At 67.5% G+C, this 115,343-nt stretch carries 101 protein-coding genes (2 of these 101 only partly in view); 59 read left to right on the top strand and 42 right to left on the bottom strand.

All coding sequences use genetic code 11. The annotated features are described in order from the left end of the window. On the bottom strand, window positions 1–1,334 hold the 5' portion of the coding sequence (gene asnB, locus DFQ14_RS10680; protein ID WP_114453058.1) for an asparagine synthase (glutamine-hydrolyzing). It extends 595 nt beyond the left edge of the window; 1,334 of the gene's 1,929 nt are visible here — the first part of the coding sequence; it begins with the start codon at window positions 1,332–1,334; the stop codon falls past the left edge of the window. A 369-nt stretch (window positions 1,335–1,703) separates the two neighbouring features. On the opposite strand from asnB, the gene ctaC reads away from it, so the two are divergent. The 3 genes from ctaC (at window position 1,704) to DFQ14_RS10665 (ending at window position 3,449) form a co-directional block, all read left to right on the top strand. Further along, window positions 1,704–2,606, top strand: a complete 903-nt coding sequence (gene ctaC / locus DFQ14_RS10675) for an aa3-type cytochrome oxidase subunit II (protein ID WP_114453120.1) — start codon at window positions 1,704–1,706, stop codon at window positions 2,604–2,606. Between the two features lie 48 nt (window positions 2,607–2,654). Continuing rightward, window positions 2,655–3,053 carry a cytochrome c oxidase subunit 4 gene (locus DFQ14_RS10670; RefSeq protein WP_114453057.1) on the top strand — a complete coding sequence of 133 codons (399 nt, stop codon included), beginning with the start codon at window positions 2,655–2,657 and terminating at the stop codon, window positions 3,051–3,053. A gap of 114 nt (window positions 3,054–3,167) precedes the next feature. Continuing rightward, window positions 3,168–3,449, top strand: coding sequence for an Lrp/AsnC family transcriptional regulator (locus DFQ14_RS10665; RefSeq protein WP_114453056.1), 282 nt, complete (start codon window positions 3,168–3,170; stop codon window positions 3,447–3,449). Window positions 3,450–3,474: 25 nt separating this feature from the next. On the opposite strand, the gene trpD is transcribed toward DFQ14_RS10665, so the two are convergent. The 3 genes from trpD to DFQ14_RS10650 form a co-directional block, all read right to left on the bottom strand. After that, on the bottom strand, window positions 3,475–4,524 hold the full coding sequence (trpD, locus tag DFQ14_RS10660; protein ID WP_114453055.1) for an anthranilate phosphoribosyltransferase: 1,050 nt from the start codon (window positions 4,522–4,524) through the stop codon (window positions 3,475–3,477). Between the two features lie 2 nt (window positions 4,525–4,526). After that, on the bottom strand, window positions 4,527–4,952 hold the full coding sequence (locus tag DFQ14_RS10655; protein ID WP_114453054.1) for a response regulator: 426 nt from the start codon (window positions 4,950–4,952) through the stop codon (window positions 4,527–4,529). Between the two features lie 112 nt (window positions 4,953–5,064). Further along, window positions 5,065–5,520: a hypothetical protein gene (locus DFQ14_RS10650; RefSeq protein ID WP_246195707.1), complete on the bottom strand. Its 456-nt coding sequence runs from the start codon at window positions 5,518–5,520 to the stop codon at window positions 5,065–5,067. Window positions 5,521–5,605: 85 nt separating this feature from the next. Here DFQ14_RS10650 and ctaE point away from each other — a divergent pair, with 85 nt between their 5' ends. From ctaE to DFQ14_RS10625, 5 genes are all read left to right on the top strand, one after another. Beyond that, window positions 5,606–6,217: an aa3-type cytochrome oxidase subunit III gene (ctaE, locus tag DFQ14_RS10645; protein WP_114453052.1), complete on the top strand. Its 612-nt coding sequence runs from the start codon at window positions 5,606–5,608 to the stop codon at window positions 6,215–6,217. A gap of 96 nt (window positions 6,218–6,313) precedes the next feature. Then, the gene (qcrC, locus tag DFQ14_RS10640) at window positions 6,314–7,120 is read left to right on the top strand and encodes a cytochrome bc1 complex diheme cytochrome c subunit (protein WP_114453050.1); all 807 of its coding nucleotides are present in this window, start codon (window positions 6,314–6,316) and stop codon (window positions 7,118–7,120) included. Window positions 7,121–7,173: 53 nt separating this feature from the next. Further along, on the top strand, window positions 7,174–8,328 hold the full coding sequence (qcrA, locus tag DFQ14_RS10635; RefSeq protein ID WP_114453118.1) for a cytochrome bc1 complex Rieske iron-sulfur subunit: 1,155 nt from the start codon (window positions 7,174–7,176) through the stop codon (window positions 8,326–8,328). Continuing rightward, the gene (gene qcrB, locus DFQ14_RS10630; protein ID WP_114453049.1) at window positions 8,325–9,998 is read left to right on the top strand and encodes a cytochrome bc1 complex cytochrome b subunit; all 1,674 of its coding nucleotides are present in this window, start codon (window positions 8,325–8,327) and stop codon (window positions 9,996–9,998) included. The genes qcrA and qcrB overlap by 4 nt, the downstream gene beginning before the upstream one ends. Before the next feature lie 138 nt (window positions 9,999–10,136). Beyond that, complete coding sequence (locus DFQ14_RS10625; RefSeq protein ID WP_114453048.1) at window positions 10,137–10,559, top strand: PPOX class F420-dependent oxidoreductase; 423 nt, start codon at window positions 10,137–10,139, stop codon at window positions 10,557–10,559. A gap of 118 nt (window positions 10,560–10,677) precedes the next feature. Here DFQ14_RS10625 and DFQ14_RS10620 read toward each other — a convergent pair whose 3' ends face one another. Continuing rightward, on the bottom strand, window positions 10,678–12,396 hold the full coding sequence (locus tag DFQ14_RS10620) for a DEDD exonuclease domain-containing protein (protein WP_114453047.1): 1,719 nt from the start codon (window positions 12,394–12,396) through the stop codon (window positions 10,678–10,680). A 101-nt stretch (window positions 12,397–12,497) separates the two neighbouring features. On the opposite strand from DFQ14_RS10620, the gene DFQ14_RS10615 reads away from it, so the two are divergent. From DFQ14_RS10615 to DFQ14_RS10605, 3 genes are all read left to right on the top strand, one after another. Beyond that, window positions 12,498–13,859, top strand: a complete 1,362-nt coding sequence (locus DFQ14_RS10615; protein WP_114453117.1) for an NYN domain-containing protein — start codon at window positions 12,498–12,500, stop codon at window positions 13,857–13,859. A gap of 522 nt (window positions 13,860–14,381) precedes the next feature. Further along, on the top strand, window positions 14,382–15,422 hold the full coding sequence (locus DFQ14_RS10610; RefSeq protein WP_246195708.1) for a C40 family peptidase: 1,041 nt from the start codon (window positions 14,382–14,384) through the stop codon (window positions 15,420–15,422). 137 nt (window positions 15,423–15,559) lie between these two features. Next, the gene (locus DFQ14_RS10605; protein ID WP_246195709.1) at window positions 15,560–16,900 is read left to right on the top strand and encodes a basic secretory protein-like protein; all 1,341 of its coding nucleotides are present in this window, start codon (window positions 15,560–15,562) and stop codon (window positions 16,898–16,900) included. Between the two features lie 67 nt (window positions 16,901–16,967). On the opposite strand, the gene DFQ14_RS10600 is transcribed toward DFQ14_RS10605, so the two are convergent. Then, entirely contained in the window at window positions 16,968–18,776 is a 1,809-nt protein-coding gene (locus DFQ14_RS10600; protein ID WP_114453045.1) for an AMP-dependent synthetase/ligase, read from the bottom strand. Window positions 18,777–19,055: 279 nt separating this feature from the next. Between DFQ14_RS10600 and DFQ14_RS10595 the strand changes: the two genes are divergently transcribed. The 5 genes from DFQ14_RS10595 to DFQ14_RS10575 all read left to right on the top strand — a co-directional run bounded on the left by DFQ14_RS10595 (window position 19,056) and on the right by DFQ14_RS10575 (window position 23,146). Then, a complete protein-coding gene (locus tag DFQ14_RS10595; protein ID WP_179951539.1) occupies window positions 19,056–19,844 on the top strand; it encodes a metallophosphoesterase family protein in 789 nt (262 codons plus the stop codon). Between the two features lie 116 nt (window positions 19,845–19,960). Continuing rightward, the gene (locus DFQ14_RS10590; protein ID WP_114453044.1) at window positions 19,961–20,407 is read left to right on the top strand and encodes an SRPBCC family protein; all 447 of its coding nucleotides are present in this window, start codon (window positions 19,961–19,963) and stop codon (window positions 20,405–20,407) included. A 49-nt stretch (window positions 20,408–20,456) separates the two neighbouring features. Beyond that, entirely contained in the window at window positions 20,457–21,686 is a 1,230-nt protein-coding gene (locus DFQ14_RS10585) for an ArsA family ATPase (protein ID WP_114453042.1), read from the top strand. Window positions 21,687–21,692: 6 nt separating this feature from the next. Then, window positions 21,693–22,202, top strand: coding sequence for a hypothetical protein (locus DFQ14_RS10580; protein ID WP_141921369.1), 510 nt, complete (start codon window positions 21,693–21,695; stop codon window positions 22,200–22,202). After that, window positions 22,196–23,146, top strand: coding sequence for an ROK family protein (locus tag DFQ14_RS10575; RefSeq protein WP_114453040.1), 951 nt, complete (start codon window positions 22,196–22,198; stop codon window positions 23,144–23,146). The genes DFQ14_RS10580 and DFQ14_RS10575 overlap by 7 nt, the downstream gene beginning before the upstream one ends. Before the next feature lie 34 nt (window positions 23,147–23,180). Here the strand turns inward: DFQ14_RS10575 and DFQ14_RS10570 are convergent, their stop codons facing one another. Then, window positions 23,181–23,657 carry a DUF308 domain-containing protein gene (locus DFQ14_RS10570; RefSeq protein WP_114453039.1) on the bottom strand — a complete coding sequence of 159 codons (477 nt, stop codon included), beginning with the start codon at window positions 23,655–23,657 and terminating at the stop codon, window positions 23,181–23,183. Window positions 23,658–24,125: 468 nt separating this feature from the next. On the opposite strand from DFQ14_RS10570, the gene DFQ14_RS10565 reads away from it, so the two are divergent. The 4 genes from DFQ14_RS10565 to DFQ14_RS10550 all read left to right on the top strand — a co-directional run bounded on the left by DFQ14_RS10565 (window position 24,126) and on the right by DFQ14_RS10550 (window position 28,280). Then, a complete protein-coding gene (locus DFQ14_RS10565; RefSeq protein ID WP_114453038.1) occupies window positions 24,126–24,884 on the top strand; it encodes a lysophospholipid acyltransferase family protein in 759 nt (252 codons plus the stop codon). Window positions 24,885–24,949: 65 nt separating this feature from the next. Continuing rightward, window positions 24,950–25,453, top strand: coding sequence for a polyadenylate-specific 3'-exoribonuclease AS (locus DFQ14_RS10560; protein ID WP_114453037.1), 504 nt, complete (start codon window positions 24,950–24,952; stop codon window positions 25,451–25,453). Between the two features lie 99 nt (window positions 25,454–25,552). Next, window positions 25,553–26,590, top strand: a complete 1,038-nt coding sequence (locus DFQ14_RS10555) for a 6-phosphofructokinase (RefSeq protein WP_114453036.1) — start codon at window positions 25,553–25,555, stop codon at window positions 26,588–26,590. Window positions 26,591–26,879: 289 nt separating this feature from the next. Beyond that, the gene (locus DFQ14_RS10550) at window positions 26,880–28,280 is read left to right on the top strand and encodes a class II 3-deoxy-7-phosphoheptulonate synthase (RefSeq protein WP_114453035.1); all 1,401 of its coding nucleotides are present in this window, start codon (window positions 26,880–26,882) and stop codon (window positions 28,278–28,280) included. Window positions 28,281–28,308: 28 nt separating this feature from the next. Here the strand turns inward: DFQ14_RS10550 and mptB are convergent, their stop codons facing one another. Next, window positions 28,309–29,907, bottom strand: a complete 1,599-nt coding sequence (mptB, locus tag DFQ14_RS10545) for a polyprenol phosphomannose-dependent alpha 1,6 mannosyltransferase MptB (protein ID WP_179951537.1) — start codon at window positions 29,905–29,907, stop codon at window positions 28,309–28,311. Between the two features lie 238 nt (window positions 29,908–30,145). After that, window positions 30,146–32,185 (bottom strand): Stk1 family PASTA domain-containing Ser/Thr kinase, encoded by a 2,040-nt coding sequence (gene pknB / locus DFQ14_RS10540; protein WP_257233638.1) that lies wholly within the window; start codon window positions 32,183–32,185, stop codon window positions 30,146–30,148. Between the two features lie 294 nt (window positions 32,186–32,479). Between pknB and DFQ14_RS10535 the strand changes: the two genes are divergently transcribed. Then, on the top strand, window positions 32,480–32,845 hold the full coding sequence (locus tag DFQ14_RS10535) for an Rv2175c family DNA-binding protein (RefSeq protein WP_218956399.1): 366 nt from the start codon (window positions 32,480–32,482) through the stop codon (window positions 32,843–32,845). Window positions 32,846–32,862: 17 nt separating this feature from the next. Here the strand turns inward: DFQ14_RS10535 and DFQ14_RS10530 are convergent, their stop codons facing one another. Together DFQ14_RS10530 and DFQ14_RS10525 are read right to left on the bottom strand one after the other, a co-directional pair. Further along, a complete protein-coding gene (locus DFQ14_RS10530; protein ID WP_114453111.1) occupies window positions 32,863–33,993 on the bottom strand; it encodes a polyprenyl synthetase family protein in 1,131 nt (376 codons plus the stop codon). Window positions 33,994–34,133: 140 nt separating this feature from the next. After that, entirely contained in the window at window positions 34,134–34,799 is a 666-nt protein-coding gene (locus tag DFQ14_RS10525) for a DUF3153 domain-containing protein (protein ID WP_257233637.1), read from the bottom strand. Window positions 34,800–34,960: 161 nt separating this feature from the next. Here DFQ14_RS10525 and DFQ14_RS10520 point away from each other — a divergent pair, with 161 nt between their 5' ends. Next, on the top strand, window positions 34,961–36,643 hold the full coding sequence (locus tag DFQ14_RS10520; protein WP_114453110.1) for a DUF885 domain-containing protein: 1,683 nt from the start codon (window positions 34,961–34,963) through the stop codon (window positions 36,641–36,643). 98 nt (window positions 36,644–36,741) lie between these two features. On the opposite strand, the gene DFQ14_RS10515 is transcribed toward DFQ14_RS10520, so the two are convergent. Further along, window positions 36,742–37,320, bottom strand: coding sequence for a GNAT family N-acetyltransferase (locus DFQ14_RS10515; protein WP_114453033.1), 579 nt, complete (start codon window positions 37,318–37,320; stop codon window positions 36,742–36,744). Window positions 37,321–37,915: 595 nt separating this feature from the next. Here DFQ14_RS10515 and DFQ14_RS10510 point away from each other — a divergent pair. Beyond that, window positions 37,916–38,701, top strand: coding sequence for a maleylpyruvate isomerase N-terminal domain-containing protein (locus DFQ14_RS10510; RefSeq protein WP_257233636.1), 786 nt, complete (start codon window positions 37,916–37,918; stop codon window positions 38,699–38,701). 21 nt (window positions 38,702–38,722) lie between these two features. On the opposite strand, the gene DFQ14_RS10505 is transcribed toward DFQ14_RS10510, so the two are convergent. Both DFQ14_RS10505 and DFQ14_RS21860 read right to left on the bottom strand, forming a co-directional pair. Beyond that, on the bottom strand, window positions 38,723–43,372 hold the full coding sequence (locus tag DFQ14_RS10505; RefSeq protein WP_179951535.1) for an ATP-dependent helicase: 4,650 nt from the start codon (window positions 43,370–43,372) through the stop codon (window positions 38,723–38,725). A 97-nt stretch (window positions 43,373–43,469) separates the two neighbouring features. Then, window positions 43,470–43,634 carry a hypothetical protein gene (locus tag DFQ14_RS21860; RefSeq protein ID WP_158546687.1) on the bottom strand — a complete coding sequence of 55 codons (165 nt, stop codon included), beginning with the start codon at window positions 43,632–43,634 and terminating at the stop codon, window positions 43,470–43,472. Window positions 43,635–43,688: 54 nt separating this feature from the next. On the opposite strand from DFQ14_RS21860, the gene DFQ14_RS10500 reads away from it, so the two are divergent. The 4 genes from DFQ14_RS10500 (at window position 43,689) to DFQ14_RS10485 (ending at window position 47,700) form a co-directional block, all read left to right on the top strand. Beyond that, a complete protein-coding gene (locus tag DFQ14_RS10500; RefSeq protein WP_114453030.1) occupies window positions 43,689–43,883 on the top strand; it encodes a DUF3046 domain-containing protein in 195 nt (64 codons plus the stop codon). Between the two features lie 222 nt (window positions 43,884–44,105). Beyond that, complete coding sequence (recA, locus tag DFQ14_RS10495) at window positions 44,106–46,259, top strand: intein-containing recombinase RecA (protein ID WP_114453029.1); 2,154 nt, start codon at window positions 44,106–44,108, stop codon at window positions 46,257–46,259. Between the two features lie 9 nt (window positions 46,260–46,268). Further along, window positions 46,269–46,964 carry a regulatory protein RecX gene (locus tag DFQ14_RS10490; protein ID WP_114453028.1) on the top strand — a complete coding sequence of 232 codons (696 nt, stop codon included), beginning with the start codon at window positions 46,269–46,271 and terminating at the stop codon, window positions 46,962–46,964. A 55-nt stretch (window positions 46,965–47,019) separates the two neighbouring features. Beyond that, entirely contained in the window at window positions 47,020–47,700 is a 681-nt protein-coding gene (locus tag DFQ14_RS10485) for an HAD family hydrolase (protein WP_114453027.1), read from the top strand. A gap of 42 nt (window positions 47,701–47,742) precedes the next feature. On the opposite strand, the gene eda is transcribed toward DFQ14_RS10485, so the two are convergent. Both eda and edd read right to left on the bottom strand, forming a co-directional pair. After that, window positions 47,743–48,366 carry a bifunctional 4-hydroxy-2-oxoglutarate aldolase/2-dehydro-3-deoxy-phosphogluconate aldolase gene (gene eda, locus DFQ14_RS10480; protein WP_114453026.1) on the bottom strand — a complete coding sequence of 208 codons (624 nt, stop codon included), beginning with the start codon at window positions 48,364–48,366 and terminating at the stop codon, window positions 47,743–47,745. Window positions 48,367–48,416: 50 nt separating this feature from the next. Then, complete coding sequence (gene edd, locus DFQ14_RS10475; RefSeq protein WP_114453025.1) at window positions 48,417–50,273, bottom strand: phosphogluconate dehydratase; 1,857 nt, start codon at window positions 50,271–50,273, stop codon at window positions 48,417–48,419. A 250-nt stretch (window positions 50,274–50,523) separates the two neighbouring features. On the opposite strand from edd, the gene DFQ14_RS10470 reads away from it, so the two are divergent. Continuing rightward, entirely contained in the window at window positions 50,524–51,159 is a 636-nt protein-coding gene (locus tag DFQ14_RS10470) for a transporter substrate-binding domain-containing protein (RefSeq protein WP_114453024.1), read from the top strand. 14 nt (window positions 51,160–51,173) lie between these two features. Here DFQ14_RS10470 and DFQ14_RS10465 read toward each other — a convergent pair whose 3' ends face one another. From DFQ14_RS10465 to DFQ14_RS10450, 4 genes are all read right to left on the bottom strand, one after another. Beyond that, window positions 51,174–52,064, bottom strand: coding sequence for an amino acid ABC transporter permease (locus DFQ14_RS10465; RefSeq protein ID WP_114453023.1), 891 nt, complete (start codon window positions 52,062–52,064; stop codon window positions 51,174–51,176). Continuing rightward, complete coding sequence (locus DFQ14_RS10460) at window positions 52,061–52,711, bottom strand: amino acid ABC transporter permease (RefSeq protein ID WP_114453022.1); 651 nt, start codon at window positions 52,709–52,711, stop codon at window positions 52,061–52,063. The genes DFQ14_RS10465 and DFQ14_RS10460 overlap by 4 nt, the downstream gene beginning before the upstream one ends. A gap of 65 nt (window positions 52,712–52,776) precedes the next feature. Beyond that, the gene (locus DFQ14_RS10455) at window positions 52,777–53,688 is read right to left on the bottom strand and encodes a glutamate ABC transporter substrate-binding protein (RefSeq protein WP_114453020.1); all 912 of its coding nucleotides are present in this window, start codon (window positions 53,686–53,688) and stop codon (window positions 52,777–52,779) included. 74 nt (window positions 53,689–53,762) lie between these two features. Continuing rightward, the gene (locus DFQ14_RS10450) at window positions 53,763–54,518 is read right to left on the bottom strand and encodes an amino acid ABC transporter ATP-binding protein (protein ID WP_338072597.1); all 756 of its coding nucleotides are present in this window, start codon (window positions 54,516–54,518) and stop codon (window positions 53,763–53,765) included. Window positions 54,519–54,835: 317 nt separating this feature from the next. Here DFQ14_RS10450 and miaB point away from each other — a divergent pair, with 317 nt between their 5' ends. Together miaB and DFQ14_RS10440 are read left to right on the top strand one after the other, a co-directional pair. Beyond that, entirely contained in the window at window positions 54,836–56,329 is a 1,494-nt protein-coding gene (gene miaB / locus DFQ14_RS10445) for a tRNA (N6-isopentenyl adenosine(37)-C2)-methylthiotransferase MiaB (RefSeq protein ID WP_257233634.1), read from the top strand. Next, on the top strand, window positions 56,317–56,841 hold the full coding sequence (locus DFQ14_RS10440; protein WP_246195584.1) for an Rv2732c family membrane protein: 525 nt from the start codon (window positions 56,317–56,319) through the stop codon (window positions 56,839–56,841). Before miaB ends, DFQ14_RS10440 begins: the two co-directional genes overlap by 13 nt. Before the next feature lie 49 nt (window positions 56,842–56,890). Here DFQ14_RS10440 and DFQ14_RS10435 read toward each other — a convergent pair whose 3' ends face one another. Beyond that, a complete protein-coding gene (locus tag DFQ14_RS10435; protein ID WP_114453017.1) occupies window positions 56,891–58,219 on the bottom strand; it encodes a DUF349 domain-containing protein in 1,329 nt (442 codons plus the stop codon). Window positions 58,220–58,526: 307 nt separating this feature from the next. Between DFQ14_RS10435 and miaA the strand changes: the two genes are divergently transcribed. The 4 genes from miaA to DFQ14_RS10415 all read left to right on the top strand — a co-directional run bounded on the left by miaA (window position 58,527) and on the right by DFQ14_RS10415 (window position 62,982). After that, window positions 58,527–59,444: a tRNA (adenosine(37)-N6)-dimethylallyltransferase MiaA gene (gene miaA / locus DFQ14_RS10430; protein WP_114453016.1), complete on the top strand. Its 918-nt coding sequence runs from the start codon at window positions 58,527–58,529 to the stop codon at window positions 59,442–59,444. A gap of 10 nt (window positions 59,445–59,454) precedes the next feature. Beyond that, window positions 59,455–60,324, top strand: a complete 870-nt coding sequence (gene dapF, locus DFQ14_RS10425) for a diaminopimelate epimerase (RefSeq protein WP_246195585.1) — start codon at window positions 59,455–59,457, stop codon at window positions 60,322–60,324. Between the two features lie 70 nt (window positions 60,325–60,394). Beyond that, entirely contained in the window at window positions 60,395–61,897 is a 1,503-nt protein-coding gene (gene hflX / locus DFQ14_RS10420; protein ID WP_114453013.1) for a GTPase HflX, read from the top strand. A 38-nt stretch (window positions 61,898–61,935) separates the two neighbouring features. Then, complete coding sequence (locus DFQ14_RS10415) at window positions 61,936–62,982, top strand: SdiA-regulated/phytase-like domain-containing protein (protein WP_246195586.1); 1,047 nt, start codon at window positions 61,936–61,938, stop codon at window positions 62,980–62,982. A gap of 30 nt (window positions 62,983–63,012) precedes the next feature. On the opposite strand, the gene lexA is transcribed toward DFQ14_RS10415, so the two are convergent. Continuing rightward, window positions 63,013–63,753, bottom strand: coding sequence for a transcriptional repressor LexA (gene lexA, locus DFQ14_RS10410; protein ID WP_420810149.1), 741 nt, complete (start codon window positions 63,751–63,753; stop codon window positions 63,013–63,015). A gap of 753 nt (window positions 63,754–64,506) precedes the next feature. Between lexA and nrdR the strand changes: the two genes are divergently transcribed. The 4 genes from nrdR to DFQ14_RS10390 all read left to right on the top strand — a co-directional run bounded on the left by nrdR (window position 64,507) and on the right by DFQ14_RS10390 (window position 71,426). Next, window positions 64,507–64,989, top strand: a complete 483-nt coding sequence (gene nrdR, locus DFQ14_RS10405; RefSeq protein WP_114453010.1) for a transcriptional regulator NrdR — start codon at window positions 64,507–64,509, stop codon at window positions 64,987–64,989. Between the two features lie 164 nt (window positions 64,990–65,153). Beyond that, window positions 65,154–67,982: a vitamin B12-dependent ribonucleotide reductase gene (locus DFQ14_RS10400; protein ID WP_114453009.1), complete on the top strand. Its 2,829-nt coding sequence runs from the start codon at window positions 65,154–65,156 to the stop codon at window positions 67,980–67,982. Between the two features lie 386 nt (window positions 67,983–68,368). Beyond that, window positions 68,369–70,213, top strand: a complete 1,845-nt coding sequence (locus DFQ14_RS10395) for a Xaa-Pro dipeptidyl-peptidase (protein ID WP_114453008.1) — start codon at window positions 68,369–68,371, stop codon at window positions 70,211–70,213. Window positions 70,214–70,319: 106 nt separating this feature from the next. Continuing rightward, complete coding sequence (locus DFQ14_RS10390; RefSeq protein ID WP_114453006.1) at window positions 70,320–71,426, top strand: DUF4192 domain-containing protein; 1,107 nt, start codon at window positions 70,320–70,322, stop codon at window positions 71,424–71,426. A gap of 29 nt (window positions 71,427–71,455) precedes the next feature. Here DFQ14_RS10390 and galE read toward each other — a convergent pair whose 3' ends face one another. The 3 genes from galE to DFQ14_RS10375 form a co-directional block, all read right to left on the bottom strand. Then, window positions 71,456–72,415 (bottom strand): UDP-glucose 4-epimerase GalE, encoded by a 960-nt coding sequence (gene galE, locus DFQ14_RS10385; protein ID WP_114453005.1) that lies wholly within the window; start codon window positions 72,413–72,415, stop codon window positions 71,456–71,458. 92 nt (window positions 72,416–72,507) lie between these two features. Then, complete coding sequence (galK, locus tag DFQ14_RS10380) at window positions 72,508–73,686, bottom strand: galactokinase (RefSeq protein WP_114453003.1); 1,179 nt, start codon at window positions 73,684–73,686, stop codon at window positions 72,508–72,510. Further along, window positions 73,683–74,378 (bottom strand): iron-dependent transcriptional repressor DtxR, encoded by a 696-nt coding sequence (locus DFQ14_RS10375; protein ID WP_114453002.1) that lies wholly within the window; start codon window positions 74,376–74,378, stop codon window positions 73,683–73,685. The genes galK and DFQ14_RS10375 overlap by 4 nt, the downstream gene beginning before the upstream one ends. 100 nt (window positions 74,379–74,478) lie before the next feature. Between DFQ14_RS10375 and DFQ14_RS10370 the strand changes: the two genes are divergently transcribed. The 5 genes from DFQ14_RS10370 (at window position 74,479) to DFQ14_RS10350 (ending at window position 80,761) form a co-directional block, all read left to right on the top strand. Beyond that, complete coding sequence (locus DFQ14_RS10370; protein ID WP_114453106.1) at window positions 74,479–75,345, top strand: sulfurtransferase; 867 nt, start codon at window positions 74,479–74,481, stop codon at window positions 75,343–75,345. A gap of 81 nt (window positions 75,346–75,426) precedes the next feature. After that, on the top strand, window positions 75,427–76,602 hold the full coding sequence (locus DFQ14_RS10365; RefSeq protein WP_114453001.1) for an acetoin utilization protein AcuC: 1,176 nt from the start codon (window positions 75,427–75,429) through the stop codon (window positions 76,600–76,602). Window positions 76,603–76,620: 18 nt separating this feature from the next. Beyond that, the gene (locus DFQ14_RS10360) at window positions 76,621–79,299 is read left to right on the top strand and encodes a bifunctional acetate--CoA ligase family protein/GNAT family N-acetyltransferase (protein ID WP_114453000.1); all 2,679 of its coding nucleotides are present in this window, start codon (window positions 76,621–76,623) and stop codon (window positions 79,297–79,299) included. Window positions 79,300–79,402: 103 nt separating this feature from the next. After that, a complete protein-coding gene (locus DFQ14_RS10355) occupies window positions 79,403–79,879 on the top strand; it encodes a hypothetical protein (RefSeq protein ID WP_179951534.1) in 477 nt (158 codons plus the stop codon). 150 nt (window positions 79,880–80,029) lie between these two features. Beyond that, window positions 80,030–80,761, top strand: coding sequence for a tyrosine-protein phosphatase (locus DFQ14_RS10350; protein WP_114453105.1), 732 nt, complete (start codon window positions 80,030–80,032; stop codon window positions 80,759–80,761). Between the two features lie 162 nt (window positions 80,762–80,923). Here the strand turns inward: DFQ14_RS10350 and DFQ14_RS10345 are convergent, their stop codons facing one another. From DFQ14_RS10345 to DFQ14_RS10335, 3 genes are all read right to left on the bottom strand, one after another. Beyond that, a complete protein-coding gene (locus tag DFQ14_RS10345) occupies window positions 80,924–81,895 on the bottom strand; it encodes a sigma-70 family RNA polymerase sigma factor (RefSeq protein ID WP_114452998.1) in 972 nt (323 codons plus the stop codon). Between the two features lie 378 nt (window positions 81,896–82,273). Beyond that, window positions 82,274–82,699 (bottom strand): D-aminoacyl-tRNA deacylase, encoded by a 426-nt coding sequence (gene dtd / locus DFQ14_RS10340; RefSeq protein ID WP_114452997.1) that lies wholly within the window; start codon window positions 82,697–82,699, stop codon window positions 82,274–82,276. Next, the gene (locus tag DFQ14_RS10335; protein WP_114452996.1) at window positions 82,696–84,213 is read right to left on the bottom strand and encodes a DUF7782 domain-containing protein; all 1,518 of its coding nucleotides are present in this window, start codon (window positions 84,211–84,213) and stop codon (window positions 82,696–82,698) included. The genes dtd and DFQ14_RS10335 overlap by 4 nt, the downstream gene beginning before the upstream one ends. 170 nt (window positions 84,214–84,383) lie before the next feature. Here DFQ14_RS10335 and DFQ14_RS10330 point away from each other — a divergent pair, with 170 nt between their 5' ends. Both DFQ14_RS10330 and DFQ14_RS10325 read left to right on the top strand, forming a co-directional pair. Next, window positions 84,384–84,731: a DUF3099 domain-containing protein gene (locus DFQ14_RS10330; RefSeq protein ID WP_114452995.1), complete on the top strand. Its 348-nt coding sequence runs from the start codon at window positions 84,384–84,386 to the stop codon at window positions 84,729–84,731. Window positions 84,732–84,808: 77 nt separating this feature from the next. Next, window positions 84,809–85,060 (top strand): DUF3039 domain-containing protein, encoded by a 252-nt coding sequence (locus DFQ14_RS10325; protein WP_114452994.1) that lies wholly within the window; start codon window positions 84,809–84,811, stop codon window positions 85,058–85,060. Window positions 85,061–85,086: 26 nt separating this feature from the next. Here the strand turns inward: DFQ14_RS10325 and DFQ14_RS10320 are convergent, their stop codons facing one another. Next, window positions 85,087–86,274, bottom strand: a complete 1,188-nt coding sequence (locus tag DFQ14_RS10320; protein WP_114452993.1) for a YihY/virulence factor BrkB family protein — start codon at window positions 86,272–86,274, stop codon at window positions 85,087–85,089. A 245-nt stretch (window positions 86,275–86,519) separates the two neighbouring features. Between DFQ14_RS10320 and DFQ14_RS10315 the strand changes: the two genes are divergently transcribed. Then, on the top strand, window positions 86,520–88,298 hold the full coding sequence (locus DFQ14_RS10315) for a DEAD/DEAH box helicase (RefSeq protein ID WP_114452992.1): 1,779 nt from the start codon (window positions 86,520–86,522) through the stop codon (window positions 88,296–88,298). A 166-nt stretch (window positions 88,299–88,464) separates the two neighbouring features. Here DFQ14_RS10315 and DFQ14_RS10310 read toward each other — a convergent pair whose 3' ends face one another. The 3 genes from DFQ14_RS10310 to ppgK form a co-directional block, all read right to left on the bottom strand. After that, a complete protein-coding gene (locus tag DFQ14_RS10310; protein ID WP_114452991.1) occupies window positions 88,465–88,659 on the bottom strand; it encodes a DUF7455 domain-containing protein in 195 nt (64 codons plus the stop codon). A gap of 680 nt (window positions 88,660–89,339) precedes the next feature. Further along, a complete protein-coding gene (locus DFQ14_RS10305; protein ID WP_420810152.1) occupies window positions 89,340–90,794 on the bottom strand; it encodes an RNA polymerase sigma factor in 1,455 nt (484 codons plus the stop codon). A gap of 155 nt (window positions 90,795–90,949) precedes the next feature. Next, window positions 90,950–91,711: a polyphosphate--glucose phosphotransferase gene (gene ppgK, locus DFQ14_RS10300; protein ID WP_114452990.1), complete on the bottom strand. Its 762-nt coding sequence runs from the start codon at window positions 91,709–91,711 to the stop codon at window positions 90,950–90,952. A 63-nt stretch (window positions 91,712–91,774) separates the two neighbouring features. Here ppgK and DFQ14_RS10295 point away from each other — a divergent pair, with 63 nt between their 5' ends. Continuing rightward, window positions 91,775–92,614, top strand: a complete 840-nt coding sequence (locus tag DFQ14_RS10295) for an inositol monophosphatase family protein (RefSeq protein WP_114452989.1) — start codon at window positions 91,775–91,777, stop codon at window positions 92,612–92,614. A 40-nt stretch (window positions 92,615–92,654) separates the two neighbouring features. Here the strand turns inward: DFQ14_RS10295 and cei are convergent, their stop codons facing one another. Further along, complete coding sequence (gene cei, locus DFQ14_RS10290; RefSeq protein ID WP_158546686.1) at window positions 92,655–93,368, bottom strand: envelope integrity protein Cei; 714 nt, start codon at window positions 93,366–93,368, stop codon at window positions 92,655–92,657. Between the two features lie 496 nt (window positions 93,369–93,864). Here cei and DFQ14_RS10285 point away from each other — a divergent pair, with 496 nt between their 5' ends. Continuing rightward, on the top strand, window positions 93,865–94,167 hold the full coding sequence (locus DFQ14_RS10285; RefSeq protein WP_114452988.1) for a DUF4193 domain-containing protein: 303 nt from the start codon (window positions 93,865–93,867) through the stop codon (window positions 94,165–94,167). A gap of 85 nt (window positions 94,168–94,252) precedes the next feature. Here DFQ14_RS10285 and DFQ14_RS10280 read toward each other — a convergent pair whose 3' ends face one another. Continuing rightward, entirely contained in the window at window positions 94,253–94,798 is a 546-nt protein-coding gene (locus DFQ14_RS10280; RefSeq protein WP_170206342.1) for a DUF3093 domain-containing protein, read from the bottom strand. 24 nt (window positions 94,799–94,822) lie between these two features. Here DFQ14_RS10280 and dut point away from each other — a divergent pair, with 24 nt between their 5' ends. From dut to DFQ14_RS10260, 4 genes are all read left to right on the top strand, one after another. After that, the gene (dut, locus tag DFQ14_RS10275) at window positions 94,823–95,317 is read left to right on the top strand and encodes a dUTP diphosphatase (RefSeq protein WP_114452987.1); all 495 of its coding nucleotides are present in this window, start codon (window positions 94,823–94,825) and stop codon (window positions 95,315–95,317) included. Window positions 95,318–95,321: 4 nt separating this feature from the next. Beyond that, entirely contained in the window at window positions 95,322–95,972 is a 651-nt protein-coding gene (locus tag DFQ14_RS10270; protein ID WP_114452986.1) for a DUF3710 domain-containing protein, read from the top strand. A gap of 187 nt (window positions 95,973–96,159) precedes the next feature. Further along, entirely contained in the window at window positions 96,160–96,537 is a 378-nt protein-coding gene (locus tag DFQ14_RS10265) for an OB-fold nucleic acid binding domain-containing protein (protein ID WP_114452985.1), read from the top strand. Between the two features lie 164 nt (window positions 96,538–96,701). Then, complete coding sequence (locus tag DFQ14_RS10260; RefSeq protein WP_246195661.1) at window positions 96,702–97,358, top strand: DUF3159 domain-containing protein; 657 nt, start codon at window positions 96,702–96,704, stop codon at window positions 97,356–97,358. Window positions 97,359–97,501: 143 nt separating this feature from the next. On the opposite strand, the gene DFQ14_RS10255 is transcribed toward DFQ14_RS10260, so the two are convergent. Continuing rightward, entirely contained in the window at window positions 97,502–98,173 is a 672-nt protein-coding gene (locus DFQ14_RS10255) for a potassium channel family protein (RefSeq protein ID WP_114452983.1), read from the bottom strand. Next, window positions 98,174–98,839, bottom strand: a complete 666-nt coding sequence (locus tag DFQ14_RS10250; protein WP_114452982.1) for a potassium channel family protein — start codon at window positions 98,837–98,839, stop codon at window positions 98,174–98,176. Window positions 98,840–99,142: 303 nt separating this feature from the next. Between DFQ14_RS10250 and DFQ14_RS10245 the strand changes: the two genes are divergently transcribed. The 5 genes from DFQ14_RS10245 (at window position 99,143) to DFQ14_RS10225 (ending at window position 106,474) form a co-directional block, all read left to right on the top strand. Beyond that, window positions 99,143–101,149 (top strand): APC family permease, encoded by a 2,007-nt coding sequence (locus DFQ14_RS10245; protein WP_114452981.1) that lies wholly within the window; start codon window positions 99,143–99,145, stop codon window positions 101,147–101,149. Then, complete coding sequence (locus tag DFQ14_RS10240) at window positions 101,146–102,402, top strand: class I SAM-dependent RNA methyltransferase (protein ID WP_114452980.1); 1,257 nt, start codon at window positions 101,146–101,148, stop codon at window positions 102,400–102,402. The genes DFQ14_RS10245 and DFQ14_RS10240 overlap by 4 nt, the downstream gene beginning before the upstream one ends. Window positions 102,403–102,560: 158 nt before the next feature. After that, window positions 102,561–104,501: a 1-deoxy-D-xylulose-5-phosphate synthase gene (gene dxs / locus DFQ14_RS10235; RefSeq protein WP_114452979.1), complete on the top strand. Its 1,941-nt coding sequence runs from the start codon at window positions 102,561–102,563 to the stop codon at window positions 104,499–104,501. 65 nt (window positions 104,502–104,566) lie between these two features. Beyond that, window positions 104,567–105,271 carry a response regulator transcription factor gene (locus DFQ14_RS10230; protein WP_114453101.1) on the top strand — a complete coding sequence of 235 codons (705 nt, stop codon included), beginning with the start codon at window positions 104,567–104,569 and terminating at the stop codon, window positions 105,269–105,271. Between the two features lie 63 nt (window positions 105,272–105,334). Beyond that, the gene (locus DFQ14_RS10225) at window positions 105,335–106,474 is read left to right on the top strand and encodes a sensor histidine kinase (RefSeq protein WP_257233632.1); all 1,140 of its coding nucleotides are present in this window, start codon (window positions 105,335–105,337) and stop codon (window positions 106,472–106,474) included. Window positions 106,475–106,487: 13 nt separating this feature from the next. Here DFQ14_RS10225 and DFQ14_RS10220 read toward each other — a convergent pair whose 3' ends face one another. The 6 genes from DFQ14_RS10220 to DFQ14_RS10195 form a co-directional block, all read right to left on the bottom strand. Beyond that, entirely contained in the window at window positions 106,488–107,069 is a 582-nt protein-coding gene (locus DFQ14_RS10220) for a Uma2 family endonuclease (RefSeq protein WP_114452977.1), read from the bottom strand. A 130-nt stretch (window positions 107,070–107,199) separates the two neighbouring features. Continuing rightward, window positions 107,200–109,320: a 3-hydroxyacyl-CoA dehydrogenase NAD-binding domain-containing protein gene (locus DFQ14_RS10215; RefSeq protein WP_114452976.1), complete on the bottom strand. Its 2,121-nt coding sequence runs from the start codon at window positions 109,318–109,320 to the stop codon at window positions 107,200–107,202. After that, entirely contained in the window at window positions 109,317–110,516 is a 1,200-nt protein-coding gene (locus DFQ14_RS10210) for a thiolase family protein (RefSeq protein ID WP_114452975.1), read from the bottom strand. Before DFQ14_RS10210 ends, DFQ14_RS10215 begins: the two co-directional genes overlap by 4 nt. 258 nt (window positions 110,517–110,774) lie before the next feature. After that, window positions 110,775–112,019: an HRDC domain-containing protein gene (locus DFQ14_RS10205; protein WP_246195589.1), complete on the bottom strand. Its 1,245-nt coding sequence runs from the start codon at window positions 112,017–112,019 to the stop codon at window positions 110,775–110,777. An 89-nt stretch (window positions 112,020–112,108) separates the two neighbouring features. After that, complete coding sequence (locus DFQ14_RS10200; protein WP_114452974.1) at window positions 112,109–112,825, bottom strand: response regulator; 717 nt, start codon at window positions 112,823–112,825, stop codon at window positions 112,109–112,111. 432 nt (window positions 112,826–113,257) lie between these two features. Beyond that, window positions 113,258–113,836, bottom strand: coding sequence for a DUF3000 domain-containing protein (locus DFQ14_RS10195; RefSeq protein ID WP_246195590.1), 579 nt, complete (start codon window positions 113,834–113,836; stop codon window positions 113,258–113,260). A gap of 255 nt (window positions 113,837–114,091) precedes the next feature. Here DFQ14_RS10195 and hemE point away from each other — a divergent pair, with 255 nt between their 5' ends. Continuing rightward, a complete protein-coding gene (hemE, locus tag DFQ14_RS10190; protein ID WP_114452973.1) occupies window positions 114,092–115,186 on the top strand; it encodes a uroporphyrinogen decarboxylase in 1,095 nt (364 codons plus the stop codon). After that, window positions 115,183–115,343, top strand: partial view of a protoporphyrinogen oxidase gene (gene hemG, locus DFQ14_RS10185; protein ID WP_114452972.1) — the start only. Its footprint extends 1,264 nt past the window's final position; 161 of the gene's 1,425 nt are visible here — the first part of the coding sequence; it begins with the start codon at window positions 115,183–115,185; the stop codon falls past the right edge of the window. Before hemE ends, hemG begins: the two co-directional genes overlap by 4 nt.

The raw sequence follows: 115,343 nt of genomic DNA, 5'->3' as shown, positions 1-115,343 counted from the left end.
TCGTCCCGGAAGATCCGGGCATTGCCGTAGTAGCGTTCCTCCAGGGTCAGCGAACCACGCCGCAGCAGATCCTTGCCGCGCACCCCTTCCGGAATCGCGGTGGAGACACGACCCATCGCCTTGCGCAGCGGATCGGGGACGCGCTCGAACGGTGCCAGTGACAGCGGTTCGCGGTAGATGGAGTAGCCCCCGAAGAGTTCATCGGCGCCCTCCCCGGAGAGCACGACCTTGACGTGCTGGCGGGCCTCTCGTGCAATGAACCACAGCGGCACCAGGGCGGGGTCGGCCACCGGATCATCCAGGTACCAGATGATCAGCGGCAGCGTCTGCATCATCTCCTCGGCCGAGACCGTGCGCACCACGTGCTTGACACCGATCGCGGCGGCCGACTCGGCGGCCACGTCGACTTCGGAGTAACCCTGCCGTTCGAACCCGGTGGTGAAGGTGACCAGGTTCGGGTTGTGTTCCTTGGCCAGCGCGGCGATCGCGGTCGAATCGATCCCGCCGGACAGGAACGCTCCCACGGTGACATCGGCACGCATGTGCTTGGCCACCGAGTCGCGCATCGCATCGACGATGTCGTTGTGCAACCGGTCCGCGTCGGCGTCGGTATTGATCACACGCGGGTTGAAGTTCGGAGCGAAGTAGCGCTCGGTGACGAGCTGTCCGCCGGGGGAGACGGTGAACGAGGTGCCGGACTCGATGCGTCGCACCGCCCGGTGCAGGGACGCCGGCTCGGGCACGTACTGCATGACCAGGTAGTGCTGCAGCGAGCGGGAGTCGACGTCCCCGGAAAGTCCCAGCGTGGTGCCGAGCGCCAGCAGGCTCTTCTTCTCACTGGCGAAGGCCACACCGCCGGGACCCGCCGCATAGAACAGCGGCTTGATCCCGAACGGGTCGCGCGCGCCGAAGACGACGTGGCGCTCGTTGTCCCAGACCAGGAAGGCGAACATCCCGCGGAGGCGCCCGACCATCGACGTGCCGAGGTAGTGATAGGCGGCGACGATGACCTCGGTGTCCCCGTCGGTGACGAACCGGGCACCGTACTGCTCGATCAGTTCGGCGCGGAGTTCCAGGTAGTTGTAGATCTCACCGTTGAACAGGATCGTGTAGCGCCCCGGTGTCTCCGGTGGTCCCCAGCTCAAGGGCTGATGGGAGTGCTCCAGGTCGATGATCGACAGCCGGTTGAAGCCGAAGACGACTTCGCCACCGTGCCAGGTGTCGCTCTCGTCCGGTCCTCGATGCCGCTGGCACGGCAGCGCGCTGGCCACCGCGTTGACGGCGTTACCGGCGTTGTCTTCCGTGGGACAGATCAGTCCAAGCAGGCCGCACACGCGTCTCGCGCACCTCTCGTGTCAGCGGGTGTCGTCGATGCCCGGGATGGGCTGCCCCCAGTATGCCGATCCTGTTGTGAGAGGCCACACGTGCGGGGGCGTAGTCGGGTTTGTGCCGGTATGAGCAGTGCCGATGGGAGTCGGGCCGAGCTCGTGGCGGGGCCGTCCTGGCGATCTCGGCAGTCCGGCCGCACCATGATGACGGTATGAGCCGACCCCGGAGCAGTATCGCGGCTACAGCTGGGCTAGGCTCGCCGCAGTATTCCGGCGGCCGACCACCTCTCCGAGGGGCGGTGGCGTTACCAGTGCCGTACCGGCGAGTTCGCATCGAGGAGGCATCGCGCAGTGGGCCTGAAGGACGGGACCCGAATGCCACGGATGATCAAGGTCAGCGGTCTGATCGGTCTGGTGTGTGTCGTGGCCACGGGCTGCACGCCTCGTCAGGTCCTGGGATTCGGCTGGCCGGAGGGTGTGACCCCGCAGGCCGAGGCGATGCGCCAGCTCTGGACCTGGTCGGTGGTCGCGGCCCTGGCGGTCGGTGTGCTCGTGTGGGGATTGATCTTCTGGACGGTGACCTTCCACCGCAAGAAGAGCGACGAGCTGCCTCGCCAGTTCCAGTACAACAACCCTCTCGAGGTCATCTACACGGTGATCCCGTTCCTGATGGTTGTCGTGCTCTTCTACTTCACGGCCACGACGCAGAACTACGTCATGGCCGAGGAGGACAGGCCGGACGAGGTCGTCGACGTGGTCGCGTTCCAGTGGAACTGGGAGTTCAGCTACCCCGAGCACCGCACCCCGGACGGTCAGCCGGTGACGACCATCGGTACGAGCAGCAGTACTCCGTTGCTGGTCGTGCCGACCGGATCGACCATCGAGTACCGCCTGAGCTCGGAAGATGTGATCCACTCGTTCTTCGTCCCGAAGTTCCACTTCAAGCGGGACACTTTCCCGCACCCGGACAAGAACAACCAGGACAACGTCTTCCAGAACTCGATCGCCCAGGAGGGTTCGTTCGTCGGGCGGTGCGCCGAACTGTGCGGGACCTACCACTCGATGATGAACTTCGAGATCCGGGCACTGTCTCCGGACAAGTTCGATCGCTACATGGACCTGCGCACCAGGACCAACCCGGCGACCGACCAGCCCTACACCGCGCCGGAGGCGCTGAGGGCGATGGACTGCGGAAAGCTGTGTACACCGCATGCGGTGACCACATCCGCCTTCGACACCGGGCGACCGTCTTCCGCGGCGACGACATCCGGTAGTTAACCAGGAGTGCCCTCTCCCAAGGGCGTACGGTGTGAGAGCGAGGACTCCATGAAGGTCGAAGCCAGGATCTTCAATATCATCACCCTCTTTTTCTTCCTGTCGGCACTCGTCTACGGGTTCTGGGCGAAGGAACCCGTGGGTACGGTGGCGCTGATCCTGGTCGGCGGGTTGTCCCTGCTGATCGGCAGTTACTTCCAGTTCGTGGCCAGGCGCATCGAACCGCGCCCGGAAGACAACCCGGAAGCCGAGATCAGTGACGGCGCCGGCGAGCTCGGCTTCTTCAGCCCGGGCAGTTACTGGCCGTTCGCAGTGGCTGCCGCGGCCGCGTTCACGGGATTGGCGCTGGCGTTCTACCACGTCTGGATGCTGGTGTTCGCGGTCGTAGCCATGCTCATCACGGTTGCGGGGCTGGTCTTCGAGTACCACGTCGGCCCCAACCACGAGTGAGGGCATGACACGGCTTCCGGAGGCCCGCGCGCCGGTCACGGTACAGGCGGTGTGAGCGGCGAGCCGGTCGGCGTTACGATCTTCGTGCCCGCCACCGCAAGCAGGAGGTTCGCCGTGATTACCGCGATCGTGCTGATCCAGACCGCCGCCGAGCGCCTCACGGAAGCGGCGCAGGAGATTGCCGACCTCGATGGTGTCGCCGAGGTGTATTCCTGTGCCGGTGACGTCGATCTGATCGCCATGGTGCGTGTCCGCGATCACGAGGAGATCGCCGATATCGTGCCCGGCCGCATCAACAAGGTGGACGGCGTGCTCGATACCGACACGCACATCGCATTCCGCTCGTATTCCCGGCGCGACACCGAGGCGACTTTCTCCCTCGGCATGGAAGGCTGAGAGTGTCCGGGCGGAGATACCGCCGTCAGGAACGGGCGAGTTCGGTGGAGCGCTCGGTCCACCGCTCAAGCAGGTCGGCAGCGGACCCCGAGTCGATGCCGGCCGCGGCGCGCTCCATCCCTGCTTGCAGGTGACCGTGCAGGTCGGTGGCCGGGCCCTCGTAGGCGGCCAGCGCGCCGGCTGTGTTGATCAATACGGCATCCCGTACCGGGCCCTTTTCTCCCGCGAGCAACCGTCGCACCACGTCCGCATTGACGCGTGCATCGCCGCCCTGGAGATCTTCCGGCACACTGAGCGCGATACCGAGCGCCTCCGGATCGATCCGCTCCTCGCGGACGGTGCCGTCCCGTACGGCCCAGACCGTGGTCGAAGTGGTCGTGGTGATCTCGTCCAGGCCGTCGTCACCGCTGACCAGGAGAACGGAGTCGCCCCGTCCGGCGAAGACCTCGGCCATCACCGGAGCCATTCTGCGGTCGGCGCATCCGATGAGACCGGTCGAGGGGCGTGCCGGATTGGTCAGCGGCCCGAGCACGTTGAAGGCGGTGGGGATGCCGATCTCGCGGCGCGGGCCGGAGGCGTGCTTGAACGCCGGATGGAACAGCGCGGCGAAGCAGAATCCGATGCCGAGTTCTTCCACACAGGCCTTGACGCCCTCGGGCGGCAGATCGATGGCGACCCCGAGTTCCTCCAGGACGTCGGCGGTGCCGCACTTCGAGGAGGCCGAGCGGTTGCCGTGCTTGACCACGGTTGTCCCCGACGCGGCGAGCACGATCGAGGTCATGGTCGAGATGTTGACCGTCCCGGCACGGTCACCGCCGGTCCCCACCACGTCGGCCGCACGTGCGGACACCTCGAGTGGCCGGGCGTGCGCGAGCATCGCGTCGGCCATGCCGCGGATTTCGGCGGGAGTTTCCCCCTTCGCGCGCAGCGCGACGACGAACGCCGCCACGTGTGCCGGCGTCGCCTCACCGGTCATGACGAGATCCATCGCCCAGTTGGTGTCGTCGGCCGTGAGATCGCCGCCGGAGACCAGCCGTCCGAGCAGCTGCGGCCAGCTTCCTGCCGTCGTCGCCACTGTCACCTCACGCTCGAAGAACCGTGAGCGACCGGCAAGGTGTGCGAGCGAAGCACCTCGGCGACCGCTTCCGCCGCGGAGAGCGGATCCAGCGGATGCACGAGCACGGCGTCGGCCTGGGACCACGTGGCCAGCCAGCGGTCGTCCTTGCGGCGCACGGTCACGACGATCGGCGGGCAGTCGGCGATTTCGTTCTTGAGCTGACGGGAGATGCCCATCCCACCGGTCGGTTGTGCTTCACCGTCGAGGATCAGCAGGTCCGCGTTGCCCGCGTCGACCTCACCGAGGACCTCGGCCACTGTCTCCGCCTCGCGGTAGCGAATCCGGTTCAGGTCGGGTGCCGGGCGCCGCCCGATCGCTGTGGTGATCGCCTCACGAACTTCGGGCCGATGGCTGAACACGAGGACGGTCGTGGCCGGTGCGCTCATCAGCACTCCTTGAACAACTGGAGGATTCGACTCCGGCGGCGAGCCAGGATTACCTCGAATCATATCTGCCGTACGGGTGCGCACAGTAGTGCACCGGCGCAGCCGGATTCGATCAATCCGGTGTCTCGGGCTGCATGGCGTCCCAGCCGAGCGCACGTCCCCGGAACCGCTGGGCGAGCCCGGCCATGCGTGCGCTCTCCTGGGCGCAGTGCAAGGCGTCGAGCCGCTGCACACGCAGCGCGATCACGGTCGATTCGTCGCCGGAGGTGTTCGGCGTCTCCGCGCGAGCGTGGTCGCGGTGGCTTGCGCGCACCGTCCAGCCGTCCTCGTGCAAGAGGTCTTCCGCGTCCTCCACGGCCGTAGCGGGCAGTATCAGGTGATGACGCAATACCGCTGGTCGTTCGGGCTGCCAGCGGGCCGCCCGCGCCAGTGCGGCGGAGGCGGCCTCGGTCTCGTCGAACGCCTCCACGACCACACGCAGAGCCGGGTCGTCGATGTCGATCGTGGTGGGCTCGCCCGCGCGCGTGCGGCGACCGAGACGAGCGAGCACACTGCGGATCTTTCTCACCCTGCGTGACCTCCACATCGCAGTTCGACCGGTAATCGCGGCCGTGCCGGACCCGAGCGGGCAGCCGGAACACACGCAAGACATAATGCGTCGCGTGACAACGGCAGCGCCCTCAATCAGTCAACGCGTGCACTCGCTGAACCGGCCGAACATGGTCAGCGTGGGCACCATCGTTTGGTTGGCCAGCGAACTGATGTTCTTCGCTGGGCTCTTCGCCATGTTTTTCACGGTCAAGGCCCAGAACGTGGGTCCGTGGCCACCACCGCCCGCGGAGCTCAACCTCGGTTACGCCCTCCCGTTCACGATCATCCTGGTGGCGTCCTCGTTCACCTGCCAGTGGGGCGTGTTCGCGGCCGAGCGTGGTGACGTCTACGGCCTGCGACGCTGGTATGTGGTGACGTTGATCATGGGCACGATCTTCGTGCTCGGTCAGGCCGGTGAGTACTACACGCTCATCACCGCGCACCACACCACGATGGCGTCCTCGGCCTTCGGAACCGTGTTCTACATGACCACCGGATTCCACGGTCTGCACGTGATGGGTGGGCTGGTCGCCTTCATCTTCCTGATGATGCGGACCAAGATGAGCAAGTTCACACCGGCCCAGGCCACCGCAGCCATCGTCGTGTCCTATTACTGGCATTTCGTGGACATCGTGTGGGTCGGCCTGTTCGCGGTCATCTACCTCGTCCCGTGACGCCTTCGGGGCGGTGGAGGACAACGATGTGGAGCACAGCGTGATGTTGTGTCCGCTGAAACACCCCGACCATGACAGCAAGGGTTTTGCGCACTCATGACCACCAACAAGAAACGCAACCGCGCGGGCTCGAAGTTCCGGCGGCGGCTCTCCGGTGTGCTGGCGTTCGGAGTCGCCCTGGTGGGCGCCGGCGCTCTCTACACCGCCCTGCTCCCGGAGCCGCAGACCGCCAGCGCGCAGGGGAATCCGGCGCTGGTCAGGCAGGGTGAGCAGCTGTACAACAATGCCTGCATCACCTGTCACGGCTCGAACCTGCAGGGAGTCGCGGATCGTGGTCCCAGCCTGATCGGCGTGGGCGGCGCGGCCGTGCACTTCCAGGTCTCGACCGGACGGATGCCGTTGGTGCGTCAGGAGGCGCAGGCACAACGCAAACCCCCGGAGTTCTCGCCGCAGCAGATCGATGCGCTGGCCGCTTACGTGCAGGCCGTCGGGGGAGGGCCCCGCCAGCCCGCGGAGAAAGGCCAAGCGCTGCAGGGCGACGATCCCGCGCGCGGTGGCCAGCTCTTCCGGCTGAATTGCGCGTCGTGTCACAACTTCACGGGTCGCGGGATCGCGTTGTCCGCCGGCAAGTCCGCGCCGGCTCTGGACTCGGCGACCGAGCAGCAGATTTACGAGGCGATGCTCACGGGTCCGTCGAACATGCCCACTTTCTCGGACCGGCAGCTCACGCAGGAGGAGAAAGAGGACATCATCGCCTACGTCAAGTCGGTGACCGACGGGCGGAACAACCCGGGGGGTAACGCGCTCGGCGGCTACGGTCCCGGTCCGGAGACGGTCGTCGCCTGGGTGGTCGGGCTGGGCAGCCTGATCGGCCTCACCCTGTGGATCGGAGCCAGGGCATGAGTGAGCAGTACAACAGCCACAATGAGCAGGCCGGCAACGAGGAAACCGGCAGCATGGAAACCGGGCAGGAGTACGCGACCGGCGAGCACCAGCGTCCCATGCCGAGCGAGGCGGAACTGGCCGAGATGAGCCGGGACGAGAAGGTGCGGCTCGGCACGGAGCTCGACGACGTCGAACTCGTGGAGTACCGGGACAAGTGGCCGCTCAAGGGCACCCGCGCGGAACGGCGTGCCGAGCGGGCCGTGGCGGCCTGGTTCTCTCTCGCGGGACTGTCGGCGCTGGCGTTCATCGGAGTGTTCATCTTCTGGCCGTGGCGCTACGAGAACCCTCTGGTCGACCCGCGCGGGCACTTCATCTACTCGCTGTACAACCCGCTGATCGGCTTCTTCCTCGGCCTGTCGATCCTCGCGGTCGGCATCGGCGTGATCCTGTACTCGAAGAAGTTCCTGCCGCACGAGGTTGCCGTGCAGCAGCGTCACGACGGTCACGGTTCCACCGAGACCGACCGCCAGACCGCGACCGCGCTGCTCGCGGACTCCGGGGAGCGCAGCGGCATCGCACGGCGATCGATGATCAAGCGCACGGCGGGATTCGGTGCGGGAGCCTTCGGACTCGGCACCGGGGTGCTCGTGCTCGGCGGTATGGTCAAGAACCCGTGGGCGGAGACCGGGGCCGACTCGCTGCTGCACACCGGCTGGATGAAGACCAACGGCGAGAAGGTCTACCTGCGACGCAACACCGGTGATCCGCACGACGTGTCGCTGGTACGGCCGCAGGATCTCGCACCGAACAGTTTCGAGACGGTCTTTCCGTTCCGCGAGTCCGAGCGCCACAACGAGGAAGCACTGCTGCACGCGCTGCGCAGGTCGGACAACCCGGTCATGCTGATCCGGTTGAGCCCGGGGGCCGCTCCCGTCGAGCGCAAGGGGCAGGAGGACTTCAACTACGGCGACTACTACGCCTACTCGAAGATCTGCACCCACCTCGGCTGCCCGGCCTCGCTGTACGAGGCGGAAACCGGCCGGTTGCTGTGCCCCTGCCACCAGTCGCAGTTCGACGTGGCCAACAGTTACGCCAAGCCCGTGTTCGGTCCGGCCACGCGTTCCCTGCCGCAGCTTCCGATCGCGGTGGACGAAGAAGGATATTTCGTGGCCAGGCACGACTTCATCGAGCCCATCGGTCCGGCGTACTGGGAGCGTAACTCATGAGTTCGATCACCACCCCCACGAAGTCGGCCGGCGCTGTCCAACGCATGGCCGGTCACCAGGCCGACGAGCTCGACAAGCGGTTCCAGATGGCCTCGGGACTGCGTCGACAGATGAACAAGGTCTTCCCGACGCACTGGTCCTTCCTGCTCGGCGAGGTCGCGCTCTACACCTTCATCCTGCTGCTTCTGACGGGGACGTACCTGGCGTTCTTCTTCGATCCGTCGATGGCCGAGGTCGAATACCAGGGTGCCTACACCAACCTGCGTGGTGTGGAGATGACGCGGGCCTTCGCGAGTACGCTCGACATCTCCTTCGAAGTCCGGGGCGGGATGTTCGCCCGGCAGGTGCACCACTGGGCGGCCCTGCTGTTCATGGCCTCGATCGTGGCGCACATGTTCCGGATCTTCTTCACCGGCGCGTTCCGCCGGCCGCGTGAGACGAACTGGATGATCGGTGTCGTCCTGTTCATCCTGGGCATGTTCGAGGGCTTCACCGGCTACTCGCTGCCGGACGACCTGCTGTCGGGCACCGGTGTCCGGATCGCCTCCGGGATCACCCTGTCGGTGCCGGTGGTCGGCACGTGGCTGCACTGGATTCTCTTCGGCGGTGAGTTCCCCGGTACGGAGCTCATCCCGCGCTTCTACATGATGCACATCTTCCTGCTGCCGGGGATCATTCTCGGACTGATCGCGGTGCATCTGGCTCTGGTCTGGTACCAGAAGCACACGCAGTTCCCGGGAGTGCGGCGCAAGGAGGACAACGTCGTCGGGGTGCGGATCATGCCGACCTTCGCGGTCAAGGGAGGCGGCTTCTTCGCGATTGTCACCGGTGTGACGGCGATGATGGCCGGTGTCTTCCAGATCAACGGAGTCTGGAACCTCGGCCCCTACATCCCGTCGCAGGTCTCGGCTGCGTCCCAGCCCGACTGGTACATGATCTGGACGGACGGTTCCAGCCGCCTGTGGCCGGCATGGGAGATCTACCTCGGTTCGTTCACGATCCCCGCGCCGTTCTGGCCGACGGCGTTCTTCATGGGAGCGATCTTCGCCGTCGCTGCGCTGTATCCGATGATCGAACGCAAGCTCAGCGGGGACACGGCGCATCACAACCTGCTGCAGCGTCCGCGGGATGTTCCGGTGCGGACCAGCCTCGGGATGATGGCGATCACCTTCTTCATGGTGCTGATGATCTCGGGTGTGAACGACATCATCGCCTACAAGTTCCACATTTCGCTGGATGCGATGACCTGGATCGGTCGCATCGGGTTGCTGGTGGCGCCGCCGATCGCGTACTACATCACCTACCGGATCTGTCTCGGCCTGCAGAAGGCCGACCGCGAGGTGCTGGAGCACGGCATCGAGACGGGCATCATCAAGCGGCTTCCGCACGGTGAGTTCATCGAGGTGCATCAGCCGCTCGGCCCGGTGGATTCGCACGGCCACCCGGAGGAACTGGAATACCAGGGTGCTCCGGTGCCGAAGCGGATGAACAAGCTCGGTGCGGCGGGGCATCCGGTCGAGGGCAGCTTCCTCAAGCCCGACCCCGTGGACGAGACGGAAGCGCTCGAACGGGCGCGGCGCGAGGACGCCGAGCGCGAGCGGTTGGAGCGCGCGGAACGCGAGGAGCAGGGCGAACTTCTCGCGGGCAAGCCGCAACAGCCACACGAGTGAGCTCCGCGCTCTGCGGCTGACCGAAGACGAGGACCCGGTACCGATCGTGGTGCCGGGTCCTCGTCTTCGGTCCGTGCTCCCGGAAGACCGTGGCTCGCCACAGGGCGTACCGGGCGCTTTCGAGCTACGGTGCTCGGTATGGCGGCGATCACGGACGAGAGAGTTCGAGGTTTCCTCGAGGAGAGTGCTCGCACGGGAAAGCTCGGCTATACCGCAGCCGACGGGCGCCCGCTGGTCGTACCGGTGTGGTACGCCCTCGATGGGGACGAGGTCGTGTTCACCACCGGAAAGGACAGCGCCAAGGGTGCCTCGATCGCTCGGGATCCCCGGCTGGTGCTGTGTGTCGACAAGGAAGACGGACACAAGTTCGCGCAGATACAGGGTGAAGCGGTCACCACGGAGGATCCGGGCGAGGTGCTGCGAGCGGCGGTCGCCATCGCCGCTCGCTACGTGAGTCCCGACAAGGCGGAGAAGGTCGGCAACCGCATTGCCTCTCCCGGCCAACTGGCTGTCCGCCTGCGCCCCACCAAGGTCGTCACCAGCGACAACTTGCGCGATTGAGCCGATTGGCTCCAGGTTGGCCGTTGACCGATGTGGCCGGAGGTGCCCACTCCTTTCCGGGAAGTCGGGCGAGACGGCAGCAGGAGCCGGTGCCTGCGCGCGCTTTCGGGCGTGTTCGTCAGTCGGCGGCAGGGTAGGGAGTGCGGGCGCTGACCGCTCGCTCGAGCCAGGTGCGCCAGCTCCCTGCGGCACCTGCCGGTTCCGTCCACGGCTGGGAGCAGCGAACCATACGGGTGTCGCCGGCGGTCAACCACCGATACACGATGTGGATCTCGTCGGCGGGAGCGCCGCACAATGGTCCCGGCCCGGGTACGACAGTCTCGGCGGAGGTCTGCAGCGCGTCCACGATCGGCATCGGCGGCGTCCCGCACCGAGCCGTCCCTGCGGCGGCGAGCCGCCCGTGCCGCACCACGGCGATATGCCATCCCCCGGAGCCGTCCGGCCGAGCCGCCACCAACTCGGGCAGCGCGGCGAGCGCGGACAGCCGCTGTCCCCGGTCCAGAGTGCGGACCAGGGCTGCGAGCTGATCACGTTGGGCGGCGGCGTCCTCGAACCGCTGGTCTCCGGACAGCCGCACGAGTTCCGTGTGCAGTCGCCGCAGGAGCGCATCGTCACGCCCGGCCACGAGGTCGCGTACCGACGACACCTGCGGGGCGTACTCCTCGACGTCCTGGTACCCGGCACAGGGGGCTCCGCAGTGTCCCAGCTCGTACACGGCACAGGGCCGGCCTCTCCGGTTCCGGGCGGGGATGCGCTCGGTGCATCGCCGCAGGCTCGTGGCGGACTGGAGGATCTCCACCGCTTTCGTTGCGTTCCGGCGGGACCGGAACGGTCCGAGAGCCTCTCGGCGTGGTGTTCGCACCATCGACAGCCGGGGGAAGGGTTCGTCGGTCAGTACCACCCACCATGCGCGTTGTGGAAACCTCGAACGCCGGTTGTAGCGCGGTTGGTGGGCGCCGAGTAGCCGCAGTTCGCGGACCTCGGCCTCCAACGGATGGGAGCATTCGATGTGCTCCACTCGCTCGCAGAGGGCGACCATTTCCTTGATCCGACGACGTCGCTCGCCGGCCGTGAAGTACTGGCGCACCCTTCTGCGCAGGTCGGAAGCGGTGCCGATGTACAGGATCTCGTCATTCGAACCGCGGAAGAGATACACGCCGGGGACGTTCGGCAGGTCATCGGCCAGGTGGCGCTTACGTCGCTGTTGCGGGCTCACGTCGGGCAGGTGGTCGAGCAGATCCTCCAGCGAGTGCACTCCCAGCGGGCCGACGCGCTCCAGCAGGGCGTGCAGGACATCGACGGTCGCGCGTGCGTCATCGAGGGCTCGGTGTACCGGTGCTGTGCGAGCGTGCAGAACCCGTGCGAGTGTCGCGAGTTTGTGATCGGGAGTTTCGTCGGAGGGCAGGACTCGGCGAGCCAGCCGGACGGTGCACAACACCGTGGGTTTCGGCCACTCCAGTCCGAGTTGCGCGCAGCCTGCGCGCAGGAAGGCGGTGTCGAACGGTGCGTTGTGGGCCACGAGAACGCACCCTCTGCTGAATTCGAGAAACGAGGGCAGCACCGAGTCGAGTGGGGGTGCCTCGGCGACCATCGCGTCGGTGATGCCGGTGATCGATACGACGGCGGGCGGGATGGTCCGGCCGGGATCGACGAGTGTGGAGAACTCCCCGAGAGTGTCACCACCCCGGACCTTGACCGCTGCGATCTCGGTGACGGCGTCCTGCCCGCTCTTGCCGCCGGTGGTCTCCAGATCGACCACGACGAAGGTGACCTCGTGCAGCGGTTGCCCGAGCTCGTCGAAGGAGAGCTGAGCGTGCTCTCCGGAGGTCCCTGCCATCGCAGCGTACCGTACGCGCCGGCACCGACAGTGCCGTGCCACCGGTGCGTGCCGGAACCGAAACGGCTGGCGATTAACCTGGGAGAGTGACACCGCCGACGATGGGTGACGACGACCGGGCACCCCTTCCCGACGAGTCTGTTGTCGGTCGCACACAGCAGACCGGTGATGGCGGTTCCCGGGTGGACTGGGACACGTTACCCGGTCCGGTGACCGGTCGACTGGCCGAATTGTCGGCGGCGGCGTTGGGCACGATGCGCTCCTCGGATGTGCCCGGGCAATTACGCCCCGTCATGAGATTCGCTGTTGCCAAGCGGGCCAAACTGGGGGCGGCGACACTGATCGCGGCGTTGCGCGACTCGACCGTGTTCCGCACCGCGGTCGTGGACTGGTGCAGGCAGCACCGGCCCGAAGCGCTCGATCTCGGCCACGAGGATCCGGTCGTGGTGGCCGTGGCCGCGCTCTTGGAGGACTCGGCCGTGGCAGCGCATTACGTGGAGCTCGTCGGTTGTCGCGCCGAGCGCGGGCAACTGCGCTCCGAGCGGGACTCGGCAGTTGCCCGTGCGGACAAGCTCGCCGGTGAGGTCGAACAGCTGCGCAGAGAACTGGCCGAAGCCAAGTCGGCAGCCGAGCGTGCCGGAGAGGCCGACAACTCCGATGCCGAGCGGTTCCGTAAGCGCCTCCGCGAACAGGGAGTCCGTCTCAAAGAGGCCAAGCAGGAAGCCGAGTCCGCGCGGGCCGAACTGGAGCGTGTGCGCGAGGAGTCGGCTGCCGCCATCTCGGAGGCCACCGTGCAGCGCGACAGGGAGCAGGCGAAAGCTCAGGAAGAACGCGCCCGCGCGGAACGTGCTGCCACCGAGACCGAGGTTGCCCGCCAGTCGGCGCGGGAGGCCAGGCAGGGTGACGAGAACCGGCTGGCGCTGTTGCTGGAGACGATGGAGGGAGCGCTGGGGGGACTGCGCCGGGAGTTGGGAGCCACAGGAGGTGGTCCCAGACCGGCCGAGGCGGTCACGGGGGTGCGCACACCGTCCGGCACCCCCCATCACGTGGCCGATCGGGCCGCACTGGACCGCCTGCTGGCGCTGCCTGCGGTGCATCTCATCGTGGACGGTTACAACGTGACCAAGACCGGCTATCCGGAGCTTCCGCTCGCCGATCAGCGAGACCGGCTGGCGCACCAGTTGGCCGCACTGGCCGCGCAGACCGGAGCGGAAGTGACCCTGGTCTTCGACGGGGCCGATGTGGTCTCGGTTCCCGCGGCCGGGCCGCGCGGGGTGCGGGTGATGTTCAGCTCCCCGGGTGTGCAGGCGGATGATGTGATCCGTGACCTGGTGGAGAAGGAACCGCAGGGGCGGCAACTGGTCGTGGCGACCTCGGATCGGGAAGTGGTCACCTCGGTGCGGCATCGCGGGGCATACGCGGTGGCCTCCTCGGTACTCCTCGCGCGTATCAGCCGGACGTAGCCCCCGCATCCGCCGGTGACTCGATCGGTCGACGGACTTGTCCGCTCGTCGCGCGGCGCACGATCGCACCGGAAGCAACTCGGCGATGCTTTCGACCGCTCGTCGCGCGGTCGCTCCCATGGCCGGTCACATGTCGTTGCCGGACGTGGCACCGAAGGAGGACGTCGGGAGAGTGCGGGACACAGGCACCGTTCGAACCTCAAGAGCCGATTACAGTCGGCAATCGATATTCATTCTTTTGAGTTCACATGCCGCTGTGTGTCGCTCCAACGGACCCGCCCTGGACGCCGAGGTTCACCTCTCGTAGTCTGATCGAGACTTCGCGGCGATCAGCTACTCAAACCGAGTGGCTCCGCAAGGTCACCGCCGTATCGGCTTGTCGGGGGGCCGAACCGGGGGCCGATCCGTGGATCGGTCCGGCCCTGGTGGGGCCAGCACGCCCGTTGACGGGGCTGCATGGTGGTCCGCACCTGGTGGCCGTACCCGGTGGGCGGTCGGAGGAGAGAAGGAGCTGGACGCGGCGTGACGTCGCACAGACTGAAGCGATCGATGCGCGGGACTCTCACGGCAACGGCGGTCGCTGCCGTCGTCACCATGAGTTCGGTACCGGCCACCGCGGACCCGCAACTTCCCGACAGCGCCCCGGAAGCAGTCGAGAAGCTGCGCGAGTTGTCCCGCGAAGCGGAGAAGATCACCGAGAAGTATCACCGCGCGCAGGATGATCACGATGCGCGCGTGGCCGATCTCGAGCGTGCCAAGGCCGCCGTGGCCGAGGCCTCGAAGGCCGCCGAGCAGGCGCGTGCCGAAGAGGAGAAATTCCGCTCCAAGGTCGACGAACTCACCGGTTCCGCCTACCGGGGTGCCCGGCTCAACCAGCTCTCGGCGCTGCTGGTCAGCGAATCTCCCGGGGCCTACCTCGATCGCGCGGCCACCATGGATGCCCTGGCCGAGGACAACAACGAGGCGATCCAGGCGTTGGCGGCCGCCACACACCGGGCCGAGGAAGCCGAGCGGCGCGCTGCCGAGGCGCAGCAGCGTGCTGCGAAGGCGGCAGCCGAGGCGGCTCGTCTCAAGGAGGAGATCGCCGACAAGAAAGCCACCATGGAAGAGCGGATCGCCGAGGTGCGCGACCACCTGGAGGATCTGACCGGTGCGGAGCGCGCGGCCATCCCCGGCGGAAATACCGACTACGAGTTCCAGGGTGGTGCCGGTACTGCCGCCGGAGCGGTCCAGGCCGCACTGAGCAAGCAGGGCTCCCCGTATGTCTGGGGTGCGGAGGGGCCCAATCGATTCGATTGCTCCGGCCTGATGTACTGGGCTTACCAGCAGGTCGGTGTGTCGATCCCGCGCTCCAGCAGCGCGCAGGCCCAGACCGGCAAGCCCGTCTCGGCGAGCCAGCTCAAGCCGGGTGATCTGGTCTTCTACTACAGTCCGGTGAGTCACGTGGGAATGTACGTGGGCAACGGCAATGTCGTGCACGCCCCGACAGCCGGCTCCACCGTGCATGTCACGGGCTATCGGGATGTTGCCCCGGTCAACAGGATGCGCCGCATCGCCGGCTGACCGAGGACCTGTCCTTGGCCCGGTTTTTCACTTGAGGGGGAGCCGGGCGGCCGGTGCGGTCGCCCGGCTGCGCCGCACCGCCCGCCCGGCGTCCGAACATCCTGCTCGTGCCGGGTGGGCGCCCTACCATCGGGCGTGTGCAGGCCTTCAGGACGTGGCGAGGGTGTTTCGTCGTCGCGCTCCTGGCCGTGATCACGATGGTGGTATGGGTTGTCGGGCCCATTTCCCGTCAGCCGGGCCCCGTGCTGCCTCGAGAGCGGGGTGCCGGTCATCCCGAACGGTCGGCACCCGGTGGCCGTGCCGCGGCGAGTTCCCGCGAGTACGAGCTGACCAGACTCTTGCAACGGCGCGCCGAGGCGTTGCGTACGCGGGACGAGACCGTCTTCATGGCCTCGGTCGACCCGAAAGCGTCCACGCGATTTCAGCGCAAGCAGCGCATGCTGTTCCGGAACCTGCGGGAAGTGCCGCTGGCGGAGTGGAGTTACCGGCTCGACGCCACGGCCACCGTGCTGCCACCGGATCCCGGTACCCTACCGGTCCCGCCGGACGAGCTGTGGGCTCCGCGCGTGGTCCTGAGTTACGCCCTGGCCGGGGTCGATACCGTGCCCACCACTCGGGTGATGGGATACCTGTTCGCGCGCCGGGGTGACTCGTGGTATCTGACCAGCGACACCGCCCTGCAAGAGCAGGGACGTTCGACCTGGCGTGGCCCCTGGGACCACGGCATGGTGCGTGTGGTTCCGACCGATTCGGGACTGGTGCTCGGTCACGATCGCAATCTGGAGCTCGTGCATCGGGCTGCCCGGATGCTCGACGACTCCATCGCGGCCGTCACCGAGGTGTGGGGCACCGGATGGTCCCGCCGGATCGGTGTCGTGGTTCCCGGTTCCCGCGCGGAACTGCGGGCGCTGGTCAGCCCCGCGTATGCCGTGGACGGTATCGCCGCCGTCGCGGTGGCCGACGAGGTCGACACCACCACCGGCCGCGTGGAAGGGCCGCGCGTGGTTCTCAACACGCAAACGGCCGAACCATTGAGCGATTCCGCCCTGCGTGTGGTGCTCGAACACGAGATCACGCACATCGCCACCCGAGCCGACACGGTCGAGGCCGCCCCGATGTGGATGCTGGAGGGATTTGCCGACTACGTGGGATACCGCGGCAGTGGGATTCCGCCGGAACGAATCGCTCCGGACCTGATACACCGGCTTCGCGCGGAAGGCCCTCCCACCACGTTGCCGTCGGACCGTGACTTCCGGCTCTCGGGCAGCCGTCTGGACCTGGCCTATCAGCAGTCGTGGTCGGTGGTGCGGTTCCTCGCCCGAGAGCTGGGTGAGCGGCGTTTGGTCGAGCTCTACCACCGCATCGCCGGGTCGCGGTCTCCGGAGGAGGTAGAGGAAGCCCTGCAGGACCTGGCGGGAATGGATCTTGCGGAGCTCATCGAGAGCTGGGGCCGGTACCTGCTCCGTACTTTCGACTGAGAGGTCCTGTGCCGGTGGCCGTGGAACTCCGTCGAAGAGCACAGCCACCGGCGTCGCACCCGTTGCGTCAGGAGTAGATCGCTTCGATGTCGGAGGCGTAGTTCTCGGCGACCTTGTTCTTCTTCACCTTCAGGCTCGGTGTCATCTCTCCGCGTGCCTCGGTGAAGTCGTGCGGCAGGATGCGGAACTGCTTGATCTGCTCGGCCTTGGACACGGTCTCGTTGGCGCTGTCGATGGCCTTCTGCACCTCGGCCTGCAGTTCCGGGTCGTCGACGAGGTTGGCGGCCTCGGTGTTCTCGGAGCGGCCGTGGTTGGCCAGCCACGACGGCAGGAATTCGGAATCGATGGTGACCAGCGCACCGATGAAGGGCTTCTGATCGCCGACGACGAGGCACTGGCTGATGAGCGGATGTGCCCGCAGTTGGTCCTCCAGAGCCGCCGGGGCGACGTTCTTGCCGCCTGCCGTGACGATGATCTCCTTCTTGCGACCGGTGATCCGCAGGAAGCCGTCCTCGTCCAGCGAGCCGAGGTCGCCGGTGTGGAACCAGCCGTCTTCGAGGGATTCCTCGGTCGCTGCGGGGTTGTTCCAGTACCCCCGGAACACCACGTCACCCTTGATCAGGATTTCACCGTCGTCGGCGATGCGGACGCTCGTCCCGGACAGCGGGCGGCCGACCGTTCCGATCTTGTACGCGTGCTCGACGTTGACGGCGGCCGCGGCAGTGGTCTCGGTCAGGCCGTATCCCTCCAGGATCGGCACTCCGATCCCGCGGTAGAAGTGGGTGAGTCGCTCGCCCAGGGGAGCGCCTCCGGAAACGGCCGCCATGCACCGTCCTCCCAGCGCGGCACGCAGCTTGCCGTAGACGAGCTTGTCGAACACGAAGTGCTTGAGCCGCAGGGTGAGGTTCGGGTTGCCCGCTTCCTCGGCTTGGCTGTAGGCCACGGCGGTGGCTTCGGCGGCGTCGAAGATCTTTCCCCTGCCCTCGGAGTGGGCCTTCTGCTTGGCCGTGTTGTAGACCTTCTCGAACACGCGGGGAACGGCCAGCACGAAGGAGGGCTGGAACGAGCCGAGGTCGTTGACGAGTTCCTTGACGTTACCGGTGTGTCCCAGTGTCACTCGCGCGTACACGCAGGTGATGGCGATGGCGCGTGCCAGGACGTGGGCCATCGGCAGGAACATCAGCATCGATTTGCCCGGCTGCATCAGCTGGGGGAACGCGTCGATGTCGGAGCGAACCTCGGCGAGCAGGTTGCGGTGGGTCAGTTCGCATCCCTTCGGGCGGCCGGTGGTGCCCGAGGTGTAGATGAGGGTCGCGAGGTCGTCGGCGCGGACCGAGCGGCGACGATCGTGAACCTCGGTGTCGGCGATGTCGGCTCCCCGGGCGGTGAGGTTGTCCACCACAGGAGCGGCACCGTCCGGGGTGGGGCCGTCGATCTGCCAGACGTGGCGCAGTTCGGTGAGCCCGTCGGCCACCGTGTCCACCTCACGGCGGTGAGTCTCGGCCTCCACGATGACGGCCTTGGCGCCGGAGTCCGACAGGATCCATTCGGCCTGGTCGGCAGCCGAGGTCTCGTAGATGGGTACGGTGACACAGCCTGCTGCCCAGATGGCGAAGTCGAGCAGACTCCACTCGTAGCGGGTCTGCGACATCAGGCCGATGCGATCCCCGGGCTGCAGGCCGGCGGCAACGAGTCCCTTGGAAATACCCATGACCTGCGCGGCGAACTCGGCGGCGGTCACCTCGGTCCAGGTGCCTTCCACGCGGCGCCGGAAACTCACGGTGCCACCGGAATTTTCCGCGTTGGCCCACACCATGTCGGTGAGGTTCTCGTCATCAGCCACACTGGTCGTGGCGGGGACGCTGAACTCGCGCACTCGAAACCTCCGAAAAACGCCGAACTGTGAGGCATGATTGAGCCCACAAGCTACCGAGTGGTAGCTGTGCTCTCGTCATCGGGGCGGACCACTGGGCAGCCCCGGTTGGCGCCGAACTCGTCGGCACCGTGCCGTATTGTTTCCTGCGAGTCGGACCGCGGTCCCTCCGGGAGGGCATTCCGGGGGCGTGCGTGTGATATCGGCAGGCAGCAGTACACAGCCCCGGGCGTCATCGCTAGTTTCGAGTACGGACGGGATCGACTGGTGAACGGAGCCGGTTTGCGTGTGCATGTGGTGTCGGATGTCCACGGCAACGTGGAGGATCTCAAGCGTGCCGGTGAGGGCGCCGACGCGCTTGTCGTGCTCGGAGATCTGATCGACTTCGTCGACTATCACGATCACGGCAGAGGCATCCTGGGCGCGGTGTTCGGCCCCGACAAGGTAGCGCGCTTCGCCGAGTTGCGCCGCAATCATCGTGGTGCGGATGTGGGTGCCTACGCGCGTTCGCTGTGGGCGAGTCTGTCCGACCCCGCCAAGGTCGTGGAGGAAGCCGTCCGTGCGCAGTACGCGGAGCTCTTCGGCGCGCTGACCGCTCCGACCTACGCGACGGCGGGCAACGTCGACGCACCGCACCTGTGGCCGGAGTTCGCCGGCCACGGGATCCATGTGCTGGACGGCCACAGTGTCGATATCGGCGGTCTGCGTTTCGGTTTCGCCGGTGGGGCATTGCTACCGCCGGGAGGGACATTGCGCCGTGACGCGCCGTGGGTACCGCACTTGCGTTCCGCGGCCGAGTTCGACGAGATCCTGGGCGGGCTCGATCCGGTCGACGTGCTGTGCACGCACGTGCCCCCGAACGTGCCCGAGCTGCTCTACGACGTCGTGGCGCGGCGCCCGGAGTACGGGTCGAGCGGAGCGCTGGAACGGATCACGCGGGATGCACCGCACTGGTCGCTGTTCGGCCACGTGCACCAGCCGTTGGCGCAGCGCATGCGGATCGGCTCGACGGAGTGCGTCAATGTCGGGCACTTCAAGCACACCGGCAAGCCGTACGTGCTGCGCTGGTGAGGTGTGTCACCGTGCCGTCGTCCGGCGAGCGTCTCGAAAGAGCCGGGGCGACACTCCGAGCGGCAGGAGCCCCGGTCTTCGGCCAGGTCGAGGGCTTCGACCTGTAGCCTGCCCGCATGGTCGAGAAGTCCACCCAGTCCATTGTGATCGAGGCTTCTGCCCCGGAGATCATGTCGGTGATCTCGGATTTCGCCGCGTACCCGGAATGGGCGGAAGCGGTGAAGGAAACCCAGGTGCTCTCGACGACGTCCGGCGGGAAGGCGGAGAAAGTTCGGTTCGTCCTGGACGCGGGCGTGGTCAAGGACACCTACGTCCTCGTCTACGACTGGCACGACGACGGATTGTCGGTCAGCTGGACCTTGTCCGAAGGACAGGTGCAGAAAGCCCAGTATGGCAGTTATGCCTTGCGGCCCGAGTCGGACCGACGTACCGAGGTGACCTACAGCCTGGCCGTGGACTTGAACATCCCCATGCTCGGCATGTTCAGACGCAAAGCCGAAAAAATGATCATGGACACCGCCTTGAAGGAGCTGAAGCGCCGCGTCGAGTCCGGGCATCAGTGACCCGTTCCCACCGCGTGTTCGATCGACACCTGCGTTGGAGAGGTTCGCCGTGCGAGTCCTGCTGTTCACCGGAAAAGGCGGTGTGGGCAAGACCACCCTCGCCGCGGCCACCGCAGCACGGTTGGCAACCAGGGGTGCCAAGGTGCTGGTGGTCTCCACCGACCCCGCGCATTCGCTGGCCGATGCTCTCGGCACGCGGCTCGGTCCGGCCCCGGAAGAGGTACCACTGCCGAGCCACGGCCATACCGGCGAGGCACGTATGCATGCCGCCGAGGTGCACACCCGTGCACTCGTCGACGACACCTGGGACGAGCTTCGCGAGCACCTTCGCACACTGTTGCTCGGAGCGGGTGTGAGCGAACTGGACGCCGAAGAGCTCACCGTGCTGCCCGGTGTGGAGGACCTGCTGGCTCTCGGCGAAGTGCACCGGCTGGCCTCCTGCGGGGTGTGGGACACCATCATCGTCGATTGCGGCCCGACCGCCGAAACCCTGCGGCTGCTGTCCTTGCCCGAGGCGTTCACGAGCTATCTCGAGCGGCTCTTCCCCACACACCGACGCCTCGTGCGGGGACTGCTGGCCGGCATGGCGGGCAGCGACAACCACGAGCGATGGGATGCGGTCGCGGACGCGCTGGGCCGGTTGGCCGAGCAGCTCGGCGCGCTGACCGAATGGTTGGCCGCAGCAGGCACCAGCGTCCGGTTGGTGCTGACTCCCGAGGCAGTCGTGGCCGCGGAGACCCGCCGTACGTTGACGGCATTGGCGCTGCAGCGAATCCACGTCGACGGGCTGGTGGCCAACCGGCTGGTGCCGCACCCGGGATCGGCGCGCGGTGCCGCCGCGGCATGGTTGCGCACCCGCCGCAACGAGCAGGATGCCGTCCTCGACGAGCTGCGTTCCTGTGCAGGTGTTCCGCTGCGCACGGTGGAACATCGTGCGGGGGAGCCGGTCGGATTGCGGGCACTGCTGGAGATCGGTGCGGAGCTCCACGGTGATTCCGACCCACTCGAGGGTGCCGAACGAGCACCGGCGATGGAGGTCACCGGTGGCGGCCGCAGCCTGGACTCGGAATATGCTCTGCGGATCGCGTTGCCGTTGCATGAGGGAGCCGATATCGACCTCGCCCGGGTCGGCGACGAGCTCGCGATGACAGTGGATGGCCGTCGCCGGTTGATCGCATTGCCTGCGGTACTGCGGCGTTGCATCGTCACCGGGGCGAGAGCCGGTGACGACGGAGTGACCGTGGCCTTCCGGCCCGACCCCGAGTTGTGGATGCGGTGAGCAGTGGTGGATCAGACACGGCACGATACCTCCGCGCACGGAGCGGCACACCACGGCGAGGACAGGTCCGGCGAGGAACTGCGTCGGCTGCTCGATGCGCTCGCGTTCCGTGCGGAGGAGTATCTGCTCGGCCTGGGGCACGGGACGGATGCGCAGGCGGACGGGGGCGATGCGGCCATCGGCGAGCGGGCGCGGCATGCCTCGTCCGGTACCTGCGACCGGTGCCCGCTGTGCGCGGCAATGGCACTCCTGCGCGGGGACCGGCCGGAGTTGTCCGCACGGTTGTCCGAGCACATGGCAGCGTTCGTGACACTGCTGCGCCGGGTTCTCGCCGAGGAGGGGGAAGCGGCAGCAGGCAACGAGCAGGCGAGCGCGGAGACCGCAGAGGACCTGTCCCCGGATTCCGCGGACAGGACCGGCTCGTCCAAGGTGCAGCGGATCGACGTGCGGCGGGTCGGCGGAAACGTTCTGCATCCGAACGGAGCGGGAGCCCGAGCCGAAGGGGACGGGTGCTGACCGTCGGCGTGGACGCGGGCGGCACCAGCGTGCGAGCGAGCGTGGTCGATCCGCACGGTGCCGTACTGGAAACCACTCGTGCGCCGACTCCCGACTCGGCTCCCGCGTTGAACGCTGCGGTCGCCGACCTCGTGGGCGGCCTCGTCGACCGCTACCCGGTGGTCGCCGTGGGGTTGGCCGTGGCCGGTTTCGTCAGCGAGGATCGCCGCCTCGTGCGGTTCGCACCACACCTGGCTTGGCGCCATGCCGCAGTCGCCGACCGACTCGCCGATCGGCTCGGTCTCCCGGTGATGCTGGAGCACGATGCCAATGCGGCCGCATTCGCCGAGCAGCGCTTCGGCGCCGCCGCAGGGGCGCGGGTGGCCGTGCTGATCGCGTTGGGTACCGGCATCGGCAGTGCGCTCGTCCTCGACGGTGAGGTGTACCGGGGTGCCTACGGCGTGGCCCCCGAGCTGGGGCATCTGCGCCTGGTGCCGCAGGGGAGACGGTGTCCGTGCGGGAAACGCGGATGCTGGGAGCGGTACTGCAGTGGCACCGCGCTGGCCGACACCGCGCGGCAACTGCTGAGTGAGCACCCGGATGCGGCGACGTCTCTGGCCGGGCAGGCCGGCAGCGACCCCTCCACCCTCACGGGGCAGCGAGTGGCGCGTGCGGCGGAGGAAGGCGATCCCCTCGCGCTGGAGGCGATGGGAGAGTTGTCGCGATGGCTCGGCGAAGGGTTGGCCCTGGTCTCCGACGTCTACGACCCGGAGGTCGTGGTGCTCGCCGGGGGTGTGTCCGGCTCCGCGCACCTGTTCCTCGACACCGCGCGGCAGCACTGGGCGTCGGCTGTCACCGGGGCCGGTCACCGGCCGCCTGCACACCTGCGCCTCGCCCGGTACGGCGAGGAGGCGAGCATGGTCGGCGCGGCCGAACTCGCCCGCGAGCACGCCCGCGGGCGATGATGCGCGGCCGTGGGTGCGGATGCGGAATCGGGATTCAGAGCTGGGCGCCGTCGTCCCACTCGGAATCCGGTGGTGTGGGACGCATGCGCAGGAGCAGCCATCCGATACCGACACTGATCGAGACCAGTCCGAGCGGCAGTGCGATGGTGCCGATCCAGCCGACCAGTCCGGGCACCACCAGCAGGCAGAACCCCAGCACGATCAGAGCGACTCCACCCACCGTGCCCGCCTTCGGGGCGGGCAGAGGTGGCGGATCCGGGGGCTCGAAATGACCTTCGTCCTCTTCTTCGGAGGGTGACCAGCTCCGTGGCCCCCCGGGATGTTCGGCGGCAGGCTCCGATCCGGCCGATGCGGAACGTGCCGGATCCACCGGATCGGAGTCCTCGGCCCGGCTACTGTCCACCGGCCATTTGGGCAAGGGGGTGTCGTCGCGTTCCAGTTCGGCCACGATCTCCGCGAATGCCGCGTCGATGTCTTCCGGGCCGTCGGCGTTGCCATGGCGCGTGTTCATACGAGTTTTGCGGCGGCACCCTCGGTCCTCGGGCCTGGCGGGAAGCCGCGTCCTCCCCTCTTCTGCGATCGTTGCCGACAGGCACGGTGGTTGGTGATCCTGGCGGGGAGGCGGGCGTTCGAGTACCGCTTCCCCGAGCGGGGAGCAGGTGCTGGAATTGCTGCGCACATGCGGCTGTGTCCGGCCGAGTCACGATCGGGTGCTGCGAGCCCGGATCGCCGCGAGGTACCGGTAACAGTGCCGGACGATACTGGCACCGCAGTCTCCCTCCCACGCTGCTCGGCCTTACCGGACCATCGTCGCACGCGTGCCGGGCGATGCGGGACCGCTGACGGGATATCGTCGGTGGGTGGTCGGTTCGCGTGGGCACCGCCCGAGCTGCCGAGCACCGCCCGGTCCACGTTGTGCGTACCCGTCGTGGGTCCGTACCCTGTGCAGGATACTCGGGTCTCAGGAGGCAACGGCGCAGTGCTCTACTGGGTGTTGAAGCACATCTTTCTCGGCCCCCTTTTGAAGTTGTGGTGTCGGCCGAAGATCAAGGGGCGGGAGTACATCCCCGAAACAGGGGCGGCCATCCTGGTCAGCAACCACCTGGCGGTGGCCGACTCGTTCTTCATGCCCCTGAAGTTGTCGCGGCGCGTGACATTCCTGGCCAAACGGGAGTACTTCACGGGCAAGGGACTCAAGGGCGCGTTGAAACGGTACTTCTTCTCCGGCATCGGGCAGGTTCCGATCGACCGCTCCAGTGGTGCCGCCGCGCAGGCAGCGCTGGACACCGGCGTGCGGTTGCTCGGTGAGGGGCGGCTCCTCGGTGTGTATCCGGAAGGTACCCGCTCGCCCGACGGTCGCCTGTACAAGGGAAAGACCGGTGTGGCGCGGATGGCCTTGGAGGCCAACGTGCCCGTCATCCCCATCGCCATGGTCGGGACCGAACGAGTCAATCCGATCGGCTCCACCGTGTGGCGCCCGTACCGTGTCAAGGTGAAGGTCGGCAAGCCGCTGGACTTCTCCCGCTACGAGGGACTCGCCGGGGACCGCTTCGTGGAGCGTTCGATCACCGACGAGATCATGTACGCGCTCATGGAGCTGTCGGGGCAGGAATACGTCGACGTCTACGCGGCCAAAGCCAAAGACGACCTGGAAACCCGGGGACGGGTCGTGACGAAGCGAGCGGACTCCTCGGTCGAGCAGGAGGCCGACCGGTTCCCGGACGCCAAGGCAGGCTGAGCGTCCGGTCGGAAGCCCTGGTGGGGCGTGTCCTCGCCCGTTCGAATGGCGCATATTCTTGGCCGGTGCGGTTTTTCTACGACTGCGAGTTCATCGAGGACGGCCTGACCATCGATCTGGTGTCGATCGGTGTGGTCGACGAGACGGGACGCGAGTTCTACGCGGTCTCCACGGAGTTCGATCCCATGCGGGCCGGTCGCTGGGTGCGCCGGCACGTATTGCCGCAGTTGCCGCCACCTGCTTCCGGCGCCTGGCGCTCGCGCGCGCAGATTCGTGACGATCTGTACACCTTCCTGACTTCGCGCGGTTCCGACATCGAGTTGTGGGCGTGGTACGCCGCCTACGATCATGTCGCGCTGGCTCAACTGTGGGGTGCGATGCCCGCACTGCCCTCGCAGTTGCCGAAGTTCACCCGCGACCTGCGCCAGCACTGGGAGGCCGCGGGCAAGCCGAGGCTGCCTCCTGCTCCCCCCAATGCCCACGACGCCCTGGCTGATGCCCGACACAACCTGGAACGCTGGAACGTGATCGAGACGCATCGCCGCGAGCGTGGGTATCCGATGCGCTGACGCGGTCGCGACGCTTGCTGCACCGATCCAGTCCGTGACAAGCTTTTCCGGGAGAGGTCCATATCACAGCCGCGGCGAATGCGGTGAGGAGGCGGCCGGATGGCGACGGGCAAGCGTGTCGGTGTGTTGACGGGGGGTGGGGACTGCCCGGGGCTCAACGCGGTGCTGCGTGCGATCACCCGCAAGGGGATCGAGATGTACGACCACGAGATCCTCGGCTTCCGCAACGGCTGGCAGGGTCCACTGCAGGGAGTGGTGACCCCACTGGGACTGGACGATGTCGAGGCCGTGCTGAACCGAGGCGGCACGATGCTGGGCTCCTCGCGTACCAACCCGTACAACGAGGACGACGGTGTCGCCGGAATCAAGGCCACGCTCGCCGACAACGAGGTGGATGCCTTGATCGCCATCGGCGGCGAGGACACGCTCGGTGTCGCCGAACGGCTCTCCGGGGAGGGCATTCCCATCGTCGGTGTGCCCAAGACCATCGACAACGATCTCGAGGCCACCGACTACACCTTCGGCTTCGACACCGCCGTGCACATCGCCACCGAGGCTATCGATCGGCTGCGCACGACGGCCGAGTCCCATCACCGGGCACTGGTCGTCGAGGTGATGGGGCGGCATGCGGGCTGGATCGCGCTGCATTCCGGCTTGGCCGGGGGTGCCAATGTGATCCTCGGCCCGGAGCAGCGGTTCAGCGTCGAACAGGTCTGCACCTGGGTGCAGCGCCGCTTCGAGCGGCAGTACGCACCGATCATCGTGGTGGCCGAGGGAGCGGTTCCGGAAGGCGGCGAGGAGGTCCTGCAGGCCGGCGAGAAGGACGCTTTCGGCCATGTGCGTCTCGGCGGGGTGGGGACCTGGCTGGCCGAGGAGATCGCACAGCGCACCGGTCAGGAATCCCGCGCGGTCGTACTCGGGCACACGCAGCGTGGTGGTACGCCCACCGCCTACGACCGGGTGCTGGCGACCCGGTTCGGTCTGCATGCCATCGACGCCGTTCACGACGGCGATTTCGGTACGATGGTGGCACTTCGCGGTACCGAGGTCGTACGGGTTCCGCTGGCGGATGCCACCTCGGCGCTCAAGACCGTGCCGCTGCAGCGCTACACCGAGGCCCGGGCACTGTTCGGCTGAGTGACCCGGCGGAATCCCGTTCCGGCGGCACGGATTCGTGAGCCGTCCTTGATGTCGAACACCGGGAAACCGGCATGCGGAATTCCGGATGCGGTCTCCCGTTTGTTGGGACGGTCACTCCCGCTGTGTGGTGTGGGGTGCGGAGCGCCTACCCTGGTCGGCGTGCCCTGGTCTGTCGCCGTGTGGACGGTGCTGCCTTGCCTGTCCACTCGAACGAGGACCGCGAAGGATGCTCCAGGAGCGCCGAGATGAGTACCCATGCCCACCGAGTGCAGGTCAAGGTAGTGTCGTGAACAGTTTCAAATCGTGGACAGTCGACGTACCGGTGGATACCCTTCCCGAACTGCCACCGTTGCCGACCGACATGCGCGCTCGACTCGATGATGCGCTGGCCCGGTCTGCAGCACAGCAGCCCGAGTGGCCCGATCCGGAACAGGCGCGCAACGTCCGGACGGTGCTGGAGAGTGTGCCGCCGGTGACCGTCCCGTCCGAGGTGAATCGGCTCCGGGAGAGCCTCGCGGCAGTGGCCCGGGGTGAGGCGTTCCTGCTGCAGGGCGGCGACTGTGCCGAGACGTTCGCCGACAACACCGAACCGCACATCCGCGCGAGCATCCGCACCCTGCTGCAGATGGCCGTGGTGCTCACCTACGGCGCGAGCATGCCGGTGGTCAAGGTCGGGCGCATGGCCGGTCAGTACTCCAAGCCGCGCTCCAAGTCGACCGATGCCCTCGGGTTGCCGAGCTACCGCGGTGACATGGTGAACTCGCTGACCGCCACGGAGCAGGCGCGAGTTCACGACCCGTCGCGGCTGATCCGTGCCTACGCCAATGCGAGCGCGACGATGAACCTGTCGCGAGCGCTGACCAGTGGGGGAATGGCCGCGTTGGCGCAGGTGCACGACTGGAACAAGGACTTCGTGCTCAATTCGCCCGCGGGGGAGCGTTACGAGTCGGTCGCCGCGGAGATCGACCGGGGGCTGCGGTTCATGTCGGCCTGCGGAGTCAACGATTCCAGCTTGCACTCCGTGGACTTCTACTCCAGCCACGAGGCCCTGGTGCTGGACTACGAACGGGCGATGCTGCGGCTGGACACCAGCGGACCCGAACCACGCCTGTACGACCTGTCCGGACACTTCCTGTGGGTGGGTGACCGCACCCGTCAGCTCGACGGCGCGCACATCGCTTTCGCCGAGCTGATTTCGAACCCGATCGGGTTGAAGATCGGGCCGAGTACGACTCCGGAGCAGGCGGTCGAGTACGTGGAACGGCTCGACCCGCACAACGAGCCGGGCCGGTTGACCCTGATCAGTCGGATGGGCAACGGCCAGGTGCGCGATCTGTTGCCGCCGATCGTGGAAAAGGTCACCGCCTCCGGCCACCAGGTGATCTGGCAGTGCGACCCGATGCACGGCAACACCCACGAGTCCAGCACCGGATACAAGACCCGGCATTTCGATCGGGTCGTGGACGAGGTGCAGGGCTTCTTCGAGGTGCATCACCGGCTCGGAACGCACCCTGGTGGTATTCACGTGGAGTTGACCGGCGAAGACGTCACCGAGTGCCTGGGCGGGGCGCAGGACATTTCCGACACCGACCTGTCCGGCCGGTATGAGACCGCCTGCGATCCGCGCCTGAACACCCAGCAATCCCTGGAGCTGGCGTTCCTCGTGGCGGAGATGCTGCGCAGCTGAAATCCCCGGGCGTGGCTTCGACGGCCGCTCACGACGTGGAAAGGTCGTGAGCGGCCGTGCCGGATCGGCTCGCGACACCGCCGCGGGAACGGGAGCGCCCGAAGACACCGCTCAGCCTCAGGGGATCGAATCGGGTCAGCGACACGGCAGCCAGGAGCGAGAGCCCCACGACCGCTGCCATGAAGGGCCAGTTGTACAACCCGTGCTCCCCGTCGGGGTAGTAGGCGAGTACCAGCCCGACCGAGGCGCCGACCACAACGGACAGCGCGCGTCTGCTCCAGGGCAGTGCTGCAGCAAGCGCGAGGCTCCAAGTCAAGTACCACGGGAATGTCGTGGGCGACAGCACCGCTCCCGCGAACAGCAGAAGTGTCGCGCGGCGGACGGCGCCGGTGCCTCCGTCGCGTGCCTGCCACCACTGCCAGACCAGTAGCGACACGAGTGCCAGCCCGCCGAGCGCGCGGCACACACCGATGAACACGCCGGCGTCGACGTCGAGAAACACTTCGGTGGCGCCGTGCAGGAGCTGACCGAGCCCGGTCGGTAGGGACGTGTACGTGGTGATCAGGGACGGTGCCGACAAGCCGTGCAACCATCCCAGTCCGAAACCGGCCAGTGCCGTACAGCTGCCGAAGACCGCGCAGTGGACCAGGAGCGCGGGAGCGACGGCCTTGGCGAACCGATGCCGAGGGGAGCCGCTCAACCTGTTCGCCCACACCCAGACCAGGAAGGGAAGCAGGAGCCCCGCGGTCGCCTTGATCGCCATCGCCAGCGTCACCAGGGCGATGCCGGAGGCGTGCCTGCCTTGGAGGGTCAGCAGTGTGCCGAGTGCGAGCAGGCCGATCATCAGCAGGTCGTTGTGTGGACCCCCCACCAGGTGTACCACGGTCATGGGACCTGCCACGGTGAGCCACAGGGCGACCGGCAGGTTTCCGCCGAGATGCCGGACCAGCCCCGGCAAGGCGAAGATCAGCATGGCGAGCCCACCGAGCAGGAGCACGCGCATCAGGACGACGCCGATGATCACGCTGTCTCCGGCCACGAGCACCACACCCTGGGACAGGCCGATGAACAAGGGACCGTACGGTGCCGGGGTGGTCTGCCAGAACGGGTGCACGTTCTCCGGGATCGGCCCGGTCAGGGCCGCAGGCCCGACCGAGTACGGATCGATCCCGTTCAGGGCCAGCAGGCCCTGGGCGAGGTAGCTGTAGACGTCCCGCGTGAACAGCGGGGGTGCGATCAGCAGCGGCGCCATCCAGGTGACGGCGGCCAGCAGCACACCACGAGCGCCGACTCGGCAGGCGAGCACGCCGCGCCCCAGACGCACCCATGCCCACACCAGCAGCCCGAAACCCAGGTAGACGGCCGCGGTGGCGAGGTACTCGCCGTGGCCGTAGCGGAGAGCCGCCAGCGGCGTCGATGCCAGGATCGGATCATGCACGAGGGTGGCGGCGGCACCGACCGAACCCACCAGCATGAGCACCGTCCCGATCGCGCCGAGCAGAACGGTGCGCAGCGGCAGCGGCCCGCGCGGTGCACGGCTGCTGCCGGGAGCGTTGTCGAGCGCGGTGAGGCCGGTCCGGTGGGACCATGGGATCCGCGTCGATACCGGGGCACGACTCGGGGGCATGGTGCCCTCAATGGTCCCATACGGGACTTTTGACCGATGTTCGACCGGGCCTGTGGCACTCGATGAGTGAGGGTCACCGTCCGCGGGAAAGTCGGCGGTGTCGCCGTCCGAGCGTGCGTCGACACGGCTTTGGCCCGGTGTGGAAGGCCGGTCCCGAGACGGCGGTTCACGGAACCACTGACGCAGTCTTGTCAGCCCCGCCTCTCGACGGCGCCTTCTGCAGTTCCCGCAGCGCCCTCTACAGCGTGGTGATGGTGACCGTGGAACCGGGTTCAACCTTGTTGCCCGCCAGGGGCAACTGGCCCAGTACGCGGCCGTTCGACCGGTTCAGGAACGACTTCACCTCGAGCTCCAGCCCGAGACCCGCGGCCTTTTCCTGCGCTTGGCGGGCACGCATACCCATGAAGTTCGGCACGGTGACCGCGTTCGACAGCACCACTCCGACTCGGGGACTGCCCCGAAGTTCGACTTCCGTTCCGACCTTCGGATCCGTGCTGATGACGTGGTTGGTGTTCACCTCGGAGGAGAACTTCTTGCCCTTCACATAGGGCTCGAATCCGGCCTGGCGCAGCGCCGCGAACGCTTGCTCCTTGCTCTTCCCGCGCACGTCGGGCACGGCCACCGGCGGGGGTCCCTTGCTGACGATGATCGTGACCGTGGCACTGGTCGCCACCGGCGTGCCCGGAGCAGGACTGAGGCCGAGGACACGCCCCTTCGGAACGCTGGTGTGGTACCGATCGGCCGAGGAGTCCAGCGTGGGGTCGAGCTTCGCATCGCGCAGAATGCGCTGTGCCTCGCTCACAGGAGTGCCCACGGGTACTTCGGGCACCTTCGGTTTGCCCCGCGAGACGACCATCCGGATCTCCTCGCCGCGCATGGCGCGGGATCCCCCGGTCGGCGAGGCACTGATCACCGTTCCTGCGGATATCGTGTCGTGGTAGGAGCGGGTGATGTCCGGCTTCAGCCCGGCACGCTGCAGAGCCTGCTTGGCTGCCGCTTCGCTCTTTCCGGTGACCTGTGGCACCGTGACGTAGCGCCCGGTGCCGAGCCACCATGCCGTGCCACCGACCAGGGCCGCCAACAACAGGACCACCAGCGTGGAGACCGTGAACCTCCGTCGGCTGCGGCGGCGTGACCGGTCGAGACCACCACTGTGCTCCTCGGAGTGCCGTGTCTCCACGGCGGCCAGGTCCTGTGTCTGCTCGGGGTCGAGCACGGGTCGCGCGAGTGCGCGGGTTCCCTGCGGCCCTCCCGTCCGGATGTCCTGGTGGGCCGATGCCACCGCGGAGACATCGCTCGCGGTCGTGCCCACCGACGGAAAGCGGTCGGTGACAGGGTCGCCGTCGCCATCACCAACCTGCTCGGTCGGCTCTTCGGCGCCCGGAAGCGGGATCGCTGCCGGTTCCATGCCCAGTCTGCTCTGCAGGGTCCGGATCTCGGTGAGGAACGCCTCGGCATCGGCAGGGCGCACCGAGGCGTCCCTGCGGGTGGCGCGCAACACCAGATCGTCGACGGCGGGCGGGAGTTCGGGCACGTGCTCGCTGGGAGCGGGGATGTCGTCGTTGACGTGCCGGTAGGCCACGGACAGGGCGGTATCACCGGTGTACGGGGGTTCGCCGATGAGCATTTCGTACAGCACGACACCGGCCGCGTAGACGTCCGTGCGTGCGTCCGCCGCTCCCGTGGTCACCTGTTCCGGTGAAAGGTAGGCGACGGTCCCGAGGATGACACTGCCACTGGTGGTGCCCGCCGAAGCCGCCGCGCGGACGAGGCCGAAGTCGGTGACCTTGACCGAACCGTCCGCCCCGATCAGCACGTTCTCCGGCTTGATATCGCGGTGAACCATGTCCGCGCGGTGCGCTGCGGCCAGCGCCGAGAGCACCGATTCCAGCACACTGATCGCCACCGGCAGTGGCAGCCTGCCCTGGCGTCGGATGAGGTCCCGTAGCGTGCAGCCCTCGACCAGCTGCATCACCAGGTACACGCGGTCGCCGTCGACCTCCCGGTCGACTCCCTGGTCGTAGACGGCGACGACATCGGGATGATGCAGCCGAGCGGCGGCGCGAGCTTCCCGTTCGAATCGGTCGATGAACGATCGATCACCGGAGTACTGCGAGTCCATCACCTTGAGGGCGACCGGCCGGTCGAGGCGGGTGTCCAGACCGCGATACACCGTCGACATTCCGCCTCGCGCGATCAGCGAGTCGACCCGGTAGCGACGCTCCAGCATGGCCCCGACGAGGTCGTCTCGCCTGTCGTGCCGAGTCTCGGCGGTCATGTTGTGCCCACCGCAAACAGCCGTGTCAGCAATACCTCCAGGAATGCGGCACCGGGGAATGCCCGTCGACCGGATGAAGCTTCTGCAGTGTGCAAGCAGAATACGCCGTATCGCCGCGGTGCACCGGTCGAGACACTGTTCGCGCCGCGCAGGTCGGCCGGCGGATCCTGGAACGCACTCTCGAACACGGTACCGATCGTAGGAGAAAGCATGTCTCTCCCGGTGTACGGTACACGAGCCGTCGCCGGGGTGGCCGACTGGCGGTGGAGCGTGCCGACTGGCACAGTGGGAAACGTGAGTGCTGTCCCAGCTGCCCCGGATGTGCTTGCTCCCGACGTGGAGGTGGTCCCGCTCCCCGACGTCGCCGAGCGGCTCGGCGTGCCGGTGACCCGGATACACCAACTGATCCGCGACGGCCACCTGCTGGCGGTCCGCCGCGAGGGAGTGCTGGTCGTGCCGAGCTCTTTCCTGACCGATACCGCGATCGTCAAGGGGCTCGGGGGCACGATCACTCTGCTCCGGGACAACGGTTACACCGAGGACGAGATCCTGCGCTGGCTGTTCACCGCCGATGACACGCTGCCGGGCACACCGATCGATGCCCTGCGCGGGGACCGCGGTCGCGAAGTGAAGCGCCGCGCACAGGCCATGGGGTTCTAGCCCGCAGCGACGTTTTCTCAGGCATTGCGGTCGGTGACGGCGATCGCCAGCTCGGCCAGTCGTGTCGCAGCGGGTTCGGGCAGATCGGTGGTTTCCAGGGTCGCCATGGCTTTCTCGGTGAGTGTGGTGATCCGGTCCTCCACGGCGCGCACGGCGCCGAGGTGTTCGAGCACCTGCCGCGCCTGCTGCACCTGCGAAGGGTGCGGGTCCTCCTCGCCCAGGACGGAATGCAGGACATCGAGCGAACTTTGGTCGCCGTGCTGCCGTGCCCGGCCGAACGCTTCGGCCACCAGCAGGGTTCGCTTGCCCTCACGCAGATCGTCTCCGGCCGGCTTGCCGGTGACGTCGGGATCGCCGAACACCCCGAGCAGGTCGTCGCGAAGCTGGAAAGCCACGCCGATGTCGGCGCCGAACCGGCTCAGCGCAGCCATGGTCGCCGCATCGGCACCCCCGAGTTCGGCGCCGAACTGCAGTGGACGCTGCACCGTGTAGGAAGCGGACTTGAGTTCGTCGATCCGCAGCGCGGCCTCCGGGCTCTCGTCGCCACGTGCCTGGCCGAGGATGTCGAGGTACTGGCCGGCGAGCACCTCGGTGCGCATGGCCTGCCAGGGCTGCATCGCCCGTGCCAGGCAGGCACCGGGTAAGCCCGACGAGCGCACCATGTCATCGGCCCAGCTCATTGCCAGGTCGCCGAGCAGCACCGCAGCGGCGGTACCGAACCGGCGTGCGGATCCGTTCCAGCGCTCGTTGCGGTGTGTCTCGGCGAACCTGACGTGGACGGTGGAGTGACCGCGCCGGGTGTCGGAATCGTCGATGAGATCGTCGTGCATCAGTGCACAGGTCTGGATCAGCTCCAGCGCACTGGCCGCCCGGAGCATCGCGGTCGCCTGTCGCCCCTCGGCGGCACCACCTGCCGCACGCCACCCCCACCAGGCGAAGGCGGGCCTGATGCGTTTACCGCCCCCGAGAACGAAGCGGGCGAGTTCCCGGACGGCCTCGGCGAAGGCAGGGTCGATGTCCCGGCACTCGGTGATCCGGATCTCCAGGTAGTCGGCCAGCGTTTCGTGTACCTGGCCGGGCAGGTCGGTGTCCACGGTGACGGCATCCTCGGTGGCGGTTTCCTCGACGACCAGGTCCTGTGCGCGCATCCGTCCATCGTCGGTGATGCCCTGGTCGGAAGGTGCGAAGGGGTGTCCGGCTGTGCCGGAGGTATCCGGTCGGTGCGGCAGTGCCCGCAGCGGATCCGGCACACCCTCGGCGAGGTCTCCGGCTGTGTGGACACCGCCGGTCACGGAGCCGACTCGGCAGTGTCATTGCGCATCCGGCGATGATTGAGCAGGGCGAGTACCGCGACCAGCACGGCCGTTGCGAGAGTCAGGGCACTGAACAGGGTGGTCCAGCTCCACCAGAACACGTTCTGGGTGGTACCGGTGAACTGGAAGGTGGCCGAGATCTGGGTCACTTCTCCCGGGGGCGGATACCAGCTCACCATCCCGGCGTTCGTCCGGCCGTTCGTGCTGGTGACCTCGCCCGGCGTATTGATTTCGATCAGCACGGAGGAATCGGTTTCGGCCAGAGGTGTCAGGTCGACCGATCCCTGCACCGTGACCAGAGATCCCGCCCGCTCGATGTCGAAGCGATACCGGGAGTCGGCTCTGCTCAGCGACGCCGCCAGATGTTCGAGTTCGTCGAAGGTCAGCTTCGTGAACGACAGCTTCGATCCGGAGCGGTCCCCGTTGTCATAAGGCGAAACCCGGACACGGTCGGCCATCCCCTGCGGGGGCTGTAGTCGCAGGGGCTCCTCCCCGTCGGGGGTGGGCACCGCCACCATGAGCTGTCCGGAGACTCGATCGTTCTCGTAAATGGTCAGAGATACATTCGCGTTCAAGCATCCGCTCACCAGCACTGCCACCAGTGTGATGAGCAGCATCAATGCCGATGACCGTCGATGCATGCCGATTCCCCACGTTGCCTGGCGCACTCGTTGAATCGTGCCATCGGAACACGGATTTCACCGGGTGCGATCGGGTGTCACTCGTCGATCCGGTGCTGCGTCCGGAGCCGGTGTGCAATCCTGCTCGAGATGTGGGCGCGCGGCGCGATAATGTTTCCGGCATGCCATCCGAGCAGCACGGTGTCCACCAGATCAGCGACCGGTTCGTCGAGGAATTGGCCGAGCTCGATCCGATCACGGCGACTGCCCTCGGGATTCCCGGCCGGGACGAGGAGTTGACCGACTACTCCCCGGAGGGCCACCGCGCTCGTGCCGAACTGGCGCGTCGAGCGGTGGACGAGGTGGCCGCGGCCGAGCCCGCCGACGAGTCGGAGCGGGTGGCTCAGGCCGTGTTCCTGGAGCGGGTCGGTCTGGACATCGAGCTGCACGATGCGGGTGCCGACATGGCCTCGCTGAATGTGATCGCCAGTCCGGTGCAGGAGCTCCGCCAGGTGTTCGACCTGATGCCCACCGACACTCCCGAGCAGTGGCGAACGGTTGCCCGGCGCCTCTCGGCGATGCCCTCGGCGATTCGAGGGCTGCAAGAAGGGCTGGCTCGGGCCGCCGCGGACGGCACCATCTCGGCGGCCCGGCAGGTCGAGCGTGTCGCCGAGCAGTGTGAAACCTGGGCCGGTCGCAGCAACGGGACGTCCTTCTTCTCGTCGCTGGTGGCTCGTGCCGACGGTATCGACCCGAGCCTGCGCGGAGAGCTGGAGACCGCCGCCGGGCACGCGGCCGAGGCCTATGCGGGATTGGCGGGTTTTCTGCGTTCCGAATTGCTGCCGCAGGCGCCGACCAAGGACGCGGTCGGTGAGCAGCGCTACCGCCTGTGGTCGCGATTCTTCACCGGTGCCGAGCTGGACCTGCGGGAGGCATACGAGTGGGGCTGGCACGAGTTCGCCTCGATCGAAGCCGAGATGAAGCAGGTCGCCGACCGGATCAAGCGCGGGGCGACCCTGGCCGAGGCCGCTGCGGCTCTCGATGCCGACCCCCGCTACCGGGTGCACGGCCAGGAGGCCTTCGCCGGGTGGATGCAGCGACTGTCGGACCAGGCACTGCGGGAGCTGCGGGACACCCACTTCGAGATTCCCGATGAGCTGATGAACCTGGAGTGCCGTATCGCTCCCCCCGGCGGGGGTGTCGGTGCCTACTACACGGGCCCCACCGACGATTTCTCCCGCCCCGGTCGGATGTGGTGGTCGGTGCCCGAGGACAAGGAGGAGTTCCCGACCTGGCGGGAGGTCTCGACCGTGTACCACGAGGGTGTGCCCGGTCATCACCTCCAGATCGCCACGTCCATACATCAGTCGCAGCGGCTGAACAAGTTCCAGCGGCTGGCCTGCTTCGTGTCGGCGCACGGGGAGGGGTGGGCGCTGTACGCGGAGCGGTTGATGCGCGAACTCGGATACCTCTCCGACGACGGCGACCTGCTCGGTATGCTCAATGATCAGCTGTTCCGCGCTGCCCGGGTGATCGTGGACATCGGTATGCACCTGGAATTGGAGATCCCGGCGGGAACGGGGTTCCACGAGGGTCGCCACTGGACTCCCGAACTGGGGCTGGAATTCATGCTCACCAGAACCATCACGGACCCGCCCCACGTGCGCGACGAGATCGACCGGTACCTCGGCTGGCCGGGGCAGGCGCCCTCGTACAAGCTCGGGGAACGTCTGTGGCTGGCGGCCCGCGACGATGCCCGCAACCGGCACGGCGCGGCCTTCGACCTCAAAACCTTCCACCGGAGCGCGTTGCGGATGGGCGCGATGGGACTGGACACTCTTCGCCAGCAACTCGCCCTGCTGTGAAAGGGAGCACGGGTTGGCTCGGGGAGCGGTACGGGTGGCAGAACCCCGGCCCGGGCTGATCGCGTGAGCGGAAAGGGCCGGGTTCACGGACGGGACACTCAGGTCGGGGCATCGAGCGGCAGCTCGCGCCCGAGCACGGCGAAGGGCCGCGAATCTCCGGCGAAGTGGTAGTCGCGGAGGAGATCGACGAAACCGACCCGGCGGTACAGGGTCCAGGCTCGGGTCGGTCCCTCCGGAGTGGACAGCAGGACCGTCCGTCCTTCGGCGCCGTCGAGCAGGCGGCGCAGGATGCTCTCCCCGAGCCCACGGCCCTGGCTGTCCGGCCGCACGTGCAGCTCGGTCAACTCGAAGTAGTGGCCCATCCACTCCTCGACCCGGGCAGCGGGAAACGTCGCGAGCATTCCTCGGTGTACCTGCTCGTGCCACCACTGGCCGGGGGTGCCGAGGTAGCCGTATCCGACACCGACGAGTTCGTCGCGTGAGTTGAACGCTGCGATGCAGCGCCATCCCGGGCGCAGCATGTGTGCCGACCACATGGGGGCGCGTTGTTGCACGGTGGACGGTGAGTAGCCCATCGCCGTGACATAGAGCTGCACGGCTTCGGTGAGACGGGTGCGGAGTTGGTCGGTGGAAAGTTCCACCACTCGGTCACGGTGCGGAGAAGGTGCGGCGGTCACGCTTCGAACACTAAAGGGTGGCTCGCGGTGCGTGCCGTCCGGTGGGGGAAGCGCTGTTGTGCCGGCGAGACGGCGACACCGGGACTCGTGCCGTGCGCGACACCGGAACATGTCATTCGAACTGGTGATCCACGGTGAAGTTCTTGAATCCTCTCCGCCCGTCCCGTTACTCTGACCTTGTTCGAACTGACATTCGACCGGCCAACCACGGTCGAGACCGATACGGCCCTGCAGTGCGCTTTCGGTGAAGGCGGCTGCGAGCTCGTGACGGCGGTTCGGACGCGGTTCGGTGGTGGTGTGGGGGAAGCACACCACCACCGAACACGCCGGCTTCCCCACGGCTGAGCAGACGTGCCGGTGCTTGCGCCCCGCTGCCGAGGTGCACCGACGGCCTCGATGCACATCGGACCCCGCCGGGAAAGGCATCGCCATGAACAGCAACTCGTAAGGAATGCCGATGTTGAATCCCCACCATCCGACCGGCTTCGGTGCGCCGGAACGCGATCGTTGTCATCGTGATGCCGCGCGAACCTGTGGACGAGATCCCGGCGAAGGCAGAGCGATGAGCCCGTTTCCGCTGGTCGATCATGGAAGGATGCTCGACCTGCTCGGGATCGAGGGGCAGCTGCTGATGGCGGCCACGCATGATGCGCATCCCGACTCGCCGGTGGACGGGGTCTCCGGCCGCACCCTCGCGGAGACCGTTCGCCATGCCGGTGACCTGTGCGAGGACACCCTGAGCTGGATGAACGGCGCCACCCCCACGGTGCCGCGCAAAAAACCGCCATCCCCGGAAAGCGGCAAGCGCGCGCTGGTGGGACGTTTCACGGCCGGGCTGGCCGAACTGATCGCCGAGTTCGACGCGCGACCTCCCGGCGACCCCTGTCCGACCTGGTGGCCGGAAGACTCCAGCGTCACCTTCTGGATCCGCCGGGCCCTGCACGCGACAACCATGAACCGCGTGGACGCCCAGACCGCCGCGGGGATACCGATGACACCGGTGGCGCCCGACCTGGCCTGCGACGGTATCGACGAGATACTGCGGCTGTGGTTCGGTTACCGCCTGCGCACGCTCGGAATAGCTGCTTCCGGTGCATGGACGCTCGAGGTGCGCGCAGGAGAGCACCGCTGGATGATCGAAGCCGACCGGGAGTGGATGACGGCCACACGCGCGCAACCGGACCGGCACGGCAGGAAAGACGGTGTGATCACCGGCGAAGCTTCGGCAGTCCACTTGTGGCTGTGGGGTCGCTTGCCGGCACGGACGGTCGAGCTGACCGGGGATCACGACGCCATCGCTCAGCTCTGGAGCTTGCTGCGACTGGCCACCCAGCACAGTGAAGGCCGCCAACCGGCCTACCGGACGGTGGTGGGAGTGTGACCTCTCCTGTATCGCCGGGAATCAGGCCCGCAGGCGAAGCCCCTTGGGCGTGGGACGAAAACCGGCTTCGGTCAGGATGTCGGCCATCCGCGATTCCAGGGCTCCGTGCCCATCGGCACGTTGCACGGTCAGCCGGTCGAGCCACCCGTCCCGGACCGCGTTCGCCAGGGCTTCCGCCGCCGGAAGCAGAGTCGCCTCGTCCTCGGTGAACGACAGCAGGGACTTGCCCCCACGCTCGAGATACAACACGGCCCGACCCGACACGAGAACCACCAACGCACCGGCTTTACGGCCCGGGCGGTGTCGAGTACCACCCACGGCAGCGGGCCAGCCGAGCGCCGCACCGTACGGCTGTGCCGGATCGGCGGCCGCCAGCACCAGCGCCTCCGCCTCGGCGGGGTCCTCCTGCCCCCGCAGGGACAGCGCGCGCAACCGGTCGATCGCTCCGGGCACGGCGAATTGCGCCGGTCCGAGCCCCTCGATGACGTAGCCCCGTCTGCAGTGTCCGGACTCCTCCATCCTCCGCAGCACCGTGTACACCGCGGCGAACCCACCCGTCACTCGTTCGGTGTCCACACTGCCCCGGGTGAGAACTCCGTGCCGCTCCAGAAACGCCTCGGCACGCGCATGCGCGCGCCGTGTCGGCTCCTCTTCCGACGGACGGGGGGCAAGCGACCAGCGACCGGACACGGTGGGCGGACCACTCCGGCCGGGCGGAGCCGTACGCCCCGTCCGCAATCGGGCATAGCGACCCCGCGAGGCGCTGCGGCGAGGCTTGTGCGTCGCCCCGTGGCCCGCAACCCGGGCACGGAGCGGCGCCAGGGTGTCGTTGGTGACAAGCCCCGCCCACACGAGATCCCACAGAGCCGCGACCACGGCACTGTCCTCCGGAGCGCTGTCACCCTGCTCGAGCAGGAGCGCACCGGCACGGTCGGCCAGCTGCCGAAAGAACAGCGCCCCCTCTCCCAACGCCGACAGCAGGCAGCGAGACAACGGAGCCGTGGTCGTCTCCGTGTCCTCGGCCACATCGGGGAGCAGGAACTCGGCCACGTCGGACGGCGCCAGGGCGACCCACCCGTCGCCTCCGGCCGGCGAGCCCGAACCGACCCAGGTGACCTCCCCGGTCGAGGTCAGTTCATCCAGCAAAGCCGGCGTGTACCCCGGAAGCCGAGAGGGCAGGATCAGCGACTCCAGCGCACCGGCGGGCATGGGCACCCCCGCCAACTGCTCCACCACCGCCAGCACGTCGTCGGCGGTGGGCGCACTCCGCAATCGCGCACCGACACCGTGCCAGGCCGGCAGGAAACGACCCAGCGCGGCGGGTTCCACCGGTTCGATCTCGGCGCGCAGTCGCGCCAGCGAAGCTCGCCGCAGCCGGCGCAGTACCTCGGCGTCGCAGTACTCCGGGGCACGGCCACCCCCGGCCTCCAGCGGGCGCAGCTCCCCACGGACCAGCCGTCCGGTGCCGGTCAGCCGATCCAGCACAGCACCGGCCACGGCCACCCCGATCCCGAACCGGTGCGCGACCGCCTCGGCGGAAAACGGTCCCCGGCACCGCGCGTACCGGATCAGCAGCTCGTCGAGCGGGTCCGCCACGGGCTCGGTGAACACTTCCGGAACACCCACCGGCAACGCCACGCCCAGGGCGTCCCGCACCCTGCCCGCATCCTCCACCGGAATCCAGCGAGGCTCACCCGCGATCCGCACCTGCAGGACCCGGCGCTGCGATTCCAATCGCCGCAACCACTCCGGCCGGGCACCGCGTGCTGCCGCCTCCTGCTCGGAAAGGTCCCCGACGAAGTGCAGAAGATCCACCGTGCCCTCGACATCCCGCACCTGCCTCGACGGTTCGAGCCGCTGCAGCCGAGCCTCCACCTCGGTCACCACCTGCGGATCCAGCAGCTCGCGCAGCGCCTCCGACCCGAGCAACTCGGCCAGCAGGGTGGAATCCAGACTCAACGCGGCCGACCGGCGCTCGGCCAGCGGCGCATCGGCCTCGTACAGGAACATCCCGATATAGCCGAACAGCAGCGTCCGGGCGAACGGCGACGGCACGGTGGTCTCGACCTCGACCACACGCACCCGTCGGGACGCCACCTGCGACATCACCTCGGCCAGTCCGGGAACGTCGTAGACATCCTGCACACACTCGCGCATCGCCTCCAGCACGATCGGAAACCGCTCGTACTGCGAGGCCACCTCCAACAACTGCGCCGCACGCTGCCGCTGCTGCCACAGCGGTGAGCGTCGCCGCGGATCCCGCCGCGGCAACAACAACGCCCGCGCGGCACACTCCCGGAACCGGGACGCGAACAGCGCCGAACCGCCGATCTCGTCGCCGACCACCTGCTGCACCTCGTCCGGCTCCAGCAGGAGATCCTCGACGGTGGGCAGTACCTCCGCCCCGGACTCGTCGAGCGCGTCGGCCAGCCGCAGCACGATCCCGTCGTCGGACGAGACCACCTGCGGATCGATCCCCCGCCGCTGCCGCAACCGCGCCCCGATCACCAGCGCCCACGGTGCGTTGACCTGTGCGCCGAACGGGGAATGCACCACCATGCGCCAGTCACCGAGCTCATCGCGGAAGCGCTCCACCACGATCGTGCGGTCATCGGGCACCCGGCCGGTGGCGCGGCGCTGCTCTTCCACATAGGACAGCAGATTCTCCCGCGCCCGGGAGTCCAGCCCCGCTCGCTCGATCCGTGCACCGGCCGCGTCGGAACCCGCCGTGGACAGCTCCCGCACGAAGGCGCCCATCGCCCGCCCCAGCTCCAGCGGTCGCCCCGGAGAGTCGCCCTTCCAGAACGGCATCCGAGCCGGCTGCCCCGGTGCGGGGACCACCACCACGCGATCATGCGTGATGTCGGTGACCTTCCACGACGACGTCCCGAGCAGGAACGTGTCCCCCACCCGTGACTCGTAGACCATCTCCTCGTCGAGCTCACCGACCCGAACCCCGCCGCGACCCCCCGAGGCGCCATCACCGGGAGTCGCCACCGTGAACAGTCCCCGATCCGGAATCGTGCCCCCCGAGGTGACCGCGAGACGCTGCGCACCGGGACGCGCGCGCAACTCGCCGGTGACCCGGTCCCACACGATCCGCGCACGCAACTCCCCGAACTCCGCACTCGGATACCGGCCGGCGAGCATGTCCAGCACCGCATGCAGCGCCGAGTCCGGCAGTCTCGTGAAAGGGGCGGCCCGGCGCACGAGCGCGGCCAGCGACTCCGAGTCCCACGTCTCCATGGCCACCATCGCGACCACCTGCTGGGCCAGCACGTCGAGGGGATTGCGCGGCATCGACAGGGACTCGATCAGGCCCTCGCGCATCCGCTCGGACACCACCGCACACCCCACGAGATCACCGCGGAACTTCGGAAACACGACACCGCGGGAAACCGCACCGACCTGGTGACCACCGCGGCCGACGCGCTGCATCCCGGAAGCGACACTCGGCGGGGTCTCGACCTGCACGACCAGGTCCACCGCCCCCATGTCGATGCCCAGCTCCAGTGACGAGGTCGCCACCACACACGCCAGCCGCCCGGACTTGAGCTCCTCCTCCACCTCGGAGCGCTGCTGTTTGGACATGGACCCGTGATGGGCCTTGGCCAGCACCACGGCCGCACCGGTGGTGATCCCCGAACCACCCACCACCTCGGCGGGAAAGCGCTGCGGATCGGATCCCGCCCCGGCCTCTTCCGAGACGATCTCGTTGATGCCCGCGGTCAGCCGCTCGGCCAGCCGTCGCGAATTGGCGAACACGATCGTGGAGTTCCGGTGGCGGATCAGCTCCACGACACGGCGCTGCAGCGCCGGCCAGATCGACGCCCGTGGCTCGGCTTCGGTGCCCGGATCCCCGCCCCCACCGGCCGGCGCCGTATCCGGGGTTCCCGGCCCCGTCGATGCCTCCGGAGCGGACATGTCCTCCACCGGCACCTCGACCGAGACCTCGACCTGCTTCGGGTTCGGTGGCTGCACCGTGCGCACCGCACGCCCACCGGCCAGGAACGTGCCGACCTCCTCCACCGGCCGCACCGTGGCCGACAAGCCGATGCGCTGGGCCGGACGCTCCAGCAACGCGTCCAGACGCTCCAACGACAGCGCCAGGTGCGCGCCGCGCTTGGTTCCGGCCACCGCGTGCACCTCGTCGACGATCACGGTGTCCACACCGCGCAGCGACTCGCGCGCCGCCGAGGTCAGCACCAGAAACAGGGACTCCGGTGTCGTGACGAGGACGTCGGGTGGTTTCCGCGCGAACGCACGCCGCTGATCGGCCGGTGTGTCACCGGTCCGGATCCCCACGGTGATCTCCGGCGGGGCCCCACCGAGACGCCGCGCCGCCTGGCGGATACCCGCCAGCGGTGCGCGCAGGTTCCGCTCCACATCCACGGCGAGAGCTTTCATCGGCGAGACGTAGAGCACTCGGCAGCGATGGTGCGGATCGGCCGGGACGGTGCTGGTGGCGAGGCGGTCCAGGGCGGACAGGAAGGCGGCCAGCGTCTTGCCCGAACCGGTCGGTGCCACGACCAGCGCGTGCTCCCCACCGTTGATGGCCTCCCACGCGCCCACCTGGGACTCGGTCGGCGCGGGAAATGCCCCGTGGAACCACTCCCTGGTCGCGGGGGAGAAAGCAGCCAGCGCGTCGGTCACGTCCCCATGCTGGACCATGTCTCCGACACCGAAACCGGCACCGGCCGCGCCCGATCACCGTGCGCGACCGGCAGTCCCGCGCGCCGCCGCGGCGCAGGCAACGCGCGCGGCGGACTCAGCGCTTGCGCTGGTCCCGGAACCAGCGCACCGCGAGAACGAGCACGGACAGCAGAATGGCCGCGATGACCAGGCGCCCCGGCCACGAGGAGAGCCCGGTCGGATCGCCTTGCAGGAGCGGATCACCGTGCAGCAGGACCGGGACACCTTGCAGGACAAGCACACCGCCAGGGTACCGCCCCGTAACCTGGAGGCGCCGCCGCCGATCGGGAGAAGCATGCGCCACACCGTCTTTCGCCGCCGGATGACCGAGGAGTTCGGCGAGATCCGTGCCGACACGCTGACCCGGGACTTCGTGCTGGCCTCGCTCGGCCATCGCACCGCCGACCAGGCCCTGGACGCCGGGATGGAACCCAAGCAGGTGTGGTTCGCGCTGTGCGAGGCGCTCGAGGTCCCGCCCGAACGCCGGTGAGCCCGGGCACCGTCGATGGTCCCGACGGTCTTCGGGAGACCGCGGGGAAGTCGGTGCCCTCTCGGCGTGTCGCTTACCGCTTCGAACAGGAGTTCGGCTATGATGTATTCACAAGGAGCCCGGCTGTCCACAGATTCGCAGGCCCGAGGGTGGATTGTCGGCCCCAGCCCGTAGCGTCGGTTCCGACACGACACAGTTCGATTCGATCGAGGTGGACCCCCGATGGCAGCAACATCCGACAAGGGCCCCGACAAGGGCAAGGCCCTGGAGCTCGCCCTCGCCCAGATCGACAAGCAGTTCGGCAAGGGATCGGTGATGCGGCTCGGCGAGGAGTCGCGCACGCCGGTCGCGGCCATCCCCACCGGGTCCATCTCACTGGATGTGGCACTCGGCGTCGGTGGCCTGCCGCGTGGCCGGATCGTGGAGATCTACGGCCCCGAGAGCAGCGGCAAGACCTCGGTGGCCCTGCACGCCGTGGCCGGGGCGCAGCAGGAAGGCGGCACGGCGGCGTTCATCGACGCCGAGCACGCCCTCGACCCGGACTACGCCAAGGCGATCGGCGTGGACACCGATTCCCTGCTGGTCTCCCAGCCCGACACCGGTGAACAGGCGCTGGAGATCGCGGACATGCTGATCCGCTCCGGCGCGCTGGACATCATCGCCATCGACTCGGTGGCCGCACTGGTGCCGCGCGCCGAGATCGAGGGGGAGATGGGCGACAGCCACGTCGGCCTCCAGGCCCGCCTGATGAGCCAGGCCCTGCGCAAGCTCACCTCGGCTCTCTACAGCGCTCAGACCACAGCCATCTTCATCAACCAGCTCCGCGAAAAAGTCGGGGTCATGTTCGGATGCATGCATTACTCCACTCGAGTGACACTCGCGGACGGTTCTCAGGAAAAGATCGGCAAGATCGTCAATCAGAAGAGAGACGTCGAGGTGATGTCCTACGATCCGGAGTCCGATCGCATCGTTCCTCGCAAGATTGTGAACTGGTTCAACAACGGCCCGACGGACGAGTTCCTTCAGTTCACGGTTGCCAAGTCCGGCAAGAACGGCCGGGCACAGTTCGCAGCGACCGCCAATCATCTGGTTCGCACACCCGGCGGTTGGCGCGAAGCCGGGGAACTGATGGCCGGAGACCGACTGCTGACCTCGGAAGAGCACGTGCTCGGTGATCAGCAGTGGCAGGTCGTGCTCGGATCCTTGATGGGCGATGGCAGTCTCTCGCCGAACCAGCGGGATCGCCATGGTGTCCGATTCCGAATGGGACACGGCGTTCAACAGACCGCATATCTCGACTGGAAGACGGAACTGCTCGGCAATGTTTCCTCCAGTCGTACCGAGAACGCCAAGGGTGCTGCCTTCACCGACTTCACGCCGCTGCCGGAGCTTCACGAGCTGTACGAGGCGGTGTACTTCGGTGACGGCAAGAAGCATCTGTCCTGGGACTACCTCAAGGCACTGACCCCGTTGGCGCTGGCCGTCTGGTACATGGACGACGGGTGCTTCACCGTCCGCTCGAAGGGAGCGCAGGAGCGCACGCACGGAGGCAGCGGTCGGATCGAGATCTGCCTCGAGGCGATGAGCCCGGGCAGCCGGGAACGGGTCGTGGAGTACCTGCGTGACACTTACGACCTGGATGTCAAGCTCACCAGCCGTGGTCGGCGTGGAGTGTCTGTACTCCAGTTCTCGACCGCGTCCACGGCGAAATTCCAGGAGTTGATCGCGCCGTACGTGCATCCGTCGATGGAATACAAGCTGCTGCCTCGGTATCGAGGGCAGTGTGCCGTGAAGCCGGTTTTTGTTGATCCCGAAATGCGACTGGTGCCCGCACGGATCCTCGATATTCACGTCAAGCCCGAGACTCGAGGGATGAACCGCTTCGACATCGAGGTGGAAGGCAACCACAACTATTTCGTCGACGGTGTCATGGTCCACAACTCACCCGAGACCACCACGGGCGGGAAGGCGCTGAAGTTCTACTCGTCGGTGCGGCTGGACGTGCGTCGGATCGAGACGTTGAAGGACGGCTCCGATGCGGTGGGCAACCGCACCCGGGTGAAGGTGGTCAAGAACAAGGTCAGCCCGCCGTTCAAGCAGGCCGAGTTCGACATCATCTACGGTCAGGGCATCAGCCGTGAGGGCTCGCTGATCGACATGGGTGTCGAGCAGAGCTTCATCCGCAAGTCCGGTGCCTGGTACACCTACGAGGGCGATCAGCTCGGCCAGGGCAAGGAGAACGCCCGCAAGTTCCTGCGGGACAACCCGGACGTCGCCAACGAGATCGAGAAGCGGATCAAGGAGAAGCTGGGTATCGGTGCGGCACAGCCGGAGTCGGAGGAGACCGAAGCCGAGCCCGCCCCGGTCGACTTCTAAGGCACCGTCATGAGCACCGCGGACTCGGGTCGTCGTGGGAGCGGTTCCCGCAGCCGCTTCCACGACGACCCGTACGGCAGCGAGAGCCACGGCGAGCCGAACCGTGCTGCCCCCGGCGAAGCCGGTACCGACGAGGGCGAGACCGAGGCGCCTCGCTCGACGAAGGCTCCGCAGGCACCCGAGCAGCTTGCTCGGGAAACCGTGTACCGCCTGCTGGCCGCCCGGGCACGGAGCCGCTCCGAACTGATGCAGGCGCTGCTGCGCAAAGGCATCCCCGCCGAGACGGCGGACGGCGTGCTGCAGAAGTTCGAACAGGCAGGTCTGATCGACGACGCCGCCTTCGCCGAGAGCTGGGTGCGTCAACGGCACGAGCACCAAGGGGTCGGGCGCAGAGCGCTGCGGGCCGAACTGCACCGCAAGGGCGTCGACGACGAGGCGATCGCCGAGGCAGTGTCCCAAGTGGACGATGATGCGGAGGCCCGGCGAGCGCGGGAGCTGGTGCGGCGCAAGCTACGCGGCATGCGTGCCGTGGCCCCCGTTGCCAGAACCCGCCGCCTGGTGGCGATGCTGGCACGCAAGGGCTACAGCGAGGGCCTGGCTTTCCGGGTGGTGCGGGAAGAAACCGAGGATCCGGAAGTCGGGGATACGGAAACCGAGGACTTCGCTGTGGACGGTGCCGATGTGGACGATCCGGAGCCTCGCTGATCGAAACGAGTGACGGAGCTTGGTCGTGGTGATCGTGAACCCGTAGGCTCGGCGGGTGACGAGTTCGGCCATCGCGCGCAGCACGCGGCACATCATCTGGGATTGGAACGGCACCCTCCTCGACGACAACGATGCCGTGGTCGCGGCGGTGAACAAGGTCTGTGCGGCCTTCGGCTGCGAACACATCGATCTCGAGCGCTGGCGTGCGGTGTTCGGCCGCCCGCTGCACCGCTCTTACGAGCACGTGCTGGGGCGTGCGCTCGGTGAGCACGACTGGACACGGATCGAGAAGCTCTATCACGATGCCTACCGCGAGCTGCTGCCCACGTGCGGCCTTGCCCACGGCGTCCCCGAGAAGCTGCGGGCCTGGATCGACTCGGGGCGCACCCAGTCGCTGCTGTCGATGTGGTTTCACGACGAGCTGGTCCCGCTGGTGGAGACCTTCGGTCTGAACGCGTTGTTCACCCGCATCGACGGTCTGCGCGCCGAGATCGGAGGCGGTTCGAAGGCGGACTGCCTGACCGAGCACGTCACCGTGCTCGGAATCGACCCCGCCGAGACCGTGCTCATCGGGGATGTGGCCGACGACGCGCACGCCGCCGAGCGGGTGGGAGCCGATTGCGTGCTGCTGACCACCGGTGTGATGGCGCGGCCCGCTCTGGAAGCCACCGGTTTCCCGGTGGTCGATTCGATCACCGAAGCGCTCGAGACGGTCGAGGCCGAGGCCGCCGCATAGTGCTGCCGGCAGGGATCGGCCCGCAGGCAGCACGGCGGTTGCTCAGCCGAGTTCGGCGGCCTGCCGGGCCAGGGCCTCGACGTGGTCCCAGTCTCCCGCGGCGAGCGCCGAGCCGGGAGTCAGCCACGAGCCACCGATGCAGTCGACGTTGGGCAGCGACAGGTAGCTCGGCGCATTGTCCGCCGTGATGCCGCCCGTGGGGCAGAACCGCAGGTTCGGCAGGGGGCCGGTGAGGGATTTGAGGTAAGCCGCCCCGCCGCTGGGTTCGGCGGGGAAGAACTTCAGGGCCTGCGCGCCGCGCTCGGCCAGGCGCAGGGCTTCCGAGGCGGTACTGACACCGGGAAGGGCGGGCAGGCCGGTGTCGTCGATGTCGTCCAGCAGCCGCTCGGTGCAGCCGGGGGTGACCAGGTAGCGGGCGCCGGCCTCGGCGGCTTCGTGTGCCTGGCCGGGTTCGGTGATGGTTCCGGCCCCGACCACGATGTCGGGGACTTCGGCGGCGATGCGTTCGAGAGCGGGCAGTGCCACCGGAGTGCGCAGGGTGACTTCGATGGTGCGGATCCCGCCGCGCAGCAGGGCCTGCGCGGCGGGAACAGCGTGTTCGGTGTCGGTGAAGACGACCACGGGCACGACGGGGCCGAGTTCGAGGATCTCGGTTGCGGAGTTCACGGCTGGTGGTCCATTCGAGGGTCGGTCGGGTTGGTTCTTCGGGGAGGAGGTCAGGCCGACACGTCGTTCGGCGTGGCTTGGTGCTCGAGCGGGGCGAACACGCTCGCGCCGCGATCGGCACGGCCGACCGTGGCGCGGAAGGCCGCGAACAACTCGCGCCCGGTGCCGAACTGGCTCGAGGTGGCGCCGCAGGCGGGTTCGCGGGAGGCCAGTTCGTCGGCGGGAACCAGCACTTCGAGGGTGCCGTGGTCGCTGTCGAGCCGGATGATGTCGCCGTCCCGCAGCTTCGCCAGCGGGCCGCCCGAGGTGGCCTCGGGGGTGACCTGGATCGCGGCCGGGGTTTTGCCGGACGCTCCGGACATGCGGCCGTCGGTGACCAGGGCGACCTGGTGTCCGCGGTCCATGAGCACGCCCAGGCCGGGGCTGAGCCCGTGCAGTTCGGGCATGCCGTTGGCCTGCGGGCCCTGGTTGCGGACCACCACGACCACGTCGTGGTCCAGTTCGCCCGCCTGGAAGGCAGCGGTGAACTGGTGCTGGTCGTCGAAGATCCGTGCCGGTGCGGTGACGTTGCGGTTGCCCGGTTTCACCGCCGAGACCTTGATGACCGAACGTCCGAGGTTGCCGTCCAGCACGCGCAGACCACCGTCCGGGGCGAAGGGCTCGGCAACGCTGCGCAGCACGTCGGTGTCCAGGCTGCGGTGCAGCCCGTCGCGCCAGACGAGTTCGCCGTCTTCGAGGAAGGGCTGCTGCCGGTACCGGTCGAGTCCGTGGCCTGCCACGGTGCGCACGTCCGGGTGTACCAGCCCGGCGTCGAGCAGCTCGCCGACGAGGGTCTGCACTCCGCCCGCGGCGGTGAAGTGGTTGATGTCGGCGGAGCCGTTCGGGTACACGCTGGCCAGCAGCGGGACGACGGCGGACAGCTCGGAGAAGTCGTCCCAGGTCAGTTCGATTCCCGCGGCGGCGGCGACCGCGACCAGGTGCATGGTGTGGTTGGTGGAGCCGCCGGTGGCCAGCAGCGAGACCACGCCGTTGACGATCGCGCGCTCGTCCACGATCTCGCCGATGCCGGGGGCGTCGTCCTCGCGCGCCGCCGCGACGACGCGGCGGGCGGCTTCCTCGGTCAGCGCCTTGCGCAGCGGTGTGCCGGGGGCGACGAAGCTGGCGCCGGGCAGGTGCAACCCCATCATCTCGACGACGAGCTGGTTGGAGTTGGCGGTGCCGTAGAACGTGCAGGTGCCGGGGGAGTGGTAGGAGGCCGATTCAGCCTCCAGCAGGTCGTCACGGGTGGCCTTGCCCTCGGCGAACAGCTGGCGGATGCGGCTCTTCTCGCCGTTGGGCAGGCCGGAGGCCATCGGCCCCGCGGGCACGAGCACGGTGGGCAGGTGGCCGAAGGAGAGTCCGCCGACGAGCAGGCCGGGCACGATCTTGTCGCAGATGCCGAGCAGCAGGGCGCCGTCGAACATCTCGTGGGACAGGGCGACTCCGGTGGCCATCGCGATCACGTCGCGGGAGAACAGGGACAGTTCCATGCCGGTGCGTCCCTGGGTGATCCCGTCGCACATGGCGGGCACGCCACCGGCGAACTGCGCGACACCGCCGGCGGCGCGGGCGGCGTCCTTGAGCCACTCCGGGAACTGCGCGTAGGGCTTGTGCGCCGAGAGCATGTCGTTGTAGGCGGACACGATCGCCACGCCGGGCCGGACCAGTTCCTTGACGGACTGCCGGTCGGTTCCGCTGATCGCCGCGAAACCGTGGGCGAGGTTGCTGCAGCCCATGTTCGCGCGGGCGGGGCCGTCCCCCTTGGCCGCCTCGATCCGTTCGAGGTAGGCGCGCCGAGTGTGCTCGCTGCGTGCCGCGATGCGATCGGTGACCTGCTGGACCACCGGATGGATGGGCGCGCGCGTCATTCTCCGCCTCCTGGAGTGTGGATGTACACATGCGGGCGACGACGCTGGCGCCTTCGATGGCAATCGAGATGCTCAGTGTAGTGCCTGCGGCAGGAGCGTCAAAACCGATCCAGTGGCGGGTCCGGTGGTGTCGTCGTCACCATCCTTTGTGGAGTGAGCGGGTGGGACTTTCCGGTCGACCGGCCGCAGTGGCCGGAAAGGACGCGGTGAGTCTGGACATCGGTTCGGCCGGGTACGAGGATGATGGCCCATGCGGAGTCGAGCGGCTGCGGTGATGGTGTCCGCGGGTGTGCTGCTGTCGGCATGTGGGCAGGGGGAGAGTCCTGGGCGACCCACCTCGGTACCGGGGCCGGCGAGCCCGGGCGGTTCGGCGGTGGTTCCCTCCCCGTCGAGCGATCCGGTGGAGGTCCAGGGGTCACCGACGATCGCCGAGATCCGCAAGCGGGGAACGTTGCTGGTGGGGCTGCGCTCGGACGCACCGGAATTCGTGCACCGCGAGCGCGGTGAGTACACCGGTTTCGACGTGCGGATCGCGCGAATGCTCGCCGAGGGGTTGGGGCTGGATCCCGAGACCCGGGTGGCGTTCCGCCTGCTGCCGCCGACGCTGCGCGCGGACGCGATCGCCACAGGCAGTGTGGACATTCAGATCGGCGGTGTCGATCCGCAGACCTCGCGCGTGGCCGAGGTGGGCCCGTATGCGCTGACGGGACCTCGGGCAGCGACGACCGCGCACTTTCTCGGCATTCCGCCGCACGATGCCGCGTTGCGCGAGGAACTGCGGCACATCCTCACTCGGTCGGTCGCCGAAGGGCGATGGCGACGTGCCTACGAGGCCACGCTCGGCGAAGCGGGGGTAGCTGCCCGGCCACCGGACCTGCCTCGCTGAGCGTGGCCTCGGGGTCAGTGACCTCCGCCGGTGGCATTCCCGGTCGCTGCCGGTGTCCGATGGGGCCGGGCAGGACGGCTCGGTCCCTGCCTGCCCCGGCTGAGGCGCCGCTCGGTGAACACCGCCAGTCGGCTCAGCGAGTAGTTGATGGCGATGAAGACCACCGCGACGACGAAGTAGATCTGGATCGGGTTGTTCAGGTTCTGGATGGCGATCTCGGCTTCCTGCACCAGTTCCGGGTAGCTGATGACATAACCGAGCGAGGTGTCTTTGAGGACCACCACGAGCTGGCTGATCAATGCGGGCAGCATGGTCCGGAACGCCTGGGGCAGCAGTACCGTGAGCAGCACCTGGCTGCGGCGCATCCCGAGCGCGTAGGCGGCCTCGCTCTGGCCGCGCGGCAGGGACAGGATCCCGGCGCGCACGATCTCGGCGATGATCACCGAGTTGTAGGCGGTCAGTCCGATCACCAGGTACCACAGCAGCGGCAGTTCGATGCCGAGCTCGGGCAGCACCCGGGCGGCGAAGAAGATCGCGATGACGACCGGTATCCCGCGCAGGAGTTCGATCACGCCGACGACCGCCCAGCGGTACCACGGGGCGCTGGTGATCCGGGTCAGTGCCATCGCGGTACCGATCACCAGGGAGAGCGCGATCGACAGTGCGGCGGCTTGCAGGGTGTTGACCAGCCCCTGCCCGAGAATGTTCCACAGGGCCGCGAAGTACTCGTGCGAGGGATCGACGAGCGGGCCCCACTTGTTCATGGTGAACTGGCCCGCCGCGGCGAGCTGCGCCACGGCCCAGGCGGCGATGCCGAGCAGCGCCACGCCGACGACGATGCTGGTGTAGCGGGCACGGCGCTTGGCGCGAGGTCCGGGGGCCTCGTACAGCACGGAGTTCGTCATCGGGCGATCGCCACCTTCCGTTCGACGATCCCGAGGAGGAGACCCGCGGGAATGGTGATGATCAGGTAGCCGAGCATCACGCCGATCAGTACCGGCAGTGCCGCCTCTCCCTGGGCCGAGGTGAGGTTCTCCCCGACGGAGAAGAGATCCCCGCCGACACCGAAGGCGCCGACGATGGCCGAGTTCTTGATCATCGCGATCATGACGCTGCCCAGTGGGGGAATGACCGAGCGCACCGCTTGTGGCAGCACGATCAGCGACAGGGTCTGGCCGAAGCCGAGCCCGACGGACCGTGCGGCCTCGGCCTGGCCGGGCGGGACCGCGTTGATCCCGCTGCGGATCGCCTCGCAGACGAACGCCGAGGTGTACAGCGCCAGGCCGATCGTGCCGAACACGAAGTAGGTGCCGTTGATGCCGAGTTCGGGCAGCCCGAAGGCCATGAAGAACAGCACCACCAGCAGCGGGCTGTTGCGGAACACGGTGACCCACGAGGTGCCCACTGCTCGCAGTGGCGTGAGAGGGGAGACCCGGCAGGCGGCCATGATCGTACCCAGCAGGAGGGCGAGCAGCCCCGAGTACAGGCAGATTCGCAGGGTCGTGACGAGACCGTCCCGGTAGAGGGACAGGTTGTCGGTGATGACGTGCACGGTTCACTCCGGCCTTGTGGGGGCCGCAGGCTCCGGCCTGTGACCCCCACAGCCTCAGGTACGGGTCAGCTGCAGGTGTTCAGCTCGGGCAGCTTGGGGTTTTCCTCGGAGACCTTGCCCGCGGTGGCTTCCCACGCCTTCTGGTAGGTGCCGTTCTGCGCGGCCTTGGTCAGGCTCTGGTGGATGAACTGGCAGAACTCGGTGTCGCCCTTGGTGATGCCGACGCCGTAGGGCTCTTCGGTGAAGGGCTTGCCCACCAGCTTGAACTTGCCGCCGCTTTCGTTGACCAGGCCGAGCAGGATGACGTTGTCGGTGGTCACCGCGTCGACCTGGCCGGTGCGCAGCGCGTCGGCGCACTTCGAGTAGACGTCGAACAGGACGAGGTTGGCCGGGTCGATGTACTTCTTGATCTCCTCGGACGGGGTGGAGCCGCGGGCCGAGCAGACCTTGGCGCCGGTCTTGCGCAGCGACTCCGGCCCGGTGATCTCGGTGTTGTCCTTTTTGACCATGAGGTCCTGGCCGGCGTTGTAGTACGGGCCTGCGAAGCTCACGCGCTGCGCACGCTTGTCGTTGATCGTGTAGGTGGCCACGACCATGTCCACCCGGTCCTGCTCGATGTAGGCCTCACGGCTCTTGCTCGGTGTCTTGACCCAGTTGATCTTGTCCGCGGGAATGCCGAGCTGCCCGGCGATGATCCGGGCGATCTCGATGTCGAAGCCCTGCATCGTGCCGTCCAGGCCCTTCAGGCCGAACAGGGGCTGGTCGAACTTCGTGCCGACGGTGATCGAGCCCTGCTTGCTCAGCTTCGCCATCGTGGTGCCCGGTTCGAACGACGGGTTCTCGGCGACGGGAGCCTGGAAGCTGTCCTGCCCGCCACTGCCGAGCTGGTTGGTCGAGCCCGAACCGCAGGCAGTGAGCACGAGTCCCAGTGTTGCCGCCAGGGCGGCGGCGACTGCACGGGGTTTGCGGGAGCGCATGTCTGTGTCCTCTCTGCTCGACGAACAGCCGCGGTGGCGGCTGCGGCCTTCCATACGTGTCCTGGGTGGGTACGTCAGTGGGTGAGGATCTTGCCGAGGAAATCCTTGGCGCGGTCGGTTGCCGGCGCCTGGAAGAAGTCCTCCGGGACGGAGTCCTCGGCGACCTCCCCGTCGGCCATGAACAGCACGCGATGCGCCGCTCGGCGTGCGAAGCCCATCTCGTGACTGACGACGAGCATGGTCATACCGTCCGCGGCCAGGCCGGTCATCACGTCGAGGACCTCGTTGACCATTTCGGGGTCGAGCGCGGAGGTCGGTTCGTCGAACAGCATCACCTTCGGCCGCATCGCCAGCGCTCGAGCGATCGCCGCCCGCTGCTGCTGACCGCCGGAAAGCTGCGCCGGGTACTTGTCCGCCTGGTCGGCGATACCGACGCGTTCCAGCAGCTGCATCGCTTCGTCGCGAGCGGCGGCCTTGCCGGACTTGCGGACCTTGATCGGCCCCAGGGTGACGTTGTCGAGGATGCTTTTGTGCGCGAACAGGTTGAACTGCTGGAACACCATGCCGACATCGGCGCGCAGTTCGGCCAGCGCGCGTCCCTCGGCGGGCAGGGGAACACCGTCGAGGGCGATGGAGCCGGAGTCGACGGGTTCCAGCCGGTTGATCACCCGGCACAGCGTCGACTTGCCGGAGCCCGATGGCCCCAGAACCACGACGACCTGGCCACGGGGTACTTCCAGGTCGATGTCTCTGAGTACGTGCAGTGCGCCGAAGTACTTGTCGACCGCGGACAGCCGGATCATCGGCGTGTCCGTGGAAACTTCGGTCATTCGTTCTCCTGACCGGCCGGGGACGTCGGATGCGATGGCGGCAACTTAAGCCGTGATCAGGCGATAGTCCAGAAAAAATGGGTCAACGCAGGTTGCAACTCGGTTACGAGACGGTGGTTCTTGCTGTCCGTGGTCGGGAGGATTCGTTCCGTGGTGGTGTGGCGTTCCGACTTCGGTGCTCCCGTTGGAGATCGTCCGAGGTCGCTTCGTCGGGGAGCACGGTGCTCGGTCGCGGTGGGCAAAGAGCGTGGACAGCAGCGGTTCCGCCGGGCAGCAGGGGTGAAATCACGTACCTGAGCAGGGGATATGGTGTAACGGTGGGTACGAGCAGCGGTGTAAAGACGTACGAGGTCCGAACGTACGGCTGCCAGATGAACGTGCACGACTCCGAGCGGCTGTCCGGGCTGCTGGAGGACGCCGGCTACGTGCGTGCCTCCCGGGATGTCGACCCCGATCTTCTCGTGTTCAACACGTGTGCGGTACGGGAGAACGCCGACAACCGGCTGTACGGCACTCTGGGGCATCTGCGTCCGGCCAAGCAGCACAACCCGGACATGCAGATCGCCGTCGGTGGTTGCCTGGCGCAGAAGGATCGAGGCGAGATCGTCCGGCGCGCGCCATGGGTGGACGTCGTGTTCGGCACGCACAACCTCGGATCGCTGCCGACGCTGCTGGAGCGTGCGCGGCACAACCGGGAAGCCGAGGTCGAGATCCTCGAATCGCTCGAGACATTTCCCTCCACGCTGCCCGCGCGCCGCGAGTCGACCTACTCCGGCTGGGTGTCGATCTCGGTCGGCTGCAACAACACCTGCACGTTCTGCATCGTTCCCTCGCTGCGTGGCAAGGAGAAGGATCGCCGCCCCGGGGAGGTCCTGTCCGAGGTGCAGGCACTGGTTTCCGAGGGCGTGCTCGAGGTGACGCTGCTGGGGCAGAACGTCAATGCCTACGGTGTCGAGTTCGGCGACCGCTACGCCTTCGGCAAACTCCTGCGCTCGTGCGGGGAGATCGAGGGGCTGGAGCGGGTTCGCTTCACCTCCCCGCACCCGCGGGACTTCACCGACGACGTCATCGAGGCGATGGCCGAGACGCCGAACGTCTGTCCCCAGCTGCACATGCCGCTGCAGTCCGGCTCCGACCGGATCCTGAAGTCGATGCGCCGCTCCTACCGCTCCGAGCGGTACCTGAACATCCTGAGCAAGGTGCGGGAAGCGATGCCCGACGCGGCGATCACCACCGACATCATCGTGGGTTTTCCCGGCGAGACGGAAGAGGACTTCCAGGCCACCCTCGATGTGGTGCGCCGGGCGCGATTCTCCAGCGCTTTCACGTTCCAGTACTCCCGGCGCGAGGGCACCCCGGCCGCGGAGATGGACGGTCAGCCGCCGAAGGAGGTCGTCCAGGAGCGCTACGAGCGCCTGGTGGCGCTGCAGAACGAGATTTCCTGGGAGCTCAACACCGAGCTCGTGGGACGTGATGTGGAACTGCTCGTCGCCGAGGGCGAGGGGCGCAAGAACGCCGAGACACGACGTATGTCCGGGCGTGCGCGGGACGGGCGCCTGGTGCATTTCACGCCCGTCGGCGACTTGGTCGAGGGCGAGGTCCGTCCTGGTGACATCGTGCACACGACGGTGACGCGCGCGGCCCCGCACCATCTGATCGCCGACGGCGAGATCCTCGCACACCGGCGTACCGTGGCCGGTGATCATTGGGAGCGGGGACAGCGCCCCAAGACCTCCGGAGTCGGCCTGGGACTCCCGTCGTTCGGAGCGCCGGCAACGGAATCGACGAGCGAACAGGGATGTGCGTGTTGAGCGAGCGCGGCGCCGGGGAATCACAGAAGCAGGACGGAGAGGGTCACGTGCCCCACACGGCCGAACAGGACGTCCGTGCCCAGCTGTCGAGAGCCGAACGCGACCTGGGACGCAGAATCGACCCGGGAAGGCGGGCCCTGGTGATCACCGGGGTCATGCTGGTGCTGGTGCTGTGCTCGCTGCTGCCGTGGATCGGAGGGGCGACCGGCTGGCAGGTACTGGTGGGGAGTGCCGATCCCGCCCTGAACGTGGGCCTGCTCCCACGACTGTTCGCGATCAACTCCGGTATCGCGGGCGTGCTGATCAGCACGCTGGCGCTGACGACCCGGCGCTGGGCCCTGTCCTTCGTGGCGGCCCTGGCCTGCGGGGTGGTGGCACTGGAAGGGCTCATCGCGATCTGGGCCCGACAGACGGTCCCGCAGGCGGGGCCGTCCGTCGGGCTCGTCCTCGCGGCGATCTGCATGTTCGTCCTGGTCGGCCAGTGGTTGCGGATCGCCTGGTCGCGCCCCTGATGGGGCCCGTGCGGGCCACTTCGCGAGGAGCCCGCACGGGTTCCGGCGGTCAGCGGTCGGCCAGTGCGTGCTCGGCCGCGGTGAGCCACTCGCGCCACTGCTCGGCCTGCTGCTCGGCTTTCTCGGCGCGGCGCTGATCCCCCGACGAACGGGCCTTGTTCGCCTGCGCCTCGAACTGCTCGACCTTCTCCCGGAACTGCTCCACCCGCGCCTGGGCTTCGGGGTCGGTACGGCGCCACTGCGCATCCGAGGTCGAGCGGACCCGGTCGACCACCGCGCGCAGCCTGCCTTCGAGTTCGCGCATCCGGTCGCGAGGGACTTTGCCGATCTCGTCCCAGCGCTGCTGGACGCGCTGCAGCTGGGACTGCGCGGCCGCGAGGTCGGCGCCGGGGTCGATCCGTTCGGCCTCGTCGAGGAGTTGTTCCTTGAGCCGGGCGTTCTCGGCGAACTCGGCGTCGCGTTCGGAGAACGCTTGGGAGCGCCGGGCGAAGAACGTGTCCTGGGCGGTGCGGAAGCGCTGCCACAGCGCCTCGTCACTGTCCTTGGGTGCCCGCCCGGTGGCTTTCCACTCGGCCATGAGCTGCTTGTACCGGGTGGCGGTGGCTCCCCAGTCGGTGGAGTCCGTCAGGGATTCCGCCTCCTCGACCAGCTTCTGCTTGTGCTCCTTGGCGACTCCGCGTTGGCGGTCGAGTTCGGCGAAATGGGCGCCGCGACGCCGGTTGAACGCATCGCGGGCCTTGGAGAACCGGCGCCAGAGCTGCTCGTCGGTCTTGCGATCCACCCCGCGGACGGTCTTCCACTCCTCGAAGATCGCCCGGAGCCGATCCCCGGCACTCTTCCAGTGCGTGGCCTCGGCACCGATCTGCTCGGCCTCTTCGACGAGTGCTTCCTTGCGGGAAACCGCCTCCGCTCGGGCTTGTTCCCGTTCGGTCCGGGCGCGCTCGACGGCGTGCTCGGCATGCTCGATCACATGCTGGACACGAGCGGCCAGGGCGTCGAGGTCGCCGACCACCGCAGCGTCGGCGAGCCCGTCGCGGAGGTGTTCGGCGCTGGCCAGCGTCTGCTTCGGGTCCCCGGCGTGCGTCGACAGCCGGGTTTCCAGCAATTCGACCTCGGTACGCACGTCATCGAACTTCCGTGCGAAGTGGGCCAATCCCTCGGCGGCGTCACCCGCCTGCCAGGAACCGATCGCACGTTCACCCTGTGCGGTGGTGACGTAGACGGTCCCCTCGGAATCGACCCGACCCCACCGGCTCGGGTCACCGGACGCGGTGGGAACGGCCGGGGGAGCAGTGTGAGCTCCGGTCCTGCCGGTGGCCGAGTTCGCGGTCGTCGTCTCGTTGGCGACGGCCTCCGGCGTTGTTTCCTGATGTCTCATGGCCGGCTTCCTCCTTGCGTGCCCGCTCCGATGCCCGTGCGCAGTACGGGCGCCCCGTTGGACGGGGCCCGGCAAGCGTTGATCCGGTCTTTGCGCACAACCGATCTCCGCTGGCGCATTGAAACAGTTCACCGCAACGATCGCCTACTCCTGGCCGGGTGACCGCAGAGAGGCACGCGGCGGTGCTCCCGTCTCGGCTCGGCGATTTTCGAGCGTGTCCTGCACCGTGTCATTGTCTCCGGTCGTCCGTACAGACCTCACCGGTGGTCCGGCAAAGGGACACCGGGCACGCCTAGAGTCTGGAACCATGTCCGATGCGATCTCGCCGCGCCCGGTGGCTGTCGTCGGTCCCACCGCCACCGGTAAGTCGGAACTGGCTTTGCAACTGGCCACCGAACTGGGAGGCGAATTGGTCAATGCCGATGCCATGCAGCTCTACCGGGGCATGGACATCGGCACCGCCAAAACACCGGTTTCCGAGCGCCGGGGAATCAGGCATCACCTGCTGGATGTGCTCGACGTGACGGAGACGGCTTCGGTGGCCGTGTATCAGCAGCAGGCTCGCGCCGTCATCGAGGGCCTGCTCGCGCGGGGGGTGAGGCCGATTCTGGTGGGCGGCTCCGGTCTCTACATCCAGGCGGTGCTCGACGAGTTGCACTTTCCGGGAACCGATCCGGACGTACGCGCTCGCTGGGAGCAGAAGCTGCACGAGTACGGTGCCGCGGCCCTGCACCGGCGCCTGGCCGAACTCGATCCGCCCGCGGCGGAATCGATCCTGCCGAGCAACGGTCGACGCGTGGTGCGGGCGCTGGAGGTCATCGAGATCACCGGAAAGCGTTTCTCGGCGAATCTTCCGACGCCGGGCCCGCCCCGGTATTCGACGGTGATGGTCGGTCTCGACCGGTCGGTGGCCGAGTTGGATGATCGGGTGGATGCGCGGGTGACGCGGATGTTCGACGCCGGACTCCTGCAGGAGGTGCGGCAACTGGAACGGGCCGGTATCCGCCGTGGGCGTACCGCCTCGCGCGCTCTCGGATACCAGCAGGTGCTGGCCGAACTCGACGGGGCCGGGGACATGAGTACGGCCGCGGCCGAGACCGCCAGGATGACCCGCCGGTTCGTCCGCAAGCAGCGCTCGTGGTTCCGCCGGGATCGCCGGATCCACTGGTTCGATGCCGCCGGGGGGGATCGGGCAGGGCAGGTGCGTGCGTTGCTGGGCACGTAGACTGTCGATCGTGCAGCTCGATGCAGGTTCCCCGCTCGTCCAGGGGCCCGAGTTCGTCAAGGGACACGGCACCGAGAACGACTTCGTCGTCCTGCCGGATCCCCGGGGGGAACTGAAACTGACCGAGGCACGCGTTCGGGCGCTGTGCGATCGGCGGCAAGGCCTGGGAGCCGACGGTGTCCTGCGGGTGGTCCGGGCCGGTGATGTCTCCGATGCGCCCGCCACGGTTTCCGAGGACATCTGGTTCATGGATTACCGCAACGCCGACGGTTCGGTTGCCGAGATGTGCGGCAACGGCGTGCGGGTCTTCGCCCGGTATCTCGTGGAAGCCGGCCTGGCACGTTCGGGTGAATTTTCGCTCGGCACTCGTGCCGGTGTACGCACCGTGATCACCCATGCGGACGGACGCGTCAGCGTGGACATGGGACCGGCTTCGGTGCTGGGGGAATCGACCGTGTCGGCCGGTGAACACACCTGGGATGGGATTGCGGTGGACCTCGGCAACCCGCATCTCGCCTGCGTGACGACTGCCGAGCTGGGCACTCTCGACCTGTCGACGGCCCCGCTGTACGACACCGGGTTCTTTCCGAACGGGGTCAATGTCGAGTTTGTGCAGCGCAAGAGCGCAGAGCGCGTGCGCATGCGTGTCCATGAGCGGGGGGTCGGCGAAACCCGGTCCTGCGGTACGGGGACCGTGGCAGCCACCGTCGCAGCCCTGCGCGAGGACGGCGACGACACCGGCCGCCGCATCGTCGAGATCCCCGGTGGCACCGTCGAGGTGGAAATAACGGAGGCGACCAGCACGTTGACCGGTCCGGCCGAGTTGGTTGCCCGGGGATGGCTCGGCGCCGAATGGTGGCAGCACGCCGACGGTGGCTGAGCACAGAGGGTGATCGGCCGAATGAAACGAGGAAAAATCCCTCGCGCGTCGTGGAACAATGGATGGTGATATGAACAAACCCGTATCGCAATCGCGCCGCTTCGAGCCGACCGGGCTCGAGGCATCCGAACTCGAGGTCGACACGGTCGAGGAGGAGTCCCCGGACGGGGTCGGCTCCTCGGGAGACCCGTCGATCGGGGAGCTGGAGCGGGCCGAGCGTGCTTCGCTGCGGCGAGTGCCGGGCCTGTCCACCGAACTCTCCGACGTTACCGAGGTCGAGTACCGGCGGCTCCGCCTGGAACGAGTGGTCCTGGTCGGGGTATGGACCGATGGTGACGTCGAGCAGGCCGAAGCCTCGCTGTCCGAGTTGGCTCAGTTGGCCGAGACAGCCGGTTCGGAAGTGCTCGAAGGGGTCGTCCAGCGCCGTGACCGTCCAGATCCCGCCACCTATGTCGGGGCGGGCAAGGTGCGCGAACTGCGAGACATCGTGGCTGCCACCGGTGCCGACTCGGTGATCTGCGATGGTGAGCTCGCGCCGGGACAGCTCCGGCAGCTGGAGGAAAAGACCAAGGTCAAGGTGATCGACCGCACGGCCTTGATCCTGGACATTTTCGCCCAGCACGCGAGCTCCAAGGAAGGCAAGGCCCAAGTCGAGCTGGCGCAGTTGCAGTACTACCTGCCCCGCCTGCGCGGATGGGGTGACAAGATGTCCCGGCAGGCCGGCGGGCGTGCCGGAGGTGGCAATGGTGGCGTCGGTACCCGCGGACCCGGTGAGACCAAGCTGGAGATCGACCGCCGCAGCGTGCACAAGCGGATCACCAAGCTCCGCAAGGAGCTGGCCTCCATGCGCACGATCCGCGATACCAAACGTGCTCGGCGTACGGCCAACGCGGTGCCCAGCGTGGTGATCGCCGGCTATACCAACGCGGGCAAGTCCAGCCTGCTCAACGCACTGACGGGCACGGGTGTGCTCGTGGAGGACGCGTTGTTCGCGACCCTCGATCCGACCACGCGCCGTGCGCGGACACCGGATCGCCGGGAATACACGCTCAGCGACACGGTCGGCTTCGTACGGCACCTGCCGCACCAGCTCGTCGAAGCATTCCGATCCACGCTCGAAGAGGTCAGCCGTGCCGATCTGTTGCTGCACATCGTCGACGGGTCGGATCCCGCGCCGCAAGAGCAGGTCACAGCCGTCCGGGACGTGCTGACGGAGATTTCCGACGAGCACGGAGCTCCCATGCCGTCGGAACTGCTGGTGGTGAACAAGACGGACTCGGTGGATGCCACCAAGATCGCCGAGTTGCGCAGGCTCCTGCCGAATGCGGTATTCGTCTCCGCCCAGACCGGGCAGGGGATCGAGTCGCTCCGCGAGGTCATCGCCGATCGACTGCCGCGGCCGGACGTGTTCGTCGATGCACTGGTGCCCTATTCCCGTGGTGAGCTGGTCTCCCGGGTGCATTCCGAGGGAGAGCTGGTCGACGAGGAGCACACGGCCGATGGCACTCGACTCCGTGCCAAGGTGCGCGTGGACCTGGCCCATGCACTGAAGCCCTTCGCGGGCGCTGGGTGAGTTCCCTACGGCGCGGTGGCGCCGTTACCGCAGTACTGTTGCTCCTGTCGCTGGGTCCGGGCATCGGCACGGCGGTGGCCCGAAAGGGATCGCCCCCGTTGCCCGCACCGTCCGCACGATGCCACGTCACCGATGAGCGCCTCTCGGAACTTTCCGGGCTCGCTGCGGAGGGAGAGTCCTGGTATGCGGTTACCGACGGCGGCAGCGTACTGAAGGTCTACGTTCTCGACCCGGGGAATTGCTCCGTGCGCGACGTCCGTACGGCCGGTATCGACCCTTACGACGTCGAGGACCTCGCGCTCGCCGCCAACGGTGACCTCTGGCTTGCCGACACCGGTGACAACAGCCTTCGCCGGGAAACCGTGGCACTGCATGTGATGTCCGCGGGCGGAAGTGCCACTCTGTACCGCCTGACATGGCCGGATGGCCCGCACAACGCGGAAGCGTTGATACTGGGTCCCGAAGGCGTTCCGCACATCATCACGAAGGAGCCGTTCGGGCCCGCCGGGATCTACCGGCCCGCGGCTGAGCTCACCACGGCAAGTACCACGCCATTGGAGAAAGTCGGTTCGCTCGCCGTGGAAGCGACCCGGACTCCGGGTGGCCCCCTTCCGGGCACACTCGGTTCCGTCGTGGTGACGGGAGCAGCGGTCAGCCACGATGGAACCGTGGTGGCGGTGCGCACCTATACGGATGCGTACCTGTACTCCGCACCCGGCGGCGACGTTCTCGCGGCATTGCAAGAGGAGCCGTTACGGGTTCCTCTTCCGCACGAACCTCAGGGCGAAGCCCTGGCGTTCGAACCCGACGGTACGATCCTTTCCGCTTCGGAGGGCAGCCGGCCGGTACGTGCCATCCCCGGGGTTGTCCAGGCGATGCGGACCTACGGTGCTTCCATCGACTCGTCAACGGCTCCAACAGGCACCACGTCTCATGCGGAAAACCGCGACAACACTCCCGAGGGGATGAGGTCGGCAGGTGATGATCGATTCGGGCTGTCGACCACGAAGACAGCGTTGCTCGTGGGCGCTACCGCTGCCGTGATCATCGTGTTCGCAGGTCGACTCCGTCGCCGCAGTCGCTGACGGTACACATACGAGTGAGTCGCCTGTGCTTCACAGGCGGCGCAGGACGGCAACGACCTTACCCAGGATCGTCGCTTCGTCCCCCAGGATCGGTTCGTAAGCGCTGTTGTGCGGCAGCAGCCAGAGATGATCCTCGGTGCGCTTGAACGTCTTGACGGTGGCTTCGCCTTCGATCATGGCCGCGACGACATCACCGTTGTTGGCGTCGGGCTGCTGGCGCACCGCAACCCAGTCCCCGTCGGTGATCGCCAGGTCGACCATCGAGTCCCCGACGACCTGGAGCAGAAAGAGCGATCCTTCGCCGACGATCTCCTTGGGCAAGGGGAAGACGTCGTCGACGGATTCCTCGGCGAGGATGGGGCCGCCCGCCGCGATTCGGCCCACCACCGGCACGTAGGCGGGATGGGTCTGGCCGGTGAATTCGGTGTTCTGGTCGCCGTCCGCCACCAGGACACCGACCGTACGCGGTCGATGCGGGTCCCGGCGGAGGTATCCTTTCCGTTCGAGCACGCGGAGCTGGTAGGCCACCGATGAGGTGGAGGTGAGCCCGACGGCATTCCCGATCTCGCGGACGCTCGGTGGGTAGCCGTGCTCGCGCATCCAGGTGCGGATCGATTCCAGCACGTTGCGCTGGCGCGGGGTGAGCTCGTCCGCCGTGGTCGCCTGCTGTGGCAGGTCCCGTACCTCGGCCTCCGCGTTCCCGGCCTCGCGTCCCGTGCCGGGCGTGTCGCCTGCCCGGTTCGGGATCGGGTCGGTAGCATTCGTTCCCACCGCTGCCTCCTGCCGCATGAAGAGCCCTATTCGGGTGTGTGGTTTCCACAGTAGAGGCGACAGCAGCATCGATCAAACACCTGTTCGAGCTAATTTTCCGCGGAATCTCGCTTTCCGGACGTAGTGGTGGTATCTCTACACGGGCAGATCCGATCGAACTGGAGTTCGGTAGTCGTTCGCCGTGGGAGGTGCCATGCCGGCGCATCGTGACCGCAGAGCTCGTTGTGGGACGGTTCGTCGTGTCCGTTGCCGTGGCGGGTCGGTCGCTGTCGGCCGGAGGTCGCGGCGTACCCTGAGCTGCCGATCAGGGCGGTCCGGTACGGGCACGTCGATACGGCAGGTGCCCCCGGTTGCCGCACGGGATCGCCCCGCTCCCTCCCGCGGGAGGGCCGAGTGGGCGTGCCTTGCTGCGGTGGCGATCTTCACACTCTGCATCGTTGTGTTGACGGGCACGTTCATCGGGTTCGCCGAAGCGGGCTCGGGTCCGGTCGCCTGCCGTGCGGAGGTGCCTGCGAGTCCTCCGCGGTGCTGAACTGCGGTTTCGCGCGGGCCGGTTTTCGTGGCGGGCGAGCGGGCGTGTCGGTTTGCTTCCGCATGGGCTTCGGATTAGAGTCGACCACAACATCTAGTAGTTGCACTGCTGTAGTTAATCCACAGCTTGGGCTTGTCTTCTCTGGTTGCACGTGGGAGCGAAGCGCCGGCTGTCGCGGTTTGCGAGTGGTGGCACCGGCATGAGGAAGGGGGTGAACACCGGTGCGGTGTCCGTTCTGCCGGGATGAGGGCTCGCGGGTTGTCGACTCGCGGGAGGTCGAGGAAGGTCAGGCCATCCGGCGTCGGCGTTCCTGCCCACAGTGTGGCCGCAGGTTCACCACCATCGAGGAGCTCGTGCTGACGGTGGTCAAGCGTTCCGGTGTCACCGAACCGTTCAGTCGCGAGAAGGTTCTCCGCGGTGCGCGTCGTGCCTGCCAGGGAAGGCCGGTCGAGGAGGACGCCCTGCAGCAGCTCGCGCACCGGGTCGAGGACACGATCCGCTCCCTGGGGATGTCCGAGGTCCCCAGCCATGAGGTGGGATTGGCGATCCTCGGGCCGCTGCGGGAACTGGACGAGGTGGCCTACCTGCGGTTCGCGAGCGTCTACCGTGCCTTCTCCTCCATCGAGGACTTCGAGAAGGAGATCGTGGATCTCCGTGCCGCACGGGACGGGCGGCACGACGAGCAGGGAACGAACGGAAAGTGAGTAAGTCGCGCAAGCGTGCGGCCCGGCGTGGATCGGCGCGCACGAGGCGGCAACGGACGGCCCCGCCGGGGGCGTCCCAACGGAATGAAGCACGCCCGAACCGGACGGGGAGCCCGGGCGGGGGCGGTCCACGAGGAGCGAGCAACAAGGGAGAGGGTCAGGTCATGGCAGAGACCGTCGGTAGCCCGGCCGCTGCGGGGGAACCGGAGTCCGGTCAGCACCGTCAGGGCATTCGGGTGCAGCGTGTCTACACGACGGAAGGCGTTCATCCCTACGACGAGGTGACCTGGGAGCGCCGCGATGTGGTGATGACGAACTGGCGGGATGGTTCGATCAACTTCGAGCAGCGGGGAGTGGAGTTCCCCGACTTCTGGTCGATGAACTCGGTCAACATCGTGACCAGCAAGTACTTCCGTGGTGCTCTGGGGACTCCGCAGCGGGAGAACAGTCTGCGGCAGCTGATCGACCGCGTGGTCGGGACCTACGTGCGCAACGGTGTCGCCCACGGCTACTTCGCCGACGAGGCGGATGCGGAGGTTTTCGAGCACGAGCTGACCTACATGCTGCTGCACCAGGTGTTCAGCTTCAACTCGCCGGTGTGGTTCAACGTGGGCACCGAATCGAAGCAGCAGGTCTCTGCCTGCTTCATCCTGTCGGTGGACGACACGATGGAATCGATCCTCGACTGGTACAAGGAAGAGGGGCTGATCTTCAAGGGCGGCTCCGGAGCGGGGTTGAACCTCTCGCGTATCCGCTCGTCGAAGGAACTGCTCACCTCGGGAGGGACCGCTTCCGGTCCCGTGTCGTTCATGCGTGGCGCGGATGCGTCCGCCGGGACCATCAAGTCCGGTGGGGCGACCCGGCGTGCGGCGAAGATGGTGGTGCTCGACGTCGACCACCCCGACGTGGAGGAGTTCGTCGAGACCAAGGCCAGGGAGGAGCACAAGATCCGCGCGCTGCGCGACGCCGGGTTCGACGTCGATCTCGGTGGTGCCGACATGGCCTCGGTGCAGTACCAGAACGCGAACAACTCGGTGCGGGTCAGCGACGAGTTCATGCGCGCGGTGGAAAACGACGGGCAGTTCGGGCTGCGTGCACGAACGGACGGGTCCGTGGTCGAGACGGTACGAGCCCGGGACCTGTTCCGGAAGATGGCCCGGGCAGCCTGGGAGTCGGCCGATCCGGGAGTCCAGTACGACGACACGATCAACGACTGGCACACCAGCCCGGAGTCCGGCCGGATCACCGCGTCCAACCCGTGCTCGGAATACCTGCACCTGGACAATTCCAGTTGCAACCTGGCCTCGCTGAACCTGATGAAGTTCCTGCGCGAGGACCTCACGTTCGATGCGGAGCTGTTCTCCAAGGCCGTCGAGTTCGTCATCACCGCGATGGACATCTCGATCTGCTTCGCGGACTTCCCGACCGAGACGATCGGAGACACCACCCGCGACTTCCGTCAGCTCGGGATCGGCTATGCCAATCTGGGGGCCCTGCTGATGGCGACCGGGCATGCCTACGACTCCGATGGTGGCCGGGCCTTGGCCGCCAGTGTGACCTCGTTGATGACGGGAGCGGCCTACAAGCGTTCGGCCGAGTTGGCCGGTGCGGTCGGCCCCTATGCGGGATACTCGCGCAACGCGGAGGCGCACCAGCGCGTCATGCGCAAGCACGCTGCCGCCAATGACCTGATCCGCACCTACCACCACAACGATATCGCCGTGCACCGCCTGGCCTCCCGGGTATGGCAGGAAGGCCTGGAGATCGGAGCGCACAACGGCTGGCGCAATGCCCAGGCCTCGGTATTGGCTCCGACCGGCACCATCGGTTTGATGATGGACTGCGACACCACGGGAATCGAACCGGACCTGGCCCTGGTCAAGTTCAAAAAGCTCGTCGGTGGCGGTTCGATGCAGATCGTCAACCAGACGGTGCCTCGAGCGCTGCGGGCGCTGGGATACCAGCAGGAGCAGATCGAGGCGATCGTCGAGTACATCGCCGAACACGGTCACGTCGTCAACGCTCCGGGGCTGCGGCCGGAGCACTACGAGGTGTTCGATTGCGCCATGGGCGAGCGCTCGATCGCCCCGATGGGCCATGTGCGGATGATGGCGGCCGTGCAGCCGTTCCTGTCCGGGTCGATCTCCAAGACCGTGAACATGCCGGAGGAGGCCAGTGTCGCCGACGTCGAGGAGGTCTACTTCGAGGGCTGGCGACTCGGGCTCAAGGCACTGGCGATCTACCGGGACAACTGCAAGGTCGGGCAGCCGTTGTCGGCAGGCAAGGGGGATCGTTCCGAGAACGAGAAGACGGAGGAGAAGCAGGTCGAGTATCGCCCGGTACGCAAGCGGCTGCCGAAGAAACGCCCGAGCGAGACCGTGTCGTTCACAGTGGGCGGTGCCGAAGGCTATCTGCATGCCGGTTCCTATCCGGATGACGGACTCGGTGAAATCTTCGTCAAACTCGGCAAGCAGGGCTCGACGTTGTCGGGTGTCATGGATGCCTTCTCGATGTCGATCTCCGTGGGGCTGCAGTACGGCATCCCGCTGGAGTTCTACGTCTCCAAATTCCAGAACCTTCGTTTCGAACCGGCCGGAATGACCGATGATCCGGATGTGCGCATGGCCAGCAGCGTGCTGGACTACCTGTTCCGGAGGTTGGCGCTGGATTACCTGTCGTACGAGAAGCGAGCCCAGTTGGGCATCTTCACTCTCGAGGAGCGCAATGCGCAGGTGTCCGGCTACGACGCCGATCAGGCCGTGGACAACGATGTCGAGCTGGACACCATGCGCTCGACGGTGGATTATTCCGCGGCACCGTCGAACTCGGCGAGTGAGGACGAGCAGCGCGTGGGGAGTTCGACGGAGCTGCTGGAATTGAGGCTGGGCAAGGCGGCCGATGCGCCACTGTGCATGACCTGCGGGACGAAGATGCGTCCCTCCGGAGCCTGCTACCTCTGCGAAGGCTGCGGTGCCACTTCCGGATGCAGCTGAGAAGCGAGCGGATCCGATGCACCGCTGATCAACCGCGAATAAGAGCATACTGACAGGTCAGAGGGTGGTCCGATGTCGAGTCGGGCCACCCTCTGTTCGTGGATCGGCCATGGTGGAGCCGGTTGCGTGGAACTCGGAATCGGCGCTGTCGGAGTCAGTGCTGCCCGAGTCGGCGCTGCCGGGATCGGTCCCGTGGTGGCCCGGCACACGTAGCTCGAAAGGTCCGGTCGATGTGCCGGATCTTCGAGTCGTTGCGACAACGACGAGGATGTGCACACCCGTTGCGGAGCACCTGGCACAAAACCGCCATGTGTGGCGATTGACATCGCTCCCGTGGATGGCAGGGTGAGAGCTTCGATCTTGCTCGGATTTTTGCGGGAGTGCCCATGTGGCGTGTTCGAACGGCTCTGTTGGTGTCGATTCTTGTTCTGCCGTTGACCGGGCTGTCGGCCGGAGCGGCACCACAAGACGCGCCGCCTCGGCCCGTCTTCGACAACGGCGAGGCACAGCCGGTGTTCGATCCGGCGCAGGCGATTCGCGAGAATCTGTTCGTCACCGCACCCGTCGACAGTGATCACGACGGTCGCGATGATCGTGTGCATGTCCAGGTGGTGCGTCCGAAAGCCACCGAGCAGGGCTTGCGGGTTCCCGTGGTGTACCGGGCGAGTCCGTACTTCGCGGGTGGCAACGAGGTGAGCAACCACAATGTCGACCGCGAGCTCTACGTGCCCCAGCGACCGGGACACTCCCGCACGCACGGCACCGAGGGTCCCGGCAGGCGAGGCACCGGCCTGCGGCCGACCGTCGCGGAGGCAGGCGCCGCCGAAATTACCTGGGCTTACGAGCAGTACCTGCTCGCACGTGGCTATGCCGTGGTCTATGCCGAGTCGCTCGGCAGTGGACAGTCCACCGGATGTCCCACGACGGGTGGGAGGAACGAGACGATCGGTGCCAAGTCGGTGGTCGACTGGCTGAACTCGCGTGCACCTGCCCGTGGCCCGGAGGGCAATCCCGTTTCGGCGGACTGGGCCACCGGCGAAGTCGGCATGATGGGCGTGTCGTACAACGGCACACTCCCCAATGCCGTGGCCACGACGGGCGTCGAGGGACTCGAGACGATCGTGCCCATCGGTGCGATCTCGAACTGGTACGACTACTACAGAGCCGACGGTGCCGTGGTGGCTCCGGGGGGATACCAGGGCGAGGACGCCGATGTGCTCGCGAAGTTCGTCCACACCAACGATCGCGCATGCCAGGACGAGATCGATCGGTTGACCGCCGATCAGGATCGTCTGACCGGCGATGGCAGCGCGTTCTGGGACGAGCGCAACTACCTCGACGAGGTCGAGAGCGTGCGTGCTTCCGTGCTCGTGGTGCACGGGCTCGACGACTGGAACGTCAAGACCAAGCAGGCGGCGCAATGGTACGAGGCGCTGCGCAAGAGCGGTGTCGATCACAAGATCTGGTGGCACCGCTCGGGACACCGGGACCCGATCACCGTGCGCAGGGACGCGTGGTTGCAGACGCTGAACCGGTGGTTCACCCATTATCTGTACGGCGTGGACAACGGTGTCGAGCAGGAGCCTCGGGCCACGATTCAGCGCGAGGACGGTAGCTGGACCCGGGAAGCGGAATGGCCTGCGCCCCGGGCTCGTCAACTGGCACTGCAGCCGAAGCCGGGTGGTGACCGGCGTGGTGGTCTGGCCATGCCCCGGGGAAGGAACGGCAAAGCGGTCGAGATGCTTCGCGATGATGTCGGCGAGCGTGCCGAGGATCTCGCTGCGGCACCGAGTTCTCCGCATCGGCTCGCGTATTTCACCGAACCGACTCCGCAACCGGTGCGGGTGAGCGGCACCGTGCATGCGGATCTGGCACTGACGTTCGATCGGCGGGCCGCGAACGTGACCGCGATGCTGGTGGACCTGGCGCCGGACGGGACCACGACCCCGATCACACGGGGCTGGACCGACCCCCAGAACCGGCACTCGACCGATCGCACCTCGCCCATCAGACCGGGTAAGGAATACCGGATCGAGGTGGCGATGATGCCCGACGACTACGTGCTGCGGGCCGACCATCGGCTGGGTCTCGTGGTGCTTTCCAGCGATCACGATTTCACTCTCCGGCCGGATCCCGGCACGGGACTGTGGCTGGATCTCTCCTCGAGCCGGCTGCGGGTTCCCGTGGTGGTGCCCTCGGGGCAGTGGCGCCCCCGGCCGTTCACCGGGTAGCGCGGTACGGAATGTCTGTGGACAAGCTGTTCACGTCGGGCGGCTTTGTCCACAGAGCGCGGATCGCTCCCTGTGCGGATCGGGAAAGGACACCGATCTTGGTGGTATGACGACGCCATTGCACAGCACAGTCAAATTGACCGATCCCGGTGATGTTCTGGCCGCTGTCCCGCACCTGCTGGGATTTCACCCGGTGGATTCACTGGTGATGATCACGGTGCACGCGAGATCGGGGTCCATGCGACTCGGCATGAGCGTCCGGGCCGACTTGCCTGCTCCGCAGGACCGTGATCGGCTCGTCGAGCACTTGGTGCGAGGACCGATCTCGCGCCAGGGCGCGGAGGCGGTGATTCTCGCCGTCGTCGGTGGGGGTGCGGGCAGCCCTGCCGGAAGCGACCATGGAGAGCTCTCCCCGGCAGCGGATCCACGCGGACAACAGCCGGGTGCCCCGGTCCTGCCGCACAATGCACTGGTGGGGATGCTTCGGGAAACCCTCCGCGCTGCGGAGCTTCCCGTTGTCCAGGCCGTCTGGACGGCCGAGATCGGACAAGGGAACGGTTGGCATTGCTACGACGAGCACCGCTGCGGTGTCATTGCCGACCCGGCGACCTCGTCGCTGGCTGCCGCCATGGCGGCAGCCGGTTCGGTGACCTTTGCGAGCAGGGAGGAACTCGCCGATCTTGTCGCTTCCGAACCGGCCGACAGCCTTGCGCGCCGGGCTGCCCGCCTGGACGCCGCCTATGAGGACGTGGAGCAGGAGCGCGTCAGTGCCGAATGTGCCTCCGGTGACCTGGAGTGCGTCCTGGCGGCGGTACGGCGCACCGCCGAAGGAGCGGCACTGACCGAGGAGGACCTTGTCCGGGTGCTCATCGCTGTGTCGGACCATCGTGTCCGGGACCTCGCTTTGAGCACGGCACTCACCGAGTGGGCAGGTGCCGCCGAACAGCTGTGGCTGACCCTGGTCCGCAAGGCCCCTGCACCGGAAATGGCCGAGGCCGCGGCACTGCTTGCCTTCTCCGCGTACCTGCGTGGCGACGGGGCACTGGCGGGAGTCGCCTTGGAAAAGATCGAGTCCTCACGGCCGGAGCATCGGCTGGGGATGTTGCTCCGGCAAGCCCTCGAAGCGGGAATTCCGCCTTCCGAGATCGCGGTCATCGCCAAGGACGCAGCCGAGGACGCCCGAACACTGCTCGACGAGGAGGGTGCCTGGTGATCCGCTGCGCCGAGCACCGGCCCGGGCGTTCACGCGATACGTGCGCGGGCGAAGGCCCACGCGTGCTGCACGATCGTGTCGAGTTCCGCACGCTGTGGTTGCCACTCCAGTTGCCGCTGGGCGTATTCACTGGAGGCAACCAGCGAAGCGGGATCACCTTCCCGGGGAGAGGCAACCCGGGCCGGGATCGGGTGGCCCGTGACCTCCCGGCACGTGTCGATGACCTGTTTGACCGTGAAGCCGGTTCCATTGCCGAGGTTGTAGATCCGGTGCTGACCGGGCTGGGCGCGGTCGAGTGCGCGCAGATGCGCCTCCGCCAGATCGGCCACATGGATGTAGTCGCGCACACAGGTGCCGTCCTGGGTGGGCCAGTCGTCTCCGAAGATCTGGACCTGCTCCCGTTGCCCCAGCGCGACTTGCAGCACGATCGGGATCAGATGCGTTTCCACGACGTGGCGCTCACCGTACGGGCCGTACGCGCCGGCCACGTTGAAGTAGCGCAGGCTCGTGGCCGCCATCCCGTGCGCGGTTGCGTAGGACGTGATGGCGTGATCCATGGCAAGCTTCGTGGCCCCGTAGGTGTTCGTCGGACGCGTCGGGGCGCTCTCGGGGATCGGGATCGCCTCCGGTTGACCGTAGACGGCGGCTGTGGAGGAGAACACCAACCGGCTGACGCGATGTTCGCGCATCGCCTCGAGCAGTCGCAGTGTCGTCACGACATTGCCCTGCCAGTATTTCGCGGGGTGCTCCATGGACTCGCCGACCAGCGATTTCGCGGCGAAATGCAGTACGCCATCGAACCCCTCGGTCAGCAGGCCGTCTGCTGCCTCGGCCAGGTCCGCCTCGATGAATCGGCAACCGTCGGGAACGGCGTCGGCGTGGCCGGTGGACAGGTCGTCGACCACGACGACCTCGTGCCCGGCTTCGGACAGCCGTGCCGCACAGACGCTGCCCACATACCCGGCGCCGCCGGTTACCAGGAGTTTCACCCGTGTTCTCCCTTTCCACGAAGCTCATCACTGCACAGGCGGTCGTCACCTCCTGTGGCCGGGCGGTCACGGCCGAGCCCGATCCGGCGAGATTACCGATCGCGTCCGGCGCCGGCGGACGGGGTGGTGGTGAACAGCCGAGGTGTGGGCAGCCGGTGGCGCTGGAAGGCCTCCCGGACCGTTCGCTCGATGTCCGCACGGTGGGCGGAATGCACCAGCGCGATGGCGGACCCACCGAATCCGCCTCCCGTCATCCTCGCGCCGACGGCTCCGGATTCCAGGGCCGTATCCACCGCGAGATCCAGTTCCGGGCACGAGACCCGATAGTCATCGCGGAGGCTGGCGTGGGAAGCCGTCAACATGGTCCCGATCGTGGTGAGTTCCTCCGAGCGCAGTCGCTCGACAGTGGCGCGCACACGGCCGTTTTCGGTGACGACATGCCGGACGAGCGGCTGCAACTCGTCGGGCAGCCGAGCCAGAGTCGCATCGAGGTCGCTCACCGCGACGTCGCGCAGCGACTCGATGTCGAGAAGTTCCACGGCCCGCTCACAACCGTGCCTGCGCTCGCCATAGCCGGACTCGCTGTGCGAGTGCTGGACTCCGGTGTCGATGACCAGTACCTCCAGCTCGGCAGCGGTCGTGTCGAACGGGATCTGCTCCGTGGCACCGGAACGCACGTCGAAGAACAGAGCGTGTGCCTGCGTGCAAGCCAGCGACGCGGTCTGGTCCAAAAGGCCGGTGGGGGCACCGACGAACTCGTTCTCGGCACGTTGGGCCCACCGGGCGATGTCGGACCTGCTCGGTCCATCGGGGCCGTCCGGGCTCCTGCCTGCGGTATCCAGCAAGGCCAGTGCCACCGCGCATTCCAGGGCGGCCGACGACGACAGGCCTGCACCGGTCGGTACATCCCCCGTGATCACCAGGTCGGCTCCCGAAAGGGGGATTCCCGTCCGCTGCAGCACCCACGCCATTCCCGCGGGATACGCGGCCCAGCCGCCGGGCTCGCCCGGCGTGAGGCCGTCGAGAGTCACCGGGCCGCAACGTTGCGCTCCGCCATCGCCGTCGACCGTGGCCATCGACAGCCGACCATCTCTACGAGGCGAGACAGCCACGGTCGTACGCTGCGGCAGCGCGAAAGGAAGGACGAATCCGTCGTTGTAGTCGGTGTGGTCCCCGATCAGATTCACCCGTCCGGGAGCCGACCACACGGCGGACGGTGCGTGCCCGTGCTCGACGGTGAAGACCTCCGCCGCTCGTGCGGCCGCGCTCATCGGGCACGTACCAAGACCGCGTGGGCAATGGTGGGAGGCAACTGGGTGTCCCCGTGGCCTCCGTGCACTTCGATCGCCTTGTTCGCCCCGACAACGGAAACGATGTCGATCTCGTCGCCGGGCACGATGCCGGCCGACTTGAGCTCGCTCATCAGGTCCGGATCCAGTTGCACATGTTCGGCGATGCGGCATACGAGGGCTCTCCCGCCGCCATGGCGCGCGATATCGTCGACCCGTTGCAGGTCGGCCTCTGCCGGCGGTGCGGGCTCCCCGACACCGAGCTCGTCCAGCCCCGGGATCGGATTCCCGTACGGCGATGTGTTCGGGCTGCCCAGCAAGTTGACGAGCTTGAGCTCCACGGCCTCGCTCATGACGTGTTCCCAGCGACATGCCTCGCTGTGGACGTGTTCCCAATCGAGCCCGATGACATCGACAAGGAGGCGTTCGGCCAGCCGGTGCTTGCGCATCACGCCGATGGCCCGGGCACGGCCCGCCTTGGTCAATTCCAGGTGGCGGTCCTCGGCGACGGACAGCAGCCCGTCACGCTCCATCCGCGCCACCGTCTGGCTCACCGTCGGCCCGCTCTGCTCGAGTCGCTCGGCGATGCGGGCCCGGAGCGGAACAAGACCTTCCTCTTCGAGCTCGTAGATGGTCTTAAGATACATCTCGGTGGTATCGATGAGATCGTTCACGCCGGCTCCCCATGTATTCCCACCCCTCAATGCTAGACGCAACGAGCGATGGACAGTCAGTGCCCGGGGATTGATCCGCACCGTCTTCCGAGAGGTCACGATGCATCCTTTGATCACCACCGCTGCCCTCGAACTTCTCCTGCAGCAGGAGGTCCCGCCGACCCTGCTGGACGTGCGCTGGCGGCTCTCGGGGCCACCCGGCAGGCAGGACTACGACCGCGGACACGTGCCCGGCGCGGTGTTCGTCGATCTGGAATCCGAACTGGCTTCGCCCCCGGGGGCCGAAGGCCGTCATCCCCTGCCGGAACCGGCACAGCTCGAAGGCGTGCTGCGCGCTGCGGGAGTCGATCGGGACCGACCGGTGGTCGTCTACGACGACGGTGACGGTTCCGCAGCGGCGCGTGCCTGGTGGTTGTTGCGCTGGGCGGGCCATGGCCGCGTATCGGTCCTCGACGGCGGATATGCGGCCTGGGTGGCGGAGGGCCTGCCCGTCGCCGAGGTCGAGCCACGGCCGAGGCCGGGAGACTTCCGTGTGCGGCCGGGATGCATGCCCGTCGTGGACGCGCAAGGGGCCGCGCGGCTGGCCGCGGATGGGCACTTGCTGGACGCGCGGGCTCCCGAGCGCTACCGGGGCGAGCACGAGCCGGTGGATGCGAAAGCGGGTCACATTCCGGGAGCGATCAACGCGCCTTTTGCCGATCATGTGGTTTCTCCGGGAAACGCGTCGCCGGTTCGCTGGCGCTCACCTGCCGAACTCGCCGAGCGTTTCGCCCGGATGGGCGTGACAGGCACCGCACCGGTCGGTGCGTACTGCGGCTCGGGAGTCACCGCCTGCTCGGTACTCCTGGCACTGGAACATGCCGGGGTGAGCACTCCGGAGCATCCGGCGGTGCTCTATGCGGGCTCGTGGTCACACTGGTCCCGCGACCCGCAGCGCCCCGTTGCCACGGGCGCTGAGCCGGGATGACTCACTCCGCTCCCCGCTTTCGGTATCGCCGTGTGCCCGGCGCCACTGTGTGGCAAACCACGGAAGGGGTAGCGTCCCGGCATGGGCAACCAGCGTGTGGTGGTCTGGGACGAATCCGTACTCGACTACGATCTCGGTGGCGAGCACCCGTTGCATCCTGTCCGGCTCGACCTGACGATGCGGCTGGCCCGCTCGCTCGGAGTGCTCGACGGCGTGGACCTGCTTCCGACGGAGCCTGCCACCGATGAGGACCTGCTGCGGGTGCATACCCCCGAATATCTTGCGGCCGTTCGGTCGGCTCCCATGGCCGGGGAGGAAGTCGGACACGGACTGGGTACCGCCGACAATCCCATTTTCGACCGCATGCACGAGTCCGCCTCGCTCATCGCGGGTGGTTCCCGGCTGGCGGCTGAACAGATCGTCTCCGGCCGGGCCGATCGGGCCATCAGCATCTCGGGTGGTCTGCACCATGCGATGAGCGATCACGCTGCCGGGTTCTGCGTCTACAACGACTGCTCGGTGGCCATTGCCTGGATGCTGGCCAATGGTGTGGAACGGATCGCCTATGTCGACATCGACGTGCATCACGGCGACGGGGTGCAGGCGGCTTTCTACGACGATCCTCGAGTTCTGACCGTCTCACTGCACCAGCATCCGCTCACCCTGTGGCCGGGTACCGGGTATCCGACCGAACTCGGCGCCTCCGGTGCCGATGGGAAGGCGGTGAACATTCCGCTGCCTCCGGGGACCGATGATGCCGGGTGGCAACGAGCCTTTCATGCGGTGGTGCCGTCCGTACTGGATGCGTTCCGCCCCCAGGTGCTGGTGACCCAGTGTGGTGCTGATCCGCATCGGGAGGATCCGCTGGCCGATCTCGCGTTGTCCGTGGACGGTCAGCGGGCGATCTACCGGACGTTGCGCGAACTGGCGCAGCGGTGTGCGGGAGGCAAGTGGCTCGCGCTCGGAGGTGGTGGTTACTCGCTGTTTCGGGTGGTGCCGCGCTCCTGGACGCATCTGCTGGCAACGGTTCTGGACGCCGATCTCGATCCCGCGGTGTCCTTGCCCGCGGACTGGATGGCGCACGCCGCGCGTGTCGCGGGCAACGTGGCGATACCGACCTCGATGACCGATGAGCGCGATGCCGGGTTCGTCCCCTGGGACGGGGTGACGGACTCTTCGGTCGACACCGCGATCCGCGACGCCCGCCATGCGGTGTTTCCCCTGCATGGTCTCGACCCTCTCGACAGGCGGGACTGACGGACGCGAAGGGATGATATGGAACAGGAGAGTCCTCACTCGCAGCCGAATCCGGACACCTACCCTCAGCATTGGGAAGCCGACGTGGTGCTGTCCGATGGCGGTACGGTCCACCTGCGTCCGATCGTCCCGGACGATGCCGATCAGCTCGTCGCCTTCCACGGCCGGCTCAGTGACCGGACACGGTACTTCCGGTACTTCGGTCCCTATCCCCGGATGCCTCAGCGCGACATCGAGCGCTTCAGCCGGGTCGATTACAGCAATCGTGTCGCACTGGTCGCCCTGCTCGGTGACGATATCGTTGCCGTCGGGCGTTTCGACCGGCTCGGTGAGGGTGACTCCGCCGAGGTGGCCTTCGTCGTCCAGGACGGGCACCAGGGGCGGGGCCTGGGATCCATCCTGCTCGAGCATCTGGCTGCTGCAGCCCGGGAGTGCGGTCTCGGCCGTTTCGTGGCCGAGGTACTCGCCGAGAATTCCCAGATGGTTCGTGTGTTCCGGGATGCCGGGTACCAGGTCAAGCGGGCGATGGAAGAGGGCGTGGTGCACCTGGAGTTCCCGCTCGACCCCACCGGGAAATCGCTCGAGGTGGCCCAGGCACGAGAGCAGGCGGCCGAGGCGCGCAGTGTGCACAACCTGCTGCACCCGACGTCGGTGGCGGTCATCGGAGCCTCCACCGATCACTTCAAGATCGGCCATGCGGTACTGATCAACCTGCTGACCGCTGACTTCACCGGTCCCGTGTACCCGGTCAATCCGGAACATCGCGCTGTGCACGGAGTGCGCGCGTACCCCTCGATCCTGGACATCCCCGACGATGTGGGTCTCGCCGTGGTCGCCATACCGGCTTCCGGGATCGAGGAGGTGCTGGACGCCTGCCTGGCCAAGGGAGTGAAGGCGCTCCTGATCGTGAGTTCGGGATTCAGTGAGAGCGGCCCGTCCGGTCGTGACGTGGAACGACGGCTGGTGCGAGCCGCGCGGATACACGGCATGCGCGTGGTCGGGCCGAATGCGCTGGGAGTGGTCAACACCGATCCCGGGTACCGGCTCAACGCGAGTCTGGCTCCGCGGTTGCCCGGGCGTGGCCGCACGGGGTTCTTCGCCCAGTCCGGCGCGTTGGGGGTGGCGATTCTGGCCGCCGCGACCGAGCGTGGACTGGGGCTTTCCACATTCGTGTCCGCGGGAAACCGTGCCGATCTCTCCGGTAACGATCTCCTGCAGTACTGGCAGACGGACCCGTCCACCGACGTGATCCTGCTGTACCTCGAATCGTTCGGCAATCCGCGCAAATTCGCCAGGCTGGCGCGCAGGCTTGCCCGGACGAAACCCATCGTGGCGGTGAAGTCGGGCCGCAACGCCGTGCGGCCCGGGCTGGCGGCGACTTCGGTGCAGGTGGATGAGACCAGCGTGCAGGCGCTGTTCGACCAGGCCGGGGTGATCCGGGTCGAGTCGGTGGCGCAGATGTTCGACACCGCGCTGTTGCTCGCGCACCAGCCGCTGCCCGAGGGAGATCGGGTCGCCATCGTGGGCAACTCGTCCGCTCTGGGCATGCTGGCTGCCGACGTTGCGTTGGCCCAGGGACTGCAGTTGGCGAGCGAGCCCGTGGATGTGGGGGCCGCTGCCGGACCGGAGGAATTCGCCGGTGCGGTACGGGATGTGGCCCTGCGTGATGATGTCGATGCACTGGTGACCGTGTTCGCTCCCCCGGTGGCGGTTCCCGGTACGACCTATGCACGAGCGCTTCGTGAGGCGCTGCACGAGGCCGACACGATGGCCTCCAAACCGATGGTGACGACCTTCCTGGCCGCTGAGGGGGTGCCGGACGAGCTCATGGTGCCCGGTCCGGAGGGGGCCGCCGCTCGGGGGTCGGTACCTTCGTACCCGAGTCCGGAGCGTGCGGTACTGGCGTTGGCACGAGCCACCCGGTATGCGAGATGGCGTGCTGCCCCGCAGGGCGACTTCGTGCGCCCGGAGGGGATCGAGGCCGACCGTGCCCGCGCACTGGTCGACGGCTGGGTGGCAGAAGGGACGGAGCGCCTCACCGACGAGCGGGCCGTGGAACTGCTCGGCTGCTACGGCATCCGTGTCACCCCGTTCAGGTTGGTCGGGCATGCCGACGACGCGGTCTCCGCTGCCGGGGAACTGGGATTGCCCGTGGTGCTGAAGTCGGCCAGCCACCAGTTGCGCCACCGCACCGATCTGCTGGGAGTTCGGCTGGACCTGGCGACCTCCGAAGCGGTCAGGGCCGCCTATCGGGACCTGCAGCAGGTCTCCGGCATGGACGAGATGTACGTGCAGTGCATGGCCCCCAAGGGCACGTCCTGCGTGCTCAACCTGATGGACGACCCCTCGTTCGGCACCCTGGTGTCGTTCGGGCTTTCCGGCGTGGTCAGTGACCTCCTCGGCGACAGGGCTTACCGAGCAGTGCCGCTGACCGACGTGGACGTCTCCGCGCTGATCCGGGAGCCCCGGGCAGCGCCTCTTCTGGACGGTTACCGGGGTGGTGAACCGGTCGACCGCGGTGCACTGGAGGACTTGGTGCTGCGCGTGGCGACCCTGGCGGAGGATCTGCCGGAGGTGCGTGAACTGGTCCTCGAACCTGTCCTGGCGTCCGCGGCGGGGGCTCACGTCGCCGGTGTCATCCTCGGTGTGGGGCCCTCCCCTTCATGGTCGGACAGCGGTCCGCGCCGGCTGCGGTGAGTGAACGCCCAGCTCACTTCGCGCTTGCCGTGTCGCGTTCGTGGTCGGCGAATTATGCCGGATTCGGCGCAACCTCCCCTGCAGCCGGTCCCGTCTGTAGGGCATGAGACGCCTACACACCACCGTGGGCGCGGGTGTCCTGCTCCTGGCGGCGACCGCCTGTGCCGAACAGCAACCGGATGTGGGTTTCGGAGGGAAACCTCCCACTTCGTCGTCGATCGAGCAGCGGCCGCCCGCGTCGGTCCGGCCGAACCCGCCCGAGGGGCGTTCGAACGTGCCCGCGAAGCAGATCGATGCGACCGCGCTCCCGAAGAGCTATCCCCGCGAGGTGTGGACGCAGCATGACGGCACCGTCGTGGCCGCCACGGGCCAGGAGGGCGGTTGCGGCAGCGTGCACGCCGAACTCACCGAGCAAACCGCGAAGAAGGTCGGGATCGTGTTCATCGAGGAGATCCCGAAAGCCGCCGATGCCTGCACCATGGACATCCGCTACCGGCCGGTGACGGTCGAGCTGGATGCTCCGCTGGATACGCGCACGGTCGTGCTGGAGCAACGCCAGGTCAAGGTGCCCTCCGAATAGACCGTCATCGGCGGCCGGTACCGGTGACCGCGGTCTGCGGATCGTCGCTGCGATGTTGCTTCGGGGGCTGGTTGCTCTGCTCGGTACCTGAGACGCTGATGGTCGAGTGGCCACCATGTGGCCACGCGAGCCGAGGAGGATGCGTTTCTCATGACCGACCAGGAGCCGAACGCTCTCGACGGGCTGGTCAATCTCCGGGATCTGGGAGGTCTGCCCACCGAGGGTGAGGCGATCACCCGACCCGGGGTCCTGTATCGCAGCGATGCCCCCCATGCCGGGGACCGTGCGCCCGCGGGGATGCCGCAGTGGCCGCCGAAGGCGGTGGTGGATCTGCGCGACACCGTGGAGGAAGACGAGCGGGAGCACCCGTTGGCACCGGTGAGCAGGGTGTATCGGATTCCGGTGCTGGAAGATCTCCGTACCGGCCTGGGACGGGAGCCCTCGTCGAGCCTGCGCGCTCTCTATGAACGCCTGCTCGAGGGAGCCTCGAAGAGGCTTGTGGAGGTGTTCCGTGTCGCCGTGGAGACGGACGGGCCGGTGCTGATTCACTGCGCCGCGGGCAAGGACCGTACCGGAGTGGTCTGTGCGCTGCTGGCGCGTGCCGCCGGAGTGCGGTCGGATGCCATCGTCGCCGATTATGTCAGTACGGACCGGAACATGTGGCGTGTGCTGCAGCGGCTCGCTGTTTCGCCGACTTTGCCGCCGGGCGTGGACAGGGAAGCGGTCAGCGAACTGATCTCGGCGCCGGCCAGTGCGATCGAAGCGGTCCTGGCGCGACTGGACGAGAACGAGGGCGGTGCCGCCGGCTGGTTGCAAGCTCAGGGAGCAGGCAGAGCCGACATCACGCGATGGCAGCAGCGCTTTCTGGCCGTTTCGGACTGACCATGCCGTCGTAGCCTCCGCAACGATGCGAGGCCCTCGCACGGAGTACGGGTGCTGCCACCCGCCCGTACTCCGCGGTCGCCGCAGGATCGATGTGGTGGTACGGCGAGCGGCCGGACCGGGGCGGCAGCATCCGTCCGGCTGCGGGACGGGGTGCGGCGGTCAGCTCGCGTAGGAGCGCAGCCGGTCGGCCCGGCCGCCCTGCCGGAGTTTGGACATGACCTCGCGCTCGATCTGGCGGACCCGCTCCCGGGACAACGCGAAGGCCTTGCCGATCTGGTCCAGAGTCCGGGGCTGACCGTCGTCCAAGCCGTACCGCATCCGGATCACCTGCTGTTCACGCTCTTCCAGGGTGCTCAGCACCCGGCGCAGGTCATCCTGGAGGAAACCGGAGATGACGGCGTTTTCGGCGTCGGCGGATTCGATGTCCTCGATGAAGTCGCCCAGCGGGGCGTCCTCCTCGGCACCGACCGGCATGTCCAGGCTGACCGGATCACGGGACTGGTCGAGCAGGTCGGTCACCTTCTCCACCGCGAGCCCAGAATGCTCGGCGAGCTCTTCTTCCGTGGCTTCCCGGCCGAGCTTCTGGTGCAGGTCCCGCTTGATCCGGGCGAGCTTGTTCACCTGCTCGACCAGATGCACGGGCAGACGGATCGTGCGGCTCTGATCCGCCATCCCCCGGGTGATGGCCTGGCGGATCCACCAGGTGGCGTAGGTGGAGAACTTGTAGCCCTTGGTGTAGTCGAACTTCTCGACCGCGCGGATGAGGCCGAGGTTGCCCTCCTGGATGAGGTCGAGCAGGGGCATGCCGCGGCCGGTGTAGCGCTTGGCGAGACTGACCACCAGACGCAGGTTGGCCTCCATCAGGTGATTTTTGGCCACGCGCCCGTCACGCACCACCGCCTGCAGATCGCTGCGTCGTTCGGGGGAGAGGTCCTCGGACGTGTCCAGGAGGTGCTTGGCGAACACGCCGGCTTCGATGCGCTTGGCGAGGTCGACCTCCTGCTGCGCGGTCAGCAGCGCTGTGCGCCCGATCCCGTTGAGGTAGACCCGTACGAGATCGGCGGACGGGCCCTGGTTGTCGATGTCCACCTCGGTGACAGTGTCCGGACTGGTGGTCTGCGGGACGGTCATTGAGCTCCCTCCCTGGCGGGCTGACGTGCGGACCGCGCATCCACGCGGCCTTGCGTGGTGCGAAGGACGGGTACGCTCGGTGTCAGGACCGAAACCGGGTACCGCCCCAGGCTGGATGGTCGGGTTGGTGGGTCACGCTGTCAGGGTGTCGTCTCGGGGTCGCTTGGGTTGGTGAGCCGGACCGTTCGAAACCGGCAGTGTGGCGGCTACGAGCAGCCCGTCGTGGTTGTCGTTGGTCGGCTTCCTGTGCGCTCGGACTACCTGAAAAACGAACACGGGGCCGGATTCGTTCCCGACACCTCGGAAGAGAGACGTCGCGAGCGTCACATCCGTTGCGCACCCAACCCGAAAGAGGTCCGGCCGGAGCCGGTGCACGGGCTATGTTTCCACCAGAAGAGTGAAGGGGCCGTCATTGGCGCTGTGCACGGTCATCATCGCGCCGAAGCGGCCCGTCTCCACCCGTGCGCCCCGGCGACGCAGCTCGTCCACGACGGCGTCGACTGCCGGCTCGGCCTGTTCGGGGCGGGCCGCCGAGGACCACGACGGTCGCCGCCCCTTGCGCGTATCGCCGTAGAGCGTGAACTGGCTCACCACGAGAAGCGGTGCATCGGCGGTGGCACACGACTCTTCGTCCCGCAGCGCTCGAACCTCGTGCAGTTTGCGCGCCATTGCGGTGATCTGCTGATCCCCATCGGTGTGCGTCACGCCCAACAGCACCAGCAGACCCGGTTCGTCGATCCGGCCGACAACGGTGCCGTCCACGCTGACCGAGGCGTGGTGGACGCGCGTGACCACCGCTCTCACCGCTCGGTCTCCGCCCATTCCGCCGGGAGCAGCATGCCGTGGCGGACCAGCTCGCGAAGCATCGGTACTGCTGCACGGGTCAGTTCCTCGGTGTCCTCGCCGTGCGCGGTTGCCAGCAGTTCGACCAGGTCGCCGACCGGGAGGGCGCCCTGGCACCCCGCGATGAGCCGGAGGCCGAGTTCGTCGATCTCGTGCTGCCAGCCCGGCCCGTCCGTACGGTGCAGGCGGTTGACGAACTCGGCCCATCCGGTCTCCTCGAGCGAGGAGACCTGTTCGAGCACGGTGCTCGATGTGGTCACAAGGCGCGAACCCAGCAGCGCCTCGGTGGAGGAGTGGTCACGCAGCCACTCCACGCGTCGCAGCCATCCGTCCGTTTCCGGACCGAGCGGGTCGTCGAACGCGTGCCGCAGGTCCTCACAGACGACCTCGCCGTGTGCGCTCTCGGTACGCCGCAGCGCCACGAAGCCGAACCCGACCCCCTCGACATCGTGCGTCTCGAACCAGTCGAGCCACTCGTCCGCCTTCTGCCGCCCGGAGGGCGACCGAGGATCGTAACCGGCATCTCGCAGCCAGGTCCCCACGTACAGCGCCGGATCGGCGATGTCGCGCTGCACGAACCAGGCGTCCACGCCGCTTGCCGGCAGCCAGCCGGCAACTCGTTCCCGCCAGTCCTCGCCGCGTCGGTGAATCCAGGAAGCGAGCAGCTGTCCCGTGCCGCCCTCGTGCAGGAAGGCGGGCAGGTGGCCGACCACCATGGCACTGGCATCGTCACCGTCGAGTCCGGAATCGCGATAGACGAAGTCGCTCCTGGCCGGGCCGACGACGAACGGAGGGTTGCAGACCACCTGGTCGAAACGGCGATCGGCAACGGGATCGAACCAGTCGCCTTGCAGCAGCTCGGCATCGATCCGGTTCAGTCGCAGAGTCGCTGCCGCCAGTGCCAGAGCACGCTTCGACACGTCGGTGGCGGTGATTCGCCGTGCGTGCGTGCTCGCATGCAAGGCCTGTACACCGCAGCCCGTCCCGAGGTCGAGGACGGAACCGACCGGGCGGCGTGACGTGGCCCGTACCAGGCTCAGGGAGGCGTGGCCGACACCGAGAACATGGTCGGTCCGTACCGGTGACGAGGAGGGGCGCAGGTCGGAATCGAGATCCGAGATGACCCACCAGGACTGCTCGGCCGCCGCGTGCGGGCGAACATCGAGACCGGCGCGTACGGTCCGTCCCTCTTCGACGAGCAGGCCCGCCGCTTTTGCCTCCTCCATGTCCAAAGGGTGCAAAGCCGTGGCCACCGCTGCCGTGCTCTCGGCCTCTCCCAGCAGGAACAGGCGTATCAGCGTGCCCAGGGGTCCGGTGTCCGCCGTGGCTCGCAGAGCCGGCTGGGGCTCGCCGCGGCCGAGCGCGGCGTGGGCCTGTGGGCCGAGCAGGTTCATGACGCCGTCGGCGTGGTACTCGGCCGACAGGAATGCGTCGCGGAGCCGGTCGATGCGATCCGGGGAGAGGTCTGGGGTCACGGGAACCGATCCTCACATGCCCGGTCCGTACGTCGCTCAGCGCGGCCCGGTGACACCGCGGTGTGCGGCACCGCGCCGGTCTGCTCTCCCCGGCCGGTCGAAAGGACGCGGGGAGGGATTCTCGCGATCGGCCCCTCCCGAGCTGTCGTCGTGAGCGACCCAGTGCGACGATGGAACCCGGAGGTGGTGTCGTGAATGGCTCGCAACGCGACGACGACACCCCGGTGCTGATCACCGAGGCCGAGCCGTCGTACGACGATCAGCAGGCGGCGCGTCGCCGCAAGTACGCGATCATGATGTCGCTGCGGATTCCGTGCCTGGTCCTGGCGGTGTGGGTGTATCCGCTCTGGTGGCTGTCGTTGATCATCCTGGCGGTGTCCATCCCGCTGCCGTGGGTGGCGGTGCTGATTGCCAACGACCGGCCCCCCAAGAAGAACGAGCAGGTCAATCGGTACCGGCACGTGCGCTCCGAGCGTGCGCTGGAAGGCCGGGACCATCGGGTGATCGACGGTTCGTGACGTCCGGCGGCCGCATCGGCGGGCAACGGCACCGGGTGCGCCCACCGCGGTGCGTCGGAATGCGGCATGATGGAGTCATGAGCACGATGACGCTGCCGGATACCGACACCCGGCCGGAGAACACCGAGCAGACCAGCGATGACCAGCCCGAGGTCTTCCACTACGTGTCGAAGGACAAGATCGCCGAGAGTGCGGTCATGGGCAGCCACGTGGTCGCGCTGTGCGGCGCGGTGTTCCCGGTGACCAAGTCCGCGAAGCCGGGATCGCCGGTGTGTCCGGATTGCAAGGAGATCTACGAGTCGCTCCCGCCCGGTGGTGGCGACGAGTGATCGCCGATCAGGCGCGGCGACATTGCTCACTCGCCGCGCTGGTCTCCCTTGTCGTCGACGGCCTCGTCGCGTTCGTGCCGTCGCTGCCGAGGGGATTTTTCCCGTGGCTGCGGAACGGAAGGACCGCCGCTTCGCGGTAGCGGACTGTCCGGCGTCTGTGGGACGGGGGCGGTGTCCCGGTGGCCTTCCCACGCGTGGCCGGGTGTGCTCGACCACGTCGCGGCACCCTCTTCGGTATGGAGCCGTTGAGCGATGCGCTGCATCTCGAGCCTGTGCCAGTGACGCCGTTCCCACCTGGTCCTGCCCGCGGGCCACACCTCCTGGATGGCGTTGTTGAAGTAGGCGCCGATGATGATCGCGAAACCGATGAAGAACGCGAACAGCAAAAACGCGATCGGAGTGGCCAACGCACCGTAGGTGTAACCGGTGCCGGTGACCCAGGTGATGTAGAGCCGCAGGATCACACTGGAGCACAGGAATACCAGCATGGCCAGCAGGGCACCGGGTAATCCGCGGTGCCAGGGCAGCTTTCGTGGCAGCGAGACCTTGTACACCGTCGCCAGCGCCAGTACCAGCACTGCGCCGGTGGTGGGGTAGTAGAAGATCCGGATGAGCCCGGCGATGTTGTCCTGGAGTTCCCTCGGGAACAGCGTCGGCAGCCACCCCGGGCCCAGCGCGATCACCGGCAACAGGACTACTGCCATGACCAGGGCGATCAGGTACAGCAGGAGCGCGAAGGTGCGCTGCCAGATGGCGTTGCGGACGAGGTACTGGCCGTAGGCGAGCGTGATCGAGTCGATCAGCGAGGCCAGGGCCGAGGAACCGGCCCACAGCGACAGCAGGAAGGACACCGACACGATCTGGGTCCGTCCCTGCGTGAGAATGTCGGTGACGGTGGGGTCGATGATCTCGTTCACCACATCCCGGCTGAACACCGTTCGGGAGAAGCTGACGAGCCTGCTCTGCACGGCGCTCGCGAGATCGGGGCCGAACCATTCGCCGAGGAATCCCAGGCTGCCGAGCAGTCCCAGCAGCAGGGGAGGCAGCGACAGTGTCTGCCAGAACGCGGCGGCAGCCGATTCCGAGAAGATGTCGTCGGTCCAGGCTTTGGACACGGTGCGCGTCGCCACACGCAGCGATCCCCGCACCGGAGGTGTACGGGATGCCGGTGCGCTGCGCCCCTGGCCGCTGTCGTTCGGACTGGTCGAACCCATCGTGGTTATCAGGATGGTGCATGGACGGATTCTGCGAATGTCGTCCCGCTGTGCGTCGGGGCCATCATCGCTTCGGCCTTCCGGATCGCCGCCGGAGTCGGGCCGGAAGAGGCACGGGAGAGCGGTAGGCTGCGGGGGCCCTGGCAACGCCGATACGGCGTGGCCTACGCGAGGTCGATTCCGGGGCCTGCCGGTGTGGCAGGAGTCCGTCATGGGGAGTTGGACAGGAAGGAGCGGCGACAAGCGTGTCCGGGACGCAACACCAATCCGTGCGATCCGTGCTCAGCGACCCGTCACAGGCACCGGCGCTGCCGCTCCGCGCCTGGCAGCGCCGAGCACTCACTCGGTACCTGGCGAGCAAACCACAGGACTTCATGGCGGTTGCCACTCCGGGGTCGGGGAAGACGACGTTCGGCCTGCGGGTGGCCGCCGAGTTGCTGGCCGACCGCAGCGCCGAGGCGATCACCGTGGTGGCGCCCACCGAACATCTCAAGCACCAGTGGGCGCTGGCAGCGGAGGGGGCCGGGATTCCCCTCGATTCGAACTTCAGCAATGCCGACGGCACCACGTCGAATGATTACCGGGGTGTGGTGGTCACGTACGCGCAGGTGGCCGCACATCCTTCCCTGCACAGGGTGCGTACGGAGCGGCGCAGGACACTCGTGGTCCTCGACGAGGTGCACCATGCCGGGGATGCGAAGTCCTGGGGGGATGCCATCCGGGAAGCGTTCACACCGGCGGTACGCCGCCTCACGTTGACCGGCACGCCGTTTCGCAGCGACGACGCGCCGATCCCGTTCGTCAATTACGAGCCGGACGCGGACGGTTCGATGCGCAGTAAGGCCGATCACTCCTACGGCTATGCCGAAGCCCTGCGAGACGGTGTGGTTCGCCCGGTGATCTTCCTCGCCTACTCGGGCGAGGCGCGCTGGCGCACGAACGCGGGCGACGAATTCACCGCACGCCTGGGAGAGCCACTCACCGCGGAGCAGGCCGCCCGGGCTTGGCGCACCGCGCTGGATCCGTCCGGGGAGTGGATCCCGTCGGTGCTGCAGGCAGCCGATACCAGGTTGACCCAGTTGCGTCGGGATGGGATGCCGGATGCCGGGGGCCTGGTGATCGCTTCCGATCAGGCCAGTGCCAGGGCCTATGCCAAGACGCTGTACCGGATCACCGGAACCGAACCGGCCGTTGTCCTGTCCGATGACCCGAAGGCGTCCGGCCGCATCGCCGAGTTCGCCGAGTCCGACGAACGCTGGATGGTCGCGGTGCGGATGGTCAGTGAAGGTGTGGACGTTCCGCGGCTGGCGGTGGGTGTCTACGCCACGAGTGCCTCGACCCCGCTGTTCTTCGCTCAGGTGGTCGGGCGCTTCGTGCGGGCCAGGAGGCAGGGGGAGACCGCGAGCATCTTCCTGCCGAGCGTGCCCGTACTGCTGGAGCTGGCCAGCCAACTGGAGGCCGATCGCGACCACGTGCTGGGCAAGCCGCACCGGGAGAAGGACGGCTGGGACGAGGAGCTGCTGGCCGAGGCCAACCGGGAGCGGGACGAGCCCGGTGAGGAGGAGAAGACCTACACCTCGCTCGGTGCGGACGCGGAGCTTGATCAGGTCATCTATGACGGATCCTCGTTCGGTACCGCGGCCTTCGCGACCACCGAGGAGGAGCAGGATTACCTGGGTCTGCCCGGGCTTTTGGAGCCGGACCAGGTTCGCGCGCTGCTACGGCAACGGCAGGAGCAGCAACTCACGGAGGTCGGCAAGCGCGAGGCCGCTCATCAGGCCGTGGAGAGCGCCGAACGGGCCGAGCAGGCCCGGAACCCCAGTTCGCAGTCCCAGAGCGTGCAGGAGCGACTGAGGGGCTTGCGCAAGGAACTCAACACGCTCGTGTCGTTGCATCACCACCGGACGAAGAAACCGCACGGTGCCATTCACAACGAGCTCCGACGGGTCTGCGGGGGACCGCCCACGGCGATGGCCACGATCGAACAGATCGAGGAGCGCATCGCCACGCTGCGTTCCTGGTAAGTCACAGGTGACGTCGAGAGCCGCCGTGCTGCGCTGCTTCGTCGGCCCGCCTCCTTCGTGGGTGGTGGCTCGTTCCGGTGGGCCCGCAGCACGCTCGCACGGTGCGCCGACAGAAGTGTGCCCGGCCGGGTTGGCAGAACCCGGCCGGGCACCTTCAGCAGAGATCTCAGAGCTCGATCTGTTCGTCCTCGTGCAAGTCGGCTTCCATCTCGGTGAGCCTCGACTTGAACTCACGGGCATGGTGCCCGCAGAACAACAGCTCCCCGCCGGACGGTAGAACGGCGCGAAGCTTCGCAGCGGCCCCGCAGCGGTCGCAGCGGTCGGCGGCGGTCAGCTCGGGGCGGGTGAGCGTCTCAGGCATCGGAATCTCCCTCCGTCCCGGCGCCGGGATTTCCCGACGCCTCGATCCTGCTGCGACCACCGGTAGCCCGCTGGCGACGGGGCCGGTGCTCGCTGGTTCCACTCTTACAGACGTTTGTGGCTGCGTCAGTGTTCCAGCCGTGATTCGCGATGGTCGTCACTCGAGAACTACCCGAATGCAGCAGCATTGGTGGCGCACTGTGATCAACAGTAGCAATACCGCTTTGACCTGGGAAAATGGAGATCCATCGGGGATTTCTGTGTCGTGAACGGGCTCACAAGAGGGCCATATGGTGCCTTTTGCCACACTTTTTCGGCGGGTTGGACACTCGTCATTCCGCTGCAGGCGAACAAAGGAATGGTCATGACAACCTTGGGTTACCCCGAATAATGTGACGCAAAACACTGGTCGTTGTCCGCCTCGCACAGGAAATTGCGGAGTCGGAAAAGCTCCGTGTACCGGAGTGGTGACCGTGCGAGCACGTCGTTACTGCCGGGTTCGGTGCGTGCTCTCCGCTCCGGCAGCGGGTGTCTCCCGGTGCGAGGGAGTGCGGCCGTGACGGGCAGGAGCCGACGGGTTCCCGGGATATGCCATGGCCGGAGTCGGCACCGGAGGTGATGCGGGCAGTAAGAAGGCCGCCGCCCCCGCTTGCGGGGGTGGCGGCCTCGTCACGGCTGGGATCAGTCCAGATAGTCTCGCAGAACCTGCGAGCGCGAGGGATGCCGCAACTTCGACATCGTCTTCGATTCGATCTGCCGGATGCGCTCGCGGGTGACGCCGTACACCTGGCCGATCTCGTCGAGGGTGCGCGGTTGCCCGTCGGTCAGGCCGAACCGGAGCCGGACCACGCCTGCCTCGCGCTCGGAGAGCGTCTGCAGCACGGACTGCAGCTGGTCCTGCAGCAGGGTGAACGACACCGCGTCCACCGCGACCACGGCTTCGGAATCTTCGATGAAGTCGCCGAGCTGGCTGTCGCCCTCGTCGCCGATGGTCTGGTCCAGCGAAATGGGCTCCCGAGCGTACTGCTGGATTTCCAGCACCTTCTCGGGGGTGATGTCCATTTCCTTGGCGAGTTCCTCCGGCGTGGGCTCACGCCCCAGGTCCTGCAGCAACTCGCGCTGGATCCGCCCCAGCTTGTTGATCACCTCGACCATGTGGACCGGGATGCGGATGGTCCTCGCCTGGTCGGCCATGGCACGTGTGATGGCCTGGCGGATCCACCAGGTGGCGTAGGTGGAGAACTTGTAGCCCTTGGTGTAGTCGAACTTCTCGACCGCACGGATGAGGCCGAGGTTGCCCTCCTGGATGAGGTCCAAAAACGCCATACCGCGGCCGGTGTAGCGCTTGGCGAGACTGACCACCAGACGCAGGTTCGCTTCCAGCAGGTGACTCTTGGCGCGCTCGCCATCCCGAACGATCCAGCGCAGATCTCGCCGCATCTGCAGGGCGAGAGTCTCCTGGGCCTCCTCGGACTGGCGGAGACGTTCCGCTGCGTAGAGCCCGGCCTCGATCCGTTTGGCCAGCTCCACCTCCTCTTCGGCGTTGAGGAGGGCGACCTTGCCGATCTGCTTGAGATAGGCCCGGACCGAGTCGGCGGAGGCCGTCAGCTCGGCGTCCTTGCGCGCCTGCCGTAGCGCCTCCGATTCCTCCTCGTCCCAGACGAAGTCGGGATCGGCCTTGCCGTCCTCGTCCTCCGGGACGGCAGGCTCTTCGGGGATCTCCACTTCGATATCGGACAGGTCACCGACGTTCGCCGATGTCAGGTCGGTTTCGATCGGTTCATCGATCTCCAGGCTCTCGCCGTTCCCCTGCGCCGAGTCCGACTTCGTGGTCGTCTTCGACGAGGCCGACTTCGTGCCCTTCTTGGTGGCGCTCTTGCGTGCGGTCGTCTTCGCGCCGGCCGAGCTCTTCGACTTCCCCTTGCCCGGGGCTGCCGAGTTCTGCGGCTGGTCGGCGTCGGACCGCGCCGCCACCTCCGGTTCCGGAGTGGCCTGTGTCCGGGCGGGCTCGGACTGGGCACCGCCAGGAGAGACAGCGGAGCTGGAGCGTCGGGTTGCGGTTTCTGCGGCTGCCACGTACGCCCTTTCACGACGGTCGGTCAGAGCTGGCCGGGGGCGCGAAACCTCGGCCGCCAGAGGTCGGGAACACACCCACCGTCCGAGCCTTCCGAAGTGTGCCGGGAGACCGTGGATCCGGCGGGCTGTGTTCCATTGTAACTGCGCGCGGCGCAGGTGGTTCCGCTGCAAGGCGGAGGAGGTCGAGCACCCGGCCACCCGAATGGTGGTTGTGATCAGTCTCGAATGCCGCTTGCGGCGGCGGAGGCGGCCCCCACGATACCGGCATCGTTCTTCAGGGTTGCCGCGACGATCGGAGTGCGGGCCCGAAGGAGCGGCAGCCACTTGCTCGCCTTCTTGCTGACTCCACCGCCTGCGATGATCAGATCGGGCCAGAGAAACCTCTCCAGCGCCTGGATGTAGCGGCTGACCCGGGGGGCCCACTCGGGGTAGGACAACTCGAGCGTGTCCTTGACCGAGGCCGCTGCCAGGGCCTCGGCGTCGTCTCCGTCGATCTCGATATGACCGAACTCGGTGTTCGGGATCAGCTTGCCGTTCAGGAACATGGCGCTGCCGATGCCGGTGCCGAAGGTGAGCACGACGACGAGCCCCTGGTGACCGACCCCGGAGCCACATCGCATCTCGGCGAGCCCCGCGGCGTCGGCGTCGTTGAGAAGCACGATGTCGTCGTGTTGCCTGCCGAGTCGCTCGGCAAACAGCGCATGGGCATCTGTATCGATCCAGTGCTGATCGATGTTCGCTGCGGTGAGGGCGGTGCCCTCCTTGACCACGCAAGGAAGCGTGATGCCGACGGGGCCGTCCCACCCGAATTTCTCGACGATCTCCGCGACCACGTCGGCTACCGGCTCCGGAGCCGAGGGATGGGGCGTCGATATGCGCAGGCGCTTGTCCGCCAGAACCCCGTTGTCGATGTCGACCGGGCATCCCTTGATGCCGGAGCCGCCGATGTCCACGCCGAAACCGCGGGTGGTGCCCATACCTGATCCTTCCTATTCGATTCAGGACGAGGTGTGCAGACCCTAACCGCGTTGTGGTGCGATGTGTTCGTGGGATTGGAATTCGAGTATGACCTGCCGGCACTGCGGGCTGTCGCCGTGGAGGTGGCCGAGCAGGCCGCCGATCTCGTGCGCGATATCCGGGACGAGGCGGTGACGCAGGGTTCGGTGGACACGAAGAGCACCGAGACCGACGTGGTCACCACCGGTGACCGGGAAGCCGAACGCCTGATCCGCACGAGGCTGGCCACAGTGCGTCCCGGTGAGCCGATACTGGGCGAAGAGGGGGGCGACGATGCTGTTCCGGGGAGTTCGGGAGGTCTGCGCTGGGTCGTCGATCCGATCGACGGGACCGTGAACTACCTGTACGGCTTCCCGCAGTACGCGGTGTCGATTGCCGCCCAAGTCGACGGGCGATCCGTGGCGGGTGCCGTGGTGGAGCCGGTTTCCGGACGGGTCTGGAGTGCTGCCCGGGGGTACGGAGCGGAACTCGACGGCGTGCCCCTGCGGGTCTCCGGGGCCGACCGCATGGACCTGGCCCTGATCGGCACCGGGTTCCACTATTCCGCCGAGCGGCGGCGCAGTCAGGCGGCAGCGGTCGCCCGGCTCCTCGGTGAGATTCGTGATATCCGGCGCTCGGGCGCTGCCTCGCTCGATCTGTGTGCGGTGGCAGCAGGATGGTTGGACGGATACTACGAGCACGGACTGCAACGCTGGGACTGGGCCGCGGGCGGGTTGATCGCGACCGAAGCCGGTGCCCGGCTCCGGTTGCCCACGTCCGGAGCCCGTGACGGTTTCGGCGATGACACGACCCTGTGCACGGCTCCCGGAATCGCCGAGGAACTCACGGCGGCCCTGAAGCGTTCCGGCGCCGCCGAGCTCTGAGCGCAGCGGATCGTCGACGGTACCGGAGAGCCTGCCTGCGTCAGCAGTGAACGTCGCGAGCCTTGGACAGGAGAGCATCGTCGATCGCGGGGGTGCGGGGCTTCTGTGCGGAATCGTTCTGCGCATCGTGCTGCCTGCCCCAATTCTTCAACTGTTGCAGCACTTGCATGGCTTCCTGGGTCGTTCTGATGCCGTCGAACTCCTTGCCCAGAGCGAGATCGACCTTGGCGTCCGAGCGCTGGTCCCGCACCAGTTGAGCGCATGGCACGATCAGGCTGAGGGTGCGGGCGGCACCGGCCCCTGTCTCGCCGAACCGGATCTGGGCATGGCAGTTCAGATTGAGATTGCTGTAGATCGGATCGTTGGCGGGGTCGCCGCCCTTGCTGAACCCGAGATTGCTCAATTCCTGGCTGATCAGCGATGCCTGGTTGACTTCGCCGTTGCCGTTGAGCACCCGTACCTGCACCTGCTGCGGAGGGATGGGTGCCCTGTCGTCGAGGGCGTCGCGGGGGAGCATCCTGCCCAGTTCGGAAGTCGCGGGTGTGGCCGAGGCCGTCGGAGAGGGCGCTGTGCTCGATGGGCCGGGTCGGTTGCAGCGGGTGGCCATTTCGATGGTCTCGGTCGTGCCGAAGACTCTGCTCCACAGCAGTGTCGACAGCCCTATGAGAACGGCCAGCAGCACGAGAGCGGGCAGTGGTCTCCGTCGCTTGTATCGGGGCGCCTGTTGCCCCTGCTTTGCGCTCGCGGCAGACACGTCGCTGCCACCCTCCCTGATCAGTACCGTGATCCGACGAGTAACGATCTCCTGATGATCAGCCTAGGCGTTGTGCCGGCCTCCCGGGGCTGTCGACGGGGAGTTGTGTCGGAGTTGTTGTCGCAAGCCCTTGCCGGGACGTGCCCGCCTGCTCATGGCTGCACTCGCCTCGCATGGCATCACGGGGTGATGGTCTCGGCAACTTCCGCCTCGGCCTGTGGGGACGCCTCGAGAGGGCCGTCGAGTACGGCGCAACGAATACCACACCTACGGGTGACCCGATGCGTATCTGCGCCATGAATGAGCTACCCTCTCGGCGCTCCACGCTGTGACGGACGGGACGAGTCGCTCGTTTCGGGAAACGCATTTCGGGGGAACTTGGAGCGCAGCAGGGCGAGACCTCCGTCACGTGAGCCTGCGGGCACAAATTCGGGCCCTGGATCGTTGACCAGCGGCACACCATTGCAAGTCTCCACAAACTCAGGGGTGAAACACGATGGCGACCGACTACGATGCTCCACGTCGCAGCGAGTCCGAGGAGATCGCCGAGGATTCGCTGGAAGAGCTGAAGGCGAAGCGCAACGAGGCGCAATCCGGTGTCGTCGACGCCGACGAATCGGAGATTGCGGAGAACTTCGAACTGCCGGGTGCGGACCTCTCCGGTGAGGAGATGACCGTCAAGGTGCTGCCGAAGCAGGCGGACGAGTTCACCTGCTCCAGCTGCTTCCTCGTGCACCACCGCAGTCGCCTGGCCGAGGAGCGCAGCGGCCAACTGGTCTGCCGCGACTGTGCGGCATGACACCGGTGCCGGCGTCGGCCGGGCGCGAAAACGGAGACCGGGTATTCGCAGGGTGCGGGTGCCCGGTCTCCGTTTTCGGCGGCCGTCACTGCTGCTGTGGTGTGTTCGCGGCTCCGTGCGGACCCGAGGACGACGTGAGGGCGGTGACGAGTTCCTCCGGACGTCGGGTGCTGAGGATCCAGTACGGCGTGGGATCGTTGTCGTCGTCGAGCCAGATGCGAACGGCCGTTGACACCCACGGTCGATGGACGATGAACGCCGCGGGATCGAGGTCGGGGCCGAGAGCCCGGCGCTTCTCCGCCGCCGTGACGGTCTCGGCATCGGCGATGAACCGCAGTGACAGCCGCGCGTCACCGGCCGCCAGTTCCTCGCCGGTGATGTCGATGGTGGTCCGGCTCAACCACAGCAGCAGGGCCACGGCTGCCGGAACCAGGACGACATAGGGCAACCACGCCCGGACCCCCGGATATCCCATGTGCACTTCGGCAGCCAGGAGCACGGCCACGGCGATCGGGAGTGGCCATGTCCACCAGGAGGCGTACAGGCGTTCGCGGAACGCGAAGGATTCCCCGGCCTTGTTCGGCTTACCCGCGGTGCCACCGGAAGCGGTCGCTTCTGAACTTTCCGACACGTCTTCAGGGTAGTCTCGGCGTCCGTGTCGAGCGTGAAGGTCCTGCTGACCCGTGTTGATCCCGATGTTGCCCTCCCCGCGTATGCCGAGCCGGGAGATGCCGGTGCCGATCTGGTGACCACGACCGATGTGGTGCTCGAACCGGGGGAGCGTGCTCTGGTGGGAACCGGTATCGCCATCGCTCTTCCGGAGGGATATGTCGGTTTCGTGCATCCGCGCTCCGGATTGGCGGCCAGGATGGGACTCGGGGTGGTGAACGCTCCCGGCACCGTGGACGCCGGATACCGGGGTGAGATCAAGGTGTGTCTGATCAATCATGATCGCCGTGCAGCCGTGTCACTACGTCGGGGTGATCGCATCGCGCAGCTGGTGGTACAGCGTGTGGAGCATGCGGTTTTCGCCGAGGTCGACAAGCTGCCAGAGTCTCGGCGAGGCGCCGGCGGTTACGGTTCGACCGGCGGGCACGACGCGTTGACGGTGCCGGAGGAACCCGGAGCCGAGCGCAGGACGGAGGTCTGAGGGCATGTTCGGTTGGGGTCGTCGCCGAGGGCGGCACACGCAAGCCGATGAGTGGGACACGTCCGCCGAGGGCGGCGGGGATGCCGAGGACCCGGATGTCGACGCCGACGTTGACATCGGTGGGCCCTACGACGTCGCCGAGGCGCCGGAGGACGAGGTCGAGCGTCTCGACCTGGGTTCGGTACGCCTGCCGGTACCCGAGGGCAGCCAGCTCCAGGTGGAGGTCGATCCCGCCGGACCGGTACGTGCGGTACACCTGCTCACGCAGGTGGGACGTCTCACCGTCAGCGCCTTTGCCGCTCCTCGGACGAGCGGACTCTGGCAGGAGGTCCGCCGGGAACTCCTCGAGCAATTGCGCTCCGACGGGGCGCAGGTGCGCGTCGACGAGGGCGAGTGGGGCCCGGAGCTGACCGCCGACACGTCCCAGGCGGTGTTGCGGTTCGTCGGGGTGGACGGCCCCCGGTGGCTGCTGCGCGGGGTGGCTGCTGCACCCGCGGAGAACATCGAGGCTTGCGGAAAGCTGCTGTACGCGCTGATCGACGAGACGGTGGTGGTGCGCGGTGAGGAGCCGATGCCGGTGCGTGCGCCGCTGCCGATCGAACTTCCGGAAGAGATAGCCAGGCACATCCAGCAGGCGCAGGAGCAGACCGAGTAGCGGAGTCGATCCTCGCCTGCCGTGGCGCGACGGTCCATTGCATGACCTTTTCGGACCATGGAAAGCAGTCCGATCGTGGGCATCGTAGTCGAATTCCCGGCGGGGTGGCCCCGTGGCCCCGTCAGCGGGCTACGCTGGGCTGCGGACGGGCTGCGGAGTCGGGCCCCGAGGCGCACGGGAGCGCTACATGAGCAACACCAGAGGTGGCTACCTTCGCCGCCTCGTACACCACCTCACCAGTGACGTTGCCGAACTCGACGCCGACGACCTCTCGGAGAGGTCGCAGGCGGTGGGTGCGCAACGCGCGTGTGATTGCGAGTGCGGCCAGCAGGCAGTGGTGTTGGGCCGACTGCGGAGCGTGGGCTTGGCGCCGAAGGCGTCGGCTCCCACACTGGAAGCCGAATTGTTCGACGGAACCGAAGGGGTCACGCTGGTCTGGCTGGGCCGCAGGCGGATCACCGGAATCGAACCGGGCCGGACGATCAAGGCTCGTGGCCGGATCGCACTCCGGGACGGTCACAAGGTCCTCTACAACCCCTACTACGAGTTGCAGAACACCGCATGAGCGAAACCAGGGCATCCGAACCCGATGACCGACCACCGCAACGGGCCGGCGCATCCGGGAGGTGGCTCCACGGGCACACTTCCGGTGCGGACCGGGCATCGGGCAGCGATGCACGGGGCGAAGACTCCGAACGGAAGGACGCACAGCAGACGCTGCTCGAGCAGATGGGCGGGGTCAGCGGTCTTGCCTATTCCGCCGTGCCGATCATCGTGTTCGTGGTGGTGAACTCCTGGGCGAGTATGGCGCCGGCCATCTGGAGCGCGATCGGGGTCGCGCTGGCCATCTCGGTCGCGCGGATCGTCCGCAAGGAACCGCTGCAGCCGGCGATCTCCGGTGTGATCGGCGTCGCAGTGTGCTCGTTCATCGCGTATCGAACCGGCGACGCCAAGGGATTCTTCCTGCTGGGTATCTGGACCAGTCTGCTCTACGGTGGCGCCTTCTTGATCTCGATATTCGTGCGCTGGCCTCTGGTCGGGGTCGCCTGGTCCGCGCTGAACGGCCTGGGGTTCTCCTGGCGCAGGCATCGCAGGGCCTTGCTGGGTTACGACATCGCGACGCTGGCCTGGACAGTGGTGTTCGCCGCGAAATTCGTGGTCCAGCAGTGGCTCTACGTTGCCGATCAGACGGGTTGGCTTGCCTTCGCTCGTATTGCGATGGGGTATCCGCTCACCGGCTTGGCGCTGATCGTGACCGTGTGGGCGATCCGCCGGGCGGCGAGGGTCGCCGAAGAGGTCGAGGCCGCGAACTCGCCGACGGCGGGGGGGTCTCCCACCGTACGGTCGCGTCCTTCGACGCCGCGTGGGAGCCCACCGGCCACGTGAGGGAGCACCACTGCTCCACGGAGGAAGGTGCGCGAGGAACGGACCTGTGCCGCCCGGCACACGGGTGGAAACCTCCCCTCCCGGACACGAGGACGGTGAGCTCCGAGCCTGCCGGGTGATACCCGCGGCCGGTTCCTCTCTCGTCAGCTCCGGCCCGGCCGAGCGTGGACCGCGGCCTGGATCTGTTCCTCGACATCCTCGGTGGCGACGAACAGCATCTCGTCACCGGCCTCCAGGGGGTCGTCGGGTTGCGGCACGATCACCCGGCCACCGCGCAGGATCGTGACCAGCGCCGCATCCGTGGGCAAGGTGAGATCGCGAACCTGTTTCCCGGCCAGCGGGGTGCTCGCGGGCAAGGTCATCTCCACGAGGTTCGCCTGGCCCTGACGCAGGGTCATCAGGCGGACCAGATCTCCCACGTTCACCGCTTCCTCGACCATCGCGGCGAGCATGCGGGGTGTGGAAACCGCGACGTCCACGCCCCAGGCCTCGGTGAACAGCCACTCGTTGCGTGGCTCGTTGACCCGGGCCACCACGCGTCGCACGGCGAACTCGGTCTTGGTCAGCAGGGAGACCACCAGGTTGACCTTGTCGTCCCCGGTGGCCGCGATGACCACATCGCACCGCTCGATACCGGCTTCTTCGAGGGAAGCCAGCTCGCAGGCGTCGGCAAGCACCCATTCCGCGCGCGGGATACGCATGGGCTGATGATTGTGACTGCTGCGTTCGATCAGCATGATCTCGTGGCCGGCGTCGAGCAGCTCGCGTGCGATGGATTGGCCGACAGCACCGGCCCCCGCGATCGCGATGCGCATTTACTCGCTCTCCTCGGGTGCTCGTTGGGCTGCGGCGGTGACGTCGGTGACCGTGCCGGACAGTGCCGCGACGTAGACCGCGTCGTCGGCCTGCACGATCGTGTCCTGCCCGACAAGGACGCCCGTGCCGAAACGCATGATGAACGCCACGCGCGAGCCCGTTGTCCTCTCCAGTTCCGATACGCGGTGACCGATCCATCCATCGTGCAGCGGCAGCTGCAGGACCGCGACCGTACCCGAGGGTTCACGCCATTCCGTCGCCACTCCCTCGGGCAGGAGCATGCGCAGGAAGCGGTCCGTGGTCCACGGCACCGTGGCCACGGTGGGAATGCCCAGTCGCTGATAGACCTCGGCGCGTTTCGGATCGTAGATCCGGGCCACGACGTGGTCGACTCCGAAGGTCTCGCGAGCGACCCGTGCGGAGACGATGTTGGAGTTGTCCCCGTTGGACACGGCCGCGAATGCCGCGGCCTGCTCGATCCCCGCTTCGGCCAGGACATCTCGGTCGATACCGTTACCGGTGACCCGGTAGCCGCTGAAGTTCCTGTTCAGGCGATGGAACGCTTGGGCATCCTTGTCCACCACGGCGACGGTGTGATCGAGCCGCTGCAGTGCCGCGGCCAGGGATGCCCCGACCCGTCCACAGCCCATGATCACCACATGCACGCCCGTCTCCTCGCTGCAGATCGTTCGCCGGGATGACCTGCTGTGGTCATCGATGTCCCCGTGACGGTACCCCGTCCACCCGGTGATGCCGCTGTAGCGCGACAACCCCCGGAGAGGCCGTTTTCGCGACCGGACACGGCGGTTTCACCGAGCTGGTTCGCGCACCGCGGTGATCACAGGCTGATGCACCGTATCGAGTGAGAGCGTGCGGGCGTCAGCGGGTACCGGGTGCGGATGTGACGTGAGCGGATTCGGGGCCGCCGTCCCACGAGCGCGTGGGGGCCGGGGCTTACGCTCTGGGCCGTGTCCAAGCTCGCAATCGCGGCGAAACGCCTGCTGGTGGGTCGTCCATTCCGCAGCGATCGGCTGCCCCGCACGCGGCTGCCGAAACGGCTCGCGCTGCCGGTGTTCGCCTCCGACGCGATGTCGTCGGTCGCCTACGCACCGGAAGAGATCTTCCTGGTGTTGTCGGTGGCGGGACTGTCCGCCTACACCCTCACTCCCTGGATCGGTGCGCTCGTCGCGCTGGTCATGCTCACCGTGGTCGCCAGCTACCGGCAGAACGTGCGGGCTTACCCGTCCGGGGGCGGTGACTACGAGGTGGCCACGGTCAACCTGGGGCGTCGGGCGGGGTTGACCGTGGCCAGTGCGCTGCTGGTGGATTACGTGCTCACCGTCGCGGTCTCGATCTCGTCGGCAGCTGCCACCATCGGTGCGGTGGTCCCGTTCGTGGCCTCGCACCGGACCGCGTTCGCGGTCATGGCCATCGTCGTGCTCACCGCCATCAACCTGCGGGGGGTGCGCGAGTCCGGGGGATTCATGGCCATCCCGACGTACGCGTTCCTGGTGGGAATCCTCGGGATGATCGGATTCGGGCTTTTTCGTGCGCTGGTGCTCGACGAGACGATGCGCGCCGAGAGCGCTTCGGTGGAGATCCAGGCGGAGCCCGGGCAGGCTGCGGGGCTGGCCTTCGCATTCCTGGTGATGCGCTCGTTCTCCCAGGGGGCGGCAGCGTTGACCGGGGTTGAGGCCATCAGCAACGGCGTGCCCGCTTTTCGCAAGCCCAAGCCGCGCAACGCGGCGAACACGCTGCTGATGATGGGTCTCATCTCGGTCACCATGCTCATGGGACTGATCTTTCTCGCTCGGATCACCGGAGTGCGGCTCGCGGAGAATCCGGCAGAGCAGATCGTCGATGCGCCCCCGGGCTACGAGCAGGGCACGATGGTCGCTCAGATCGCCGGAGCGGTGTTCGACGTTTTTCCGCCCGCCGTCTACTACGTGACCATCGCCACGGCGGTCATTCTGATCCTGGCCGCGAATACCGCCTACAACGGGTTTCCGGTGCTGGGCTCGGTCCTGTCCCAGGATCGTTACCTGCCCCGGCAATTCCACACGCGCGGGGATCGCCTTGCGTTCTCGAACGGCATCGTGTCCCTCACGATTTTTGCGATTCTGCTGGTCATCGCCTTCAGAGCGCAGGTCACGCAACTGGTGCAGCTCTACGTCGTGGGCGTGTTCGTCTCATTCACGCTCAGCCAGCTCGGGATGCTGCGGCACTGGAACCGGCACCTGCGTACCGTGACCGATCCGCCCGAGCGACGCCGGGTGCGGCGGAGCCAGGCGATCAACGGGTTCGGCTTGATCATGAGTGGCTCGGTGCTGGTCATCGTGCTGCTGACGAAATTCCTCGAGGGAGCTTGGATCGCGATCGCGGCGATGGCGGCAGGCTATGCGCTGATGACCGCGATCCGGCGGCACTACGACCGGGTCTCGCGGGAGTTGCACAAACGGGACATTCCCGCCGTGCTGCCCTCCCGGAACTATGCGATCGTGCTGGTTTCGCAGGTGCACCTGCCGACGCTGCGGGCCTTGGCCTATGCCAGGGCCACTCGCCCGGACACGCTGGAGGCGATCACGGTCAATGTCGACGACGAGGACACCAGAGCGCTGCGGACAGCCTGGGAGGCGGAAGATCTGCCCGTCCCGCTGAAGGTGGTCGAGTCCCCGTACCGGGAGATCACGCGTCCGGTTGTCGAATATGTCAAGCGCATCCGGCGGGAGAGCCCCCGGGATGTGGTGACGGTGTTCATTCCGGAATACGTGGTCGGGCACTGGTGGGAGCAACTGCTGCACAACCAGAGCGCGTTGCGTCTCAAGAGTCGGCTGCTGTTCGAGCCCGGTGTGATGGTGACCAGCGTGCCGTGGCAGCTGGAGTCCTCGACCCGGGTGGACCTTCGCACGCCCGCGCCCCGCCGGTCGGTGCGCTGGGGACTGAGTCAGGACGAGAAAGGCAACGGCCGGCGGTGAGGGAGAAGCTGGACTGGACCGGAAGGCGCCTGGAGGTCGAGGTCGGACCGGTGGCGCACGGTGGCCACTGCGTGGCGCGTTACGAGGGCCGGGTGATTTTCGTTCGCCATGCCCTGCCCGGTGAGTGGGTGCTCGCGGAGGTCACCGAGGACCGGGGCGGCGGTTTCTGCCGCGCCGACGCGATGGAGGTACGCCGGGCGGCGCCGGGCAGGGTGACCCCACCGTGTCCGCTGGCCGATATGGCTCGGGGGACCGAGCGCTGCGGCGGCTGTGATTGGCAGCATGCCGACGGGACGACGCAGCGGGAATTGAAGTCCGCTGTCGTCACCGAGCAACTGCAGCGCATCGCCGGTCTCGATATTCCCGTCGAGGTCCGGGAGCTCCCCGGCGGGCTGCTGCGCTGGCGAAGCAGGGTACGGCTGGCCGTGAATGGCAGTGGCCGTCCGGGGCTTCGCGTGCACCGCAGTCACCGGGTCATCCCGCTTGCGGACTGCCCGATCACGGTTGCCGGAGCCCTGGACGACGTGACCTCGCATCAGTGGCCGCAGCAGTCGGAGCTGGAGGTCACCAGAGACGCGGCAGGCGAGGTTCATGTCACGGCACACGGCCGTGAGCCCGCTCGGCGTCAGCGGGGGCGCGAAAAACCCGTGTCCCGGAGTGTCCGGGGTGACGGGATTGCCCGCGAGGAAGCGGCAGGCAGGTCGTGGCACCTCGGGGCACACGGGTTCTGGCAGGTCCATCCGGCAGCGGCCGACGCATTCGCCGCGACGGTGGCGAGGATGGCCCGGGCACCCTCCGGCGGGCATGCCTGGGACCTCTACGGCGGTGTGGGGTTGTTCGCCGCCGTCCTGGCCGAACAGGTCGGGCCCGCGGGTTCGGTTCTGATGGCCGAATCATCGCGACGCGCGGTCGACGACGCATCGGCCAATCTGCGTGATCTGCCACAGGTCGAGTTCCGTGCGGGAAAGGTCGAGAGAATCATCACGGGGCAGGGACTTGCACGTCCCGACGTCGTGGTCCTCGATCCCCCTCGCAAGGGTGCCGGTCGCGCGGTCGCCGAGGCGGTCTCGGCGTATCGGCCCACGCGCATCGTGCACGTGGCCTGCGATCCTGCGGCCCTGGCGCGTGATCTCGGACTGTTCATCGAGCATGGCTATCGCGTGGCCGAGATCGAAGCCTTCGATGCTTTCCCGATGACCCACCATGTCGAGTGCATTGCGGCGCTGGAGCGTATCGACGAAGGACCGTTGTGATGATGCGAGACGAAAAGACGCACCACGGTGGTAGCTCCTTGTCGGGTGCATCCGGCATGGCTCCGTAGACTGTCGGGCAGCCGCATGGGTGCCTTCCGGATCGGAAGGGGTATGTGTGCCAGAGCCGAGTGATCCGGCGTAGTGAGCGAGGTGGAGCGGTGACGCTGCTGGAGTCCGTGCACGGTCCGGCCGATGTCCAGTCCCTGGAGCACGGCGAGTTGGTCGAGCTGGCCGCCGAGATCAGATCGTTCCTGATTGACAAGGTATCGCGCACGGGCGGTCATCTCGGCCCGAATCTGGGGGCGGTCGAGCTGACGCTGGCCGTCCATCGGACGTTCGACTCCCCGCGAGATGCCATCGTCTTCGACACCGGGCATCAGGCCTATGTGCACAAGATCCTGACCGGTCGCCAGGACGGTTTCGACCGGTTGCGCAAGCGCGGGGGGCTGTCCGGATACCCGTCGCGAGCCGAGAGCGAACACGATCTGGTCGAGAACAGCCATGCTTCGACCTCGCTGTCGTATGCCGACGGGCTCGCGCGCGCGTTCCAGCTCGGCAATGCCGATCGGCACGCGGTCGCGATCGTCGGTGACGGCGCTCTGACCGGTGGTATGTGCTGGGAGGCATTGAACAACATCGCCGCCGATCAGGAACGCCCGCTGGTCATCGTGGTCAACGACAACGGTCGCTCCTATGCCCCCACCATCGGGGGACTGGCCGAGCATCTCGCCTCGCTGCGGCTGCGCCCGGGGTACGAGCGTGCCCTGCAGAACGGTCGCCGCACGGTACGGAACCTTCCGGTGGTCGGCAGGCCGCTCTACACCGGTCTGCACGCTGCGAAGAGCGGTATCAAGGATGCGTTGAGTCCCCAGGTGATGTTCTCCGATCTGGGAATCAAGTATCTGGGCCCGGTCGACGGACACGACATGCGGGCGATGGAGCACGCCCTGACGATGGCCAAGAGTTTCGGGGGGCCGGTGATCGTGCATGCCGTCACCCAGAAAGGCAACGGCTTCGCTCCGGCGGAGAACCACGAGGCCGACCAGATGCATCAGGTCAAGGTGATCGATCCGCAGACGGGTGCTCCGACCGCTCCCGCACCGAAGAGCTGGACGAGCGTGTACTCCGACGAATTGGTGCGTATCGGTGGGGAACGTGACGACATCGTGGCTCTCACGGGGGCGATGCTGGGACCGACCGGGCTGGACAAGTTCGCCGAGCACTATCCGGACCGCTGCTTCGACGTCGGTATCGCCGAACAGCACGCCATGACCTCGGCCGCCGGCATGGCCATGGGTGGTTTGCACCCGGTGTTCGCGGTGTACTCGACCTTCCTCAACAGGGCGTTCGACCAGCTTCTGATGGACGTCGCCCTGCACCGCCAACCGGTGACGGTGACGCTCGATCGTTCCGGGATCACCGGTGAGGACGGCCCGAGCCACAACGGCATGTGGGACCTGTCGATCCTCGGCGTGGTGCCGGGTATCCGCGTCGCCGCTCCCCGTGATGCCGTCACCCTGCGGGAGGAACTGCGCGAGGCGGTGGCCGTCGACGACGGTCCTACCGTGGTGCGCTTCTCGAAGGGCTCGGTCATCGAGGAGGTACCTGCGATCGAGCGCGTCGAGGGCGTGGACGTGCTGCGGCAGCCGGGTGCGGACGAGGAGCCCGATGTGCTGCTCGCCGCCGTGGGAACCTTCGGCGAGATGGCCGTGGCGGCTGCCGAGCGCCTGGCCGCGCAGGGGATCGGGGTCACGGTGGTCGATCCCCGTTGGGTGGTTCCGGTACCGCAGGCGGTGGTGGACATGGCTGCCCACCACCGGCTCGTGGTCACCCTCGAGGACTGCGGGCGGCACGGCGGTTTCGGGTGGTCGCTGGCGGCTGCTCTGCGGGATGCCGAGATGGACGTGCCGTTGCGCGACCTGGGTGTCCCGAACCGGTTCCTCGAGCATGGCTCGCGCGGCGATGTCCTGGCCGACCTGGAGCTGACCGAGCAGGATGTCGCACGCCGTGTCACGGAGTGGGTCGCCGACCGTCTCGAAGGAGCCCTCGAGGGAGCGGGCACGCACGCGGCCGCAGGAGGCGAGCGCCCTGCCGAGTGACCCTCCGGCGGTACCTACCGTGTCCACCCGGCCTGCCGGAGCGTGGATTGTGGCACGGTGAACACGTGCGGATCCTTGTGGTGGAGGACGAGCAGCCGCTGGCGGATGCCATCGCTCGGGGGCTGCGAAAGGAGGGGCTGGCCGTCGACATCGCCTATGACGGCCAGAGCGGTCAGGAAAAGGCGTCGGTCACCCGGTACGACGTGATCGTGCTCGATCGGGACCTGCCCGGCCTGTCCGGCGACGACCTCTGCCGGGAGATCGCCGGAGCCGAGGAACTGACTCGGGTTCTGATGCTCACGGCCAGTGGCACGGTCGCCGATCGTGTCGAAGGTCTGTCGTTGGGAGCCGACGACTACCTGGCCAAACCCTTTGCCTTCGCCGAGCTGACCGCCCGTGTCCGGGCCCTGGGCAGGCGTTCCACTCCGCCGTCCCCGCCCGTGCTCACCGCCCGGGATCTCTCGCTCGACCCGGCCAGGCGTGCAGTGCGCCGCTCGAGCGGTGAGCTCGAGTTGACGCGCAAGGAATTCGGCGTGCTCGAGGTTCTCCTGGCGGCCGGCGGTGCGGTCGTCAGCTCGGAAGAACTTCTGGAGCGGGTGTGGGACGAGCATGCCGACCCGTTCACCACGACCGTGCGGGTGACGATGATGACGCTGCGCAAGAAGCTCGGTGAGCCGAGCATCATCGAGACGGTCGTCGGGTCCGGGTACCGGGTACCCACGGCCGGAAGTGGTGAGCGCGCGGACTCCGTGTCCGAGCACGAGGGCTGATCCATGCCGAATGACAGCGGGGGCCGGGCATCGCTGTCGGGAGGTTCACGACCCGGGCGCCCGGTGTCCGGGACATCGGTGACGCGCCGGGGCCCGGGCCTCCGGTTGCGGTTGACCCTGCTTGCCACGGCACTGGTGGCCGTGGTCAGCGGCTTGCTGCTGTGGTTGGGGTGGGTGCTGGTGGGCAATGTCGTTGCCGCTGTGCCCCGATTTCCGAGCGGAGGCATGGTCCGCGTCCGTGGTGTGGTGGTGCCCGCTGACGAGCTGGGAGCAGCACTGCGGGAGTCCGCCCGGGAGCAGGTGCTGCTGGCAGGTGGCCCCGCCTTCGTGGCCGTGGTGCTGGCGGCGGCCGTGCTTGCGTGGACGGTGACCGGACGGGTGCTGAGTCCGCTGCACGAGGTCACCGACTCCGCCCGCCGCCTGTCCGCCGAGTCGCTCGACCAGCGCATCGAGCTCGGCGGGCCCCGCGACGAGGTCGCCGAGCTCGCCGACACCTTCGATGCGATGCTCGATCGTCTGCAGACGGCCTTCGAATCGCAGCGCCGCTTCGTGGCCAACGCCAGCCACGAGCTGCGCACCCCTCTGTCGGTGATCCGCACCGAGCTCGACGTGACACTGTCGGATCCCGGGGCCGATACCGAGGAGCTGCGGCGGATGGCGGAGGTCGTGCGGGATGCCACGGCCAGGGCCGAGCGGTTGGTGGAAGCGCTGCTGCTGCTCGCGCGCACGGAGGGTGTGGAACTGCCCAGGCGGGAACCGATCGATCTCACCGAGGTCGTGGGGCGTGCACTGCAGGGGGTCGCCGAGGATGCGGATCGCCGCGGCCTGCGTATTCACCGCTGCGATGATCCCGCCCTGGCCATGGGTGATCCGGCGTTGCTCGAGCGGGTGGCGGGCAACCTGCTGGAGAACGCGGTGCGGCACAACATCGAAGGGGGATGGGTGGAGATCATCACCAGTAGCAGCCCGCAGTGGGCTTCGCTGCGGGTGGTCTCGTCGGGAACCGAAGTGGACTCGGAGCGGATCGAGACGCTGTTCGAACCGTTTTATCGGGCAGGTGTGCAGCGTACGGCGCGAACCGGCGCCGGGCTGGGGCTGTCGATCGTGCGGGCCGCGGTTGCCGCCCACGGCGGCCGGGTGTCGGCCGAATCCGTGCACGGCGGTGGCTTGGCGGTCACCGTGGAGGTGCCCGTCGCGCCGTAGCCGAGCGCCGTGGTCAGACGCGCAGGGCGGCCACGTCGAGCTCCACCGGAACGGGGCTCGCGGTGATCGACACCGAACCCTCACCGGCCTTCGCCGTCAGCTCGGGTATGTAGTAGCCGCGCTCCAAGCGGTAGGCGACCAGCTCGGTGGGGCCGCGCCCGTCCTGTGCCACACTCCAGAAGAACGGCACACCGGCCCGGGCGAAGGAGTCGAATTTCTGCCGTTGTTCGGAGGACGAGTTGCCCGGCGACCAGATCTCGCCGACCAGCAGGACGTGGCTCGGATCGAAGGACGTGCCGATCGGCGGAGTGTCCAGGATGATGAAGTCCGGGATCACGGCCGTGCGGTACGTCGTACTGATCTCCACACCGATACCGCCCAGTGCGTAGAGGTCGGTCCTTCCGGCTGCTTGCAGAGCGCTCTTGAGCAGGCCGAGGATTTCGCTTTCAGTCCACTGGTGCTGTCCGCTCGGCGGTGGAGTCACGAGCCAGTACCCCTCGATGAGTTCCAGGCGCGTCCCGTCCTCGCGGGCAGGCAGCGCGTGCCAGTCGTCGACCGTGAACGGACCGAGTTCGTGCTGCACAAGAGCGGTCACCGGCCATCACCCCATCTCGATTCCGGCTTTCATCATGCCATGATCCCGGCCGTGGCAGGCGGACTGCCGCACACGAACGGGGCCGGAACGAACGAAATCGTCCCGGCCCCGTTGCAGGATCGGTGTGCGTTCAGGCGGTCGGCACGCTGGCCACACCGGGGGCCAGGAACCGCGCGCCGTTGACCTGCTCGGCAACGCCGGAGCGGTCCAGGTACGGGGTGATGCCGCCGAGCCAGAACGGCCAGCCCGCACCGAGGATCATGCACAGGTCGAGGTCCGCGGCCTCCATGACGACGCCCTCGTCGAGCATGATCCGGGCTTCCTCGGCCAGCGCCCGCAGCGCACGTTCACGAACCTGTTCCTCGGTCGAGGGGTTGTCGCCCTGCTGCCACAGCGCGGCGACCTCCGGATCGACGATCTGGTTGCCGTGCTCGTCGGACTGCCACACGGCGGTCTTGCCCGCGTCGACGAACCGCTGCAGGTTCTCGCTGAGCCCGAAGCGATCCGGGTAGGCGGCGTGCATCGTCTCGTTGACGTGCGCCGCGATCGCCGGACCGACGAGCTGCAGCAGCACCATCGGGCTCATCGGCAGCCCGAGCGGATTCAGCGCCCGATCGGCCACGTCGAACGGCGTGCCCTCGTCGACCGCGGCGATGATCTCCCCGAGGAACCGGGTCAGCAGACGGTTGACCACGAATGCAGGAGCGTCGGAGACCAGCACGCAGGACTTCTTCAGCTGCTTGCCGACCGAGAACGCGGTCGCCAGCGAGGCGTCGTCGGTGCCGGTGCCGCGCACGATCTCCAGCAGCGGCAGCACCGCCACCGGGTTGAAGAAGTGGAAGCCCACGACCCGTTCGGGATGCGACAGTGCCGAGGCCATCTCCGAAACCGACAGGGACGAGGTGTTGGTGGCCAGGATCGCCTCGGCGGAGACGTACTGCTCCATTTCCCCGAACACCTTCTGCTTGACCGACATCTCCTCGAAGACCGCTTCGAGAACGAAGTCGGCGTCGGCGAAGGCCTGCTTGTCCAGCGAGCCGGAAACCAGCCCCTTGAGCCGGTTGACCTCGTCGTCGGAGAGGCGGCCCTTGTCGGCGAGCTTGTCGATCTCACCGTGGACGTAGGACACACCCTTGTCGATGCGTTCCTGGTCGATGTCGGTCAGCACCACCGGTACCTGCAGGCGGCGCAGGAACAGCAGCGCGAGCTGACCCGCCATCAGCCCGGCACCGATGACGCCGACCTTGTTGACCTCGCGAGCCAGCGACTTGTCCGGTGCCCCCGCGGGCTTCTTGGCCCGCTTCTGCGTCAGGTCGAAGGAGTACAGACCCGCCCGCAGTTCATCGGACATCAGGGCGTCGGTCAGTGCCTCGGTCTCGGCGGCGTACCCGGCGTCGAGGTCGTTGTTGCGCGCCAGTTCGATCAGGTCGACGGCACGGTCCACGGCAGGGGAGGCGCCGTTCGTCTTGCCCGCGACGAGGGAGCGGGCCCGGTTGATCGCCTCGTCCCAGGCCTGCCCGCGGTCGATCTCGGGCCGCTGCACCTGGACCTCGCCGGACAGAACGCGCCCTGCCCACCGCAGGGATTCCTCCAGGAAGTCGGCGGCCTCGAGCTCGATGTCGAACATGCCCATCTTGGTGGCCTTGCTCGGATTGAGCATCTTGTTCTGGTTCAGCGCGTTTTCCACGATGACCGTGACCGCCGCGTCCGCACCGATCAGGTTCGGCAGCAGCTGCGTGCCGCCCCATCCCGGGAACAACCCCAGGAAGCATTCGGGGAAGGCGATCGCGCCCGCGTTGTCGGCCACGGTGCGGTAGTGACAGGACAGCGCCAGTTCCAGGCCCCCGCCGAGTGCAGCACCGTTGACCAGGGCGAATGTCGGGATCGTCGATTCGGTCAGACGCCGGAACACGTCGTGGCCGGTCTGGGCCACGTAGTGGGCCTGCTCGCGTTCGGAGATCTCGCCGACCCCGGACAGGTCCGCACCGACCGCGAAGACGAAGGGCTTGCCGGTGACGGCGATGGCGGTGGGCTCGGCGGCGAAGGCCTCGTCGAGGGCGGCATTCAGGCTGGCCAACCCGGCGGGACCGAAGGTCGACGGGCGGGTGTGGTCGTGCCCGTTGTCGATGGTGATCAGCGCGACCTGCCCGGAGACCCCCGGAACGTTGATCAGGCGGGTGAATGCCCGGGTCACGACCTCGTCGGGGAAGTTCGGAGTCGACGTGGAGTGCCGGTTCGATGCTGTGCTCACTGTGTGCCCCCCTTGTGGGTGCCCCCGTTGTAGTGCGGGTTCTCCCAGATCACTGTGCCGCCCATGCCGAAGCCGATGCACATGGTGGTGATGCCGTAGCGAACATCGGGATTCTCGGCGAAGTGGCGGGACAGCTGGGTCATCAGCCGGACGCCGGAAGAGGCCAAGGGATGGCCACAGGCGATTGCGCCACCCCACGGGTTGACGCGCGGGTCGTCCTCGGCGATACCGAAGTGGTCGAGGAAGGCCAGCACCTGGACGGCGAAGGCCTCGTTGATCTCGAACAGTCCGATGTCCTCGATGGACAGGCCGGCCCGGTGCAGGGCCTTCTCGGTCGCCGGAACCGGTCCGGCCCCCATGACCTCCGGTTCCACCCCGGCGAACGAGTAGCCGACGAGACGCATGCCGACGGACAGGCCGAGTTCGCGGGCGCTGTCCTCCTCGGCGATCAGGCAGCCGGTCGCACCATCATTGAGGCCTGCCGCGTTTCCGGGTGTCACCCGGCCGTGCGGCCGGAAGGGGGTCTTCAACCCGTACAGAGTCTCGACCGTCGTGCCCGGTCGGGGCGGCTCGTCGGCGGTGGCCAGCCCCCAGCCGTACTCGCTGGAGCGAGTGGCCACCGGAGCCAGATCCGCTGCGATCCTGCCCGCGTTCGCGGCGGCTTCGTAGCGCTGCTGGCTGCGAGCGGCGTAGGCGTCCGCACGCTCCTTGGTGATCGCGGGGTAGCGATCGTGCAGGTTTTCGGCGGTGGAGCCCATCACCATCGCCGAGGGATCCACCAGCTTGTCCGAGACGAATCGCGGGTTGGGATCCACGCCTTCACCCATCGGGTGGTTGCCCATGTGTTCGATGCCACCTGCGATGACGAAGTCGTAGGCGCCGAAGGCGATACTGCCTGCCGTCGTCGTCACCGAGGTCATCGCTCCCGCACACATCCGGTCGATGGCGAAACCGGGGACGGACTTCGGCAGGCCGGCCAGGAGTGCTGCGGTCCGCCCGATCGTGAGCCCCTGGTCGCCGATCTGGGTGGTGGCGGCGACCGCGACTTCGTCGATGCGTTCGGGTGGGAGGTTCGGTTGCCGCCGCATGAGTTCGCGGATGACCTTGACGACCATGTCATCCGCGCGTGTTTCGGCGTACATGCCCTTCGGGCCGGCCTTGCCGAACGGCGTCCGTACGCCGTCGACGAAGACCACGTTCCGAAGGGCGCGCTGCGTCCCCGATGGTTCGGGGCTGCTACTCGTGCCGGCTGGTGCCGACGCAGGTGCGGCCACGGCGTGCTCCTTCTCGGTGGGGTCTACGCGTCGGCCGGGTGGCGAGCGGGCATGGTGAGCACGAGCCCGGTGCTACCGGCCGGTAATGAGCACTCTAGCCCTTATTACCGACCGGTAACCACATAGGTCCCCTGTCGTGTCGCCCACAGCAACGGCTCCGTGGGGTAAGCCGAGAGATGCTCAGATGGCCGGGGTGCTCAGGGAAGTGGCGAGGGCTTCGGCGGACAAGGAAATCTGCCACTCGCGAGCGCCCCCGTTCCGGAGCGCCTGCGCGATCACGTCCGCATCGAGGTCGTGCGGAGGATCCCAGCACACACGCCGGAGCAGGTCGGGCAGCAGGAGATTTTCCACTGGCAGGCCGTGTGCTTCGGCGATCTCGGCGAGCGCCGTACGCGCGGCCGAGAGCCGGGCGGCGGCTGCCGGATCACGCTCGGACCACCGGTTGGCGGGTGGCGGGCCGTCGGTCGGCGGTGTGGGATCCGGCAGCGCACTTTTGGGCAAGTCCTTGGCCGCACGCAACGCGTGCATCCATGTCGATGCTCGGCGCCGCTGTTGCCTGCCGCCGAAAACCGGCAGTGCGGTCAGTTCGGCCTCGTCGGCCGGATCGGCTTGTGCAGCCTGCACGATGGAGCTGTCCGGCAGTACCCGCCCCGGAGCGAGATCCCGCTCCCGCGCCAGGGCATCCCGCGCCTGCCACAGGGAACGCACCGCCGCGAGCCTGCGGGGTTGCCGAACCCGGTGAATTCCCGAGGTGCGGCGCCACGGTTCGGCCCGGGGCGCCGGCGGTCCTGCTGTGCGAACCGCCTCGAATTCCTCGTGGGCCCATTCGAGCTTGCCCTGCCCGTCGAGTTCGGCACGAAGTTCGGCGCGCAGGGTGATCAGCAGTTCGACATCCAGGGCGGCATAAACGAGCCAGTCCTGCGGTAGTGGCCGGCGGGACCAGTCGACCGCGCCGTGTCCCTTCTCCAGGCGGTACGACAGCATCCGTTCGGCCAACGCGCCGAGCGAGACACGCTCGAAGCCGGCGAGCCGTCCGGCCAACTCCGTGTCGAACAACCGCGACGGGTGCAAGCCGAGCTCGGCCAAGCAGGGCAGGTCCTGTGAGGCCGCGTGCAGCACCCACTCGGTCCCCGACAGGGCCGACACGAGCGGGGTGAGATCGCCCGCCAAGGCGATCGGATCGACCAGCGCGGTACCCGCGCCCTCCCGGCGTAGTTGCACGAGATAGGCACGTTGTGAGTACCGGTAGCCCGAGGCCCGCTCGGTGTCCACTGCCACCGGGCCGGTCCCCGCGGCCAGCGCGGCCGCCGCAGTGTGCAGTGCTTCCGGTGTCTCGACCACCGGAGGTGTGCCGCCGGCCGGCTCGGTCAGCGGTACCGGTTCGGGGCGGTCGGTCCCGGTGGGTTCGGAGTGAGCAGCTTCCACGAGTATCAGACGATACGTGCTCCGGGTGGCCCGTGGAGTCACCTGGCCGACCTCACCGGGATCGAACGGCCCGATCCATCGTTACCCGCTCATCGGATCACCCCGGCACGCATAGCCAGGGCGACCATCTGCGCCCTGTCACCGGTACCCAGCTTGCGGCCGATCCGCGACAGGTGACTTTTCACCGTGAGCGCGGACAGGTTGAGGGCCTCGCCGATCTCCTTGTTGGATCGGCCATCGGCCACGAGCTGGAGAACTTCGATCTCACGCCCGGACAACTCCCGCGGTGTGTTGTCGGTCCCCGGCACTCTCGTACCGGTAGCCAGTACGGGAGCCACGCTGGGATCGGCGTAGACACCGCCGTCGAGAACGCGGCGCACCCCGTCGGTGACGACCACGGGCGAGGCCGACTTCAGCAGGTACGCCTGTGCACCTGCCTGGAAGGCGGCTCGGACCGCATACGGGTCATCGGACGAAGCGAGCACCACGATCCGCGGCCAGCCCTGGGTACGTAATTCCGTTACCAGGTCTATGCCGGTTCCATCGGGAAGCCCGAGATCGAGAATGGCGAGGTCACAAGGGCCTGTCGCCAGGGCGCGGGCCCTGGCCTCGGCCATCGATGCGGCCTCGTGCACCGTGCCGGCGCCCATCTGCAGCAGACGGGAGGAGATGGCCTCCCGAAGCAACGGATGATCGTCCGTCACGAGCACCGTGAACAGCTCTTCCCGCGGATGCGGGACCATGTTGGCCGGCAAAGCACCGGCCGGCGTGGTACGAGCGGCCTGACCTAAGCCGACGGCAGCCACGTCACTACCTCCCTGGAGTCGGTCGTGCCCCCCGACCGGCACCGGGACTCTCGACCGATCAGCCGCGCCACTGATCGACCGAAAGTGGTGTCGTTCAGCAAGCAGCGTAACCGTCCAACTCGATCAGTGGGACGATCATCGGGGTATATATCCCGATCGAGTTGTGATTGCTCCAAGCGGGGGTAGCGCGAACGGGTGAAAGTGTGCGATTTGGCTAACGCCGGAGCGTGTTCAAACGACAAGCCAAAGCTGTGGTTGTCGAGAAAGTTTTCCTTTCAAGTATTCAGCCGCACCGTGCCCGGGGGAGCCGCTCGTGGCACAGCAGGACCCGCGGTCACCGGTGGACCCACCCGAGTGGACCCGTCGGTGACCGTTGCCGGCACCGGTGCTCGGCGCGCACCGCCCGAAGGCGTTCCCCCGGCGCGGAGGACGTCAGAACGGACGCTGACTCTCGCCCGTCCGCGTTCCCAGTACCGCGACCCCTGTGGGTGGCAGGCCCGCAGCAGTGCTCATCAGCTCGTGGAAGGCCACTGCGTGGGATTCGAGTTTCGGTCCGAAAGCCGTCCACGATCCACGCAACTCGAGATCGTGGTTCCGTTCCGGGCCGGCAATGTCGCCGAAGCGGGCCGAGGACGTCAACGTGACCGTCCCGCCCAGCGCCGTGTACTCGACGCCGGAATCCTCGAGCGCGTCGGTCAGCCAGGACCATCCGACGGAGGGCAGGAGTGGATCGGTGGCCACTTCCGGATCCAGCTCCGCTCTGAGGTAGGCGACGAGGCGCCAGACCCCGTTCCAGAATTCCTGTCCGGCCGGGTCGTGCAGCAGAACCAACCGGGACGTAGCCAGCTCACCATCCGGACCGGTTGCCTCGGCCGCGAGTGCGTAGGCCCACGGAGCGAGACGCTTCGGTGGACGCACCTCGGTGATCTCGATCTCCGGCCGGGGAGCGGGCGACGTCAAGGCGGCAACTGCTTGCCGGAACACCTCGGGCACCGCCGACATCTCCGTCACGCCCAGCAACTGTAGGACCTTCCGCGCGCAGGGTGTCGGAGGCACGCCCACGGCGGCCCGAGGCAGTATTCGGCCTCCCGGCTCTCCACGGGCGGGGCAGCGTGCAAAAATGACCTCGACGCTCCTGTTCGCGCACACGTGCTCGTCGGTGAGGTGGCTCACCGCGGTGGACCTTCAGCACCCGGTGCCGGACACGGTCGTTGCCCAGGGCCTCGGGCGTCGAACCATTCCGTCCAGTTTCGAGAAATTTCTCCCATGACGAACTCCGCACCCGTCTCGGCCCGCCGGGACCTCGATGACACTCCTTTCCTCGTCGCGGCCCGCGGTGGGACCCCCGAGCACACACCGGTCTGGTTCATGCGCCAAGCCGGGCGCTCCCTGCCCGAGTACCGCCGGGTGCGCGAGGGGACTCCCATGCTGCAGGCGTGCCTGACTCCCGAACTGGTCTGTGAGATCACGGCACAACCCGTGCGGCGCCACGGTGTGGACGCGGCCATCCTGTTCAGCGACATCGTTCTGCCGCTGTACGCCTCGGGAATCGGCCTGGACATCGTTGCCGGGACCGGTCCGGTGGTGGCCGAGCCGGTACGCGGTGCCGACGATGTGGACCGGTTGCCGTCGCTCGAACCCGAACAGGTCGCTCCGGTCGCCGAGGCGGTCGGACTCCTGACGGGGGAATTGGGGCGCGTTCCCCTGATCGGCTTCGCGGGTGCCCCGTTCACCTTGGCCTCCTACCTGGTGGAGGGCGGACCGAGCCGCAACCACGAGCGGACGAAGGCACTGATGCACTCCGATCCGCACACCTGGCACACCCTGCTGGACAAGCTGGCCACGACGACCCTGACCTTCCTGCGCGTGCAAGCGGCGGCGGGAGTGGACGCGGTGCAGCTGTTCGATTCCTGGGCCGGAGCACTCTCGCTGCGTGACTACCGGGAGTTCGTCCAGCCGCACACCCGTCGGATCTTCGAGGGACTCGCGGAGACCACCGGGGGGGAGGCGCTGCCGCGTGTCCACTTCGGTGTCGGTACCGGGGAGCTGCTCGGTGCCATGAGTTCGGCGGGGGCGGACGTGGTCGGTGTCGACTGGCGGGTTCCGCTCGATGCGGCGGCGCAACGGCTGCGGGAGTCCGGCTCCGTTCCGGGCGAGCCGGTGGTCCAGGGCAACCTCGATCCGGCCGTGCTGTTCGCGGGCCGGGAAGCCGTGGAACGAGAGGCCCGCCGCATCCTGACCGAGGGCCGAGCGGCGGGTGGTCACATCTTCAACCTCGGGCACGGGGTGTTGCCGGATACGGATCCGGATGTGCTGAGCAGGTTGGTCGAGTTCGTCCACTCGGAGAGCGCGCGGTCGTGACGGGCGGCGAGCGCAGCAGGATCGCCGTCGTCGGTGGTGGCGTGGCAGGTCTCACCGCGGCACACCGGTTGCGGCGGAGGCTGGGATCGGAAGCCGACATCGTCGTGGTGGACCAGGCCGATCAGCTCGGCGGCAAGCTGGGCACGGCCGATTTGGC

The organism is Halopolyspora algeriensis (assembly GCF_003337235.1).
In the GTDB taxonomy this organism is placed as follows: domain Bacteria; phylum Actinomycetota; class Actinomycetes; order Mycobacteriales; family Pseudonocardiaceae; genus Haloactinomyces; species Haloactinomyces algeriensis.
Note: the sequence above shows the minus strand (reverse complement) of the source record. Positions and strands in the feature narration are given on the sequence as shown.

What these genes read in the sequence shown, in the direction of transcription:
- ctaC (WP_114453120.1), top strand. Translation starts at nt 1,704, where the DNA reads ATGCCACGGATGATCAAGGTCAGCGGTCTGATCGGTCTGGTGTGTGTC.
- DFQ14_RS10670 (WP_114453057.1), top strand. Translation starts at nt 2,655, where the DNA reads ATGAAGGTCGAAGCCAGGATCTTCAATATCATCACCCTCTTTTTCTTC.
- DFQ14_RS10655 (WP_114453054.1), bottom strand. Translation starts at nt 4,952, where the DNA reads ATGAGCGCACCGGCCACGACCGTCCTCGTGTTCAGCCATCGGCCCGAA.
- ctaE (WP_114453052.1), top strand. Translation starts at nt 5,606, where the DNA reads ATGCGTCGCGTGACAACGGCAGCGCCCTCAATCAGTCAACGCGTGCAC.
- qcrC (WP_114453050.1), top strand. Translation starts at nt 6,314, where the DNA reads ATGACCACCAACAAGAAACGCAACCGCGCGGGCTCGAAGTTCCGGCGG.
- qcrA (WP_114453118.1), top strand. Translation starts at nt 7,174, where the DNA reads ATGGAAACCGGGCAGGAGTACGCGACCGGCGAGCACCAGCGTCCCATG.
- qcrB (WP_114453049.1), top strand. Translation starts at nt 8,325, where the DNA reads ATGAGTTCGATCACCACCCCCACGAAGTCGGCCGGCGCTGTCCAACGC.
- DFQ14_RS10625 (WP_114453048.1), top strand. Translation starts at nt 10,137, where the DNA reads ATGGCGGCGATCACGGACGAGAGAGTTCGAGGTTTCCTCGAGGAGAGT.
- DFQ14_RS10620 (WP_114453047.1), bottom strand. Translation starts at nt 12,396, where the DNA reads ATGGCAGGGACCTCCGGAGAGCACGCTCAGCTCTCCTTCGACGAGCTC.
- DFQ14_RS10615 (WP_114453117.1), top strand. Translation starts at nt 12,498, where the DNA reads ATGGGTGACGACGACCGGGCACCCCTTCCCGACGAGTCTGTTGTCGGT.
- DFQ14_RS10590 (WP_114453044.1), top strand. Translation starts at nt 19,961, where the DNA reads ATGGTCGAGAAGTCCACCCAGTCCATTGTGATCGAGGCTTCTGCCCCG.
- DFQ14_RS10570 (WP_114453039.1), bottom strand. Translation starts at nt 23,657, where the DNA reads ATGAACACGCGCCATGGCAACGCCGACGGCCCGGAAGACATCGACGCG.
- DFQ14_RS10555 (WP_114453036.1), top strand. Translation starts at nt 25,553, where the DNA reads ATGGCGACGGGCAAGCGTGTCGGTGTGTTGACGGGGGGTGGGGACTGC.
- mptB (WP_179951537.1), bottom strand. Translation starts at nt 29,907, where the DNA reads ATGCCCCCGAGTCGTGCCCCGGTATCGACGCGGATCCCATGGTCCCAC.
- pknB (WP_257233638.1), bottom strand. Translation starts at nt 32,185, where the DNA reads ATGACCGCCGAGACTCGGCACGACAGGCGAGACGACCTCGTCGGGGCC.
- DFQ14_RS10530 (WP_114453111.1), bottom strand. Translation starts at nt 33,993, where the DNA reads ATGCGCGCACAGGACCTGGTCGTCGAGGAAACCGCCACCGAGGATGCC.
- DFQ14_RS10525 (WP_257233637.1), bottom strand. Translation starts at nt 34,799, where the DNA reads ATGCATCGACGGTCATCGGCATTGATGCTGCTCATCACACTGGTGGCA.
- DFQ14_RS10520 (WP_114453110.1), top strand. Translation starts at nt 34,961, where the DNA reads ATGCCATCCGAGCAGCACGGTGTCCACCAGATCAGCGACCGGTTCGTC.
- DFQ14_RS10510 (WP_257233636.1), top strand. Translation starts at nt 37,916, where the DNA reads ATGCTCGACCTGCTCGGGATCGAGGGGCAGCTGCTGATGGCGGCCACG.
- DFQ14_RS10505 (WP_179951535.1), bottom strand. Translation starts at nt 43,372, where the DNA reads ATGGTCCAGCATGGGGACGTGACCGACGCGCTGGCTGCTTTCTCCCCC.
- DFQ14_RS10500 (WP_114453030.1), top strand. Translation starts at nt 43,689, where the DNA reads ATGCGCCACACCGTCTTTCGCCGCCGGATGACCGAGGAGTTCGGCGAG.
- recA (WP_114453029.1), top strand. Translation starts at nt 44,106, where the DNA reads ATGGCAGCAACATCCGACAAGGGCCCCGACAAGGGCAAGGCCCTGGAG.
- DFQ14_RS10490 (WP_114453028.1), top strand. Translation starts at nt 46,269, where the DNA reads ATGAGCACCGCGGACTCGGGTCGTCGTGGGAGCGGTTCCCGCAGCCGC.
- edd (WP_114453025.1), bottom strand. Translation starts at nt 50,273, where the DNA reads ATGACGCGCGCGCCCATCCATCCGGTGGTCCAGCAGGTCACCGATCGC.
- DFQ14_RS10470 (WP_114453024.1), top strand. Translation starts at nt 50,524, where the DNA reads ATGCGGAGTCGAGCGGCTGCGGTGATGGTGTCCGCGGGTGTGCTGCTG.
- DFQ14_RS10465 (WP_114453023.1), bottom strand. Translation starts at nt 52,064, where the DNA reads ATGACGAACTCCGTGCTGTACGAGGCCCCCGGACCTCGCGCCAAGCGC.
- DFQ14_RS10455 (WP_114453020.1), bottom strand. Translation starts at nt 53,688, where the DNA reads ATGCGCTCCCGCAAACCCCGTGCAGTCGCCGCCGCCCTGGCGGCAACA.
- DFQ14_RS10450 (WP_338072597.1), bottom strand. Translation starts at nt 54,518, where the DNA reads ATGACCGAAGTTTCCACGGACACGCCGATGATCCGGCTGTCCGCGGTC.
- DFQ14_RS10440 (WP_246195584.1), top strand. Translation starts at nt 56,317, where the DNA reads ATGTGCGTGTTGAGCGAGCGCGGCGCCGGGGAATCACAGAAGCAGGAC.
- DFQ14_RS10435 (WP_114453017.1), bottom strand. Translation starts at nt 58,219, where the DNA reads ATGAGACATCAGGAAACAACGCCGGAGGCCGTCGCCAACGAGACGACG.
- miaA (WP_114453016.1), top strand. Translation starts at nt 58,527, where the DNA reads ATGTCCGATGCGATCTCGCCGCGCCCGGTGGCTGTCGTCGGTCCCACC.
- hflX (WP_114453013.1), top strand. Translation starts at nt 60,395, where the DNA reads ATGAACAAACCCGTATCGCAATCGCGCCGCTTCGAGCCGACCGGGCTC.
- DFQ14_RS10400 (WP_114453009.1), top strand. Translation starts at nt 65,154, where the DNA reads ATGGCAGAGACCGTCGGTAGCCCGGCCGCTGCGGGGGAACCGGAGTCC.
- DFQ14_RS10395 (WP_114453008.1), top strand. Translation starts at nt 68,369, where the DNA reads ATGTGGCGTGTTCGAACGGCTCTGTTGGTGTCGATTCTTGTTCTGCCG.
- DFQ14_RS10390 (WP_114453006.1), top strand. Translation starts at nt 70,320, where the DNA reads ATGACGACGCCATTGCACAGCACAGTCAAATTGACCGATCCCGGTGAT.
- galK (WP_114453003.1), bottom strand. Translation starts at nt 73,686, where the DNA reads ATGAGCGCGGCCGCACGAGCGGCGGAGGTCTTCACCGTCGAGCACGGG.
- DFQ14_RS10370 (WP_114453106.1), top strand. Translation starts at nt 74,479, where the DNA reads ATGCATCCTTTGATCACCACCGCTGCCCTCGAACTTCTCCTGCAGCAG.
- DFQ14_RS10365 (WP_114453001.1), top strand. Translation starts at nt 75,427, where the DNA reads ATGGGCAACCAGCGTGTGGTGGTCTGGGACGAATCCGTACTCGACTAC.
- DFQ14_RS10360 (WP_114453000.1), top strand. Translation starts at nt 76,621, where the DNA reads ATGGAACAGGAGAGTCCTCACTCGCAGCCGAATCCGGACACCTACCCT.
- DFQ14_RS10355 (WP_179951534.1), top strand. Translation starts at nt 79,403, where the DNA reads ATGAGACGCCTACACACCACCGTGGGCGCGGGTGTCCTGCTCCTGGCG.
- DFQ14_RS10350 (WP_114453105.1), top strand. Translation starts at nt 80,030, where the DNA reads ATGACCGACCAGGAGCCGAACGCTCTCGACGGGCTGGTCAATCTCCGG.
- DFQ14_RS10345 (WP_114452998.1), bottom strand. Translation starts at nt 81,895, where the DNA reads ATGACCGTCCCGCAGACCACCAGTCCGGACACTGTCACCGAGGTGGAC.
- DFQ14_RS10330 (WP_114452995.1), top strand. Translation starts at nt 84,384, where the DNA reads ATGGAACCCGGAGGTGGTGTCGTGAATGGCTCGCAACGCGACGACGAC.
- DFQ14_RS10325 (WP_114452994.1), top strand. Translation starts at nt 84,809, where the DNA reads ATGAGCACGATGACGCTGCCGGATACCGACACCCGGCCGGAGAACACC.
- DFQ14_RS10320 (WP_114452993.1), bottom strand. Translation starts at nt 86,274, where the DNA reads ATGGGTTCGACCAGTCCGAACGACAGCGGCCAGGGGCGCAGCGCACCG.
- DFQ14_RS10310 (WP_114452991.1), bottom strand. Translation starts at nt 88,659, where the DNA reads ATGCCTGAGACGCTCACCCGCCCCGAGCTGACCGCCGCCGACCGCTGC.
- ppgK (WP_114452990.1), bottom strand. Translation starts at nt 91,711, where the DNA reads ATGGGCACCACCCGCGGTTTCGGCGTGGACATCGGCGGCTCCGGCATC.
- DFQ14_RS10285 (WP_114452988.1), top strand. Translation starts at nt 93,865, where the DNA reads ATGGCGACCGACTACGATGCTCCACGTCGCAGCGAGTCCGAGGAGATC.
- DFQ14_RS10270 (WP_114452986.1), top strand. Translation starts at nt 95,322, where the DNA reads ATGTTCGGTTGGGGTCGTCGCCGAGGGCGGCACACGCAAGCCGATGAG.
- DFQ14_RS10265 (WP_114452985.1), top strand. Translation starts at nt 96,160, where the DNA reads ATGAGCAACACCAGAGGTGGCTACCTTCGCCGCCTCGTACACCACCTC.
- DFQ14_RS10260 (WP_246195661.1), top strand. Translation starts at nt 96,702, where the DNA reads ATGGGCGGGGTCAGCGGTCTTGCCTATTCCGCCGTGCCGATCATCGTG.
- DFQ14_RS10255 (WP_114452983.1), bottom strand. Translation starts at nt 98,173, where the DNA reads ATGCGCATCGCGATCGCGGGGGCCGGTGCTGTCGGCCAATCCATCGCA.
- hemE (WP_114452973.1), top strand. Translation starts at nt 114,092, where the DNA reads ATGACGAACTCCGCACCCGTCTCGGCCCGCCGGGACCTCGATGACACT.